General features: G+C 41.8%; 80 protein-coding genes, 7 tRNA genes, 7 rRNA genes and 1 pseudogene (1 of these 95 cut by a window edge). 36 read left to right on the forward strand and 59 right to left on the reverse strand.

The features are described from left to right. Positions 1-2,300, forward strand: partial view of a valine--tRNA ligase gene (locus tag F542_RS08900; RefSeq protein ID WP_025267356.1) — the 3' portion only. It extends 565 nt beyond the left edge of the window; only the last 2,300 of its 2,865 coding nucleotides appear in the window; its start codon lies beyond the left edge, outside the window; its stop codon occupies positions 2,298-2,300. Between the two features lie 75 nt (positions 2,301-2,375). Further along, positions 2,376-3,266, forward strand: coding sequence for a hypothetical protein (locus F542_RS08905; protein ID WP_025267357.1), 891 nt, complete (start codon positions 2,376-2,378; stop codon positions 3,264-3,266). A gap of 53 nt (positions 3,267-3,319) precedes the next feature. On the opposite strand, the gene F542_RS10795 is transcribed toward F542_RS08905, so the two are convergent. From F542_RS10795 to F542_RS08960, 11 genes are all read right to left on the reverse strand, one after another. Further along, positions 3,320-3,886 carry a hypothetical protein gene (locus tag F542_RS10795; RefSeq protein WP_015431815.1) on the reverse strand — a complete coding sequence of 189 codons (567 nt, stop codon included), beginning with the start codon at positions 3,884-3,886 and terminating at the stop codon, positions 3,320-3,322. Positions 3,887-3,944: 58 nt separating this feature from the next. Next, positions 3,945-4,580 (reverse strand): hypothetical protein, encoded by a 636-nt coding sequence (locus tag F542_RS08915; protein ID WP_015431814.1) that lies wholly within the window; start codon positions 4,578-4,580, stop codon positions 3,945-3,947. A gap of 92 nt (positions 4,581-4,672) precedes the next feature. Further along, on the reverse strand, positions 4,673-7,612 hold the full coding sequence (rne, locus tag F542_RS08920; RefSeq protein ID WP_172635292.1) for a ribonuclease E: 2,940 nt from the start codon (positions 7,610-7,612) through the stop codon (positions 4,673-4,675). 351 nt (positions 7,613-7,963) lie between these two features. Beyond that, entirely contained in the window at positions 7,964-8,878 is a 915-nt protein-coding gene (locus F542_RS08925; protein ID WP_025267358.1) for a mechanosensitive ion channel family protein, read from the reverse strand. Then, positions 8,875-10,173, reverse strand: a complete 1,299-nt coding sequence (gene brnQ, locus F542_RS08930; protein WP_015431811.1) for a branched-chain amino acid transport system II carrier protein — start codon at positions 10,171-10,173, stop codon at positions 8,875-8,877. The genes F542_RS08925 and brnQ overlap by 4 nt, the downstream gene beginning before the upstream one ends. Before the next feature lie 136 nt (positions 10,174-10,309). Next, entirely contained in the window at positions 10,310-11,038 is a 729-nt protein-coding gene (gene fabG / locus F542_RS08935; protein WP_025267359.1) for a 3-oxoacyl-ACP reductase FabG, read from the reverse strand. A gap of 106 nt (positions 11,039-11,144) precedes the next feature. Beyond that, positions 11,145-12,080, reverse strand: coding sequence for an ACP S-malonyltransferase (fabD, locus tag F542_RS08940; protein ID WP_025267360.1), 936 nt, complete (start codon positions 12,078-12,080; stop codon positions 11,145-11,147). Positions 12,081-12,220: 140 nt separating this feature from the next. Continuing rightward, positions 12,221-12,967: an epoxyqueuosine reductase QueH gene (locus F542_RS08945; RefSeq protein ID WP_025267361.1), complete on the reverse strand. Its 747-nt coding sequence runs from the start codon at positions 12,965-12,967 to the stop codon at positions 12,221-12,223. A gap of 91 nt (positions 12,968-13,058) precedes the next feature. Beyond that, on the reverse strand, positions 13,059-14,042 hold the full coding sequence (gene ispB, locus F542_RS08950; RefSeq protein WP_015431807.1) for an octaprenyl diphosphate synthase: 984 nt from the start codon (positions 14,040-14,042) through the stop codon (positions 13,059-13,061). Positions 14,043-14,246: 204 nt separating this feature from the next. Next, a complete protein-coding gene (locus F542_RS08955; protein ID WP_015431806.1) occupies positions 14,247-15,527 on the reverse strand; it encodes an HlyC/CorC family transporter in 1,281 nt (426 codons plus the stop codon). Between the two features lie 88 nt (positions 15,528-15,615). Beyond that, the gene (locus F542_RS08960; RefSeq protein ID WP_015431805.1) at positions 15,616-16,413 is read right to left on the reverse strand and encodes a cytochrome C assembly family protein; all 798 of its coding nucleotides are present in this window, start codon (positions 16,411-16,413) and stop codon (positions 15,616-15,618) included. Positions 16,414-16,611: 198 nt separating this feature from the next. Between F542_RS08960 and glmM the strand changes: the two genes are divergently transcribed. From glmM to serA, 3 genes are all read left to right on the forward strand, one after another. Next, a complete protein-coding gene (gene glmM, locus F542_RS08965) occupies positions 16,612-17,946 on the forward strand; it encodes a phosphoglucosamine mutase (protein ID WP_015431804.1) in 1,335 nt (444 codons plus the stop codon). Positions 17,947-18,014: 68 nt separating this feature from the next. Continuing rightward, positions 18,015-18,674, forward strand: a complete 660-nt coding sequence (gene rpiA, locus F542_RS08970; protein WP_025267363.1) for a ribose-5-phosphate isomerase RpiA — start codon at positions 18,015-18,017, stop codon at positions 18,672-18,674. A 26-nt stretch (positions 18,675-18,700) separates the two neighbouring features. Continuing rightward, entirely contained in the window at positions 18,701-19,930 is a 1,230-nt protein-coding gene (gene serA, locus F542_RS08975) for a phosphoglycerate dehydrogenase (RefSeq protein WP_015431802.1), read from the forward strand. 117 nt (positions 19,931-20,047) lie between these two features. Here the strand turns inward: serA and F542_RS08980 are convergent, their stop codons facing one another. From F542_RS08980 to F542_RS09025, 10 genes are all read right to left on the reverse strand, one after another. Beyond that, positions 20,048-27,142, reverse strand: coding sequence for an Ig-like domain-containing protein (locus tag F542_RS08980; protein ID WP_025267364.1), 7,095 nt, complete (start codon positions 27,140-27,142; stop codon positions 20,048-20,050). A gap of 205 nt (positions 27,143-27,347) precedes the next feature. Continuing rightward, positions 27,348-28,580: an HlyD family type I secretion periplasmic adaptor subunit gene (locus F542_RS08985; RefSeq protein ID WP_015431799.1), complete on the reverse strand. Its 1,233-nt coding sequence runs from the start codon at positions 28,578-28,580 to the stop codon at positions 27,348-27,350. Further along, the gene (locus F542_RS08990) at positions 28,580-30,766 is read right to left on the reverse strand and encodes a type I secretion system permease/ATPase (protein WP_015431798.1); all 2,187 of its coding nucleotides are present in this window, start codon (positions 30,764-30,766) and stop codon (positions 28,580-28,582) included. The genes F542_RS08985 and F542_RS08990 overlap by 1 nt, the downstream gene beginning before the upstream one ends. Positions 30,767-30,769: 3 nt before the next feature. Further along, positions 30,770-32,029, reverse strand: coding sequence for a TolC family protein (locus tag F542_RS08995; protein ID WP_025267365.1), 1,260 nt, complete (start codon positions 32,027-32,029; stop codon positions 30,770-30,772). A gap of 175 nt (positions 32,030-32,204) precedes the next feature. Continuing rightward, positions 32,205-32,320 (reverse strand): 5S ribosomal RNA (gene rrf, locus F542_RS09000). A gap of 71 nt (positions 32,321-32,391) precedes the next feature. Continuing rightward, positions 32,392-32,468: transfer RNA gene (locus F542_RS09005), tRNA-Asp, on the reverse strand. 14 nt (positions 32,469-32,482) lie between these two features. Continuing rightward, positions 32,483-32,598, reverse strand: a 5S ribosomal RNA gene (gene rrf / locus F542_RS09010). 163 nt (positions 32,599-32,761) lie between these two features. After that, positions 32,762-35,656 (reverse strand): 23S ribosomal RNA (locus tag F542_RS09015). Between the two features lie 210 nt (positions 35,657-35,866). Further along, positions 35,867-35,942: transfer RNA gene (locus F542_RS09020), tRNA-Glu, on the reverse strand. 166 nt (positions 35,943-36,108) lie between these two features. Beyond that, positions 36,109-37,648, reverse strand: a 16S ribosomal RNA gene (locus F542_RS09025). The 16S, 23S and 5S rRNA genes sit together here with 2 tRNA genes alongside, the layout of an rRNA operon. 464 nt (positions 37,649-38,112) lie before the next feature. Between F542_RS09025 and tal the strand changes: the two genes are divergently transcribed. Next, positions 38,113-39,063: a transaldolase gene (gene tal / locus F542_RS09030; RefSeq protein ID WP_025267366.1), complete on the forward strand. Its 951-nt coding sequence runs from the start codon at positions 38,113-38,115 to the stop codon at positions 39,061-39,063. A gap of 89 nt (positions 39,064-39,152) precedes the next feature. On the opposite strand, the gene F542_RS09035 is transcribed toward tal, so the two are convergent. The 4 genes from F542_RS09035 to rpsU all read right to left on the reverse strand — a co-directional run bounded on the left by F542_RS09035 (position 39,153) and on the right by rpsU (position 44,283). Continuing rightward, complete coding sequence (locus F542_RS09035) at positions 39,153-40,112, reverse strand: RsiV family protein (RefSeq protein ID WP_025267367.1); 960 nt, start codon at positions 40,110-40,112, stop codon at positions 39,153-39,155. An 87-nt stretch (positions 40,113-40,199) separates the two neighbouring features. Next, positions 40,200-42,062 (reverse strand): RNA polymerase sigma factor RpoD, encoded by a 1,863-nt coding sequence (gene rpoD / locus F542_RS09040; protein ID WP_015431793.1) that lies wholly within the window; start codon positions 42,060-42,062, stop codon positions 40,200-40,202. A gap of 93 nt (positions 42,063-42,155) precedes the next feature. Continuing rightward, positions 42,156-43,910 (reverse strand): DNA primase, encoded by a 1,755-nt coding sequence (gene dnaG, locus F542_RS09045; RefSeq protein ID WP_015431792.1) that lies wholly within the window; start codon positions 43,908-43,910, stop codon positions 42,156-42,158. 157 nt (positions 43,911-44,067) lie between these two features. Beyond that, the gene (gene rpsU / locus F542_RS09050; protein WP_005598703.1) at positions 44,068-44,283 is read right to left on the reverse strand and encodes a 30S ribosomal protein S21; all 216 of its coding nucleotides are present in this window, start codon (positions 44,281-44,283) and stop codon (positions 44,068-44,070) included. Between the two features lie 386 nt (positions 44,284-44,669). On the opposite strand from rpsU, the gene rpsL reads away from it, so the two are divergent. From rpsL to rlmB, 6 genes are all read left to right on the forward strand, one after another. Beyond that, on the forward strand, positions 44,670-45,044 hold the full coding sequence (gene rpsL / locus F542_RS09055; protein WP_005543325.1) for a 30S ribosomal protein S12: 375 nt from the start codon (positions 44,670-44,672) through the stop codon (positions 45,042-45,044). Between the two features lie 137 nt (positions 45,045-45,181). Beyond that, the gene (gene rpsG, locus F542_RS09060) at positions 45,182-45,652 is read left to right on the forward strand and encodes a 30S ribosomal protein S7 (RefSeq protein WP_015431791.1); all 471 of its coding nucleotides are present in this window, start codon (positions 45,182-45,184) and stop codon (positions 45,650-45,652) included. A gap of 92 nt (positions 45,653-45,744) precedes the next feature. Beyond that, positions 45,745-47,847, forward strand: coding sequence for an elongation factor G (gene fusA, locus F542_RS09065; protein ID WP_025267368.1), 2,103 nt, complete (start codon positions 45,745-45,747; stop codon positions 47,845-47,847). 67 nt (positions 47,848-47,914) lie between these two features. Beyond that, on the forward strand, positions 47,915-49,102 hold the full coding sequence (gene tuf, locus F542_RS09070; RefSeq protein ID WP_015431789.1) for an elongation factor Tu: 1,188 nt from the start codon (positions 47,915-47,917) through the stop codon (positions 49,100-49,102). 256 nt (positions 49,103-49,358) lie between these two features. Next, complete coding sequence (gene prfC, locus F542_RS09075; protein ID WP_015431788.1) at positions 49,359-50,939, forward strand: peptide chain release factor 3; 1,581 nt, start codon at positions 49,359-49,361, stop codon at positions 50,937-50,939. Between the two features lie 68 nt (positions 50,940-51,007). Continuing rightward, the gene (gene rlmB / locus F542_RS09080; RefSeq protein WP_025267369.1) at positions 51,008-51,745 is read left to right on the forward strand and encodes a 23S rRNA (guanosine(2251)-2'-O)-methyltransferase RlmB; all 738 of its coding nucleotides are present in this window, start codon (positions 51,008-51,010) and stop codon (positions 51,743-51,745) included. A 27-nt stretch (positions 51,746-51,772) separates the two neighbouring features. Here the strand turns inward: rlmB and F542_RS09085 are convergent, their stop codons facing one another. Beyond that, positions 51,773-52,924 carry a cytochrome-c peroxidase gene (locus F542_RS09085; protein WP_025267370.1) on the reverse strand — a complete coding sequence of 384 codons (1,152 nt, stop codon included), beginning with the start codon at positions 52,922-52,924 and terminating at the stop codon, positions 51,773-51,775. 81 nt (positions 52,925-53,005) lie between these two features. Continuing rightward, a complete protein-coding gene (rho, locus tag F542_RS09090; protein ID WP_015431785.1) occupies positions 53,006-54,268 on the reverse strand; it encodes a transcription termination factor Rho in 1,263 nt (420 codons plus the stop codon). Positions 54,269-54,503: 235 nt separating this feature from the next. Between rho and F542_RS09095 the strand changes: the two genes are divergently transcribed. The 4 genes and pseudogenes from F542_RS09095 to hslO all read left to right on the forward strand — a co-directional run bounded on the left by F542_RS09095 (position 54,504) and on the right by hslO (position 58,331). After that, positions 54,504-55,400 (forward strand): factor H binding protein domain-containing protein, encoded by an 897-nt coding sequence (locus F542_RS09095; RefSeq protein ID WP_025267371.1) that lies wholly within the window; start codon positions 54,504-54,506, stop codon positions 55,398-55,400. A gap of 196 nt (positions 55,401-55,596) precedes the next feature. After that, a pseudogene (locus F542_RS09105) lies at positions 55,597-57,005 on the forward strand (surface lipoprotein assembly modifier). Positions 57,006-57,066: 61 nt separating this feature from the next. Beyond that, positions 57,067-57,465: a ribosome-associated heat shock protein Hsp15 gene (hslR, locus tag F542_RS09110; RefSeq protein WP_015431782.1), complete on the forward strand. Its 399-nt coding sequence runs from the start codon at positions 57,067-57,069 to the stop codon at positions 57,463-57,465. Then, entirely contained in the window at positions 57,462-58,331 is an 870-nt protein-coding gene (gene hslO, locus F542_RS09115; RefSeq protein WP_015431781.1) for an Hsp33 family molecular chaperone HslO, read from the forward strand. Before hslR ends, hslO begins: the two co-directional genes overlap by 4 nt. Before the next feature lie 216 nt (positions 58,332-58,547). Here hslO and rrf (F542_RS09120) read toward each other — a convergent pair. The 13 genes from rrf (F542_RS09120) to rffA form a co-directional block, all read right to left on the reverse strand. Next, a 5S ribosomal RNA gene (gene rrf / locus F542_RS09120) occupies positions 58,548-58,663 on the reverse strand. Positions 58,664-58,826: 163 nt separating this feature from the next. Beyond that, a 23S ribosomal RNA gene (locus tag F542_RS09125) occupies positions 58,827-61,721 on the reverse strand. A 280-nt stretch (positions 61,722-62,001) separates the two neighbouring features. Next, positions 62,002-62,077 (reverse strand) — tRNA-Ala (locus tag F542_RS09130). 40 nt (positions 62,078-62,117) lie between these two features. Further along, positions 62,118-62,194, reverse strand: a tRNA-Ile gene (locus F542_RS09135). Positions 62,195-62,268: 74 nt separating this feature from the next. Continuing rightward, positions 62,269-63,808 (reverse strand): 16S ribosomal RNA (locus F542_RS09140). 175 nt (positions 63,809-63,983) lie between these two features. Further along, positions 63,984-64,060: transfer RNA gene (locus F542_RS09145), tRNA-Pro, on the reverse strand. Between the two features lie 6 nt (positions 64,061-64,066). Further along, positions 64,067-64,142 (reverse strand) — tRNA-His (locus F542_RS09150). A 29-nt stretch (positions 64,143-64,171) separates the two neighbouring features. Next, a tRNA-Arg gene (locus F542_RS09155) sits at positions 64,172-64,248 on the reverse strand. A gap of 136 nt (positions 64,249-64,384) precedes the next feature. Next, positions 64,385-65,086 (reverse strand): lipopolysaccharide N-acetylmannosaminouronosyltransferase, encoded by a 702-nt coding sequence (gene wecG / locus F542_RS09160; RefSeq protein WP_025267372.1) that lies wholly within the window; start codon positions 65,084-65,086, stop codon positions 64,385-64,387. Then, positions 65,074-66,330 carry a WzyE family oligosaccharide polymerase gene (locus F542_RS09165; RefSeq protein WP_025267373.1) on the reverse strand — a complete coding sequence of 419 codons (1,257 nt, stop codon included), beginning with the start codon at positions 66,328-66,330 and terminating at the stop codon, positions 65,074-65,076. Before F542_RS09165 ends, wecG begins: the two co-directional genes overlap by 13 nt. Positions 66,331-66,374: 44 nt before the next feature. After that, positions 66,375-66,806, reverse strand: a complete 432-nt coding sequence (locus F542_RS09170) for a hypothetical protein (RefSeq protein WP_025267374.1) — start codon at positions 66,804-66,806, stop codon at positions 66,375-66,377. 36 nt (positions 66,807-66,842) lie between these two features. Continuing rightward, the gene (locus F542_RS09175; RefSeq protein ID WP_025267375.1) at positions 66,843-67,898 is read right to left on the reverse strand and encodes a TDP-N-acetylfucosamine:lipid II N-acetylfucosaminyltransferase; all 1,056 of its coding nucleotides are present in this window, start codon (positions 67,896-67,898) and stop codon (positions 66,843-66,845) included. After that, positions 67,898-69,037, reverse strand: coding sequence for a dTDP-4-amino-4,6-dideoxygalactose transaminase (rffA, locus tag F542_RS09180; RefSeq protein ID WP_025267376.1), 1,140 nt, complete (start codon positions 69,035-69,037; stop codon positions 67,898-67,900). Before rffA ends, F542_RS09175 begins: the two co-directional genes overlap by 1 nt. 148 nt (positions 69,038-69,185) lie before the next feature. Here rffA and F542_RS09185 point away from each other — a divergent pair, with 148 nt between their 5' ends. The 13 genes from F542_RS09185 (at position 69,186) to F542_RS09245 (ending at position 81,961) form a co-directional block, all read left to right on the forward strand. Then, complete coding sequence (locus F542_RS09185; protein ID WP_025267377.1) at positions 69,186-70,031, forward strand: heme/hemin ABC transporter substrate-binding protein; 846 nt, start codon at positions 69,186-69,188, stop codon at positions 70,029-70,031. Continuing rightward, the gene (locus F542_RS09190) at positions 70,031-71,017 is read left to right on the forward strand and encodes a FecCD family ABC transporter permease (protein ID WP_025267378.1); all 987 of its coding nucleotides are present in this window, start codon (positions 70,031-70,033) and stop codon (positions 71,015-71,017) included. Before F542_RS09185 ends, F542_RS09190 begins: the two co-directional genes overlap by 1 nt. After that, entirely contained in the window at positions 71,014-71,817 is an 804-nt protein-coding gene (locus F542_RS09195) for a heme ABC transporter ATP-binding protein (protein WP_015431773.1), read from the forward strand. Before F542_RS09190 ends, F542_RS09195 begins: the two co-directional genes overlap by 4 nt. A 198-nt stretch (positions 71,818-72,015) precedes the next feature. Next, on the forward strand, positions 72,016-72,714 hold the full coding sequence (locus F542_RS09200) for a ChaN family lipoprotein (protein ID WP_231882700.1): 699 nt from the start codon (positions 72,016-72,018) through the stop codon (positions 72,712-72,714). Positions 72,715-72,750: 36 nt separating this feature from the next. Continuing rightward, positions 72,751-74,022, forward strand: coding sequence for a HupA family protein (locus F542_RS09205; protein WP_025267380.1), 1,272 nt, complete (start codon positions 72,751-72,753; stop codon positions 74,020-74,022). Further along, positions 74,022-76,223 (forward strand): TonB-dependent receptor domain-containing protein, encoded by a 2,202-nt coding sequence (locus F542_RS09210; protein WP_025267381.1) that lies wholly within the window; start codon positions 74,022-74,024, stop codon positions 76,221-76,223. The genes F542_RS09205 and F542_RS09210 overlap by 1 nt, the downstream gene beginning before the upstream one ends. Before the next feature lie 311 nt (positions 76,224-76,534). After that, positions 76,535-78,325, forward strand: coding sequence for a fumarate reductase (quinol) flavoprotein subunit (gene frdA / locus F542_RS09215; RefSeq protein ID WP_015431769.1), 1,791 nt, complete (start codon positions 76,535-76,537; stop codon positions 78,323-78,325). Positions 78,326-78,328: 3 nt separating this feature from the next. Beyond that, positions 78,329-79,096 carry a succinate dehydrogenase/fumarate reductase iron-sulfur subunit gene (locus F542_RS09220; RefSeq protein WP_015431768.1) on the forward strand — a complete coding sequence of 256 codons (768 nt, stop codon included), beginning with the start codon at positions 78,329-78,331 and terminating at the stop codon, positions 79,094-79,096. A 10-nt stretch (positions 79,097-79,106) separates the two neighbouring features. Continuing rightward, the gene (frdC, locus tag F542_RS09225) at positions 79,107-79,496 is read left to right on the forward strand and encodes a fumarate reductase subunit FrdC (protein ID WP_015431767.1); all 390 of its coding nucleotides are present in this window, start codon (positions 79,107-79,109) and stop codon (positions 79,494-79,496) included. Positions 79,497-79,506: 10 nt separating this feature from the next. Continuing rightward, on the forward strand, positions 79,507-79,851 hold the full coding sequence (gene frdD / locus F542_RS09230; protein ID WP_015431766.1) for a fumarate reductase subunit FrdD: 345 nt from the start codon (positions 79,507-79,509) through the stop codon (positions 79,849-79,851). 115 nt (positions 79,852-79,966) lie between these two features. After that, a complete protein-coding gene (locus F542_RS09235; RefSeq protein ID WP_025267382.1) occupies positions 79,967-80,572 on the forward strand; it encodes a ComEA family DNA-binding protein in 606 nt (201 codons plus the stop codon). 93 nt (positions 80,573-80,665) lie between these two features. Further along, positions 80,666-81,589 (forward strand): DMT family transporter, encoded by a 924-nt coding sequence (locus tag F542_RS09240; RefSeq protein ID WP_025267383.1) that lies wholly within the window; start codon positions 80,666-80,668, stop codon positions 81,587-81,589. A gap of 9 nt (positions 81,590-81,598) precedes the next feature. Then, entirely contained in the window at positions 81,599-81,961 is a 363-nt protein-coding gene (locus tag F542_RS09245) for an MmcQ/YjbR family DNA-binding protein (RefSeq protein WP_025267384.1), read from the forward strand. 92 nt (positions 81,962-82,053) lie between these two features. Here F542_RS09245 and aphA read toward each other — a convergent pair whose 3' ends face one another. Both aphA and asnC read right to left on the reverse strand, forming a co-directional pair. Then, complete coding sequence (gene aphA / locus F542_RS09250) at positions 82,054-82,770, reverse strand: acid phosphatase AphA (protein ID WP_025267385.1); 717 nt, start codon at positions 82,768-82,770, stop codon at positions 82,054-82,056. Between the two features lie 117 nt (positions 82,771-82,887). After that, positions 82,888-83,349 (reverse strand): transcriptional regulator AsnC, encoded by a 462-nt coding sequence (gene asnC / locus F542_RS09255; protein ID WP_015431761.1) that lies wholly within the window; start codon positions 83,347-83,349, stop codon positions 82,888-82,890. Between the two features lie 179 nt (positions 83,350-83,528). Here asnC and asnA point away from each other — a divergent pair, with 179 nt between their 5' ends. Next, positions 83,529-84,521: an aspartate--ammonia ligase gene (asnA, locus tag F542_RS09260; RefSeq protein ID WP_025267386.1), complete on the forward strand. Its 993-nt coding sequence runs from the start codon at positions 83,529-83,531 to the stop codon at positions 84,519-84,521. Positions 84,522-84,585: 64 nt separating this feature from the next. Here asnA and F542_RS09265 read toward each other — a convergent pair whose 3' ends face one another. The 9 genes from F542_RS09265 to F542_RS09305 form a co-directional block, all read right to left on the reverse strand. Further along, the gene (locus tag F542_RS09265; protein ID WP_015431759.1) at positions 84,586-84,936 is read right to left on the reverse strand and encodes a DUF4870 family protein; all 351 of its coding nucleotides are present in this window, start codon (positions 84,934-84,936) and stop codon (positions 84,586-84,588) included. A gap of 2 nt (positions 84,937-84,938) precedes the next feature. Next, positions 84,939-85,847, reverse strand: a complete 909-nt coding sequence (xerC, locus tag F542_RS09270; RefSeq protein WP_200867166.1) for a tyrosine recombinase XerC — start codon at positions 85,845-85,847, stop codon at positions 84,939-84,941. Continuing rightward, positions 85,847-86,137, reverse strand: a complete 291-nt coding sequence (locus F542_RS09275) for a DUF5377 family protein (RefSeq protein WP_025267388.1) — start codon at positions 86,135-86,137, stop codon at positions 85,847-85,849. Before F542_RS09275 ends, xerC begins: the two co-directional genes overlap by 1 nt. A gap of 21 nt (positions 86,138-86,158) precedes the next feature. Beyond that, a complete protein-coding gene (locus F542_RS09280; RefSeq protein ID WP_015431756.1) occupies positions 86,159-86,686 on the reverse strand; it encodes an isoprenylcysteine carboxyl methyltransferase family protein in 528 nt (175 codons plus the stop codon). Positions 86,687-86,827: 141 nt separating this feature from the next. Continuing rightward, positions 86,828-88,894: a glycine--tRNA ligase subunit beta gene (gene glyS / locus F542_RS09285; protein ID WP_025267389.1), complete on the reverse strand. Its 2,067-nt coding sequence runs from the start codon at positions 88,892-88,894 to the stop codon at positions 86,828-86,830. A 242-nt stretch (positions 88,895-89,136) separates the two neighbouring features. Further along, positions 89,137-89,496 (reverse strand): endonuclease domain-containing protein, encoded by a 360-nt coding sequence (locus tag F542_RS09290; RefSeq protein ID WP_025267390.1) that lies wholly within the window; start codon positions 89,494-89,496, stop codon positions 89,137-89,139. Positions 89,497-89,528: 32 nt separating this feature from the next. Further along, complete coding sequence (locus F542_RS09295; RefSeq protein ID WP_025267391.1) at positions 89,529-89,789, reverse strand: hypothetical protein; 261 nt, start codon at positions 89,787-89,789, stop codon at positions 89,529-89,531. 86 nt (positions 89,790-89,875) lie between these two features. Continuing rightward, positions 89,876-90,784, reverse strand: a complete 909-nt coding sequence (gene glyQ, locus F542_RS09300) for a glycine--tRNA ligase subunit alpha (RefSeq protein ID WP_025267392.1) — start codon at positions 90,782-90,784, stop codon at positions 89,876-89,878. Positions 90,785-90,903: 119 nt separating this feature from the next. Then, positions 90,904-91,470, reverse strand: a complete 567-nt coding sequence (locus F542_RS09305) for a biotin transporter BioY (RefSeq protein WP_025267393.1) — start codon at positions 91,468-91,470, stop codon at positions 90,904-90,906. 83 nt (positions 91,471-91,553) lie between these two features. On the opposite strand from F542_RS09305, the gene F542_RS09310 reads away from it, so the two are divergent. After that, a complete protein-coding gene (locus tag F542_RS09310; RefSeq protein WP_015431750.1) occupies positions 91,554-92,300 on the forward strand; it encodes a BPL-N domain-containing protein in 747 nt (248 codons plus the stop codon). Positions 92,301-92,330: 30 nt separating this feature from the next. Beyond that, on the forward strand, positions 92,331-93,545 hold the full coding sequence (locus tag F542_RS09315; protein WP_025267394.1) for a ribosomal protein uL16 3-hydroxylase: 1,215 nt from the start codon (positions 92,331-92,333) through the stop codon (positions 93,543-93,545). 39 nt (positions 93,546-93,584) lie between these two features. Here the strand turns inward: F542_RS09315 and F542_RS09320 are convergent, their stop codons facing one another. The 3 genes from F542_RS09320 to epmA all read right to left on the reverse strand — a co-directional run bounded on the left by F542_RS09320 (position 93,585) and on the right by epmA (position 96,014). Beyond that, the gene (locus F542_RS09320) at positions 93,585-94,118 is read right to left on the reverse strand and encodes a DUF1523 family protein (RefSeq protein WP_025267395.1); all 534 of its coding nucleotides are present in this window, start codon (positions 94,116-94,118) and stop codon (positions 93,585-93,587) included. Between the two features lie 18 nt (positions 94,119-94,136). Beyond that, entirely contained in the window at positions 94,137-94,934 is a 798-nt protein-coding gene (locus tag F542_RS09325) for a TatD family hydrolase (RefSeq protein ID WP_025267396.1), read from the reverse strand. A 96-nt stretch (positions 94,935-95,030) separates the two neighbouring features. Next, positions 95,031-96,014, reverse strand: coding sequence for an elongation factor P--(R)-beta-lysine ligase (epmA, locus tag F542_RS09330; protein ID WP_015431746.1), 984 nt, complete (start codon positions 96,012-96,014; stop codon positions 95,031-95,033). Positions 96,015-96,122: 108 nt separating this feature from the next. Here epmA and F542_RS09335 point away from each other — a divergent pair, with 108 nt between their 5' ends. After that, positions 96,123-97,610, forward strand: a complete 1,488-nt coding sequence (locus tag F542_RS09335) for a TrkH family potassium uptake protein (RefSeq protein WP_025267397.1) — start codon at positions 96,123-96,125, stop codon at positions 97,608-97,610. 54 nt (positions 97,611-97,664) lie between these two features. Here the strand turns inward: F542_RS09335 and F542_RS09340 are convergent, their stop codons facing one another. Then, positions 97,665-98,081, reverse strand: coding sequence for a hypothetical protein (locus F542_RS09340; protein ID WP_025267398.1), 417 nt, complete (start codon positions 98,079-98,081; stop codon positions 97,665-97,667). A 263-nt stretch (positions 98,082-98,344) separates the two neighbouring features. Here F542_RS09340 and F542_RS09345 point away from each other — a divergent pair, with 263 nt between their 5' ends. Both F542_RS09345 and F542_RS09350 read left to right on the forward strand, forming a co-directional pair. Next, a complete protein-coding gene (locus F542_RS09345; protein WP_025267399.1) occupies positions 98,345-106,744 on the forward strand; it encodes an ESPR-type extended signal peptide-containing protein in 8,400 nt (2,799 codons plus the stop codon). 234 nt (positions 106,745-106,978) lie between these two features. Then, positions 106,979-107,209, forward strand: coding sequence for a hypothetical protein (locus tag F542_RS09350; protein ID WP_015431742.1), 231 nt, complete (start codon positions 106,979-106,981; stop codon positions 107,207-107,209). A 149-nt stretch (positions 107,210-107,358) separates the two neighbouring features. Here F542_RS09350 and F542_RS09355 read toward each other — a convergent pair whose 3' ends face one another. Then, complete coding sequence (locus tag F542_RS09355; RefSeq protein ID WP_015431741.1) at positions 107,359-107,643, reverse strand: hypothetical protein; 285 nt, start codon at positions 107,641-107,643, stop codon at positions 107,359-107,361. 78 nt (positions 107,644-107,721) lie between these two features. Continuing rightward, entirely contained in the window at positions 107,722-108,270 is a 549-nt protein-coding gene (locus F542_RS09360) for an REP-associated tyrosine transposase (protein WP_025267400.1), read from the reverse strand. Between the two features lie 366 nt (positions 108,271-108,636). Here F542_RS09360 and F542_RS09365 point away from each other — a divergent pair, with 366 nt between their 5' ends. Continuing rightward, positions 108,637-108,948, forward strand: coding sequence for a hypothetical protein (locus F542_RS09365; protein WP_025267401.1), 312 nt, complete (start codon positions 108,637-108,639; stop codon positions 108,946-108,948). Between the two features lie 401 nt (positions 108,949-109,349). Here F542_RS09365 and F542_RS09370 read toward each other — a convergent pair whose 3' ends face one another. Together F542_RS09370 and purL are read right to left on the reverse strand one after the other, a co-directional pair. Continuing rightward, positions 109,350-111,224: an NACHT domain-containing protein gene (locus tag F542_RS09370; protein ID WP_015431739.1), complete on the reverse strand. Its 1,875-nt coding sequence runs from the start codon at positions 111,222-111,224 to the stop codon at positions 109,350-109,352. Positions 111,225-111,303: 79 nt separating this feature from the next. Further along, positions 111,304-115,266 (reverse strand): phosphoribosylformylglycinamidine synthase, encoded by a 3,963-nt coding sequence (gene purL, locus F542_RS09375; RefSeq protein WP_025267402.1) that lies wholly within the window; start codon positions 115,264-115,266, stop codon positions 111,304-111,306. Positions 115,267-115,343: the final 77 nt, after the last annotated feature.

Here is a 115,343-nt window from a genome sequence, read left to right on the forward strand (position 1 = left end):
TTTCTGATTTGGAAGTGGAAAACAAAGAGAGCAAAGGCTCGCTGTGGCATTTCCGCTATCCGCTTGCCAACGGTGCGAAAACCGCTGACGGCTTAGATTACTTAGTGGTGGCAACAACCCGTCCTGAAACGATGTTGGGTGATACTGCGGTTGCGGTTCACCCTGAAGATGAGCGTTATCAAGCCTTGATTGGTAAGAGCGTAATCCTACCGCTTGCTAACCGTGAAATCCCGATTATTGCCGATGAGTATGTGGATCGTGAGTTCGGTACGGGCGTGGTAAAAATCACCCCTGCCCACGATTTCAACGACTACGAAGTGGGTAAACGCCACGGCTTGCCGATGGTGAATGTGATGACCTTAAATGCCGATATTCGTGCAGAAGCCGAAATTATCGGCACAGACGGTAAACCGCTTGCCGACTATGCTGCGCCAATTCCTGCCGACTACCGAGGCTTAGAGCGTTTTGCAGCTCGTAAGAAAATTGTGGCGGATTTTGAAGCTCTTGGTCTGTTAGATCAAATCAAACCGCACGACTTAAAAGTGCCGTATGGCGACCGTGGGGGTGTGCCGATTGAACCAATGCTCACCGATCAATGGTATGTGAGCGTAAAACCGCTTGCCGAAGTCGCTACCAAAGCGGTGGAAGACGGCGAAATCCAATTCGTGCCGAAACAGTACGAAAACCTGTATTTCTCTTGGATGCGTGATATTCAAGACTGGTGTATCTCTCGCCAACTTTGGTGGGGACATCGCATTCCGGCGTGGTATGACGAGCAAGGCAATGTGTATGTGGCACGTTCGGAAGCGGAAGTGCGTGCGAAACACAACTTGCCTGCGGACTTACCATTAAAACAAGATGAAGACGTACTGGATACTTGGTTCTCATCAGGTTTATGGACGTTCTCGACACTCGGCTGGCCAGAGCAAACCAAAGAACTCAAAATGTTCCACCCAACCGATGTGCTGATTACCGGTTTCGACATCATCTTCTTCTGGGTCGCTCGTATGATTATGTTTACGATGCACTTCATCAAAGATGAAAACGGCAAACCGCAAGTGCCGTTCAAAACCGTGTATGTAACGGGCTTAATCCGTGATGAACAAGGGCAGAAGATGTCCAAATCAAAAGGGAACGTATTAGACCCGATTGATATGATTGACGGTATTTCCCTTGACGATCTGTTGGAAAAACGCACTGGCAATATGATGCAGCCACAACTTGCCGAGAAAATCGCCAAAGCAACTCGCAAAGAATTTGCCGATGGCATTGCTGCACACGGTACCGATGCCCTACGTTTCACCCTTGCGGCATTAGCAAGCAACGGTCGAGATATCAACTGGGATATGAAACGTCTAGAAGGCTACCGCAACTTCTGCAACAAACTGTGGAATGCCAGCCGTTATGTGCTGACTAACGATAAGTTAGATTTAAGTGAAGGTGAAGTGGAATTTAGCCTTGCCGATCGTTGGATTGAAAGCCAATTCAACCGCACGGTGGAAACTTTCCGCACCGCACTCAGCCAATACCGTTTCGACTTAGTAGCGAATGCGATCTACGAATTTACTTGGGATCAATTCTGCGACTGGTACTTAGAGCTAACCAAACCAATTTTCTTCAAAGGCACAGACGCACAACGCCGTGGTGCAAGCCGCACACTGGTAAATGTATTGGAAAAACTCCTGCGTTTAATCCACCCAGTAATGCCGTTTATTACTGAAGAAATCTGGCAGAAAGTGAAAGGCTTTGTGGGTATTGAAGCGGATACCATTATGCTTCAAGCATTCCCGAAAGTGGATACTACACGCATTGATGAAACCGCAGAAGCACAAATCAACTTCATCAAAGAGGTGATTGTAGCAGTGCGTAACATTCGTGCAGAAAGCAACATTGCCCCAAGCAAAGGCTTAGATTTAATCGCCCGTAACTTCTCAGCAGACGAAATCGCTATTTTGAATGCAAACGAAGTATTGCTCAAATCAATGGCAAAACTCGATAGCGTGAAAGTGCTGGAAAATGGCGAGAACGCCCCGCTATCGGTGGCAAAACTGGTGGCAAATGGTGAGATCTTGATCCCAATGGCAGGCTTTATCAACAAAGAAGCCGAACTCGCACGCTTAACCAAAGAGATGGATAAACTCAAAGGTGAAGTGGCTCGCATTGAAGGCAAACTCTCAAACGAAGCCTTTGTTGCCAAAGCTCCTGAGCAAGTTATCGCCAAAGAGCGTGAAAAAATGCAAGGCTACTTAGACGGACTTGCCAAATTACAGCAGCAATATCAAGAAATTGAAGCCCTGTAATCCATAAACAAGCGGTCGGATTTTTGTAAAAATTTACAATATTTCGACCGCTTTAATATATTAAGGAATATGAAAATGTCTTTAACAGAAATTCCAACGCAAACACAATTTGAAGCCATTCCTCCCACAGAAATTTTTAAATTTAAAGAAATTTACAGTAAAGATGCAGCTATTAACGAAGCAACCAAGCTAAAAGAAGAAGCTTTTGGCAAACTGGATATGCTCAAAAATAGAACAACAAAATTTATTAAAAGTTTTGTCAATAAGAATACCTCGCAAGAAAATGATGATATTGATATTTCTTATGAAGGTTGTTTTTTGAAATCTTACTGGAAAATTATGGCTGAACGCCATACTGAATATGAATATAATAGGGAAGAGAAAATCACTATTTCTAATACAGATGCCAAAAACATCAGTATTATTCGTGATGATTCTATGCAATTAGCCTCTTATTCAGTAGATAATGGTAATATTACCTTAAAATTTACTGAAAGCTGTGTACGAGAAAATATTCTTTCACAAATATTTGATAATGAAAATGGTCTGACTGACGAAAACTTTCATAACCATTTCATTAATAAATTTAAGCCCAAAAAATATGATTTTGCTTTAGATAATGATAAATTAATTAAACCTGCTCTATCAAAAGTAGATATGGTACAAAAAATTAATACACGATTATTGGCTGAAATAAAATCACACAGAATTATTAGTGATACTATTCGTTACCGTAAATTTGAACTTTATTTAGTGCCAATACATATTTTCAAATGTTATAAAAAATCGACTCAAGAAACTGTTTATATGCGTATTAATGCCGTAAATGGGGAGCGACTCGAAAATGAGCAAAATATCGAGCTTTTATCTAATGAGAAATTTAAAGAAGTGATTATTGATATTGCTGCTGAAGCAGCAAGTTCCTTTATACCAGGAAGTGGCGTGTTGATTAAATTAGCAAAATAGGTTGCTTTGATACTTTAAATGAAGCCCGCTTAAAAGCGGGCAATGTATGTGGACTACTCACTTTTTGTTTCAGGTTTTGCTTCTAATGTAGCAGCATCTGCCGCTAACTCTTTTTTCACATCAGAAACCGCTTTTTCAAGCATTTTACCTATCTCTTTATCATCAGATTGTAACTCTGATGCCACATTCTGAATCACTTTGCCGAAACTATTCATCTTATCAGCAACGGCTGATTTTGCCTCATTCATAGAATGACCAAAACTTTCTTTCAAACCATTTAGAGCGTCAGAAAGTTTATCTTTCTTTTCATTTGCTTCTTTCCGTGCTTGTTCTGCTTCTTTTTTAGCAGCTTCTACTTCTTTTTGTAAGCTTGCTAATTTTTCTTCAAGATTTTTCTGTGCAGCCGCTACTTTTTCATCCGCTAACCTTTGGGCTATTGCAATTTCATCTTCAGCTTCTTTGCGGATTTCTGCAATTTTCTCATCGCTTGTTTTTTGTAGCTCACTTAATTGTGCTTTAAGATGTTGTACTTCTGCTTGCAGTTCGGTTTTTCCGTTATCACAAGCAGTAAGCGCAACTGCTGAGCCCAATACACTCAATGCTAACAGTGATTTTCTCATTTTTATCCTCATAAATAAAAGGCGTAGAAACTTATCTACGCCTTATTTCAAGTTAAAATTATTTGCTTTCTACCGCAGATTTTACTTCTTCTGCTTTATCACTTACTGCTTTCATCGCATCAGTTGCAGCACCTTTAACTGCTTCAACTTTCTCTGCTGCAGCATCTTTTGCATCTGCTACTGCACTAGTTGCAGTTTCTTTTGCTGCTTCAACTTTCGCTGCTGCCGCTTCTTTTGCATCTGCCACTGCGTTAGTTGCAGTTTCTTTTGCTGCTTCAACTTTTGCTGTTGCTGCATCTTTTGCATCCACTACCGCATTAGTTGCAGCTTCTTTTGCCGCTTCAACTTTCGCAACTGCCGTTTCTTTTGCATCTGCCACTGCATTAGTTGCTACTTCTTTTACTTCTTCAACTTTAGCAACCGCCGCTTCTTTCACTTCTGTTGCGGCATTTGAAACAGCCTCTTTCACATCTTCCACTTTCGCTGTTGCAGAATCTTTAGCTTCCGCAACAACAGCTTTGGCTTCTCCTGCTTTTTCTACTACGGCATCTTTTGCTTCAGCAACAGTTTCTTTTACTTCTGCTGTTGCGGCTTCTGCAGCTTGTTTAACATCTTTTGCTGTTTCCTTTGCTTGATCACAAGCAGTTAATGTCAATGCTGCACCGAATACTAATGCTAAGAGTGATTTTTTCATAAAAAAGAGTCCTTATTAAAGTATAAAAAATACTAGTCTTAGAGTAATGGTTCGAATAATAGTTCATTCGAACCATATCATTTGCATGAATTTTACTCAGGCTGTCTCGCAACCGAATAAACATGGCTCATTGCGCTAGTGTGCCCACCAAAGCCTTTACCGAAGAAATAGTATTTTGAATGTTGCCACTCATGTAGTTGAACTAAATGGATTTCTTCACTTGGCGCTGCAGCCAAGGTTTTCTCTGCGGTAGTATGTTCTACACGAGACACCGTGCCAAGTTTACCGCTAAATTGGTATTCACTTTGGTAAGTGGACGTTGGCATGTCCATTGGTGCAAGTTCTGTGTCTGCTACAGTCTGAGTCGCCACAGAATTTGCGCTTCCTGCTGGAATACCACGACGCTCATGGTTTTCTTTCACTAAATCACGAGTACTCGGCTGACTAACCACTAAACCAAATGGTTGTGCAGTTGGCATTTCTGGTTTTACCGATTTTGTGACATGCTCATCCGTTTGTTCGCGAGTTTGCTCTTTACGCTCTTTGTTTTCTTTCACTAAGTCACGGTTTGTACCTTGAGTGACGAAATCAACGAAAGGCTGAACAGATTCTTGATGTGTCGCGTTTTCTGTTTCTGCTGTTGTAACAACAACTTGCTCTTGCTGCAGCATCTCATCAACAGATAAGAAACTCGGTTTCTCTTCTACTTTTGTATTCGCTAAGGCAACACTAACTTTACCACTAGCCAGTTCTGGCGACATTACAGCAGCCGTTAATGGCATTGGCGCGACAACTTGGCTTGTTTCACGACGCTCACGACGACGTTGATTACCCACTCGTAAGTGACGTGGCATTCTACGACGTCCATTTTCACGATTGTCATTTTCGCCCTTCATTTCCAATGTATCGGCTTTTGCCTCAGGAATCACGACTTCGGCAAGCGTAACATTTGCTACCGGTGCGACAGATGTCGTCTCTAGCTCATTTTTTTCAACACGAGGTTCAACTACTCCTGCATCCACCGCTGGTGCTGCTTCAATTCGCACTTTTTTACGCAGTTCACGGCGCTGACGGCGTTCTGCTACTTTTGCTTGTTGCTCGGCTTGCGGTGAGCTACCAGCAATCTCTTCCACAATCTCACGACGCTTTTTCGGCTCACTAATATTTGCAGATTTTTCTTCATTTTTAACCGCTTGCACAGCATTACGCTCATTACGTTCTGGGTTACGCTCGCGATTTGGGCGTTCACGACGCTGATTACGGCGATCGCGCTGATTACGTGTTTTATTACGCGGTTTTTTCTCTGGCGCTTTCTCTTCTTCCTCAGTAAAGAAACCTTTAATTGCCGCAAAGAAACGGCTCAGTAGCGATGGCTTAGCTGGTTTAACTGGCGTTGGTGCTGGCTGAATATTTAATTCCGCATTTTGTAGCACGCTTTCAACTGTGATCACCGGTTCATTGCGAGTAACTAACGCTTCATCTGAATGGCTGTGCGGCATTTGCTCTTCTTGGCGATCTTGATAACGCTTCGCTAAATCATAGCTAAGTGCTGGCACAATTTCATTTTCACGTAGGCGATAAACGCTAAAGTGCGGGGTTTCCATACTTTCACTTGGTACAACAATCACTTGTACATCATGACGTTTTTCAATATCGCTGATCGCTTTACGTTTTTCATTAAGTAAATACGTTGCAATCTGTACTGGCACAATACTGTGAATTTGTGCTGAATTTTCTTTAATCGCTTCTTCTTCGACTAAACGTAAAATTGAAAGTGCGATGGATTCATTATCACGTACTTTACCCGTACCCTGACAGCGAGGACAAACATGACTTGATGCTTCACTTAATGATGGGCTTAAGCGCTGACGACTCATTTCAAGCAAGCCGAAACGAGAAATTCGACCAAATTGAATTCTCGCACGGTCTTGACGAGTCGCTTCACGAATACGGTTTTCTACTTCGCGCTGGTGACGCACAGGGGTCATATCAATAAAATCAATTACAATTAGACCGCCTAAGTCACGCAAACGCAATTGGCGAGCAATTTCATCTGCCGCTTCTAAATTCGTATTTAATGCCGTTTCTTCGATATCCCCCCCACGGGTTGCACGCGCAGAGTTGATATCAATTGCAGTTAATGCTTCAGTGACATCAATCACAATTGATCCACCTGATGGCAAACGCACTTCACGCTGGAATGCTGATTCGATTTGCGATTCAATTTGATAATGACTAAATAACGGCACTTCGCCTTCGTATAAACGAACACGGTTAATAAAATCAGGGCGAACTAAGCGGATATGATTTTTGGCTTTCTCAAATACTTTTTTGCTATCAATTAAGATCTCACCAATGTCACGACGAAGATAATCACGGATTGCACGTACAATCACATCGCTTTCTTGGTGGATTAAGAATGGCGCAGGGCGAGATTCAGCCGCTTTCTTGATAGCCTCCCAATGGTGCAACAGCACTTTTAAGTCCCATTGCAACTCTTCAGGTGATTTACCAACACCCGCGGTACGCACAATAAGTCCTACGTCTTCTGGCACATCTAAGCAATCTAATGCTTCTTTTAACTCTAAACGCTCATCGCCTTCAATACGACGAGAAATGCCGCCTGCACGAGGATTGTTTGGCATTAAGACAAGATAACTGCCCGCAAGGGAGATAAAGGTGGTTAATGCTGCACCTTTATTGCCTCGCTCTTCTTTGCTCACTTGAACAATAACTTCCTGCCCTTCTTGAATAATATCTTTGATATTTGGGCGGCCTTGGAATACATAACCTTGTGGGAAGTATTCACGGGAAATTTCTTTTAATGGGAGGAAACCGTGACGTTCAGCACCATAATCAACGAATGCAGCCTCTAAACTTGGCTCGACACGGGTAATTTTTCCTTTGTAGATATTAGCTTTTTTCTGTTCGTGTCCTGGGCTTTCGATATCCAAGTCGAACAATCTTTGCCCATCAACGAGGGCTACACGCAACTCTTCTTTTTGCGTGGCATTAATTAACATTCTTTTCATTGTGTTTTCTCATTTTATTGTTTTGATTTATCAACTTCCCTTTGGTTTCTTGAATATTCGCAAGTCAATCTCTCGACTGTCTAAGGGAATGTATCATGTTTTTATGCCAAGCTTTCTATGTCTTACACTCAATTTTCGACTGCATATCAATGCTTAGCTTGCATATTTATACCCGATACAAGCGGGTGCTTTCTGCCTATTTTTTGCAAAGACGGTTGCCCGTTCTGAAAGACAGAAAAACGCTGTATTATGGCATTTTCAACAAGGAATAGAAAGGTAAAAAGTAGGGTTTTTCATGAAAAACAAAAGCGGAATTTGCAAAAAATTCCGCTTTTTTGACCGCTTGTGAACTTAAGGTCGCGTTTCAATTTTAATCGACTGGTTATCAGGCAAATGTAAATCCAGCTGGTTATATGGAATACTAATCCCTGCTTTATCAAACTCTAATTTTACTTTTTCAAGTAAAGCAAACTGTGTCGGCACATACTGATTTGTTCTCACCCAAGGGCGGGCAAATAATTGTACGCTGCTAGAAGCTAATGCACCAACAGCAACACTCGCTTCAGGATAATCCAAGACATTTTCATCTTCAGCAAAAACACGTTCAATAATTTGTTTCGCTTGAGCAATATCCGAGTCATAGCTAATATCAAAAATAAAATCAATACGGCGAATCTCATTACGCGAATAGTTTGTGATACTATCGGCAAACACTTTGCCATTCGGCACCAAGATAGTTTTATTATCATTAGTGCGTAGCTCTAACATCAATAATCCCATTTGCTCAACTTTGCCCGCGACATCTGCGGCTTCAATAAAATCACCTTTTTTAAAAGGTTTGAAAATAAGGATCATGACACCAGCAGCAAAATTCTGCATAGAGTTTTGTAATGCCAACCCGATCGCTAAACCCGCTGCACCAATCAATGCCACTAATGAACTAGTGTTGATGCCAAGCTGCGAAAGTGCAGCAATGACCGTAATCAGTAAAAATAAGAAATAACTGATAGAAGTGACAAAGCTTTGCAACATTTCATCTTTACTAGAGGCTAAAACTGCCTTACCGAGTAAACGGCTAACAAAACGTGCAATATATCTGCCGATGAAAAAAATAGCGATAGCTAAAAGCAGCTTAGTACCATAAGGAATAATCCATTCTTGCAGAATACTTTCTAAACTACTATTTTCAACCGTTTCGATAATTTTTACGGCCTCTGCCTGTAAATCTAGCTCGGCAGCAGCTTGCTCAACGGGTTCTGACATTATGACTCCTGAGATAAAACGCGGCACTTAGAGAGCAAGTAGCCCACTAAAAAGCCAGCGCCAGCGAAAGGTAACCATTCCATTGAAATATCTTTCAGCGGTAGGCTATTCATCATTTCTACACCTGAAACCGATAAAATCGCAACAATGGTGACCAAAGCGAGCGGTAAACGCTGTGCGATTGGCGATAATTTAATAAAGATGTTGATCAACATTAAGAAAATGACAGTAATTGCAATAGGATATAACACTAAAAGCACAGGCACTGATTTTGAAATCACAAAATCAAGCCCTTGGTTAGCGATGATAAAGCTAATCAGTGAAAATATTAACACATACACGCGGTAGCGAATTTTCGGAAATACCTCATGGAAGTATTCACTTGTAGTCACGATCAACCCAATTGAAGTGGTTAAACACGCGAGTGTTACAATAATCCCTAATAATGAGCGTCCAAAATCGCCAAAGGTATCGCTTGCCACACTATTTAAAATAAATGTACCAATATTTTGTCCTTTTGCATTTAACTCGCCTAAAGTCTCCGCACTAATTGGATAGCGATTACCAATCCAAGCTAAAGCGATATAAATTGCTCCTAACGCTACCGCGGCAATAATCCCTGCAATTGCAGTTTGCTTTAATAATGCACTGCCATGATTACCCCGTGCCTTAATCGCTTTAATCACAATAACAGAGAAAGTGATAGAAGCAAGCGCATCCATAGTCAGGTAGCCTTCAACAATGCCATTAAAAAACGGTGATTCTAATTGACTAGCTTGCTGTAGATTATCACCATCTAACAAAAAGAATGCTTTAACCACTAAAGCAAGAATCGCAATTAATAGTACAGGGGTTAAAATTGAACCAATACGCGCCACCACTTTAGATGGATTTAAACTAAACCATACGGCAATGAGATAATAAACTAAGGTGAATAAAAATAACGATACGGCATTACTCTCGCCGCTAAATGGTAAGATTGCCATTTGATAAGCCGTTGCGCCCGTGCGCGGAATAGCAAAAAAAGGCCCAATTGTGAGATAGATCACCATTAAAAAAATCAGTGAGAAATAAGGGTGCACATTCTGACTCAAGGCTTCTTTATAGCCACCTTGATAATACCCGCTCACAGCAATCCCCAACAACGGCAAACCAACACCAGTTGCTACAAAGCCAATAATGGATGGTAAAAATTCCACGCCACTGTCCAAACCAAGTTTTGGAGGAAAGATTAAGTTACCCGCTCCAAAGAAAATGGCAAATAGCATAAAGCCGACCACAAATGTATTTTTGGTCATACACACTTCTCCATAATGTAAAACACGTTATCCTTTCGGATAAACACTATCCGCAAACTCAAAATAGGTAAAACCTAAAAAAACAAGCGGTCGGATTTTAGTTATATTTTACAAAATCCGACCTCTTCAAAATTATCTAGCTCATGTATAAGCCGCCATTAACATGTAGCGTTTCACCGTTGATATAACGGGCATCTTCAGATGCTAAGAAAGCGACAGCTTTGGCAATATCAGACGGAGAACCTAATTCACCAGATGGAATTTGGCTTAAAATCACATTCCGTTGTTCTTCGTTTAGCTCATCCGTCATATCAGTGGCAATAAAACCCGGAGCTACAACATTTACCGTAATACCACGACTTGCCACCTCTTTGGCAAGTGATTTAGAAAAGCCGATCACACCTGCTTTTGCCGCACAGTAGTTCGCTTGTCCTGGATTGCCCATAGAACCAACCACTGAACCAATAGATATAATACGGCCGAAGCGTTTTTTCATCATTGAACGCATTACCGCTTTTGATAGGCGATAAACGGAAGTTAAGTTAGTTTGCATAATGTCAAACCACTCATCATCTTTCATTCGCATTAACAGATTATCACGCGTAATCCCTGCGTTATTAACTAAAATATCAATGTCGCCAAACTGTTCTTTGATGGCTTTTAATGCTTGCTCAATAGAGGTTTCATCGGTTACGTTAAGTACCAAACCTTTACCTTTTTCGCCTAAATAGGCAGAGATAGATTCTGCGCCTTTTTCGCTGGTTGCGGTGCCGATAACAAAAGCACCTTTCGCGATTAATTCTTCAGCAATCGCTTTCCCAATACCACGTGTTGCGCCTGTTACTAATGCGATTTTATTTTGCATTTTTTCTTTCCTATTTTGATAAAATTGCAGGGTTATACTGCGTACGTCCGTAGGCGCATGCAATACGCCCCTACAATGTTCATTAAACAATGGGCATTAGCCCGTATTAAAATTCTACTGCGTCAAATGAAGCCACATCATTCACCGCTTTCGCATTTAATTCTTTCATAATACGAGAAGTTAAACCGGTTAATACTTTACCCGGCCCGATTTCATATAACGTTGTAATGCCTTCTTCCGCCATTTTTTCTACTGTTTCTGTCCAACGCACAGGGCTGTAAAGTTGGCGAACTAAGGCTAAGCGGATATTTGCAGGATTCGTTTCTTCTTGCACATCCACATTATTAATAACAGGGATTTGTGGTGCATTTAATGTTAAAGAAACTAACGCCTCAGCGAGTTTATCTGCTGCTGGTTTCATTAATGCACAGTGTGAAGGTACGCTTACCGCCAATGGTAATGCACGTTTTGCTCCAGCTTCTTTACATAATGCACCTGCACGTTCTGCTGCCGTTTTCGTGCCAGCAATGACCACTTGCCCCGGTGAGTTGAAGTTTACCGCTGAAACTACTTCACCTGTTTCACTTGCCGCTTGTTCACAGGCTTTGATAATACCCTCATTATCTAAACCGATAATGGCATACATTGCACCACTACCTGCTGGCACAGCTTCTTGCATTGCGTTACCACGCAATTCCACTAATTTAATTGCATCTTGGAAATCCAATACACCAGCACAAACCAGAGCTGAATATTCACCTAAGCTATGCCCTGCCATTACAGACGGTTTTTGTTCAGGGAATTTCTGTTGCCAAATGCGAAATAATGCAACACTTGCCGCAAGGAGCGCGGGTTGAGTACGATGAGTTTGACCTAAATCTTCAGCCGTACCATTTTGCACTAAATCCCATAAATCATAGCCAAGCACTTGGCTTGCTTGTTGGAAGGTTTCTTCTACCACTGGATAAAGAGGAGCAAGATCTGCAAGCATACCAACCGCTTGTGAGCCTTGCCCTGGGAAAACCATCGCGAATTTTGACATTGTTTTTTCCTTTTTAAATTTGAATATGAATGATGTTCATATGTAGGGACGCAATGCTTGCGTCCACGGGCGTACGCAGTACGCCCCTACAATGTATTTTGCAAAAAATAGATTAAAAACCACCGTTTGTGGTTCTCTGTTTAATCTGGTGAATAATAAAGTTTCCCAATTTCAATCCGCTCACGCCCTGTTTCTAACCGCCATTTATTAGTATCACGCAATGAATATACGCAACCACAATACTCTTGTTGATAGAAACGCTCTCGCTTACTGATTTCAATCATACGCTGCGATCCGCCGCCTTTGCGCCAATTGTAGTCCCAATAAACTACATCATCATATTTGGCAGCTGCACGATGTCCACAGTCGTTAATTTGATTCATATCTTTCCAACGAGAAATCCCTAAACAACTGGTAAAGACTGGAAAACCATTGTTATGGGCATATTCCGCTGCTTTTTCAAAACGCATATCAAAGCACATTGTGCAGCGGATACCACGTTCAGGTTCCCATTCCATACCTTTGGCTTTTTTAAACCACTCTTTGCGGTCGTTTTCGTAGTCATCATCTAAATCAATAAACGGAATACCCCACTTTTCAGCAAAGCGAATATTTTCTTCCTTGCGGATTAGATACTCTTTCAGTGGGTGGATATTCGGATTATAGAAATAAATCGTAAATTCAATCCCTGATGCATGAATGGCTTCCATCACTTCACCTGAGCAAGGTGCACAGCAAGAGTGAAGCAGTAATTTGTTATGCCCATTTGGTAATTCTAATTTTGGACGCACAAAAGGGGCATTAGGATCTTTTTTTTGATTTTGTGCACGGCGTCTTGCTCGCACACTTTGAATATGTTCAATGGGTTGTTGATTTTGTTCAGTCATTTTTATTATAGGGGCGAATGTCATTCGCCCAATATCCATTTTTATTTGGGGTGAATATCATTCGCCCCTACAAATAATTCAATTTAGCAGATTAATAAGAACGATCAACCGACAAATATGCCAGCGAGATCAAGGCTTGTTTATAATCACTTTCAGGTAAATCTTTTAAGCAATCCACTGCTTTTTGGGCTTCTTCACGAGCCTTTTGCATGGCGTAATCAAGCGATTTATTTTCTGCCATAATCGCTAACACTTCGCCAATTTTTTCACGTTCACCACCGTTTTCAATGGCGTAGCGAATCAATTCTGCTTGGCTTTCCGTGCCATGTCGCATTGCATGTAGCAATGGCAATGTTGGCTTACCTTCTACCCAATCATCACCCACGTTTTTACCCAATTTCTCCGCATTGGCAGAATAATCTAACACATCATCAACTAGCTGGAATGCGGTACCGAGATAGCGCCCATACATTTTCATTGCTTCAATTTGGTTTTCATTAGCATTTGCTACAATCGCTGCACATTGTGTTGCCGCCTCAAATAGGCGAGCAGTCTTACAGTAGATCACCATCATATAGTTTTCTTCAGTGGTATTCGGATCATTGACATTCATCAATTGCTGTACTTCACCTTCCGAAATCACATTGGTCGCATCTGACATGACTTTCAGCATTGCAAGGGATTGCAAACTTGCCATCATTTGGAAAGCACGAGTGTAGATAAAATCGCCGACGAGTACGCTTGCTGCATTACCAAATACCGCATTTGCGGTATCACGCCCACGACGTTTATCCGATTCATCAACCACATCATCGTGTAGAAGAGTTGCAGTATGTACAAACTCAATAAACGCTGCTGATGTAATATGATCTTGCCCTTGATATCCCAAAGCTCTTGCCGCAAGCACAGCAATTAACGGACGAATACGTTTGCCACCACCCGCAATAATATAATGCCCTAGCTGATTAATCAGCACCACTTCAGAATTCAGTTGGGCAAGAATGGCGTGATCGACTGCTTGCATATCACTTTGAGCAAGCATCGCAATTTGTTCGAGAGAGAGTTGGCTAGTCATTGATTTCTGTGTTTACGATAGAAAATAACCGTAGATTTTACCTGAAAGCAGTCAGAACGGCAAAAAAAGAATGGTAACAAGCGGTCTGATCCGATGAGAATTTTACAAAAGAGAATCCCCCCTTTGTGATAAGGGGAGATAAAATATGATTTGCGCTCAGACACATTGATGTTTCAACTCAAAATGAATTGCGCTTTTTCCTAATCAATGCGAATGCTCAACAACCTCTAACATTGGTTCAACTCGCGCTAATTTCACCATATTATCCGCCACTTCTAAAACAGTGACTTTTAGGTTTAATAGCATGAATTGCGTATCTTCATCGGGGATTTTTTCCAAATGCTCTAAAATTAATCCATTAAAAGTACGGACCTCATCTAATGGCAAATTCCAGTCAAATAATTTATTCAGATCTCGTAAGTTTGCTGAACCTTCGATCAGTACTGAACCATCAGATTGTGGTTTAACTTCTTCTTCAAGCGTTGGTGCTGTAGAGGTGGTAAATTCCCCCACAATCTCTTCTAAAATATCTTCAAGCGTAATGAGTCCTTTAATGTCGCCATATTCATCCACTACCAAGCCAATACGTTCTTTATTCTCTTTAAAATTAATAAGCTGCGTGTTCAATGGTGTGCCTTCAGGGATAAAATAAACTTCATCAACCGCACGAATTAGCTGCTCTTTGGTAAATTCATTACGTTCAAGCATTAGTCGGAAGGCTTCACGCACTCGTAACATTCCAAGAATGTTTTTATCCATATTGCCTTTGTAGATCACAACCCGTGCGTGCGCAGCTCCGGTGAGCTGTCGCATAATTGCTTTCCAATCATCATCAATATCAATGCCGCCAATATCGTTTCGGGGGACCATAATGTCATCAACCGTCACTTTTTCCATATCTAAAATGGAAACCAGCATTTCCTGGTGCGAACTTGGAATATATTTACCCGCTTCTAGCACCGCACTACGTAGCTCTTCAGGGCTTAAACCTGCTTGTTCAGAACGGCGGATATGCAGTAATTTCATGAGCCCACTGATGATTAAATTCATCAGAAATACGACAGGGAGTAACAATTTTTTAAGCGGAGTAAGGATATAGCTGGCAAAAAAGCCAACTTTTTCAGGATAAATTGCGGCAATTGTTTTCGGCAGAATTTCGGCAAATACTAACATCACAAAGGTAAGCAATCCGGTAGCAATCGCTACACCAGCTTCTCCTGAAAGTTGCATACCAATCATGGTTGCAATAGCTGAGGCAGCAATATTAACCAAGTTATTACAAATTAAAATGAGACTAAGCAAAATATCAGTTTTCTCAAGTAGCTTTTCTGCTTGCTTGGCCCCACGATTACCTTGCTTGGCAAGATTGCGCATTTTGTAGCGGTTTAAAGACATCAGCCCTGTTTCTGAGCTAGAAAAAAAGGCAGAAAGAAAAAGAAGAATAGCCAGAGCAATAAATAAACTGCTCAAGGGAATACTGTCCAAAATTAAAAATCCTTTATAAGTTAATCACCGTAAAGCACAATATGAAACGACAAGGGCGAATAACTATTCGCCCCTACAATTTGTTACCTTACACCATTCTGCTCGCAAAATAAGCAAATGTGAGCAATATCATACCTGAAAGTGAATAAATAAGCACCCGATTTCCTCGCCAATGCAGTTTCCATTGTCCTAATAGCAAGATCGCATAGACTAACCAAGCGATAGAGGAGAAAATCGCTTTATGGATATGCTCATTTGCAAAGAAATTATGCAGATAAATCATGCCTGTGATTAATGCCAAAGTCAGCAAAATCTGGGCAACTAATGTTAAATTAAAGAAATGGCGGGAAACGGTCATTAATGCCGGCAAATCTGGTGAAAATTGTTTAGCTTTTAATTTGCGATCCAACCATTTAAGCTGAAATGCATAAAGCAGTGCAATAAAAAACAGTGCATAAGAAAATAGCGCCATCGCTAAATGGAACAACAAACCTTTATCTTCGGTAAGCTGCTTTATTACACTGCCTTCCACAAAGCTTGATACAGCAACGCTCACAATGCCTAAGGCATAAATAATCGATACCGGAAACCAGATCGTTTTCCAGCGCGGCAACGCTATTGTCGCCAGTAAACTCATAATCACGCTAATCAGAGATGCTACATTAGCTAATGTGAAATTTTGCCCATTCTGAGCGATAAAAAGGTGGGACAGATCGACTAAGTGCAACAAAGTCGCTAGGCTACCTGCGATTACCACCATGTTTAAATTAAATCTGCTGCTCACTTTGCTTTTTTCTATATGTTTATGTACAGGCGCAATCCCTGCTAGCACCCCAAAATGCAAAGCAATTAGATAGACCAGAATCGTCAAAATCGCAAACAACATTTTACTCAACCTGCAAAATACGAATAGTTTTCAACATGCTGCTAACTTAGCAGTTTTCCTTGGTTTTGGCTATGGCAGGGGACAAAATTTCGCAAAATTTCCTGAGATTTCGCCCGCTTGCAAGCTTTAAACTGGCAATACTTAGCAAGAAAAGTTAAGATAGCGTTAATTTTTATGTTTATTATAAGGATTTATCGTATGGCTGAACGCAAATACTTCGGCACCGATGGTGTACGCGGCAAAGTCGGCAAATTCCCCATTACTCCAGAATTTGCATTAAAACTCGGTTGGGCAGCAGGAAAAATCCTCGCGACTCAAGGCTCAAAAAAAGTATTGATCGGTAAAGATACTCGTATTTCTGGTTATATGTTGGAGTCTGCATTAGAAGCAGGTCTTGCTGCTGCTGGCTTATCCGCAGCATTTACCGGTCCGATGCCAACACCGGCTGTAGCCTATTTGACTCGGACATTCCGAGCAGAGGCCGGGATTGTAATTTCCGCTTCTCATAACCCCTACTACGATAACGGCATCAAATTTTTCTCTGCAAAGGGTGAAAAGTTACCCGATGAAGTAGAAGAAGCGATTGAAGCCCTGCTTGAGCAACCAATGGATTGTGTTGAATCAGCCGAGCTAGGGAAAGCAAGCCGAATTAACGATGCTGCTGGTCGCTATATTGAATTCTGTAAAAGTACTTTCCCTGCACATTTAAGCTTGGAAGGCATGAAAATCGTAGTGGACTGTGCAAATGGCGCAACCTACCATATCGCTCCAAGTGTTATGCGTGAATTAGGCGCAGAAGTCATTGAGATTGGTACTCGCCCAGATGGCCTAAATATTAATGAAAAATGTGGCGCAACCGATATTCAAGCCTTACAAAAAGTTGTGCTTGAAGCGGGAGCAGATGTTGGTTTAGCTTATGATGGCGATGGTGACCGCTTGATTATGGTCGATCATTTAGGTAATAAAGTCGATGGTGACCAAATCCTGTTTATTATTGCACGCGAAGCCTTGCGTGCAGGTAAATTACAAGGTGGTGTTGTCGGGACATTGATGAGCAATATGAGCCTAGAAATTGCGCTCAAACAACTGGCTATTCCATTTGCGCGCGCCAATGTTGGTGACCGTTATGTATTGGAATTATTAAAAGAAAAAGGCTGGAAATTGGGCGGTGAAAATTCAGGACATATCATCGTGCTAGATAAAAATACCACTGGCGATGGAATTATTGCTTCATTAGAAGTATTAGGCGCAATGGCGGCACATAAGTTAAGTCTAAATGAGCTTGCCAAAGCGGTGCCGCTTTTCCCACAAGTATTATTGAATGTTCGCTTCGAGGGTGGTGAAAATCCTCTAGAAAGCGATGAGGTTAAAGCGGTAGCAAAAGCGGTTGAAGAACGTTTAGCCGGCAAAGGGCGCATTCTACTGCGTAAATCAGGTACTGAGCCATTAATTCGCGTAATGGTAGAATGCGAAGATGGCGAACTAGCCCAACGCAGTGCAGAAGAAATTGTGGATGCGGTAAAACGCAACTGATAACAAGCGGTGCATTTTGCAGAAAATTTTGCAAAATGCACCGCTTGATTTTTTTAGAGGAAATGAAAATGGATCAACTTGAAATGAAAAAAATTGCTGCGCGTGCGGCATTACAGTTTGTACAACCTGATACGATCGTTGGCGTAGGTAGTGGTTCTACCGTAAACTGCTTTATTGAAGCACTGGGCGAAATGTCTGATCAAATCAAAGGGGCCGTTGCTGCATCTAAAAATTCGGAGGAATTACTCCGAGCTCAAGGGATTGAAGTATTTAGCGCGAATGAAGTGAGCTCGCTGGATGTGTATATTGATGGTGCAGACGAAATTACGCCACAAGGCTATATGATTAAAGGAGGCGGTGCAGCACTCACACGTGAAAAAATTGTGAGTTCACTGGCAAAAAAATTCATCTGTATAGTGGATAGCTCAAAACAAGTCGATGTGTTAGGCTCTACATTCCCGCTCCCCGTTGAAGTCATTCCAATGGCTCGTTCTTATGTTGCTCGCCAGATTGTCGCATTAGGTGGTAACCCTGAGTATCGCGAAGGCGTAGTGACCGATAACGGTAATGTTATTTTAGATGTGCATAATTTTAAAATTATAGAGCCGTTAAAAATGGAACATACGCTCAACAATATTGCTGGTGTCGTAACTAATGGGATTTTTGCGCAACGTTATGCAAATGTTACTATCGTTGGCACACCAGATGGGGCAAAAATTATCGAATAACCTCACAGATATAGGAAGCAAACACAATGACTAAACTCTCTCTCGACAAAAGCAAAATTAAGTTTGTACTGCTAGAAGGTGTACACCAAAATGCGGTAGATAGCCTAAAAGCGGCTGGCTATAGCAATATTGATTACCATAAAAAAGCGTTAGATGATGCCGAATTAATTGCGGCGATTAAAGATGCGCATTTTGTTGGTATTCGATCTCGCACCCATTTAACAAAAGAAATTTTAGCACAAGCAGATAAGCTTATTGCTATTGGTTGCTTTTGTATTGGTACGAATCAAGTCGATCTTGAAGCAGCAAAAGCGTTAGGCATTCCTGTCTTTAATGCGCCATTCTCGAACACGCGCTCTGTTGCTGAATTAGTATTGGGTGAAATCATTGTGTTAATGCGCCAAGTGCCAAAGGCTAATGCTGAAGTACACCGAGGTGTGTGGAATAAATCAGCCAGTGGCTCAAATGAGGTACGCGGCAAAAAACTTGGGATTATTGGTTATGGGCATATCGGTACTCAGCTCGGCATCTTAGCTGAATCGGTTGGTATGCAAGTTTATTTCTATGATATTGAAACAAAGCTCCCTTTAGGCAATGCACAGCAAGTCGATAGCCTAGAAGAATTGCTCAGTATCAGTGATGCAGTCTCACTACATGTGCCAGAAAATGCAACCACCAAAAACCTGATCAATGCCGAACGCTTAGCTCAGATGAAAGATGATGCTGTTTTGATTAATGCCGCTCGAGGTACTGTGGTTGATTTAGATGCATTAGTAGAAACGCTTTCTCATGGCAAACTGCGTGGAGCAGCATTAGATGTATTCCCTGAAGAACCGGCTTCTGCTCATGATCCTTTTAACTCTCCACTTTGCCAATTTGATCACGTTATTCTTACACCGCATATTGGTGGCTCAACCGCCGAAGCCCAAGCCAATATCGGCACTGAGGTAGCGAGTAAATTTGTGAAATATTCTGATAATGGCTCAACATTGTCTGCGGTCAATTTCCCAGAAGTTTCTCTGCCGGAACACGCAGGTACAACCCGTTTACTCCATATTCATGAAAACCGCCCAGGTATTCTAAATAAAATCAACCAGATCTTCGTTGAAGCGAATGTGAATATTGCTGCGCAGTACTTGCAGACAGATCCTGCGATTGGCTATGTTGTGATTGATGTTGAAACACCGCATAGTGCAGATATGCTTAATAAGTTAAAAGCGATTGAAGGCACTATTCGCGCAAGATTACTCTATTAACGTTTTATGCGTTAGCATTGATAGCAAGCGCTCGCTTTTAACAAATTTTTTGCAAAATCTCATTCGTATAAAAAATCCCCATCATCTTTAGGATGATGGGGATTTATTCTTAGCTCATTACACTAAAGTGAAATGATTCTGATCCAAAGCATATAGGCTTTGTACCGTAGCAAAATGAACTGCATCTACATTGCTACTTTCTTGGTAACTTAATTCGCCATTTGATTTATCGTATTTAATGTAATTCATGACATTTTCGACACTATCAATTGCACTAAATACGGCTTTAGAAAGTTCGATTTTATCGCCCTCACTAAAATCAACAATAGTATCAACATTGCCATTTAGCGCGGTATTGAATACGAAAGTATCATTGCCATCACCTCCGGTTAAGGTATCAGCGCCTAAACCACCAATTAAACGGTCATTACCTGCGCCACCGTTTAAATTATTGCCAATATTATTAGCAACCAAAGTATTATCTAGCTCATTACCCGTAGCGATTGTTGCAGTTGTGCCCATGAGGGTGAGATTTTCAACATGATCGCCAAGTGTGTAGTCAATAAAGCTGATTACAGTATCAGTCCCTTCATTTACAAGTTCAATGACTTTATCACCTGCACTATCAACCACATAGATATCATTGCCTTCGCCACCATGCATTTCATCGTTACCCGCACCGCCATCTAGGTAGTCATTCCCTTTACCACCTTTCAATACATCGTTGCCCTTACCGCCCAATAAATTATTGTCTGCTTCATTACCGATAAGGATATCGTCATAGTCAGAACCAATGGCATTTTCAATTTGTGTACCGTATCCAATAAAGGCTTGACCTTCCACAAATTCTTTTACCGTGCGCGTATCGCTTTCTAAAACTTTAGCGTTTGGATCAAGTTCATCAGCGAACCATTCTACTGCATTATATTTAGTGGCTGATTTAATCGTGAGCATTTTCTCTTGTGTGCCCCGATAAATCCATGAGCCAGGCTTGAGGTTGATATAAACTTTGTCGTTTTCCATTGATGCATCAAAGGTATCAACGCCATTACCATCCCAAATATAAATGCCGCCAAAATCTTCTGCATCCGCAAAACGTTGGAATGAATAAACATCATCACCAGCACGAGTATTTGGATTCACACCATAGCGATAATGCATTGCAGCAAGATCATAACCAGTAACAGCAAATGCTGTTTTATCCCCATAGTTGTAAGACATATAGCTCAATAGCGTGGTATCTTCAATAGAGCCAGCTCCCATCCCACCAAAGGTTGTATCTCGTTTTTCATCCGTGAAATACAAGGAGGTGTGGTTATAACCAAAGTTATGAGTTAATTCGTGGATAGAAATATAAGCAGACCAACCGGTATTTCCCCAATATACGCCACCGCCACCATGAGCATTAAAGATGAGATCCACACCTTGAGTAGCAAATGCAGAAGCTGCTGTATTCGGGTGTTTACCTTTCGAAATATTAATGCCGGTGCTATCCAAAATGAAATCATTGCTGTACTCAAATTTTACGTTCACATACTCATCGAATTTAGCAAAAATTTGATGCAATAATTCTTTATGCTCATCATCAAGATCCAAATATGTTCCTGCAATCGCACCATCTCTCATTTTGCTTGCATATTGCCCATTACCTTCATCCGCAGAAACAAAGTGGTATTTAATCACCGCATTTTCACCGCCACCAAATGGCACTTTGCTGTAATGGTTGTAACCATAACTCGCACCACGGAACATATCCATAAAATAAGGATAATTAAATTCCTCTGGGTTTTCTTGTTCTAAATGGTTGTATTTACGCTTATCCGTCGGTATATCTGCATGCAGTAGCTGAACATAGTCGCTGCTCACATTTTCTGGTGTAAGGTAAGCCTCAATATCACTCACTTGAATCGTGTTATTTGCCAAATCAGTGGTAATTAAAGTTGCGGTTACTACTTTTTCATTGTTTTCAGCAAGTAGAGCCGCTGGTACATTCACATTGAAGGTATTATTTGCTTGTACCTCCGCTTGATATAGTTTGCCACCCAGCTCAATTTCGACAATATCACCAGCTTTTGGTACTAAGCCTGACACCTTACCGCTAATAGTTGCCATTTGTTCATTTGGCACTTTAATGCTATATGAACCATTGCCATTATCTACAACATAATCCCCCGTTAAAGTTAGGCTATCATAAGTCACTTTGGTATTGTTATGTCGACGGAACCAGTAACCTCTATCATCACTTGCCGGAGTAAAAACATTACTAGTTGTACCAAAATCAAAACTGATCGCGCTACCATCCATTGCCGCGACTTCTGCTACTGGCATTTTTAACTCGAAAGTTTGTGTTTTGTAATCTAATGAGGCTGTATAGCTATTCTCACCAATAAGCACTTTAAAGCTACTTACGGCAGAGGCATTCATTCCTCGTTTGAAAAGACCACTGAGCTCTACTTTACCAGTAATAGTCATCATGCCACCTAATTCTGAGTAGGCTGCAAAATTACTATTGATCTCAGTAATATCAACTTTCGCTAACGCATCTGGACTAACAGTATAGCTTTGAGCTGTGCTTGCATGTGCAGCATTTGAACCTGTCACAGAACCTTTGACTAAGTAGCCTTTATTATTTACCAATTCACTTGTCGTTATTTCAGCACTGAAAGTGAGATCATCTTTAACCGTTGCCACTACATCTTTGCCATTTAGGCTAATAAGTACAACACTACTTGGGCTTGCCGCAGAACCTGATATTTTTCCTTGGATAACCGTTTTTTCTGCTCTTGCTTCCGTCACATTAATGAAATTATCGATCCCTGCAACAGAAACAATCTCAATTTGAATATCACCTTTTACAACGTCATAGCTGATTGTAGCTTGGGCATCTGCACTATTTCCAGCAGGGTCTTGAGTGACAACTGTTGCAAGTATTGCTGGCACTGTATTTTCAGTCAAATCGCTTGTTTTAACGGCAACAGAGAACTGACCTGTACTGTCGGTAATTTCTGTATGATAAGTCTGCCCATTGACAATAAGTGTTACTTTGTCATTTTGGTAAAATTCACCCGAAACTTGACCGCTTACCATCACACTTTCACCTGCTTTGTCCACATCAAGCACACCATTTTCTGCTATTGGATTTAGCGTGATTTGCACTGCTGGCAATGTAAGATCGACCGTGAAGTTCGCATTACTTTCTGCATTTGCTACGTTATGCGCCACATCTTTTGCGCTCGCTTTGACTGCAATATCAAATTGTCCTTCATTGGCAGCGAGTAAGATGGTTGGCTTAGCAGGGAAAGTATATGACCATGTTTGTGTATCTTCATTAACTTCCGCCACATATTCCTTGCCATCAAACTCAAGGATCACTTCCACGCTCCCCGCTTTTACATCTGCTTTGTCGTAAGCTAATGAACCAGAGATAGTTAAATCTTGGCGAGATTCCGCAAGATTAATCATACTATCCGAACTAATAGGCTCAATATGAACGCTAAGCTCAGGGGCTGTAATATCAATCGTATAATTCTCCGTATCCGATTGAATCGCCTTCACATTGCCATAGCCATCTTTCACAATAGCATCAAGGACAATTGCACCTTTCCCCTCAGTTAAAGCCGTTTGCAATGCAACAAATGGTACTTCAAATTCCACTGCAATTTTGGCATTACTATTACTGTGGTAGAGAGGATTACCTGTAATTTTACCCTCATAAACGACACCATTAATGCTCACACTAGCAGACTCGGCACGGTCAGCAAACGCATTATTATGTCCATTGTAACCACTATGGAAATAGCCTGTTAGCTTCACAACACCTGATTGTTCCATTTCTGCATTCAGGATGCCCTCATTGCCAATTGGATCTAACTCTAACTGTAACAACGGTTCAAATACCGCGTTAAAATATTGGCGATATACCACATTATTCGTTCCACCATTACCATCTGGCATTATTGCAGAACCCGTTGCCACAACAGGTACACCATCACCATAATCTGCACTGTATTTTGCACCAATACGATAAAGTGGGAATTTTTGGTTGTTCCAGTTCGTTCCCCATCTATTATCAGCATGAGCTATAATCGCTGATTCTTCCGCGGTATAGCTGACCTTGAAAGTTAAATCATCTTGAATAACAACATCTTTCCAAACAAAAGACCATGGTCTTACTTGAGCAAAGACGTAGCCGACTTGCATAGTTTGCCCAGCAATACCATTCTCAACACGTCCAGAGAAAGTTAATCCAGCTTCAACTTCTGGCTGACTAATAAAATCATCTCCGGTAACGGAATCAAAAATAATTACAGGGGCTTCTTTACTTGAAGTGACTGTATAAACTTGGTTTGCAGAATTCTCTTCACTATTGCCCGCTTGATCTTTAACCGTGACTTTAACACTTACTGATTTATCATCTAATTGAGCAAGCTCCGCGCCCGATTGTATTAATGTCCACGCAGACTTCTCTTCATTGATAGTCGCAGAGTACTGCTTGCCGTTGATCGTCACAACAACATCTAGCTCAGTCACATCACTATCAATCTGACTAAGTTGCCCTGCAATCGTGATATTTCCACTCTCTGTCAGCGTATTAATTTTATTATCACCAGCAATCGTCAGCGTAGTTTGAGGCACGCTTAGTTCCGTATCTACTGTATAGTTACGGCTATTTTCAACACTTGGGTCATTTTTATATACTGCCTTAATGGTTGGTGCTTTATCACCTGTTTGTGAGAGTAACTCACCATTTACGGTTAAACTAAAATCGCCGCTCTCTCTTAAACGGGCTTCTTGAATTAATTTCCAACCTGTTTCACATTCAGGGCAAGAGCAATAAATCTCAATGCTATCGCCTTCCTCTCCATTAGCCACAGAACCGACAATATCAATCTCACCTTGGCTCTCTACTCTATTGATAATGTCATCTTCGGCAATTGAAGTCAGCTCAATACGAATATCTCGCTGCTCAACTCTATAATTATGTGATGCGGCAGTAGTTAATGTATTTCCACTATCATCGGAGGTTGCAAGTGTAATGCTGATCCCTTCTGCTGCGTGATTAATTAAGGCAATCGTACCTACCTCTACTTCGAAAGTAAGCCCGCCATTACCATCCTCTTTTAATACATTGTGATTGACGGTATTACCAACTTTAATCTCTACAATATCACCCGCTTTTGCTGCTGAGTGTTCCACATTTACCACATTTCCTCTAATCGTTGTGGTTGCTTGCTTACTTTCTGCATACTGAATAATGTCATCCCCTGTAATTGGCTCAAGCTGGATCAGCGGATCCACAATAAGTGTATCCACATCATAGATATGCACCAATTCACTCGAGGCTTCTAAACCTGAGGCACTTGTTGCTGTTGCTTTGAGCTTCAGGCTATTTTCGCCTTGCTGTAAAGCTAAAGTAGTAGCCTCAATTTCTAGTTCCCAAGCTTCGCCATTCACATTCGCTAGATAATTTTGACCATTTAGCTCAACTTCAACACGTACCTCATTCCCTGTATCTACGATGACTGTACCGTTTAATAACAATTTACCTTGAGCTTCCACCATATTGATGCGGTTATCCTCTGTAATGGCATTTATGGTCAGCTGTGGTTCTGTTGGTTGTTCTGGCTCAGTTGGCTGTTCTGGTTCAGACGGCTGTTCTGGCTCAGATGGTTGTTCTGGTTCAGACGGCTGTTCTGGTTCAGACGGCTGTTCTGGTTCAGACGGCTGTTCTGGCTCAGACGGCTGTTCTGGTTCAGACGGTTGTTCCGGTTCAGACGGCTGTTCTGGCTCAGACGGTTGTTCTGGCTCAGATGGTTGTTCTGGCTCAGACGGTTGCTCTGGTTCAGACGGTTGCTCTGGTTCAGACGGTTGTTCTGGCTCAGACGGTTGTTCCGGTTCAGACGGTTGCTCTGGCTCAACTGGCTGTTCTGGCTCAGACGGTTGTTCTGGCTCAATTGGCTGCTCTGGTTCAGACGGTTGTTCTGGTTCAGGCGGCTGTTCTGGCTCAGACGGTTGCTCTGGCTCAACTGGCTGTTCTGGCTCAGACGGTTGTTCTGGCTCAATTGGCTGCTCTGGTTCAGACGGTTGTTCTGGTTCAGGCGGCTGTTCTGGCGCAGTTGGTTGCTCTGGTTCAGACGGTTGCTCTGGTTCAGACGGTTGCTCTGGTTCAGACGGCTGTTCTGGCTCAGACGGTTGTTCCGGTTCAGACGGTTGCTCTGGCTCAGACGGTTGCTCTGGCTCAACTGGCTGCTCTGGCTCAGTTGGCTGTTCTGGCTCAGACGGCTGTTCTGGCGCAGTTGGCCGTTCTGGTTCAGACGGTTGTTCTGGCTCAATTGGCTGCTCTGGTTCAGACGGTTGTTCTGGTTCAGGCGGCTGTTCTGGCACAGTTGGTTGCTCTGGCTCAGTTGGCTGTTCTGGCTCAGACGGCTGTTCTGGTTCAGACGGTTGCTCTGGCTCAGTTGGCTGTTCTGGCTCAGATGGTTGCTCTGGCTCAGATGGTTGCTCTGGCTCAACTGGCTGCTCTGGCTCAGTTGGCTGTTCTGGCTCAGACGGCTGTTCTGGCGCAGTTGGTTGCTCTGGCTCAGTTGGTTGCTCTGGCGCAGTTGGTTGCTCTGGCGCAGTTGGTTGTTCTGGCGCAGTTGGCTGTTCTGGTTCAGACGGTTGTTCTGGCTCAATCGGCTGATCATAATCCGTTACAGCCTGATCTTCCGATGTCGCATCATGCTGTGCAGAGGAGGAGTCGCCATGAATAGCTAAAGCGGTCAACCCTCCGGCAACAGGTAATAAGCCCCATAACCAATTTGGATAAGTACTCCAGAATAATGTAGATAATTTCTCACCAGCTAAAATCTGTGGTGCAACCATTTCTTCAGCTAATACAGAGACCGCATCACTTGCCACACCCGATTCAGGAACATAAGCATAAATAGCCCCATTCTCATGTATGCCAATTAATAAATTGGTTTGCGCCTGCTCTTGTTCATAATAATTTTCGATGATGATCGCAGGCACACTATCACTGCCCTCTAACATAATAGTTAAGTCAGAACCACTACGTAATGCGGTAATATTTTGTGGTGCATAGCCACTAAGATGATCAATGAGTTGATAATTGACATGCTGCTGTGCAGGTATAACGATAGTTTCTGTTGCAACAGGCTGATATTCTGCAACAATTTTCGATGAATCCAATATTTTTACAGTGATAGACATTAGTTGAGTTCCTTTCAAGTCTTAAGTTGTGTTTAATTTGTGCAGTATACCAGACTAAAACGGTAAGGTTTATTTTTTTTCTCTATTAAAGAAAAAGGGAGATGAATTCATCTCCCTAAACTGTACTCATAATTTTGCAGAATTTCGGTAATTTTTCACCGCTTGTATAGGCTCTACGCTAATTAATGTTGCATAATTAAGCGTCCTAGCGCTCTTGTAATGCCTGTTTCATACGTGTAATCGGTTTGATCAGGTATTGAAAGATCGTTTTCTCACCTGTTTTAATATCTACCGTTGCCGTCATACCTGGTGAAATATCTAAACGATTGCCAGCTTTGTCTGTAATATAACTGCCAGACGTCTCAACTAATACTCGATAATATGCCTGATCTGGGTTAAGTTTCAACTCACTTGGACGACGATCATCTTGCAGTGTGTCTGGGCTAAGTAAAATTACTTTACCTTCTAAGCCCCCATAAATGGCATAGTCATAAGCACTAACTTTAATCAATGCTTCTTGTCCAACACGAATAAAAGCAACATCTTTCGGGCTAATATAGGCTTGTACAATTAAAGTGTCATCAAGCGGTACAATTTCTAAGATATCTTGCCCTGCTTGCACTACACCACCAACAGTATTGATCCGAATATTTTTAACCACACCACGTAGTGGTGCTTTAATTTGTGATCGCTCTACTGGATCAGCTCGCATAACCATATTTTCACGAGCCTGAGCAAGCTCAGATTCTGCCTGAACCAATTCATTGCTGGCATTTGCCGCATATTGATTTTTTCGTTCAGTAATTTGATTTGCAAGCTCCGCAGATTGGCGCTGCATTCTCAATAGTTCAACTTCCGACATCACCCCACGCTTTACCATCGGAGCAACAATTGCAATTTCACGATCCAGCAGCGCTTTACTTTTAGCGAGACCACTGACTGCATCTTGCATCGCACGACGGCGAGCATGATAAGCAGCAAGTTCACGCTCTCTAACCTCTTGTGCTATCCCGGCAGGAAATTTCAATGCCACCCCATAGGCTTCTGCTTGTAAACGACTAACGATAGCCTCAAGATTGTGTACTTTTGCTTCACTTTCACGCAAAATAGCAGAGCTACGTGTGTCATCAAGAGTCAGTAAAATTTGATCCTTTTCTACAATGTCTCCTTCCTTCACCTTCATTTCACTAATGATACCAGGATCCAAACTTTGAACGATCTGCTCTCGACTGCTTGGAATAACACTCCCCTGCCCACGAGTAACTTCTTCCAATGGGCTAAAGTAAGCCCAAATGACAAAAACAATCAGAAAAATGGCAAATAAAATAATTACCGCAAAAGATTTATGATGTTTTTCTGTTTGCAAAGCAGCATTTAAATCATTAATTAAGGATAAGTCAGCTTGTTTAACTTTTTCCTGTGTTTGATTCTGACGCATTATTTTTCCTCTGTTGTGTTATGCTTTTCTTTAGCAAACATTGGTTCTTTCATTGAAGTTACCTGCTGCTTATGCTGACTTTGTAATCGAGCCAATACTTCATCACGCGGACCATCCATAACCACCTTACCGTTATCCATGACAATTATACGATTAACTAATTTCAATACCTGTGGGCGATGAGTGACTACTACTAAGGTACGCTTTGCCAGCCATTGAGCTAATGCACGTAGCACCATATCTTCTGTTCCCTGATCCAGATCACTGGTTGGCTCATCTAGTAAAACAATCTTTGGTTCCTTTATCGTCATACGTGCTAATGCAACTAGCTGCTTTTGTCCCCCAGATAAGCCTAACCCATTTTCACCTAATGGCATATCCAATCCTTTCGGATGTCGCTGTACTAACGGTAATAACCCAAAACGTTGTAAAGCCTGCACTAAAATACGATCATCTGTGAGATTATCAGTACGAGCCATATCTAAATTTTCACGTAAAGTGCCTAGGAATAATCGTTCTGATTGAGTTAATAAGGCTATTTGACTACGTAGATAATTTGGATCAAGCTGACGAATATCCACGTCATCTAAAGTTACACCGCCTTTAGTTGGCTCATATAGACCAGATGCAAGTTTCAGTAAAGTACTTTTACCACTCCCCACTTTACCGAGAATCCCAACTTTTTCTCCTGCCTGAATATTGAGATTAATTCCATTCAATGTATCAGGAATAGCCTGCTCATATTGAAAAGCAACATTATGGAATGTTAATTTGCCTTGAACCTGCTTTAAGGTAATGTATTGACGAGAAGTGTCTCGCTCAATTGGTCGCTTGACAATATTATCTACACCTTTTAAGGCTAATTTAGCTTGCTGGAATCGAATAGCAAGAGAAGCTATTTGCCCTACGGGCGCTAAAGCTCTTCCTGAAAGAATAACTGAAGCGATTATCGCACCAATTGTAATACGTTCAGCTTCCACTTCTGCATGAACTAAATATGCACCTACCATAACAAGGCAGACTGTATTGAGTTGTTGCATTTTAGTTGAAAAGTTAGTGACAAAATTACTTAAGTCTTTGACTTTAATTTGAGCAGCTGAAACTTTTGCCGTATATGCATCCCAACGTTGTTGAACCCAGTTCACCGCATTATTTGCTTTCAGTGTCTCAATCCCATCTAGCGCTTCAACAATTAAGCCTTGTCGTTGAGAAGATTCTTTCATAGAATCATTCAAACGCGCAGCCAATTTAGGCTGTACTGCAAAACTGACGATAATCACAATTGTAATCACAATGAGCGGAACAATCGCTAACACGCCACCTATCAAATAAATCACAAAAACAAATAACAATAGGAAAGGCAAATCAACCAAAGCCAGTAGGCTCGCGCTAGTCATAAATTCACGCACTGACTCAAATTCACGCAAATTATTTGCATAAGAACCTGAGGAGACCGGTTTATCAATTAAACGTAATGCCATCACTCGGCGGAAGAGTGCTGAACTAATAATTAAATCTGCTTTTTTACCCGCGACATCAGTTAAATGTCCTCGAATCATACGCGCAACAAATTCGAAACCAATAGCAATCACTACCCCAATAGTTAATGCCCAAAGAGTTTCATATGTTTGATTAGGAATAACTCTGTCATACACATTCATTACATATAATGAATTGACTAACGCTAAAAAATTAATAATGAAACTTGCTAGAATTACCTGATAATAGTAGCCACGGAAACGCCAAATTACCTTCCAAAACCATGCCTTTGGCATATCATATTCAGGCAGTTCCGAACGAATGTCTGAGACCATCTTTGGTTTAATAAACCAGCAGTAACCTAGATAACTCTGTTCTAATACTTTGTGCTCAATGACTTGTTCTGCATCACCAGATTGGCGAATATAGTAACGTCGCTCTAACCCCTTACCTTCAATTTTTGTAATTACCACCGCCTCTTCATTTTGCAAAATAGCAACAACCGGCACAGATAAGCTAGGTATTTCTTCCAAAGGGCGCTGAGAAATGGAATTTTCAAAACCATAACTTCTTAATACTTCAATAACTGAGTGAAAATTCACTTTATTCTTAGTATCTCGCACTATTTGAGCAGTTAATGCTTCTTTCGCAATAGGATTACCATAAATCTGCGTGACTAACGCAATATGTTCAATAATAGACTTCATTTATTACTCTTTATCTAAAGAAAGGGGGGCAATACCCGACCAAACGGATACTCTAGCTTGTGAAACAAGGTATAATAGTGCAGCATCTCGAAAATCATTACGAGCAGCAATTTCTGTTGCTTGAACCGTTGTGAGTTCTTGATAAGCATCTAATACATTTAAAAGTGATTTCATTGCAATTTGGAACTGCAATTCCGTATCTGTAACCACATTTTTCTGTAATGCAATCTGTTTATGTGCCACTTTAGCTAATTGTTGATTATGCACCATATCAATTTCTGCTGTATGTGCTTGTTGAGCAACCTCCAGTTCGATCTCTTGCATTCTTGCTTCCGCTGCTTTTTGTGAATAATAGCTATTGCGTTCTTGATACTTGATCGCAGGGTTATATAAATCCCAAGACATATTAATATAAACTTCTCTCTCACGACGACTTGCGGAACCTTCCAAATTAATTGCAGGTAAGCGACGCGCTTTTACTGAATTGGCATCTGCCCTTGCTGCTTCAAACTCTTTCTTTTGTGCCACAAAAGTGGGGTTAGACTGTATATTTGAATTACGATATTTCGCAATAAAATGTTCTGCTGACACATTCAAAAATGGATCAACTAAATCAGCTGGCATTAAATTTTTAGGCGTATAACGGCTTAAGCGGCTCAATGCGTTATACATCGTTCGTTCATATTGCAAAAGAGTAGATTCTACCTGATTACGACGAGAAAGCGCTTCATTCAATTCAGAAATTCTCCCCTCATCGTAGGTAACAATAACTTTAAGCTCTTTAATCATCTTCTCATGACGCTGTAAACTTTCTTTATAAATCGAAATATTTTCTTTTGCCCGTAATGCTGCTAAATATAGACTCCCAATCTGCTGCCCTAACTGTTCACGAATCTCATAGAATTTATAGCGGAAAAAATCTTCTTTATATTTATCTCGTTCAATTTCTGATTCAATTGCTCCCCAAGAATAAAGATTAATCCGTCCCATAACACTAGGTCCTGAGCGACGATTGCTAGAATTTGTATGCTTTTGAGCAAGCACACCTGTATTTACCAGAGAAATCACAGGCTCATGCCCTGCCTCTGAAATTTTAGTCTGGCTTTCCGCCATTAAAATATTTGCTCTTGCTTCATCTAAACTAGGATCTCTTTCTAGAGCAATTAGCAAGATTTCTTTTAAAGATACCTCTGCTAAAGCTGAAGCAGTTAATAGATTAAACAATATAGCAAACCATATTTGTAATACCTTATTGCATTTCATAAATTATCTCCTAGCTATGTATTCGCATTATAAAATTATCTTATCACTATTATTTTATTAAGCTACTATTTCATAAACATATTCATAATAGCTTAAACTACAAATAAATATTTTTATAAATAACACATAAGCAAAAACCCCAAGCCTTACGACTTGGGGTTCCCTTTAAATTAAACCCTGATGTTGCCCTACTCTCACATGGGGAAACCCCACACTACCATCGGCGTTACTGCGTTTCACTTCTGAGTTCGGTATGGGGTCAGGTGGTACCACAGCACTATGGACATCAGGAAAATCCTGTTAAATTTTATCGTATTTCTAAAATAAAATAAGCGAATTTTCTATTCGCTTATCAAATAAAGTGGCGGAACGGACGGGACTCGAACCCGCGACCCCCTGCGTGACAGGCAGGTATTCTAACCAGCTGAACTACCGCTCCGCATTAAAATAATACCCTGATGTTGCCCTACTCTCACATGGGGAAACCCCACACTACCATCGGCGTTACTGCGTTTCACTTCTGAGTTCGGTATGGGGTCAGGTGGTACCACAGCACTATGGACATCAGGAAAATCTTCGATGATTTCTGTCCGTTATATTGTTTGTTCTTTCTTCGTTAAATTTGAAACAAGCTAAATTCTGATTCTTCGTTCTTGTGCTTTCTTTTCGCACACTCTGTTAATTCCTCAACCGTTCCGATGTTTTTGTTTTATCTAAAACGCTTGAGGTTGTATAGTTAAGCCTCTCGGGCAATTAGTACTGGTTAGCTCAATGTCTCGCAACACTTACACACCCAGCCTATCTACGTCGTAGTCTCCAACAACCCTTACTAGCTTATAGCTAGGGAGAACTCATCTCTTGGCAAGTTTCGTGCTTAGATGCTTTCAGCACTTATCTCTTCCGCACTTAGCTACCCGGCAATGCGTCTGGCGACACAACCGGAACACCAGTGGTGCGTCCACTCCGGTCCTCTCGTACTAGGAGCAGCCCCAACCAATTCTCCAACGCCCACGGCAGATAGGGACCGAACTGTCTCACGACGTTCTAAACCCAGCTCGCGTACCACTTTAAATGGCGAACAGCCATACCCTTGGGACCTACTTCAGCCCCAGGATGTGATGAGCCGACATCGAGGTGCCAAACACCGCCGTCGATATGAACTCTTGGGCGGTATCAGCCTGTTATCCCCGGAGTACCTTTTATCCGTTGAGCGATGGCCCTTCCATTCAGAACCACCGGATCACTATGACCTGCTTTCGCACCTGCTCGACTTGTCTGTCTCGCAGTTAAGCTTGCTTATACCATTGCACTAACCTCACGATGTCCGACCGTGATTAGCAAACCTTCGTGCTCCTCCGTTACGCTTTGGGAGGAGACCGCCCCAGTCAAACTACCCACCAGACACTGTCCGAGACCACGTTTCGTAATCTTCGTTAGAACATCAAACGTTAAAGGGTGGTATTTCAAGGACGACTCCAACAATACTGGCGTATCATCTTCATAGTCTCCCACCTATCCTACACATCAAAATTCAATGTTCAGTGTCAAGCTATAGTAAAGGTTCACGGGGTCTTTCCGTCTAGCCGCGGGTACACCGCATCTTCACGGCGATTTCAATTTCACTGAGTCTCGGGTGGAGACAGCCTGGCCATCATTATGCCATTCGTGCAGGTCGGAACTTACCCGACAAGGAATTTCGCTACCTTAGGACCGTTATAGTTACGGCCGCCGTTTACTGGGGCTTCGATCAGGAGCTTCTCTTTCGATAACACCATCAATTAACCTTCCAGCACCGGGCAGGCATCACACCCTATACGTCCACTTTCGTGTTTGCAGAGTGCTGTGTTTTTAATAAACAGTTGCAGCCAGCTGGTATCTTCGACCGGTTCAACCTTCATCCGCTAGGGACTACAATCTACGCCGGCGCACCTTCTCCCGAAGTTACGGTGCTATTTTGCCTAGTTCCTTCACCCGAGTTCTCTCAAGCGCCTGAGTATTCTCTACCTGACCACCTGTGTCGGTTTATAGTACGGTTTATAATAACCTGAAGCTTAGTGGCTTTTCCTGGAAGCGTGGTATCAGTTACTTCATCTCCTTAGAAACTCGTCATCACTTCTCGGTGTTAAGAAGACCCGGATTTGCCTAAGTCTTCCACCTACCAGCTTAAACAGACATCCAACAGTCTGCTAACCTAACCTTCTCCGTCCCCACATCGCAGTTATTACAAGTACGGGAATATTAACCCGTTTCCCATCGACTACGCTTTTCAGCCTCGCCTTAGGGGCCGACTCACCCTGCCCCGATTAACGTTGGACAGGAACCCTTAGTCTTCCGGCGAACGAGTTTTTCACTCGTTTTATCGTTACTTATGTCAGCATTCGCACTCGTGATACGTCCAGCAAACCTCTCGATTCACCTTCTTCCGCTTACACGACGCTCCCCTACCCAACAGACTTTCGTCTGATGCCGCAGCTTCGGTGCTATATTTTAGCCCCGTTACATCTTCCGCGCAGGCCGACTCGACTAGTGAGCTATTACGCTTTCTTTAAATGGTGGCTGCTTCTAAGCCAACATCCTAGCTGTCTAAGCCTTCCCACTTCGTTTCCCACTTAATATAGACTTTGGGACCTTAGCTGGCGGTCTGGGTTGTTTCCCTCTCCACGATGGACGTTAGCACCCACCGTGTGTCTCCTGAGTATCACTCTTCGGTATTCGCAGTTTGCATCGGGTTGGTAATCCGGGATGGACCCCTAGCCGAAACAGTGCTCTACCCCCGAAGGTGTCCGCTCAAGGCTCTACCTAAATAGATTTCGGGGAGAACCAGCTATCTCCCGGTTTGATTGGCCTTTCACCCCCAGCCACAAGTCATCCGCTAATTTTTCAACATTAGTCGGTTCGGTCCTCCAGTTAGTGTTACCCAACCTTCAACCTGCCCATGGCTAGATCACCGGGTTTCGGGTCTATACCTTGCAACTATTCGCCCAGTTAAGACTCGGTTTCCCTACGGCTCCCTTATTCAGTTAACCTTGCTACAAAATATAAGTCGCTGACCCATTATACAAAAGGTACGCAGTCACCCCGAAGGGCTCCCACTGCTTGTACGCACAAGGTTTCAGGTTCTATTTCACTCCCCTCGCCGGGGTTCTTTTCGCCTTTCCTTCACAGTACTGGTTCACTATCGGTCAATCAGGAGTATTTAGCCTTGGAGGATGGTCCCCCCATCTTCAAACAGGATATCACGTGTCCCGCCCTACTTGTCGTTAGCCTAGTACCACCAGAATGTTTTTAGATACGGGGCTATCACCCTGTGCCGCTGAGCTTCCCAACTCATTCTCCTAACATTCAAGCTATCACTAACTGGCTCTTTCGCGTTCGCTCGCCGCTACTAACGAAATCTCGGTTGATTTCTTTTCCTCGGGGTACTTAGATGTTTCAGTTCTCCCGGTTTGCCTCATTATCCTATGTATTCAGATAATGATAGTAGGTTCTTCACCTACTGGGTTTCCCCATTCGGATATCTTGGATTAAACGCTTCTTATCAACTCATCCAAGCTTTTCGCAGATTAGCACGTCCTTCTTCGCCTCTGATTGCCAAGGCATCCACCTTGTGCGCTTAGTCACTTAACTATACAACCTCAAACATTTTAAGAATCTTAAACGGTTTAAGATTAAATAACATTAACAACTACACTTGATTGCTTTTGTTCAATCAAGATTTTGAACTACTCAGACTTTCACTTGAGGGCGTATGCAATACGCCCCTACAGAAAATCTCTCAGTTTTCAGCTTGTTTCCAATTTTTTAAAGAACAGTAAGACAATAAAAATCATCTTTAAATGGCGTCCCCACGGGGATTCGAACCCCGGTTACCGCCGTGAAAGGGCGATGTCCTAGGCCTCTAGACGATGGGGACAACATTTAAAGATGCTTTCCACTTTGCCATATCAAAGGTCGTATATTCTAGCGTTTTTGCAAGATTTTTCAAGCCCTATACCGCTTGTCTCACTCACCCGCTCAACCTTTACTCATTCATATCAAACAATCTGTGTGAACACTTGCAGTCGTTTTAGTTATCTTGGTAAGGAGGTGATCCAACCGCAGGTTCCCCTACGGTTACCTTGTTACGACTTCACCCCAGTCATGAATCATACCGTGGTAAACGCCCCCCTTGCGGTTAAGCTATCTACTTCTGGTACAACCCACTCCCATGGTGTGACGGGCGGTGTGTACAAGGCCCGGGAACGTATTCACCGCAACATTCTGATTTGCGATTACTAGCGATTCCGACTTCATGGAGTCGAGTTGCAGACTCCAATCCGGACTTAGATGCACTTTCTGAGATTGGCTCACCATCGCTGGCTCGCTACCCTCTGTATGCACCATTGTAGCACGTGTGTAGCCCTACTCGTAAGGGCCATGATGACTTGACGTCATCCCCACCTTCCTCCAGTTTATCACTGGCAGTCTCCTTTGAGTTCCCGACCAAATCGCTGGCAACAAAGGATAAGGGTTGCGCTCGTTGCGGGACTTAACCCAACATTTCACAACACGAGCTGACGACAGCCATGCAGCACCTGTCTCATGGTTCCCGAAGGCACTCTCATATCTCTACAAGATTCCATGGATGTCAAGAGTAGGTAAGGTTCTTCGCGTTGCATCGAATTAAACCACATGCTCCACCGCTTGTGCGGGCCCCCGTCAATTCATTTGAGTTTTAACCTTGCGGCCGTACTCCCCAGGCGGTTGATTTATCACGTTAGCTACGGGCACCAAGCTTAAAGCCCAATCCCCAAATCAACATCGTTTACAGCGTGGACTACCAGGGTATCTAATCCTGTTTGCTCCCCACGCTTTCGCACATGAGCGTCAGTATATTCCCAAGGGGCTGCCTTCGCCTTCGGTATTCCTCCACATCTCTACGCATTTCACCGCTACACGTGGAATTCTACCCCTCCCTAAAATACTCTAGATAGCCAGTCTGAAATGCAATTCCCAGGTTAAGCCCGGGGCTTTCACATCTCACTTAACTATCCGCCTGCGTGCCCTTTACGCCCAGTTATTCCGATTAACGCTCGCACCCTCCGTATTACCGCGGCTGCTGGCACGGAGTTAGCCGGTGCTTCTTCTGTGACTAACGTCAATTGCTTTGTCTATTAAACAAAACACCTTCCTCATCACCGAAAGAACTTTACAACCCGAAGGCCTTCTTCATTCACGCGGCATGGCTGCATCAGGGTTCCCCCCATTGTGCAATATTCCCCACTGCTGCCTCCCGTAGGAGTCTGGACCGTGTCTCAGTTCCAGTGTGGCTGGCCATCCTCTCAGACCAGCTAGAGATCGCAGGCTTGGTAGGCCTTTACCCCACCAACTACCTAATCCCACTTGGGCTCATCTTATGGCAGGTGGCCCGAAAGTCCCACCCTTTAATCTCTCGATATTACGCGGTATTAGCTACCGTTTCCAGTAGTTATCCCCCTCCATAAGCCAGATTCCCAAGCATTACTCACCCGTCCGCCACTCGTCAGCAAAGAAGCAAGCTTCTTCCTGCTACCGTTCGACTTGCATGTGTTAAGCCTGCCGCCAGCGTTCAATCTGAGCCATGATCAAACTCTTCAATTCAAAAAGTTTAATCGCTCAATAACTGCTAGCTATAAATCGCTTTATTTCTATTAAATAGAAGTAATGAATTTCTAGTTTAAGCACCTATTAAGACTTCAAAATTAAAAAATATTTTTAACTAATCAATCAACAAGTGCCCACACAGATTGTCTGATATATTGTTAAAGAACAAAAAAGAACGACGCACTGGAAAATTTATCTTTGCAACAGTGCGTCGTTGCGATGGCGTGCATTATAGAGATTTCAAAATCCTTTGCAAGCGCTTTTTTGCAAAAAATCTAAAAAAAATGACCGCTTGGCGAACTTTTCTTCGTCGCGCTGAAATTAACGACTATAAGCGGTTAATTTTTATAAAAATTCTACAAAACGTGATCTATATCACAAAAAACAACATACTGAATTTAAGAACTACTGCTATCATATTACTCTTTTTATTCTTCTATAATCTCAAAAAAGGAAAAACTATGAGCCAATTAGACGCATTACGCGAAATGACTGTTGTGGTTGCAGATACTGGTGATATTGATGCAATCAAAGCCTATCAACCAGAGGATGCTACAACTAATCCATCTTTAATTCTCAGCGCTTCTGCTTTGCCACAATATGCTCCCTTAATTGATGAAGCCATTGCTTATGCTAAAGCACAAAGTGATGATAAAGCACAACAGCTAATTGATGCGGAAGATAAACTTGCGGTTAATATTGGTTTGGAGATCTTGAAAGTAGTAAAAGGACGCATTTCAACTGAAGTGGATGCTCGTTACTCTTATAATACAGAACAAACTATTGCAAAAGCACGTAAGCTGATCAAACTTTATAATGATGCAGGTATTGCAAATGATCGCATTCTGATCAAAATTGCCTCTACTTGGCAAGGAATTAAGGCTGCTGAGCAACTAGAAAAAGAAGGGATCAACTGTAATTTAACCCTGTTATTCTCCCAAGCACAAGCGCGGGCTTGTGCTGAAGCAGGTGTTTATCTCATTTCACCATTTGTTGGTCGCATTTTAGACTGGTATAAAGCTAATTCAGATAAAAAAGAGTATATGCCGGCGGAAGATCCTGGGGTGATTTCTGTTACATCTATTTATAACTATTATAAACAACACGGTTATAATACTGTTGTGATGGGCGCAAGCTTCCGTAATGTTGGCGAAATTACTGAATTAGCCGGCTGTGACCGTCTCACTATTGCTCCTGCATTATTAAAAGAGTTGCAAGAAGCCAATGCTGAATTACCACGTAAACTAGCTTACAATGGAGAAATTAAAGCGCGCCCAACGCCAATGAGCGAAGCAGAGTTCTACTGGGAACATAACCAAGATCCTATGGCGGTAGAAAAACTTGCAGAAGGTATCCGCAAATTTGCTATTGACCAAGAGAAATTAGAAGCAATGCTTAGTGCAAGATTATAATTTTTCAGCAAATTTCTAATAGAAACGAACCGCTTGTTATGTTACAACAGTCACAACAAGCGGTTCGTTTTTATGTAAATATGACAAAATTACATGGCAGTTGAATTCTGATTAAACCCATCTTTTGGTGTACGCTGATAATCGAGATTTAGCATTTCATTTGCCATAAACCAATTAAGTTCTAGCTCTATTTCGCCTTCTGCAAATGAACCTAATTCATAAGGAGGATACACAAACACAATACCATTCGGGATAAAATAGAAATTCTCTGAAACACGAAACTCTTCTGGCGTAGTAAAACCATTATATTGTCCATTTTCATCAACACGCTGTTCACGATAAGTCTGCCATAGTAATGCTTTGAGCTTTTCTCTCTGCTTTGTATTAATAAGCTCATTTAAAGTGAGAACTTTTCTTTTATTAATATCAATATTGACATAGTGTGTCATATACATACCATGCGCTCCCCCCATATACTCATCTACCCGCATAGAAAATGAAACAAGATGGTTACGCTGTCCTAAATATTGGCTTTCAAGGGAACTATGCATGCCAATAACGGGAAATTCTTTTATATTTTCGATTAACGTATCATAAACTTGTTGTAGGTGCTGAACTGCCGTTTCTGGGCTAATTTCATCTTGTTTCGACAAAACTTGCTGAGAATTTAGCAGGCCTTCGTTTCCTGCCTCAATGTGCAAGATAAATTGCAAAAATTGAGTCAATAATAGCTGATCAAGCCACTGCACTTTAGTTTTGGGAATAGATGCAAAAACTCGTACTTCGCTTGATTCAAGCGAATAATCTTCCTTTTGAGCTTGGGTTAATTCAACATGTTCCGATTTGTTAAACAGAGCCTCAATTTCAACATTTAATGCAGGAAACCGTTTTTTTGCCTGTTCTATTTCTGCTTGAGAAGCCCTCAGCTGACTTTCCAACTGCATAATAGTTTTTTCCGCATCCAACAGCTTTTGCGTGTTGATCTTATCTTCACAGCCTGTTATTAGAATAACAGTGCTTATTAATAATGCGAGGCATGATTTTTTCATAACAGATCCTTTGCAAAAAATTCTAAAAATATAACCGCTTGTTGTAGAAAAATCCCCTATACCGTGTTGCAGTACAGGGGATAGTTATTAATCATCTAAGAAACTACGTAATGTTTCTGAACGGCTTGGATGACGCAGCTTACGTAAGGCTTTCGCCTCAATTTGACGGATACGCTCACGGGTCACATCAAACTGTTTACCGACCTCTTCTAATGTATGGTCTGTATTCATATCAATACCAAAACGCATACGCAAGACTTTTGCCTCTCGTGGAGTCAGCCCTTCTAGGACTTCATTCGTCGCAATACGTAAACTTTCTGCTGTTGCAGAATCCAGAGGCAACTCAAGTGTGCTATCTTCAATAAAATCACCTAAATGTGAATCGTCATCATCACCAACAGGCGTTTCCATAGAAATCGGTTCTTTAGCAATTTTCAGCACTTTACGAATTTTATCTTCTGGCATACCCATTTTTTCTGCTAATTCTTCTGGTGTTGCCTCACGTCCCATCTCTTGTAAGCATTGACGTGAAATACGATTAAGTTTATTAATCGTTTCGATCATATGTACAGGAATACGGATCGTACGTGCTTGATCAGCAATCGAACGTGTGATCGCTTGGCGAATCCACCACGTAGCATAAGTGGAGAATTTATAACCACGGCGATATTCGAATTTATCCACCGCTTTCATTAAACCAATGTTACCTTCTTGGATTAAATCTAAGAACTGTAAGCCGCGATTAGTGTATTTTTTCGCAATAGAGATAACTAAACGCAAGTTTGCTTCTACCATTTCGGTTTTTGCTTTACGCGCTTTTAATTCACCACTAGCAATTCGTCCACCAATTTCACGAATTTGTGCGATTGTTAATCCCGTGTTTTCTTCTAACTTCTGTAAATTAACAATATTATTGCGAATGTTATCCGCATAATCTGCAAGTTTTGGTACACCACCTTTTTTCGCATTAATCGCTTTTTCGATCCATGCATCTGAAGTTTCATTGCCTTGGAATGCTTTCAAGAAATCCGCTTTCTTCATATTCGCATATTCCACTGCATAACGCATAATCTGACGTTCCTGTGCCCGCACTTGCTTCATCATATTCTGCATTGTTTCAACTAAGAGATCGAACTGTTTTGGTACTAGACGGAACTCACGGAAAATATCGGATAGTGCTTGAATCTGGTCTCTTGCTTGCTTTTTATGACGGCCATGTTTTTGAATAGCCGCTAATGCTTTTTCGTGTTGTTCTTTTAATGCATTAAATTTCTCTCGGGCAAGCTCAGGATCGATAGAGTTATCATCCGAAGAATCCGCGGAGCTGTCGCCATCTTCGTCTTCATTTTCATCCTCTACATCAGCCGCTTCAGCTTCTTCATCCGCTAAATCTGCTTCAATATCATCAATTGGCGCGGCTTCTTCTGCATTTGGATCAACAAATGCCGTCACAAGATCTGAAAGACGCATTGTACCTTCTTCAACTTGTGCATAGCGTGCAATCAGCTCGGTTAATGCTTCTGGATATTCTGCAACCGCACATTGAACCTCATTGATCCCTTCTTCAATGCGTTTTGCAATATCAATTTCGCCTTCACGGGTAAGGAGTTCAACAGTACCCATTTCACGCATATACATACGAACAGGATCTGTAGTTCTGCCTAGCTCTGATTCCACCGTAGAAAGCACTTTAGTTGCTTCTTCTACAACATCTTCATCTGCGATATTACCGTTAAGCATTAATTCATCTGCATCAGGAGCTGTTTCTAATACTTTGATCCCCATATCGTTGATCATTTGGATAATATCTTCGATTTGATCCGCATCGACCAACTCTTCTGGTAAATGGTCGTGCACTTCTGAGATAGTCAGATAGCCCTGCTCTCGCCCTGTGGCAATTAGCTGTTCTAGCTGAGATTCTTGTTCTTCAAATTGAGATTGTTGTTCCATAATTCTATCCGTTCTGTGCGAGCAAAAATAAGGTGGGATTATACCACCGCTTTTATTGATATTTGTAAAATTTTACAGGAAATTTACCGCTTGTTAGCGGTCTGTTGATAATAACAAAATCAGCTCCTGCTTTTCTTCCACTTCTAAACCTGAACTGCGATCTTTAGCCTGCAAAATATCAATGCGCCGTTTGACTAACTTTTTGTAAAAATAATCCAACGTTTCGGTAAAAGTCTGTTCGATATATTCAGGGCTGACTAAATGATCCCAGTTAGCCAATAATTCAAGGGTACGGTAATCCTGACTGTCGCGCAAATGTTCTAGCAGCCCTCCCATTGTAATTCCTTGGTGCTGACGGCAAATGCTTGCTAGCGACAAGAACAGTGCCATCCCTTTTTCATTTGTCTCCGCAAGAAATGTCATATCTCGCGGAACAAATTCTACTAATTGAGGATTTTGCAACAGCAAAGCAATTAACAAACGCATTGGTGTACGCTCAATCTTTGGTAATGCAACTTGTTTCAATCGCATTTTAGCTGGCTGCTGAGCTGGAAGTATTGTTTCAAGCTGTGACGCGTCGATCACTCCCAATTTCTGCCCCAGCATATCTCGTAAATATAACCGTAACATTTCACCGGGGATGCGTTTAATTAATGGAACAGCAAGACTCGCGAGCTTAGACTTGCCTTCTTTCGAACTTAAATCAACCTGAGTAATCAATGAGTCAAACAAGAAATCGCTAAGTGATTGTGCTGTCTGTAAATAACTTTCAAAGCCATCTTTACCCTGCGAACGCACAAAGGTATCGGGATCTTCCCCGTCTGGTAAAAAGATAAATTTAAGCTGTCTGCCATCGTATAAATAAGGTAAAGCATTTTCCAAAGCGCGCCATGCAGCTTCTCTCCCAGCGCGATCACCATCATAACAGCATATAATCTGTTCTGTGACCCGAAACATTGCTTGAATCTGCTCACCTGTTGTTGCGGTACCGAGTGATGCCACAGCATTATCAATACCAAATTGAGCCAACGCAACAACATCCATATAACCTTCAACAACTAGCAAACTCGTTGGGGTTTCATTGATTTGTAGCACTTGCCACAACCCATATAATTCACTGCCTTTATGGTAAGTTGCAGACTCAGGAGAATTCAGATATTTTGGACGCTCATCACCCAATACTCGACCACCAAAAGCAATCACTCTTCCTCGCCTATCCCGAATGGGGAACATTATCCGATGACGAAAGCGATCATACACTCGCCCATTATCGTTTTTTGATAACATGCCAGTATCAAGTAATTTTTGCACTTCATCTTGATTACGACCAAAATAGCGTAATACGGTATCCATTGAATTCGGCGCAAAGCCTATTTCAAATTTTTCAATGATTTCTGCTGATAAGCCACGTTGAATAAGGTATGACAAGCCGTTTTCATCTTGCGCTAAGACCGCTCGATAAAAAGCAGAGATCTGCTCCATCAATTCATACAAATCGCGCTTAGTTTTAAAACTTACCTGCGCTTTAGCATCCCGAGCATTGAGATTCTCGCGTGGCACTTCAAGATTATGTAATGCGGCAAGTTCCTCTACCGCTTCCGGAAATTCAAGCCGCTCATATTCCATTAAAAATGTAATCGCATTACCATGCGCTCCACAGCCGAAGCAATGGTAAAACTGCTTAGTAGGGCTAACACTAAACGAAGGTGTTTTTTCATGGTGGAAGGGGCAACAGGCTTGATAATTTCGTCCTGCCTTTTTGAGTTTAACTCGGCTGTTAATTAGCTCAACAATATCAGTACGTGCCACAAGATCATCAATAAATGAACGTGGAATAGTGCCTTTCATTGATCCTCCTGTAGCCTAAGAATAAGCGGTTAATTTTGTGAAAAATTTTGCAAATTATTTCCCTAAATAAACCGCTTGAAATCGATATGCTAGAAATGTCAAAACCGTGATCCCCAAAGGTTTCACGGTTTTAACTAAATCGTTATTAACTAATAAATTAGTATAAACGGGTGTTGCGTGCGTTCTCGCGAGCATTACGTTTAGCGTGACGTTTAGCTAAAGATGCTTTCTCACGTTTACGAATTGTAGTCGGTTTTTCGTAGAATTCACGAGCACGAACTTCTGCTAAAAGACCTGCTTTTTCGCAAGAGCGTTTGAAACGACGTAATGCAACGTCAAATGATTCATTTTCACGAACTTTAATTACTGGCATAAGCCATCACCTCAGAAAAAATATTTAAATTAACCGCACAATTAGGTGGCGGCATAGAACTAAAAAAGGTGTCGCATTCTACCGCAGGCTTTTGGGGAAGTAAAGACTTTAATTAAAGGAATTATGTAAATATCTTTTATCCTTTCTGATTGTTAAAAAACTTCTTGCTCCTTTTTTTCCTTATGGTATCTGATTTCCAGTGTATAAATAATTAAGAAGATATGCCTATGCCAACGAAACAAATAGCTATCACAAGGAGCATTATTTATTCCACGACGAAGGCTAGGCTAGTGCTTGACATTGATTATATCTCAAGCTAGAATTCTCCGTCCTTTCTTTACTGAAAGGCTTTTTTATTGTTTTTTTATTTTAACTGGAGCTTTTTAATGGCAACTATCAACCAATTAGTACGCAAACCGCGTGTGAAAAAGGTTGTAAAAAGCAACGTTCCTGCATTAGAGGCTTGCCCGCAGAAACGTGGCGTGTGTACTCGTGTGTACACTACAACTCCTAAAAAACCAAACTCTGCATTACGTAAAGTTTGTCGTATCCGTTTAACTAACGGTTTTGAAGTAACTTCTTATATCGGTGGTGAAGGTCACAACCTTCAGGAGCACAGTGTTGTATTAATCCGTGGTGGTCGTGTTAAAGACTTACCAGGTGTGCGCTACCACACTGTACGCGGTGCATTAGACTGCGCTGGCGTGAAAGATCGTAAACAAGGTCGTTCTAAATACGGCGTTAAACGTCCTAAGGCTTAATGGAACTCCGTTAAGTAAGGCCAAACGTCTAATTTAGTCAAACTAATTTAAACCATAAACTCCAGTCAAAAGCATATACTTATGCAAAGATGAGTTTTGGATAACCCTGAAAATTTTTTTATACGGAGAAATTCCCAATGCCACGTCGTCGTCGTATTGAACCTCGCAAGATTCTTCCAGATCCAAAATTCGGATCAGAATTACTTGCAAAATTCATCAACGTTTTAATGGTTGATGGTAAAAAATCTATCGCAGAATCAATCGTTTACGGTGCATTAGAAACTTTAGCACAACGTTCTGGTAAAGAAGCGTTAGAAGCATTTGAAGTAGCACTTGAAAACGTTCGCCCAACTGTAGAAGTTAAATCTCGTCGTGTTGGTGGTTCTACTTACCAAGTACCAGTAGAAGTTCGCCCAGCTCGTCGTAACGCTTTAGCAATGCGTTGGATCGTTGAAGCAGCTCGTAAGCGTGGTGATAAATCAATGGCTTTACGTCTTGCTAATGAATTATCTGATGCAGCAGACAATAAAGGTTCAGCAGTGAAAAAACGTGAAGATGTTCACCGTATGGCTGAAGCTAATAAAGCGTTTGCTCACTTCCGTTGGTAATCGATTTTTGATTTTTGTAGGCTTCATCTCAAAGGTTGCGATGAAGCCTATTAAGTATATAAATTCTAGAGAATTCATTAAAGGTAATAATAATGGCTCGTACAACTCCTATTGAGCGCTATCGTAATATCGGTATCTCAGCTCACATTGACGCAGGTAAAACAACGACCTCTGAACGTATCCTTTTCTATACAGGTAAAAGCCACAAAATCGGTGAAGTACACGATGGCGCGGCAACCATGGACTGGATGGAACAAGAGCAAGAGCGTGGAATCACAATCACCTCAGCAGCAACAACTGCATTCTGGTCTGGCATGTCTAAACAGTTCCCAGAACACCGTATCAACGTTATTGATACTCCAGGACACGTAGACTTTACTATCGAAGTAGAACGTTCAATGCGTGTTCTTGACGGTGCAGTAATGGTTTACTGTTCTGTTGATGGTGTTCAACCACAATCTGAAACTGTATGGCGTCAAGCTAACAAATACCAAGTACCACGTATTGCGTTCGTAAACAAAATGGACCGTACTGGTGCAAACTTCTTACGTGTTGTTGAGCAAATCAAAACTCGTTTAGGTGGTAACGCAGTTCCTCTACAACTTCCTATCGGTGCAGAAGATAGCTTCACTGGTGTAGTTGACTTAATTAAAATGAAAGCGATCAACTGGAATGAAGCAGACCAAGGTATGACCTTTACTTACGAAGATATTCCAGCAGATATGGTTGAAGCTTGTGAAGAATGGCGTAACAACCTTGTTGAAGCAGCAGCAGAAGCATCTGATGAATTGATGGATAAATTCTTCTCTGGTGAAGAATTAACCGAAGAAGAAATTAAAGGTGCATTACGTCAACGCGTTCTTGCTAATGAAATCATCCCTGTTTGCTGTGGTTCTGCATTCAAAAACAAAGGTGTTCAAGCAATGCTTGATGCTGTAATTGAATACTTACCGGCACCAACTGATATTCCTGCAATTAAAGGTATCAATGAAGATGAAACTGAAGGTGAGCGTCACGCAAGCGATGATGAGCCATTTGCAGCATTAGCATTTAAAATTGCAACTGACCCATTCGTAGGTAACTTAACCTTCTTCCGTGTTTACTCTGGTGTGGTAAACTCTGGTGACACTGTTTATAACTCAGTGAAAATGAAACGTGAACGTTTAGGTCGTATCGTACAGATGCATGCGAATAAACGTGATGAAATCAAAGAAGTTCGTGCAGGTGACATCGCAGCAGCAATCGGCTTAAAAGATGTGGGCACTGGTGATACTTTATGTACCCAAGATGCACCAATTATCCTTGAGCGTATGGAATTCCCTGAGCCAGTAATCTCTGTAGCGGTAGAACCAAAAACTAAAGCTGACCAAGAGAAAATGGGCTTAGCATTAGGTCGTTTAGCACAAGAAGACCCTTCATTCCGTGTTCACACTGATGAAGAATCTGGCGAAACCATCATCTCTGGTATGGGTGAGTTACACTTAGACATCATCGTTGACCGTATGAAACGTGAGTTCAAAGTGGAAGCAAACATCGGTAAACCACAAGTATCTTACCGCGAAACTATCCGTACTCCAGTTAAAGATGTTGAAGGTAAACATGCAAAACAATCTGGTGGTCGTGGTCAATACGGTCACGTTGTGATTGACTTATACCCATTAGATCCTGAAGGTCCAGGTTATGAATTCGTGAACGAAATCAAAGGTGGTGTAATTCCTGGTGAATACATTCCTGCGGTTGATAAAGGTATCCAAGAACAGCTTAAATCTGGCCCATTAGCAGGTTACCCAGTAGTAGATCTTGGTGTTCGTTTACACTTCGGTTCATACCATGATGTGGACTCATCTGAACTTGCGTTCAAACTAGCAGCATCATTGGCATTCAAAGCTGGTTTCGCGAAAGCAAACCCAGTATTACTTGAGCCTATTATGAAAGTGGAAGTAGAAACTCCACCTGAATATGTCGGTGATGTAATCGGTGACTTAAGCCGTCGTCGTGCAATGGTAAACGGTCAAGAAGCAAACGAGTTTGTTGTTAAGATCAATGCAGAAGTTCCGCTTTCAGAAATGTTCGGTTATGCAACAGACTTACGTTCACAAACTCAAGGTCGTGCATCATACTCAATGGAACCATTAAAATACGCTGAAGCTCCTTCAAGCGTTGCTGCAGCGGTTATTGAAGCACGCAAAAAATAATTTTTATCTTTAAACTCCACCGTATATTTTGATACGGTGGGATTTCAACAACAAAGGAAACTTAAAAATGGCAAAAGAACAGTTTAACCGTGGTGATAAAGTCCACGTAAACGTGGGTACAATCGGTCACGTTGACCATGGTAAAACCACTTTAACAGCAGCAATTACTACCGTTTTAGCAAAACACTTCGGTGGTGCAGCTCGTGCATTCGACCAAATCGACAATGCACCAGAAGAAAAAGCGCGTGGTATCACCATCAACACTTCACACGTTGAATACGAAACCGCAACTCGTCACTATGCTCACGTTGACTGCCCAGGACACGCGGACTATGTGAAAAACATGATCACCGGTGCGGCACAAATGGACGGCGCTATCTTAGTAGTAGCAGCAACAGACGGTCCTATGCCACAAACTCGTGAGCACATCTTATTAGGTCGCCAAGTAGGTGTTCCATACATCATCGTATTCTTAAACAAATGCGACATGGTAGATGACGAAGAGTTATTAGAATTAGTTGAAATGGAAGTTCGTGAACTTCTTTCTCAATACGAATTCCCAGGTGATGACACACCAATCGTACGTGGTTCTGCGTTACAAGCATTAAACGGCGTACCAGAGTGGGAAGAAAAAATCCTTGAATTAGCAGGTCACTTAGACTCTTACATTCCAGAGCCAGAGCGTGCGATTGATAAACCATTCTTATTACCAATCGAAGACGTATTCTCAATCTCTGGTCGTGGTACTGTAGTAACAGGTCGTGTTGAGCGTGGTATCATCAAATCAGGTGAAGAAGTAGAAATCGTTGGTATCAAAGAAACTACCAAAACTACTGTAACTGGTGTTGAGATGTTCCGTAAATTACTTGACGAAGGTCGTGCAGGTGAGAACGTAGGTGCATTATTACGTGGTACTAAACGTGAAGAAATCGAACGTGGTCAAGTACTTGCGAAACCAGGTTCAATCACGCCACACACAGACTTCGAATCAGAAGTTTACGTATTATCAAAAGAAGAAGGTGGTCGTCACACTCCATTCTTCAAAGGTTACCGTCCACAGTTCTACTTCCGTACAACTGACGTAACAGGTACAATCGAGTTACCAGAAGGTGTTGAAATGGTAATGCCAGGCGACAACATCAAAATGACTGTAAACTTAATTCACCCAATCGCAATGGACGAAGGTTTACGTTTTGCGATTCGTGAAGGTGGTCGTACAGTAGGTGCGGGCGTTGTAGCGAAAATCATCAAATAATTAGATTAATTATTTGCGCATTGCAAGATGCAGAAAAGGCAGGCTGGAAAGTCTGCCTTTTGTTTTTCTTGCCGTGATTAAGCATTTGCCCGCAAAAGGAATGCAAGCGGTCAAATTCTGATAATCTTTTGCAAGCTATTTTTACAAAATAGTCATTGGTAAAGGTTGAGATACATTCATAAATCAAGGAAAATAACCAATTGTTCTTGCTACGGGCTGTAGTCACGCCCTCTATTTTAGGTACGAAAAAAATAATATGTCATATCCACAAGAAGTTAATAAACGTCGCACTTTTGCGATTATTTCCCACCCCGATGCGGGTAAAACAACCATTACTGAAAAAGTACTTTTATACGGAAATGCGATTCAAAAAGCAGGCTCCGTAAAAGGTAAAGGCTCACAAGCTCACGCTAAATCCGACTGGATGGAAATGGAAAAACAGCGTGGGATTTCCATTACCACTTCTGTGATGCAATTCCCCTATAATGATTGCTTAGTCAATTTGCTGGATACGCCCGGGCACGAAGACTTCTCAGAAGATACATACCGTACACTGACCGCCGTAGATAGCTGTTTGATGGTCATTGACAGTGCAAAAGGGGTTGAGGAACGTACTATTAAATTGATGGAAGTGACCCGTCTGCGTGATACCCCGATTCTTACTTTTATGAACAAGTTGGACCGTGATATTCGTGATCCAATGGAGCTATTAGACGAAGTGGAAAGCGTGCTAAAAATTAAATGTGCGCCGATCACTTGGCCGATTGGCTGTGGCAAATTATTCAAAGGGGTCTATCACATTGCCAAAGATGAAACCTATCTCTACCAAAGCGGACAAGGGCATACTATTCAGGACGTACGAATTGTCAAAGGTTTGAATAGTGCCGAATTAGACGATGCTGTCGGCGGCGATCTTGCCCAACAGCTGCGTGATGAATTAGAACTTGTACTCGGTGCGAGCCACGAATTTGAGCAAGAGGCATTCTTAAAAGGTGAATTAACCCCTGTATTTTTCGGTACTGCACTTGGTAACTTTGGGGTAGATCACTTCCTTGATGGTTTAACCGAATGGGCACCTGCACCACAGCCACGCCAATCTGATGCTCGAGAAGTCTCACCATCTGAGGAAAAATTCAGTGGCTTTGTATTCAAAATTCAAGCAAATATGGATCCAAAACACCGAGATCGTGTTGCTTTTATGCGAGTCGTTTCAGGAAAATATGAAAAAGGCATGAAGCTCAAACACGTCCGCATTGGCAAAGATGTAGTGATTTCCGATGCCTTAACCTTTATGGCGGGCGATCGTTCTCACGCAGAAGAGGCTTACGCAGGTGATATTATCGGTTTACACAATCACGGCACTATTCAAATTGGCGATACTTTCACTCAAGGTGAAACCTTTAAATTCACCGGTATTCCGAACTTCGCTCCAGAGCTATTCCGCCGTATCCGTTTACGCGATCCACTAAAACAGAAGCAGCTGCTCAAGGGCTTGGTACAACTTTCTGAAGAAGGGGCTGTACAGGTTTTTCGCCCATTGCTCAACAACGATTTAATCGTAGGTGCAGTTGGTGTGTTACAGTTTGATGTGGTGGTATCTCGCCTTAAAACGGAATATGGCGTAGAAGCGATTTATGAAACGGTAAATGTCGCAACCGCTCGTTGGGTAGAATGCAGTGATGCGAAAAAATTTGAGGAGTTTAAACGCAAAAATGAAGCGAATTTAGCCTTAGATGGTGGCGATAATCTCACCTACATTGCACCAACAATGGTCAATCTCAATCTCGCTCAAGAGCGTTACCCTGATGTAGTATTCTTTAAAACAAGAGAACATTAATAAAACAAGCGGCTCATTTTTTGCAAAAATTTGCAAAAAATTGACCGCTTACATGCATGAGAAAAATTATGACCGACCAACTCTACGGCATTCACGCCGTAAAATCTTTACTTGATAACGCCCCTGAGCGTTTAATTGAAGTATTTGTACTAAAAGGGCGAGAAGATAAACGCCTACTTCCATTACTAAATGAATTACACCGCTTAGGCGTGTCTATTCAACAAGTAAACCGCCAAACGCTGGATAACAAAGCGCAAGGTGAAGTTCATCAGGGGATTATTGCTCGCATCATACCAGCAAAAGAATTAAATGAAAATGATCTTGATGCCATTCTAGATCGTCAAACTCAACCCTTTCTTTTGATCTTAGATGGCGTAACCGATCCACATAATCTTGGCGCATGTTTGCGAACAGCTGATGCTGCAGGAGTTGATGCTGTAATTGTGCCAAAAGACAAATCTGCACAACTGACATCCACCGCTCGCAAAGTTGCTTGTGGTGCAGCAGAAACCGTACCACTGATTCGAGTGACTAACTTGGCTCGTACCATGCGTGAATTACAAGCACGTAATATTTGGATTGTTGGCACGGCAGGAGAAGCATCTTCCAGCTTATATCAAGCTGATTTAAAAGGTGCAATTGCTTTAGTTATGGGGGCAGAAGGTGATGGAATGCGCAGACTCACACGCGAACATTGCGATCAGCTAGTCAGTATTCCAATGGCAGGTTCCGTCTCTTCCCTAAATGTTTCCGTAGCCACAGGCGTATGCTTATTTGAAATTGTACGTCAAAAATCAAATTGCTAATTAAGCGTGGGAGTTCGACTCCCACTATTATTCACCCAATAATGGCAAATAGCGCTCATCCGTCAGTATTTTTAAAAAAGCAACTAAAGCATCAATTTCTTGATCACTTAATGCTCTCCCCTTCAATTTATCCTCTGCTAATGTTGGAAGGTATTCTGGCATTTCCCAAGGTTTTCCGGTTTCTGGGTTTATCTTCCGAGCGGGATTATTAAAGTGATCAAAAAAGAGAACAACCGTTCGTAACTCGTTAAAAACACCATTGTGCATATAAGGTGAGGTAACCGCCACATTACGTAGTGTAGGAACTTTAAATTTACCTTTTTGTGCAACATCACCATTAACCGCGGGGTTATCTAGCAGCCCATTATCAATAAAATCTTTTGGCAAATTATTGTGGGAAATCAAGCGCTTGTTGCTAGGAACCCCAACATTATAATAGCGGTAATTACTAAAAGTCTCTTCAGCTTGGTCTGGCAATTCATTTCGCCTATGACAATTACTGCAACTACTATTTGCCTTATCAAAAAACAGTGCTTTTCCCTTCTCCTCTAGCTCACTTAGCTTATACTGCCCACGAAGTGATTTATCGTAATAGCTATCAAAGGGGGCGAGTAATTTTTTCTGTTGCTGAAAAACCGCTAAAGCGTTTTCCATAGCACTATACACTTGCTCATAGCTTTGCCATATAGCTGAACCATAATGTTGCGAAAATAAATTGACATACATAGGAACTTGCACCAAGCGTTTTGCCACGCTTAATTTATCAGGCATGCCCATTTCTAATCGATCCAGCGGCGGCATTCCTGCTTGATTTTGCAAATGTTGTGCGCGCCCATCCCAAAATTGACCACCGATATACTCTTGATTTTTTTCATCAAAATAAAAATCTGGCGAAAACTTGGCATATAACATCGTAGGGGAATTGCGTTTGCCAAAAGAAATTAAATCATCCCCTTGCGAAACCATTTTATTCGCACTCGTTTCTCGTGTATCAACAAAGGCATGATCGGGATTATGGCAACTCGCGCAATTCAAATTCCCTTGAAAAGAAAGGCTATTATCAAAAAAGAGAATTTGTCCTAATAACGCTTTATCAATCCCCTGTGTTGGCATAATGCGCGGCTCTTTTTCAAGCGCATAAACAGAAAGAGGAAGTAAACAAAACAGCCATTTCCGCATAGTATTTACTCACCAGATAAAAAATACCCCTTTGATTGAGAAAATAAAAAATCAAAGGGGATATAGTCTTGTTTTAAAAAATTACGAACGCTTCATGATCTCAAAAAATTCTGCGTTAGTTTTTGCTACGCTTAATTTATCAATAAGCCATTCCATCGCCGCCACTTCGTCCATAGGGTTGATCACCTTACGCAGCATCCACGCATTTCGATGTTCTTCCGGCGACATTAATAAATCATCTTTACGTGTACCCGAGCGATTAAATTCAATTGCAGGGAACACACGACGCTCAGCAATTTTGCGAGAAAGGTGAAGCTCCATATTCCCCGTTCCTTTAAACTCCTCGAAAATCACTTCATCCATTTTGGAACCAGTGTCCACAAGAGCTGTCGCGATAATGGTTAAGCTACCACCTTCTTCAACGTTACGTGCGGCACCAAAGAAACGTTTTGGACGATGTAGCGCATTGGCATCCACACCACCTGAAAGAATTTTACCTGAAGCGGGGGTAACAGTATTGTAAGCACGTGCTAAACGTGTAATAGAGTCTAATAAAATTACCACATCTTTTTTATGCTCAACCAAACGTTTTGCTTTTTCAATTACCATTTCTGCCACTTGCACGTGACGAGTTGCTGGTTCATCAAAGGTTGATGCAATCACTTCGCCTTTTACTGAACGCTGCATTTCCGTTACCTCTTCAGGGCGTTCATCAATCAATAACACGATCAATTCACACTCTGGATAGTTGTGCGTAATGCTTTGAGCGATATTTTGTAGTAAAACTGTTTTACCTGCTTTCGGTGGTGCAACAATCAAACCACGCTGCCCTTTACCGATTGGCGCAGCTAAATCCACGATACGAGCAGTTAAATCTTCTGTTGAACCATTACCACGTTCCATTCGCAAACGGGAATTTGCGTGTAGTGGAGTTAAGTTTTCAAACAGGATTTTACTGCGAGAAACTTCAGGTTTATCATTATTCACCTCATCAACTTTAAGCAGAGCAAAATAGCGTTCACCTTCTTTTGGTGGGCGAATTTTACCTTCAATGCTATCCCCTGTTTGCAAGTTAAAACGGCGAATTTGGCTTGGGCTCACATAAATATCATCCGGCCCGGCTAAATAAGAACTATCTGCTGAACGCAAAAAGCCAAAGCCATCTGGCAAAATTTCTAAAACCCCTCCGCCAAAGATATCTTCACCACTTTTAGCATGGTGTTTTAAAATTGCAAAAATAATATCTTGTTTACGCAAACGAGCTAGGTTTTCTAACCCCATTTGCCCCTCTCCGATCGCAACAAGATCAGAAACCGGTGTATTTTTTAATTCTGTAAGATGCATAAATATAGAAATGTTATTTGATTGGAATTCTGACAGGTATTTACCTGAATTGAGATGGCGAAGAATACAGCGATTTTGCGCATTTTGCAAATTATTTCTTGTTTTTGGGCGCTTGTTTGCTGATTTTTATGAAGAGAATAATAAAAGTACTTGCTGACTAACTGTTTTTTTTTTGTACAATCCACTTGTGTTTTATACACATCTATTTTTGTTTATCTTACAAAAGGAACATCTTATGTCTATCAAAAAAGTAACTTTAGCCAGTTTGATTTTATTGAGTTTAACCGCGTGTAGTAGTGGTGGTTCGGGCGGAAGCTCAAACAATGTGGAAAAGCAGAATACTAACCCACAGACGACACAGCAACAAACCGATAAAGCGGCTAAAGAAAAGGCGGAAGCAGAGCGTTTAGCAGCAGAAAAAGCAGCTAAAGAGAAAGCCGAAGCGGAACGTTTAGCGGCAGAGAAAGCGGCTAAAGAGAAAGCGGAAGCAGAACGTTTAGCGGAGGAAAAATCGGCGAAAGAGAGAGCGGAAGCGGAGCGTTTAGAAGCTGAAAAGATATCAAAAGCCAAAGGGATAGATATTGAAGAGAAAGGATTTTCAACAGCCCCTTACTCATCTAGTCAAGAAGGTAATATAAAGGTAGAACATTGGGGAAATTTGTATAACCAAAAATATTCTGTTGTCGTTGTAACAACAACCACTAAAAGAGGGTGGGATAATGATGTTTATGTAAATTCTGATGTATCTACTGTAGATGTTAGAGGTCTTAAAACTGACGTTCTACCTAAGGAAGGTAAAGCTACTTACACAGGGCAAGCGTTTGATTATAGATTCTATCGCTCTGGTGATTTGTCATATGATGTAGATTTTTCTCAAAGAATTGGTTCTGGAAAGATTAGAAATCCACATGGAGATAGTTATACCTTATCGCAGGGGAACATTGACAATGGATCAATTTCGGGGACGGCATCAAAACATCAAGGTAATCCAGACTACAATAGCGGAAACTATACAGGTGGGAATTATAAAGTTCAATTTTTTGGACCAAATGCTGAAGAAATTGGAGGAGAGTTAAATATTGGTGATGAAAAACTTGGTCTTGCCGGCACTCGTGGCGATATCCAACAATAATCTTTTCTAATGTTTAATGCTGTTTAACGAAAAATTAAACGGCATTTGTCTTGATATTACTTGTAGATACCATAAGACACAATAGTTTAGATTTCAATTTAACAGCTTCGAACAACCCTCTACCCTCGTGGGAGAGAGTGATCAATCCCGTAGAGGCGAACATATAGGTCCGTCTCTACCAATGTTCTTTATCTTTATGAAAAAATATCCCCTTTTATTTTCGCTTTTCAGCCCTTTTTTATGGGCAGAAACGGTAATTGAGCACAACACCGACCCAGTTTCGTTTGAACGCCATTCCAAGCGGTCAAATTTGAGCAAAATTTTGCGAAAAAGCCGCAAAAAACGACCGCTTACCAGCCTGCGTATTCATTTAATCAGAATGTTGAACGGCAAATTAACCAAGCCATCCTCAGCCAAGATTGGGCAACGCTTGAACCGCTTTTAAGCCGTTATCCGCAAACCGAAAATTTTGACCCGTTGTTGTGGCACTACGCCCACGCCGCACTTGCCTATGCGAAAAAAGATCATCAAATGGCAGTTTTTCACTATCGCCAACTGTTAGCCAAGAACCCGAGTTTGGTTTATCCTCGTTTTGATTTGGCGTTGATTTTGGCAGAAGATCAGCAATTTCGTGCGGCAGAATGGGAATTTCAGCAACTTCAAGCCCATTTACCGCCAGAACTCGCTAAAATTGCCCGCAATACCCAAGCCCAAATTGCTGAAAATGAGGCGTGGCAGTCCGATTTTTATCTGCAATATACCCAAACCGATAACGTGAATAATGCCTCATCTTCACCGATTGTGAATGTGAATGGGCGGATTTTCCATAAAAATGAAGAGAGTTTGCCACAATCGGCAAAAGGCGTGCGTTATGGTTTAGGGTTGAGTAAATTACACAACGTGAAAGGCAATCATTTTGCCGGTTTAACGCTCAATTATAGCGGGATTTACTATTGGGATAACCGAGATTACCGTGAGCAATCGCTTTCTATTTCGCCAAGTTATAGTTACCGCAAGGCTCTCTATCGCTTTAGTTTTTCGCCGTTTATCGAACAGAATTGGCTGGGGAGTAGTCGTTATAATTACCAGTTTGGAGCAACTGTAAGTGGCTTGCGTTATCTCAATTCACAATGGTTGGTGTCGGGTCGTTTTACCCATTTGCAAAAACGTTATTTTGAGGAACTTACCGCAAGCCGTTATAACAGCTATCAGCACCAACTCGGTGGCGGTGTGCAGTGGCAAGCGGTTAAAAATGGGCGGTTTTTTGCAAATTTAGATGGCGTGCGTGAAATTGCACGGGAAACAGCACAAAGTTCGAATAAATGGTTGGCTCGAGTGGGAGCGGTTTTTCAGGGCGAACGCTGGGCAATGCAGGCAAGTATCGGCTTTGGCAAGCGATATTTTGCGGATAAGCACTATTTGTTTGGCTATAAGCGGTTAGACACGGAATATCAGGCTAATGTGGCAGTCTGGAACCGCACTTGGCATTGGCGAGGCATTGTGCCTAAGCTCAATTTCCGTTATCAGAAAATTGATAGTAACATACCCGATTTCTATACTCGTCAAAATCAAGAATGGTTTATCACATTAGAAAAACTATTTTAGACCTTGAAAAATCGCCACAAGAGCCTTATCTTGTGGCGATTGTTTTTCTATTGGATACAACATGAAAAATCAAATACAAGATAATAGCGTGCGCTTAGATAAATGGCTTTGGGCTGCTCGCTTTTATAAAACCCGCAGTTTAGCAAAGGCAATGATTGAAGGGGGAAAGGTTCACTATAATGGACAACGTGCAAAAACCAGCAAAATCGTAGAGATTGGAGCAATCATTAGATTACGCCAAGGTAACGAAGAAAAAGAGGTGGCTGTGGTAGCACTAAGCGATCAACGCCGTGGCGCGCCAGAAGCACAAAAACTTTATCGTGAAACTGAACAGAGTATTGAAGCCCGTGAGCAACGTAAAGCAGCAACACTTTCTATGCCCTATTCAGATCATCGCCCAAATAAAAAAGAACGGCGAGATTTACTTAAATTCAAACAGATCAATTCGGATATTTTATGACTTATACGCAAGACAATGACAAACTCTATCGCTACCTATTCCAAAACCGTGCAGTACGTGGCGAATGGGTGCGTTTAAACGACACCTTTACCGAAACACTTAACACCCATCACTACCCAAAAGCAGTGCAAAATTTACTTGGGGAAATGTTGGTAGCAACTAGCCTTCTAACCGCAACTTTAAAATTTGAAGGCACGATTACCGTGCAAATTCAAGGTGATGGTGCGTTAAAAATGGCGGTAGTAAATGGCAATGATAGACAACAACTGCGAGCTTTAGCAAAAGTAGAAGGCGAGATTAGTGATGATGCCACTTTACATCAAATGATCGGTAATGGTGTGTTAGTCATTTCGATCATTCCAGAAGAAGGGGAACGTTATCAAGGTGTAATTGGTTTAGATAAACCAACAATTAGCGAATGCTTAGAAGATTATTTCGCACGTTCTGAACAACTCCAAACGCATTTATTTATTCGCGTAGGGGAATTTGATGGTAAAGCAGTCGCAGGTGGAACGCTGTTACAAATTATGCCAGATGGCACTGGGACACCAGAAGATTTTGAGCATCTTTCAACCCTAGCAAGCACAATCAAAGAAGATGAACTTTTTGGTTTAACCGCTGAAGAACTGTTACATCGATTATTTCACGAAGAAACCGTTGAAGTTTATCCCGCCCAGCCAACTGAATTTAAATGTGGCTGCTCTCGTGAACGTTCTGGCACAGCAATTATGTTGCTACCAGATTTAGAGGTAGATGCAATGCTTGCTGAAAAAGATGGCATCATTGATATTCAGTGTGAATGTTGTGGTACGCAGTATTTCTTTGATGAAACTGCTATCGAAGAATTACGTAAAGCTAGAACTTAAATAATATAATTATAACTGCTTTCTACAGCTGTTTTTTATATTTGACATATCATCTACTACCGCTTTGTATTATTCAAATACAAGCGGTTTATTTTCACTAAAAATCTGCAAAAGTGTAGCGGATACGTAGCAGATACAATAAAACATTTCGGATAAACTCAAAACATCCAAAAGCAAAAACCCCAAGCCTTGCGACTTGGGGTTCCTTAAATTAAACCCTGATGTTGCCCTACTCTCACATGGGGAAACCCCACACTACCATCGGCGTTACTGCGTTTCACTTCTGAGTTCGGTATGGGGTCAGGTGGTACCACAGCACTATGGACATCAGGAAAATCTTCGATGATTTCTGTCCGTTATATTGTTTGTTCTTTCTTCGTTAAATTTGAAACAAGCTAAATTCTGATTCTTCGTTCTTGTGCTTTCTTTTCGCACACTCTGTTAATTCCTCAACCGTTCCGATGTTTTTGTTTTATCTAAAACGCTTGAGGTTGTATAGTTAAGCCTCTCGGGCAATTAGTACTGGTTAGCTCAATGTCTCGCAACACTTACACACCCAGCCTATCTACGTCGTAGTCTCCAACAACCCTTACTAGCTTATAGCTAGGGAGAACTCATCTCTTGGCAAGTTTCGTGCTTAGATGCTTTCAGCACTTATCTCTTCCGCACTTAGCTACCCGGCAATGCGTCTGGCGACACAACCGGAACACCAGTGGTGCGTCCACTCCGGTCCTCTCGTACTAGGAGCAGCCCCAACCAATTCTCCAACGCCCACGGCAGATAGGGACCGAACTGTCTCACGACGTTCTAAACCCAGCTCGCGTACCACTTTAAATGGCGAACAGCCATACCCTTGGGACCTACTTCAGCCCCAGGATGTGATGAGCCGACATCGAGGTGCCAAACACCGCCGTCGATATGAACTCTTGGGCGGTATCAGCCTGTTATCCCCGGAGTACCTTTTATCCGTTGAGCGATGGCCCTTCCATTCAGAACCACCGGATCACTATGACCTGCTTTCGCACCTGCTCGACTTGTCTGTCTCGCAGTTAAGCTTGCTTATACCATTGCACTAACCTCACGATGTCCGACCGTGATTAGCAAACCTTCGTGCTCCTCCGTTACGCTTTGGGAGGAGACCGCCCCAGTCAAACTACCCACCAGACACTGTCCGAGACCACGTTTCGTAATCTTCGTTAGAACATCAAACGTTAAAGGGTGGTATTTCAAGGACGACTCCAACAATACTGGCGTATCATCTTCATAGTCTCCCACCTATCCTACACATCAAAATTCAATGTTCAGTGTCAAGCTATAGTAAAGGTTCACGGGGTCTTTCCGTCTAGCCGCGGGTACACCGCATCTTCACGGCGATTTCAATTTCACTGAGTCTCGGGTGGAGACAGCCTGGCCATCATTATGCCATTCGTGCAGGTCGGAACTTACCCGACAAGGAATTTCGCTACCTTAGGACCGTTATAGTTACGGCCGCCGTTTACTGGGGCTTCGATCAGGAGCTTCTCTTTCGATAACACCATCAATTAACCTTCCAGCACCGGGCAGGCATCACACCCTATACGTCCACTTTCGTGTTTGCAGAGTGCTGTGTTTTTAATAAACAGTTGCAGCCAGCTGGTATCTTCGACCGGTTCAACCTTCATCCGCTAGGGACTACAATCTACGCCGGCGCACCTTCTCCCGAAGTTACGGTGCTATTTTGCCTAGTTCCTTCACCCGAGTTCTCTCAAGCGCCTGAGTATTCTCTACCTGACCACCTGTGTCGGTTTATAGTACGGTTTATAATAACCTGAAGCTTAGTGGCTTTTCCTGGAAGCGTGGTATCAGTTACTTCATCTCCTTAGAAACTCGTCATCACTTCTCGGTGTTAAGAAGACCCGGATTTGCCTAAGTCTTCCACCTACCAGCTTAAACAGACATCCAACAGTCTGCTAACCTAACCTTCTCCGTCCCCACATCGCAGTTATTACAAGTACGGGAATATTAACCCGTTTCCCATCGACTACGCTTTTCAGCCTCGCCTTAGGGGCCGACTCACCCTGCCCCGATTAACGTTGGACAGGAACCCTTAGTCTTCCGGCGAACGAGTTTTTCACTCGTTTTATCGTTACTTATGTCAGCATTCGCACTCGTGATACGTCCAGCAAACCTCTCGATTCACCTTCTTCCGCTTACACGACGCTCCCCTACCCAACAGACTTTCGTCTGATGCCGCAGCTTCGGTGCTATATTTTAGCCCCGTTACATCTTCCGCGCAGGCCGACTCGACTAGTGAGCTATTACGCTTTCTTTAAATGGTGGCTGCTTCTAAGCCAACATCCTAGCTGTCTAAGCCTTCCCACTTCGTTTCCCACTTAATATAGACTTTGGGACCTTAGCTGGCGGTCTGGGTTGTTTCCCTCTCCACGATGGACGTTAGCACCCACCGTGTGTCTCCTGAGTATCACTCTTCGGTATTCGCAGTTTGCATCGGGTTGGTAATCCGGGATGGACCCCTAGCCGAAACAGTGCTCTACCCCCGAAGGTGTCCGCTCAAGGCTCTACCTAAATAGATTTCGGGGAGAACCAGCTATCTCCCGGTTTGATTGGCCTTTCACCCCCAGCCACAAGTCATCCGCTAATTTTTCAACATTAGTCGGTTCGGTCCTCCAGTTAGTGTTACCCAACCTTCAACCTGCCCATGGCTAGATCACCGGGTTTCGGGTCTATACCTTGCAACTATTCGCCCAGTTAAGACTCGGTTTCCCTACGGCTCCCTTATTCAGTTAACCTTGCTACAAAATATAAGTCGCTGACCCATTATACAAAAGGTACGCAGTCACCCCGAAGGGCTCCCACTGCTTGTACGCACAAGGTTTCAGGTTCTATTTCACTCCCCTCGCCGGGGTTCTTTTCGCCTTTCCTTCACAGTACTGGTTCACTATCGGTCAATCAGGAGTATTTAGCCTTGGAGGATGGTCCCCCCATCTTCAAACAGGATATCACGTGTCCCGCCCTACTTGTCGTTAGCCTAGTACCACCAGAATGTTTTTAGATACGGGGCTATCACCCTGTGCCGCTGAGCTTCCCAACTCATTCTCCTAACATTCAAGCTATCACTAACTGGCTCTTTCGCGTTCGCTCGCCGCTACTAACGAAATCTCGGTTGATTTCTTTTCCTCGGGGTACTTAGATGTTTCAGTTCTCCCGGTTTGCCTCATTATCCTATGTATTCAGATAATGATAGTAGGTTCTTCACCTACTGGGTTTCCCCATTCGGATATCTTGGATTAAACGCTTCTTATCAACTCATCCAAGCTTTTCGCAGATTAGCACGTCCTTCTTCGCCTCTGATTGCCAAGGCATCCACCTTGTGCGCTTAGTCACTTAACTATACAACCTCAAACATTTTAAGAATCTTAAACGGTTTAAGATTAAATAACATTAACAACTACACTTGATTGCTTTTGTTCAATCAAGATTTTGAACTACTCAGACTTTCAATTTATTCGTCATTTACTCTCGTAAACTTAACGAACTTGAAAAATCTCTCAGTTTTCAGCTTGTTTCCAATTTTTTAAAGAACATCAGACAATGGCTTTCGCCTATCATCATACCTAAAATTGCAAAAATCTTGGCATTTTCTACCGCTTGCAACCTTAGGTATGATGATTGGTGGAGATAAGCGGGATCGAACCGCTGACCTCCTGCGTGCAAGGCAGGCGCTCTCCCAGCTGAGCTATATCCCCAATTTCATCTTTCCGTTGTGTTCACTCATATGGTAATGAGTGGTGGGTCTGAGTGGACTTGAACCACCGACCTCACCCTTATCAGGGGTGCGCTCTAACCACCTGAGCTACAGACCCAACGGATGACCTTCGGTTTGTCTTTCATATCAAACAATCTGTGTGAACACTTGCAGTCGTTTTAGTTATCTTGGTAAGGAGGTGATCCAACCGCAGGTTCCCCTACGGTTACCTTGTTACGACTTCACCCCAGTCATGAATCATACCGTGGTAAACGCCCCCCTTGCGGTTAAGCTATCTACTTCTGGTACAACCCACTCCCATGGTGTGACGGGCGGTGTGTACAAGGCCCGGGAACGTATTCACCGCAACATTCTGATTTGCGATTACTAGCGATTCCGACTTCATGGAGTCGAGTTGCAGACTCCAATCCGGACTTAGATGCACTTTCTGAGATTGGCTCACCATCGCTGGCTCGCTACCCTCTGTATGCACCATTGTAGCACGTGTGTAGCCCTACTCGTAAGGGCCATGATGACTTGACGTCATCCCCACCTTCCTCCAGTTTATCACTGGCAGTCTCCTTTGAGTTCCCGACCAAATCGCTGGCAACAAAGGATAAGGGTTGCGCTCGTTGCGGGACTTAACCCAACATTTCACAACACGAGCTGACGACAGCCATGCAGCACCTGTCTCATGGTTCCCGAAGGCACTCTCATATCTCTACAAGATTCCATGGATGTCAAGAGTAGGTAAGGTTCTTCGCGTTGCATCGAATTAAACCACATGCTCCACCGCTTGTGCGGGCCCCCGTCAATTCATTTGAGTTTTAACCTTGCGGCCGTACTCCCCAGGCGGTTGATTTATCACGTTAGCTACGGGCACCAAGCTTAAAGCCCAATCCCCAAATCAACATCGTTTACAGCGTGGACTACCAGGGTATCTAATCCTGTTTGCTCCCCACGCTTTCGCACATGAGCGTCAGTATATTCCCAAGGGGCTGCCTTCGCCTTCGGTATTCCTCCACATCTCTACGCATTTCACCGCTACACGTGGAATTCTACCCCTCCCTAAAATACTCTAGATAGCCAGTCTGAAATGCAATTCCCAGGTTAAGCCCGGGGCTTTCACATCTCACTTAACTATCCGCCTGCGTGCCCTTTACGCCCAGTTATTCCGATTAACGCTCGCACCCTCCGTATTACCGCGGCTGCTGGCACGGAGTTAGCCGGTGCTTCTTCTGTGACTAACGTCAATTGCTTTGTCTATTAAACAAAACACCTTCCTCATCACCGAAAGAACTTTACAACCCGAAGGCCTTCTTCATTCACGCGGCATGGCTGCATCAGGGTTCCCCCCATTGTGCAATATTCCCCACTGCTGCCTCCCGTAGGAGTCTGGACCGTGTCTCAGTTCCAGTGTGGCTGGCCATCCTCTCAGACCAGCTAGAGATCGCAGGCTTGGTAGGCCTTTACCCCACCAACTACCTAATCCCACTTGGGCTCATCTTATGGCAGGTGGCCCGAAAGTCCCACCCTTTAATCTCTCGATATTACGCGGTATTAGCTACCGTTTCCAGTAGTTATCCCCCTCCATAAGCCAGATTCCCAAGCATTACTCACCCGTCCGCCACTCGTCAGCAAAGAAGCAAGCTTCTTCCTGCTACCGTTCGACTTGCATGTGTTAAGCCTGCCGCCAGCGTTCAATCTGAGCCATGATCAAACTCTTCAATTCAAAAAGTTTAATCGCTCAATAACTGCTAGCTATAAATCGCTTTATTTCTATTAAATAGAAGTAATGAATTTCTAGTTTAAGCACCTATTAAGACTTCAAAATTAAAAAATATTTTTAACTAATCAATCAACAAGTGCCCACACAGATTGTCTGATATATTGTTAAAGAACAAAAATGGTCGGCGAGATAGGATTTGAACCTACGACCCACTGGTCCCAAACCAGTTGCGCTACCAAGCTGCGCTACTCGCCGATTTAATGGGGTGGCTAATGGGACTCGAACCCACGACAACTGGAATCACAATCCAGGGCTCTACCAACTGAGCTATAGCCACCACTCCTATTGGATTATTGCGATTGACCCTGGCGCGTCCGATAGGATTTGAACCTACGACCTTTGGCTCCGGAGGCCAACGCTCTATCCAACTGAGCTACGAACGCGTTGTTTTCAGTAGTGCGTCGCAACGGAGGCGTATATTAGTGATTTCACTTTCACTTGTCTAGCACTTTTTAAAAAAAGTTTTTCGTATGCTCTTAATTTATTCAAAATGTATATTAATTGTCAAAAAGAGTACATTTAGAGCTGTTTTGTGACGTAATAATAAGCATATTTAATTAATCTTAATTGTCTACGCCAACGGGTAGGTTGTTTTAATAAACGATATAGCCATTCGAAACCAAATTCTTGCCAACTTTGTGGGGCCCGCTTTACTTTACCAATAAATACATCGTAACTTCCGCCTACCCCCATATAAAGGCAATTAGGATGTTGCTGTTTAGCACGTTGAATAAAAATCTCCTGCTTTGGGCTTCCCATTGCAACACTCACAAAGCTTGCACCACTCTGTTTAATACGCTCAATAATTACAGCTTCTTCCTCTGCTGAGAAATAACCATCTTGGATACCAACAATATTTATTCCACAAGCGGTTAATTTCTCATACGTTTTTGCAAGAGTATCACGCTCTGCGCCAACTAAGAAAACAGGCTCCCCTTTTCTTGCATGAAGCAGCGCGAGCCATAAATCAACCCCCGCGATTCTTGCCAATCTGTGCTGTGTTTTTTTTTGCTGCATGGCTTTAACAATACTAATACCATCTGCATATTTAAATTCTGCTTGTGTGATTAATCTTTTTAATACAGGATCTTCATCACATAAAATCACCTTTTCTGCATTAATGGCGACTAATGCTCCTGTTCTATATTGTAAATAGGCAATTAATGCATCTTGATTTTCTGCAGCCAGCACTTCAATGCCGCGAATCACTATCTTTTCCATCGTATAACTCCTTTTGCAATCAGCCAACAAAGTGCAAAAACCAGACTAAAAAAGAAAAAACGAGAAAAGAACGCATCAAAACCTTCTCGCACAAGCACAATCAAGTTAAACACTTGCCCTAAACAGAAGGTTTGTAGCACAACCGAATATCGCGAGCCATATTGAAACAAACGGTCAAACGTTGCAATGATTCCACCAACTAAAAACATTCCTATAGGAATGAGCGGATAACCTCCCATAATATAGAACGATCCTAATAAGCTTGGTGATATTGCAAGTCCTGATTGATTGCCTAATACTGTTTTAGTGAAATAGTTCGCGCTGTTCCAAACAATATCAGGGCGCTCTTGCCATAAACTTTTTGGAATATAAACATAAAAATCACGAATAATTGGCATCAACCCTTGGTATTCCATTTCACTACTAAAGATACGTGCAAGATTTTCCCAAGGAGAGAAGGTATCACGAGTAAGGTAGAGGAAAGTAAAGTAAATTTCTTTCCCATGGATATCCAGTCCATAACGTGCAAGCGCTAGCAAAAACATACCAACAATGCCTAGTGCTACCAACAATCCTAGCCATCTTACGGAAAGATACTGTTTCTCAAGCCCTAAAATTAAGAAAAATAGTCCTGCCATAGCTAAATTTGCTCGAGTACCACCAACCGCTAAATAGCTCAATATACCGAAAATAACCGACAAGATTAAAAACCACCACCAACGCTTAACACTTGGTTTGAGCAGAAAAAATAGGAGCAATGCTGGTAAAAAGAAATAGAAGAAGCGCTTCAAAGGCACAGCTTGGATCAAGGGCGAAAAAATCTGGCTGTATTTTTCTAGTTTAAAGAGTAACAAGCCTTCGTTTAAATAGATAAAGATGAATAGGCTCCCAACGCCCACTAACGCCAATAAGCAAGCGGTCGTTTTTGCATGAAAACTTGCGACATCTGCTTTTGGGGTAAGCGTGTTTTTACTTGAAAATATGTGATACCCCATCTGATAAACTAAATAAGCCAAAATAGCCCAGCCAAATACACGCTGTTGGCTAGCATAATCTGGCAGAGTATATTCAAACATATTTGCCATAATTAGCGAAAGCGGAAAACCTGCGAAAAAAGTGATCGCATATAGCACGCTAAATAACAAATAGAAAGAAAAATGCCGTTGCCGATAACTGCGCCAAATCGAATAGCCTAGCCAAACAAGGCTCAAGCAATAAATCAGAAAAACTACAATCTGTGCCATTTTTATCCTAAAGACAAAACGGTGCAAAACGCACCGTTTTCATATTACTTCGCAAATTCTTTTTCTAACTTTTCATAAAGTGTTTCCACTTCAGCCGCTAAGCCCTCTGCTTTTTGGTAAAATGCTTGAGCATTATCCGAAGTATATTTTGGTGAAATCATTGAGCGCATTACTACACGCTGATATCCCAATCCCTCAACCACTTTATCACGCAAATTTTTTACTTCAACATGGCGTAAATCTAGCGCTTTTGCTTGTAATACTGCTTGGTCAAATAAGTTATCCAGTAACTTTACTGCTTCCTCTTCACTTTTAGGTTTAGTTTGCAGCAGTTGCTGTTCAAGCTGCTCAACATTTTCTGACCACTGTTGTAACTTAGCAAAATCGCTTTTTCCCACACTAGGATCGGTGCTTGAAGCAACACAACCAGAAAGAAAAACCACGCAACAGAGAGTTAAAAGTGCTTTAAATGTCATTGCTAAATTCCTTATTAAACAAAATGATGACTATCACTATAGCATTGTTTCTAAGCAAGCCAACCACCCTTTTACATAATTCGGGTAAAAAAATCCGATCTTAGTTTTATCACATTGCAGTAATGCTTCTCGCGTTTGGCACAGGCTCGCCTGAGATAAATTATCTATCATTAAAAATGGCACTTGCTCCGCTTGGAGATCGCAACAAAATGGATTATTAGGATGTAGTACTACAGGGATATTTTGCTGGATCAGCAAGCAAATTGTGCCGATCCCCTGTTGTCGTTCAAAATTAAAATAGCCCAGATCGCAAGCGGTTAAAATATGTAAATATTCTGCAAAATCGATCTTACTCCGCAAAATTTGCACATTTTCGCTCAAAAATAACCGCTTGGCAGCCTGCTCAACTTCACGGATATAACTCTCATTATTCGCTGGATAACCCATTGGGATAACAAGCTTAATCGCATGCCCTAAGTATTGGTTTAACTGTGATAAGGCAGCTAGATGGTTATTAGAGCGATCGCCAGAATTCCCCAATAGAATGGTCAGTTCACCATCTTCGAGACTTTTTCTGTCATAGCCCCACTGCAGATTAGGCATTTTGCTTGGAAAATAGATCAACCGATCTCGTTCACGCTTTGCGCGAATATGCTTCCATACATATTCAAGATCACCTTTTGTTGCCCAGATTGCCGGCAATCTCCGCTGTATCATTCTGCGCAAAGGATAAAACAATTTAAATTTCCAGCGGCTTGAAACCTCGTATAAATCCGCCCCCCAAACATGCCATGCCACGCGACAAGCGGGTAATTTTCCACAAAAAAGTGCAAACCAAATCCAAGTATTATACTGCCCGTGCAAAATAAAGCGTGCCTGTGGTTCTCGCTTTGCTAAAGTGATCAACGCCAAGGCAATTGCTTTTTTACTCTCAAAACGTGTAAGCAACAACTGTGGATAATTTAACTCTTGTTTCGACACAACATAAAAGTGATGTTTCTGTGTACTATTCGGCAGAATATCTTCTTGAAAGAATTGAAGTAGCGTTTGATTATGCTGAGAAATATCAGAGCCAAGAATATGATATAGCATTACTCTTCCTTGTTGAAAAAATCCCAGACTGCTTGAATCACTTTTTGCTGCTCTGCCAAGGTAAGGTTATAAAATAGTGGTAAACGCACTAATTGTTCACTTTCTTTAGTCGTAAAACGATCGTCACCAACAAATCGTCCAAATCGCTGCCCTGCGGGGCTGGAATGCAGGGGAACATAATGGAAAACCGCCAAAATATTGTTTACTTTTAAATGTGTAATCAATGCTGTTCGTGTATTAAGATCAGCAACTTTAAGATAAAAAAGATGTGCATTATGAATGCAGCATTCAGGTATTTGGGCTAAAACAACAACTCCTTTTTGAGCTAAGGGTTGAAAAGCCTGCCAATAATTTTGCCACAGCTGTAAGCGGGTTTGATTAATGAATGACGCTTGTACTAGCTGAGCATAAAGATAAGCTGCCTGTAATTCCGACATCAAATAACTTGAACCAAGATCTTTCCAAGTGTATTTATCTACTTGCCCACGGAAAAATTGGCTACGATTTGTGCCTTTTTCACGAATAATCTCCGCACGTTCAATAAAAGTTGGCTCATTAAGCAAAATTGCGCCTCCTTCTCCACCCGCCGTATAATTTTTAGTTTCGTGAAAACTATAACAGCCAATATGCCCTATTGAGCCTAATGGTCTGCCTTTATAGTATGCCATCACAGCTTGCGCGGCATCCTCTACAACAAAAAGCCCATATTGTTCAGCAATTGCCATAATCGTATCCATTTCACATGCGACTCCCGCATAGTGCACGGCAACAATCGCACGAGTTCGCGGAGTAATTGCCGCTTCAATCAAGCGTTCATCAATATTCATGGTATCTGGACGAATATCCACAAACACAATCTTCGCCCCACGCAAGGCAAATGCATTCGCGCTGGAAACAAAAGTATAACTCGGCATAATCACTTCATCACCCGCCTGAATATCAAGCAAAAGTGCCGCCATTTCGAGTGCTGCGGTACACGAAGGCGTAAGTAACGCTTTGGGCGTATGGCAATACTGCTGGATCCACTGCTCACACAGATGAGTAAAATGCCCATTACCAGAAATCTGCCCACTCATTATAGCTTGTTGTAAATAGCTTTGTTCATTGCCAACAACGCAAGGTTGATTAAAAGGAATCATAAACTGTTTTTCATAAATAAACTGAAGTTATTCTAGGGCTTGTTGATAATTCAAATCAAGCCTTTGCACACAAAGCGCCTTACAAAAATATTGATAATAATTCTCAATAGTATAGAATTAAGCCCTTTTGATTTTTAGGGGTTTAAATATGAATTTTGTCAAACTTCCTTTTTTTCTGAGCGCTTGTTTTGCATTCGTGAATGCAACATATGCACAAGATCGTGTTATTAGCATTGGCGGTGATGTCACAGAAATCTTATATGCACTAAATGCCGAACAAAATTTAGTTGGCAGAGATACAACCAGTACTGTACCAAAAGCAGTACAAGCCTTACCTGATGTAGGCTACATGCGCCAACTCAATGCAGAAGGTATCTTAGCACTAAAACCAACTCACATTATCGCGACACAAGCTGCACAGCCTTCTATAGTACTTGAACAATTGGCTGATGCGGGAGTAAAAATTGAGCAAGTTCCCTTGCAATATAGCGTAGAAAGCGTAGTAGAAAAGATTCATCAACTTGGCAAAATCACGAATAAGCAACCGCAAGCGGTCGCTTTAGCTGAAAAATTTACCAAAGACATTGCAGCAGTAAAAAACTCACCACTCGATGTGAATATTCTGTTTGTAATCAATCGCGCAGGGAGCAATCAAATGGCGGCGGGTAAAGATACCGTTGCAGATACCGCAATTCGTCTGATTGGCGCGAAAAATGCAATGGGAAATGCAATGCGTTTTGCGCCGATTTCACAGGAAGGTATTATTGCCGCAAATCCTGATCTTGTCGTGCTGACCAGCCTAAGTTTACAAAGCTTTAACTCACCAGATGAAATCTGGAATCTCCCAGGGCTTGCACATACCAATGCCGGCAAGCATAAACAGCTTGTGGTCGTAGATGATATTGCCTTTCTGGCTTTTGGTTTAACTATGCCACAAGAATTACACAAAATGCGCCTTGCAGCAGAGCAAGCATTAACGATGAAGGGTAAGTGATGAATCGTTCATTTTACTTATCCATACTGTTTTGCTTACTTATTGCCGCGCTATTAATTAGTTCAAATATCGGTGCATTTTCTTTAACTTGGCACGATCTCGCACAAGCCGATTTTAAAGATAGCACATGGCAAATTTGGTTAAATATCCGCCTGCCGCGTATTTTACTTGCCGTAGTGGTGGGGCTTGCTCTCGCTGTTTCCGGCGCTCTCTTTCAGGGACTATTTCATAACCCAATGGCCGATCCCGCGTTAATTGGTGTAAATAGTGGCGCCAGCCTTGCTGTGGCTCTCTCAATCTTACTTCCAAATTTATTGCCACAAGCATGGTTAATTTATGGCACGATGCTGATCGCATTCCTTGGAAGCTTAACTGTCTCAACGTTAATTTATGCTCTCAGCTACCGTGCCCATGCATCAATGCAAAAACTGCTGCTTGCCGGTATTGCCGTAAATGCGCTTTGTTTTGCGCTTGTTGGCATGCTTACCTACATTAGTAATGATCAACAGCTCCGCCAATTTACATTGTGGACAATGGGTAGCTTAGGGCAAGCGCAATGGCAGCCACTCATCGCCGCCAGTCTGGTAATTTTGCCGTTAGCTGCCTACTCTTTTACACTTGCCAAGCAACTCAACCTATTACAACTCGGCGATGAGGAAGCACACTATCTAGGGCTAGATGTCATTAACTTAAAAAAACGTCTGATTTTCTTAGGCGCTCTATTAGTCGGGGCTGCCGTAGCTGTTAGTGGTGCAATCGGCTTTATCGGCTTACTTATCCCCCACCTAATACGCTTTAAATTTGGCGCAGACCATCGTTGGGTATTGCCCGCCTCTGCAATCGCTGGAGCTATTTTATTACTGGTTGCAGATACCCTTGCACGTACTGCTTTTGCTCCCGCTGAATTACCGGTAGGTATGCTAACCAGTTTCCTTGGTGCACCTTATTTCCTCTGGCTTGTTATCAAATATAAGGAGGAGCGATGATTGGTAAAATTTCAACCCCAAATAACCGCTTGCTAAGCACTGCCAATCTAACCTTTGAACTCAATGGCAGAATATTGTTGCAAGATATTTCTCTCAATCTTCCGCAAGGAAAAATGACTGTGTTAATTGGCCCAAACGGAGCAGGAAAATCCACCTTGATGCGCTTGCTGTCTGGCTATTTACAACCAACACAAGGTGATATTTATTTACAAGAAAAACGCATTTCTACTTTTTCGGCGACAGAATTAGCCAAAAAACGTGCAGTAATGCGCCAACACAGCCAGCTTAATTTTCCATTTACTGTTGAGGACGTGATTCGCATGGGCGGCTACCACCGCCGCCAAAGCGAAGTAGAGCAATTTTTACCCACTGTAATTGCTGCTAGCGAATGTACCGAGTTGAAACATAAAGCATACCGCCAACTTTCCGGCGGGGAACAACAACGAGTTCAGCTAGCACGAGCGCTGTTGCAGCTATGGGATCAAGATATGCGTACTAAGTTACTTTTCTTGGATGAACCCACCTCCGCTTTTGATCTCTATCATCAGCAGCAATGCCTACGGCTACTTAAAAAATTGTGTCAAGAAAAAGGGCTAACGGTCTGCTGTATCTTACATGACCTCAACCTTGCCGCACTCTACGCTGATCAATTGCTATTACTGGCTGAAAATCGCTTACAAGCTCAAGGCTCCCCCGTTCAACTCATTAACAAAAAAAGTATTGAGCAGTGGTATCACGCAGAGGTAGAGATCGTCCCGCACAAAAAGAGTGCGATGCCGCAAATTCAGCTATTAGAGTGATTGACAATACTTATTACAAGCATTAAGATCGATAATAATTATCATTATTGGTTTTTATGTATGCTTTTCTTAAATCATAGGCTAATTACTCTGATTAGCCTATTTTTCATCACTGCTTGCAGCTCATCGGTTACGCAAATCCAATTACATGAATTAGGAGAAGTTGTTGATTTACATACAGGTCAACGCCTTAGCCCTATGCAATTTGCCAAACAAATTGCAACACATGACTACCTCCTAATTGGTGAACAACACGATGAGCTTAAACATCACCAAGCTCAATTTTGGCTACTTAAACAGCTACAACAAACTCGTGCGCAAGGCAGTATTGCCTTAGAAATGTTGAGTATCGATCAACAAGCTGATATTGCAAAAATTTCGCAAAATCCGAGCGCTTACATGCATAACTTACCTTCAATATTACGCTGGAAACAAAGCTGGAATTGGGCGTATTACGCAGACTTAATCCAAAGTGCTTTTGCCAATCAAACCGAAGTGCTTGCGACTAATTTAACGCAAGAAGAAGTGCAAACTTTAATGCGTGGCGCAGAGCCTCTCAACGGCTATCGCTCTACTACCACTAATGTTCAGCAGAAAATTGCAGATCTCATTACTGCGCAACATGGCTTTGAGACCACAAGCGGTAAAAATAGCGAAATAATTCGCAAAATGGTGCAAGTTCAACAATTTAGAGATCGGCGCATGGCAGAAAAACTCGCTCAGGCTAAAACGCCGAGCTTGTTGATTGCCGGAAATCACCATGTTAATCGGCAAATTGGCGTACCACTGCATCTAGCTGATCTTGCACCAAATATCAAGATCACAAGTATCTTGCTTGGCGCAACCTCTGAAAATATAAGCGCTAAAGATGCCGACTACTATTGGATTTTAAAATAATCTCACTTATCACTTCACTCACTCTAGGAGACAATTATGACATTGAAAAAACACTCTCTGGCAATCTGTATTAGCCTCGCACTGCTTGGTAGCTTAACCGCCTGCTCTGGTAGTAGTAATAAATCTAGCCCTGTAACAAACCAAACTGAACAAGGCGTGGATAAAGCTAAACAAGAGCAAGCTGAAAAAGACAAAGCAGCAGAAAAGGCTCGTCTTGAAAAGGAACGCCAAGAGAAGGAAAAAGCAGAAAAGGAACAAAAAGCAAAAGAGCAAGCCGAAAAGCAGTATGCCGAAAAACAAAAACGGGAACAGCTCGAAACTCAGCTTGATCCACAGGGAAAAACTAAGTGGCGACAAATCGCTAACTTTATCCCAAGCAGCGATACCTCCGTCAATAACCCATTGCAAGCTAGCCAAAACGGTAAAATTTCACCACAACTTGGGGCAGCAGCTTATACCAATGGCGACTCTCGTTATGTAGATGGTAACACGGTTAAAGATTTCCGCGATCAAGCAACCCGAGCCTCAACCAGCTACACACCAAGCTTTATGTCTAGTGCAGACATCGATCCAAGCAAGATCCAAATGCTGGAGATTTTAAATAGCTCTGGGCAGCCTATTGCGAATATTCATTTTGTGAACCAGCAATATTCTAGTTACAACACATGGAAATCTGCTAAAACCCCCACTGTTGGCGGAGACCCTATTGATTCAATAATGAGTGGTTATGTAGCACTACCAACTAAACCTGATATTGATCTGAAAAGCAAGGGGCAAGCCACCTACCGAGGTCATACCTTGGCACAAACTGCACCGAATAGTAATGATATTCATCTTGGCAATATTGAGCTAAATGCTGATTTTGATGCCATGAAAATCAGTGGCAAATTAACTAACCGTAATGACCGCTTATTGGATAGCTCGGTTAAACGTTTCTTCCCTGAAGAGTTTAGAGAAATCTACACAACAGATAAAGATGAATGGGAAGATGATAAAGAGAATCTAAAACTGATCTCAAAAGAAGAGTACGCCAAATTAGAGGCGCAGTGGGAAAAGGATTTAGAGGCGAAAATGCAACAATTCCGCAAAATTGATGTTTCGATTAACCAAACAGATATCAAAACAGATAATAGCGTCATCTCATTTACCAATCCACTTGGCGCACTCTCTTATACTGATGATGGCAAAACACGTAATACTGGCGTAGTTGGTGGCATTTTTGCCGGTGACAAAGCACAAGAAGTCGTAGGTGAAATTCAGGGTAGCAGCAACTTTATGAGCTTTGGTGCAACAGAGGTAACAAAATAATGAAAAAAACCGTACTGGCAGTTTGGGTAGCGAGTTGTATTTCTTATGCATTTGCAGATGTTGCAACCTTAGATGAGGTAAAAGTAATCGGCTCGAATGTCTTTAAAACAGGGAGTGTCACCTCTCGGGGTGAAGATAAAAAATTGCAGTCACTTGATAGTATTGTACGTGCTTTACCTGGTACTTTCACGAATATTGATCCTGCACAGGGCACAATTAATGTCAATATTCGCGGTATGTCAGGATTAGGCCGCGTCAATACCACCATTGATGGTGTACCACAAACTTTTTTTGGCACATCCGCCAATGGAGATCGCCGCTTTCATGATGAACATGGAGGCCTCCCTCCAAGCAGCCAGTTCGGTGCGATGATTGAGCCCAATTTTTTAAGTTCTATCAGTGTCCATAAAGGCTTTGCTAAAGGAGAAAAAAGCATTAATGCACTATCTGGCGTAGCAGAATTTAAAACCTTAGGGGTTGATGATATTGTTTTCAGTGAAAATAAAGTGGGCGTACGTTCTAAATTTAGTTATGGTAGCAATGCGCTTGGCTATAACGCCATGCTTGCGCTGGCTGGTAAAACCGAAGCCTTTACTCAAGGCAGTGTTGGTGGTTTATTTGCCTACAACAAGCGAGCGAGTGGTTCAAACTATAAACGTGGTGATGGTACTTACGCCTCAGACAATAATTATGTTAAGCGAATGAATCAACACCCGAATTCATGGTTAGCAAAATTTGAGCTAAAACCAAGCGCTTCACATGAACTAGTCTTAGATGCCCGCAAATATGAGACTAATATTGGTGGACGAACATTAACCAATAATCATCAGGGGCTCACTTATCGCTATATGCCAAATTCTGATCTGATCAATTTAGAACTATTACTGGCAAAAACAGACAATAAGCAAAATTATGATAATGACTCTGCGCTTTGGGAACTCACCGATGCCTCTACCACCAACCAATCGCGCTATATCAATTTAAAAAATAGTAGCTATTTTAAAGTAGCTGAAAGTGATCTTACATTAAATTATGGAGCAGGTTATTTCACCAATCGTTATGCACGTAAAGCGACGGGCAAAAATCAAGATAATTTGGAATACACCCCATTTGCGCCGAGTGGTCGCCAACAGATTTTAAGTAGCTTTTTAAGTTTCGACTGGAAAAAATCTATTTACAATTTAGAAGGTGGTGTGAATTACACTCGCTCAACTTTTACTGGATTTAAGCCAGAATGTGGTTCTGTTGGTGAATATACGATTCCTTGCTTCCCTCAAGGTGCTTACAACATCAAAATGATGCACTATGCGTTAGATCCGTCTGTACAATTATTAGTTGAACTGAGTGATTGGTTTAGTCCATTTGTGAGTGCTACACGCTCAACACGAATGCCAAATATTCAAGAAGTGTTTTTTAACAATGAGAATGGCGGCTCAATGAATCCGTTTTTAAAACCAGAAAAAGCGAAAACTTATCAGGTAGGCTTCAATACGTTCAAAAATGATCTTTTTACTAATGGAGACTATTTAGGCATTAAGCTGCTCTATTATCGCTCTATGATTCGTAACTATATTACTTCTGAATCATTCTATATTTCAACGAAAGGCAACCTGACTACGGATAAAGATGATATTGGCTCCGGCAGTTTCCACGCTCAAATGTCGATTAACAGTTTAGAGCCTGTGCGAACCAGTGGTGCAGAATTAGAATTACACTATAATAGTCCTCGTTATTTTGCTCGGCTAACTTATAGCTACCAAAAAACCTCTCAGCCCCTAGGCGTACAGAGCTCAATGGATGGCTTTGGTTTTGGTGATATTTATGAGCTACCAAAACATTACGGTACATTAGATATTGGTACACGTTGGTTTGATAACCGTCTAACTCTAGGTAGTATCATTAAATATACTGGCAAAGCGAAACGTCTATCACCAAAAGGCATTGATGCCACTGCGGGTAAACGCCATGAAGTAGAAGTATTGCCAACCAACCCAGCGATAGTGGATCTTTATGCGATCTATGAATTTAATAAGCACTTTATGCTAAAAGCAAGCATACAGAACTTACTGAATGCATTATATATTGATCCATTAAACAGCCAAAATACTACTCGCTCACAGCATTCTAATGACGATAGTACGAAGTTCACCAATTATGCACGTGGACGTACTTATGTTGTTGGCGGCGAAATTCGTTTCTAAATAGAGAAGGTTGTTAATATTTTGTTACAAACAAAATACTTAACAACCCTTTTATTTAGCAAAGTTTTCATATTTCTTATCATAAAACAAGCGCTCAATTTTTAGCAAAAATCTGCAAAATAGCCTTATCGGACAACGAAGATAATAGCGATTATCAATAACTCTCTTTTTCCAAATTCATTTTTTGAGATAGATCACAAAACGAAAAACTTTTTGTTAAAAAAATGTAAAACACAATTAAAACAGCGCTTAAAAAATGGCACAATAACAATGTTTTTATGTATTAATATCGATTTCCTTAGGAGGAAAGTGTGAAAACTGTAAACGTTGATATTGCGATTGTGGGTGCTGGTGGCGGTGGCTTACGTGCAGCGATTGCCGCAGCTGAAGCTAATCCAAATTTGAAAATTGCACTGATTTCAAAAGTTTATCCAATGCGTAGCCATACCGTAGCAGCCGAAGGTGGCGCGGCGGCAGTGATTAAAGAAACAGATTCTTACGATAAACATTTCCATGATACTGTTGCCGGTGGTGACTGGCTATGTGAACAAGATGTCGTTGAGCATTTTGTTGAAAATTCTCCGGTTCAAATGACCCAATTAGAGCGTTGGGGTTGCCCGTGGTCTCGTAAAGAAGATGGCGATGTGAACGTGCGCCGTTTCGGTGGAATGAAAATTGAACGGACTTGGTTCGCTGCCGATAAAACAGGTTTCCATATTCTTCATACCCTTTTCCAAACTTCAATCAAATATCCACAAATTATCCGCTTTGATGAGCATTTCGTATTAGATATTTTAACCGATGATGGCCACGCTCGTGGTTGCGTAGCAATGAATATGATGGAAGGCACTTTTGTGCAAATCAATGCGAATGCCGTTGTGATTGCAACTGGTGGTGGCTGCCGTGCTTATCGTTTTAATACCAACGGTGGTATCGTGACCGGTGATGGGCTATCAATGGCGTATCGTCACGGCGTTGCTTTGCGTGATATGGAATTTGTGCAATATCACCCAACAGGCTTACCAAATACTGGTATCTTAATGACAGAAGGTTGCCGTGGTGAAGGTGGTATCTTGGTAAATAAAGATGGCTACCGTTACCTGCAGGATTATGGTCTAGGCCCAGAAACACCAATTGGCAAACCAGAAAATAAATATATGGAATTAGGCCCTCGTGATAAAGTTTCACAAGCATTCTGGCAAGAATGGCGTAAAGGAAACACATTAAAAACCGCAAAAGGTGTTGATGTCGTTCACTTAGACCTACGCCACTTAGGTGAAAAATACTTACACGAACGTTTACCATTTATCTGTGAATTAGCCAAAGCGTATGAAGGGGTTGATCCTGCGAAAGCACCAATTCCAGTGCGTCCGGTCGTTCACTACACTATGGGTGGTATTGAAGTTGATCAACAAGCCGAAACCTCAATCAAAGGTTTATTTGCGGTGGGTGAATGTGCATCTTCTGGCTTACACGGTGCGAACCGTTTAGGCTCCAACTCATTAGCCGAATTAGTGGTATTCGGTAAAGTTGCGGGTGAAATGGCGGCTCAACGTGCAGTTGAAAGCCACAACCGTAACCAAGCAGTAATTGATGCTCAAGCACAAGATGTATTAGAGCGTGTTTATGCGTTAGCTCGTCAGGAAGGTGAAGAATCTTGGTCACAAATTCGTAACGAAATGGGCGATTCAATGGAAGAAGGCTGTGGTATCTATCGTACTCAAGAGAGTATGGAAAAAACCGTAGCGAAAATCGCAGAATTAAAAGAACGCTATAAACGCATTAAAGTAAAAGATACCTCAAGTGTATTTAACACCGACTTACTCTACAAAATTGAGCTTGGCTTTATTTTAGACGTTGCAGAATCTATCTCATCTTCTGCGGTAGAGCGTAAAGAGTCTCGTGGTGCACACCAACGTTTAGACTATGTAGAACGTGATGATGTGAACTACTTAAAACACACTGTAGCGTACTATAACCCAAATGGTGCACCAACCATTAAATACACTGACGTGAAGATTACCAAATCACAACCTGCAAAACGTGTTTATGGTGCAGAAGCAGAAGCACAAGAAAAAGCGGCAAAAGAAGCGAAGGAGTAACCAATGGCAAATCAAATGATGACTATCGAAGTGCTTCGTTACAATCCGGAACAAGATAACGAACCATACTTCACCAAATATGAAGTTCCATACGACAGCCAAACCTGCGTATTGGACGCATTAGGCTATATTAAAGATGAATTAGAACCTGAGCTTTCTTACCGTTGGTCTTGCCGTATGGCGATTTGTGGCTCTTGCGGTATGATGGTCAATGGCAAACCCAAATTAGCCTGTAAAACATTTTTACGCGACTATAGCGGCTATATGAAAATTGAACCGCTTGCAAATTTCCCAATTGAACGGGATTTGGTTGTGGATTTAAGCCATTTTATCGAAAGCTTGGAAGCGATTAAGCCATATATTATTGACAACCAAGCACCAGAATTAGCGGGCACACCAGCACCATCTGCGGAATTAGCGAAAAGTCGTACTAAACAAACTCCTGCACAATTAGAGAAATATCGTACTTTCTCAATGTGTATCAACTGTGGCTTATGTTATGCAGCTTGTCCACAATTCGGTTTAAATCCAGAGTTTGTTGGCCCTGCGGCGCTCACTCTTGCTCACCGCTATAACCTTGATAACCGCGATAATGGTAAAGCTGAACGGATGAAAATTCTCAACGGTAAAAATGGGGTATGGAGTTGTACTTTCGTGGGTTACTGTTCTGAAGTTTGTCCAAAACATGTGGGACCAGCCTCCGCTGTTAACCAAGGCAAAATTGAAAGTGCGAAAGACTATGTGTTCGCAATGCTAAAACCGCAGAAATAAGGAGAGTAAAATGACTACAGCAAGTAAACGCAAAAAATATGTGCGTGAGATCAAACCCACTTGGTGGAAAAAGCTAGATTTTTACAAATTCTATGTGCTGCGTGAAAGTACCTCCGTACCCACCGTTTGGTTCTGTCTTGTACTACTTTACGGCTTAACCAGTTTAGTTCAGGGTACGTTTGATACGAATTTTGTGTCATTTCTACAAAATCCATTAGTGGTAATTTTAAATATTATTACGTTAGCCGCCGTGTTATTAAATAGCTTTACCTTCTTTAATATGGCACCACAAATGATGAATGTCATTGTGAAAAATGAGCGTATTAATGTGAAATTGGTATCCCGCGTATTCTGGGGAATTACCGCATTCGTTAGTTTATTAGCGTTAATTTTAGTATAGGGGAAAGAAAATGGACAAAACAAATCCACCACGTTCAAACGAACCAGCCGTTTGGCTACTCTTCGGTGCTGGCGGCGCAATTAGCGCGGTATTCTTTCCTGTATTAGTACTCATTCTTGGTTTACTACTACCATTTGGGTTAGTAAGCGCGGATAATATCATCGCTTTTTCACAAACCTTTATTGGAAAATTGGCCATTCTTGCTCTACTAATTTTCCCAATGTGGTGCGGCATGCATCGTATCCACTTAGGTCTACACGACTTTAAAGTCCATGTACCTGCCGGTGGCTGGATCTTCTATGGATTATCAGCACTTTACAGTGTACTTGTCTTTTTTGCTGTATTTTCACTGTAATTAATGTTGCTCCAAAAGCTATTTTCTCGTAAGAAAATAGCTTTTTTCTTTTTTCCGGAACTTAGTCTATTTATTCTCATCTAAACAAAAGTTTTTATTTCACAAGGACAAATAAATGAAATCCTTTAAATCTCTATTAACTCTAGGCTTCGCAATTGCCTTCTCTACCCATGTATTAGCCGAGAATAACAATTCCCTAAATACTTTCAAAACTCCTACCAAAGAAACCATAAACAACCAAGTTTCATATGGCAAACAAGCGCTCAATTCTTCACAAAATTCTGCAAAATCTGCTCTGACAGAAAAAGTTTCTAACACGGTAAATAATACTAAAGATAAAGTAACCACCAGTGCTAAAAACAGCGTAAATAGTGCAAAAGACAAATCGGCAAATGCAGTATCTCACGCAAAAAATAGTACAGTACAAACAACCGCGACTGCACGCGAAACATTAAATTCAGCGAAAGCCAATGCGATAGAAAAAGCAACTTCTACTCAAAGTACGCTTAAAAATACGACTAAAAAATCGAAAATTAACATTAATACTGCTGATGTAGAGACATTACAAGCGCTAGAAGGTATCGGTGAAGTGAAAGCAAAAGCTATTGTCGAATACCGTAAAAAGCATGGTCATTTCAAAAAAGCAGCTGATTTAACCAAAGTGTCTGGTATCGGCGATTCTACCCTAACCAAAATCAAATCAGCAATTAGCTTTCAATAAGCTCTTGGGCAGTATCCCTGCCCTTTCTCCGCTTGAAAATGCAAGATATTCGCTCTAAACTGACTTCCTTATATCTATAAATCACGATGCAGTATGTTAGCAATCTTTATCGGCATTTTGGCAGGAATGGGCATCGGCTTACAAACCGCTATTAATTCTCGTTTACGTCATTTCCTTGGTTCTCCCTTTTTGGCTTCACTCGTGTCCTTTAGTGTGGGAGCAATAGCATTGCTTACTGTGCTCATTATCAGTGGTCATCCCCTTTTACTCGAACACAGCACAATCGTAAATATTCCTTGGTGGGCTTGGTTCGGAGGACTACTAGGTATGATCGGCTTAACTAGCAATGTATTACTCTTTCCTAAATTAGGGGGTGTACAAACAGCCGTAATGCCAATTTTAGGACAGGTATTAATGGGTAGTTTAATTGATACTTTCGGCTGGTTTCATTCCCCACAAGCAGATTTCAGTTTTCATCGCTTAATCGGTTTATTATTAGTGTTATTTGGCGTATTTACCACTGTAGTATTGCCCCATATTCATTCTCTACGCAACAAACATGTACAAGGGCTATGGAAGTGGCAATTAGCTGGCATTATTGCAGGAATGGTGATGGCTGCCCAAACTGCCATAAATGGCGAACTTGGGCGACAACTACATTCGGCCACCTATGCGGCAACAATATCTATGCTCGGGGGCATGCTCTCTATTTCACTGATTGTGCTGTTTTATAAAGGTAATTTTTCTCGTCTTACTCTGGCGGTTGGCAAGGGAAAACCCTACTGGATTTGGTTTGGGGGCATACTTGGTGCAATTTATATTTCTGTTGGAGCTTGGTTAGTACAAATTGTCGGAACGGGCGGTACGGTAGTGTTAATGCTCTGCGGATTAATTAGCATGAGTTTATTGATTGATAAATTTGGCTGGTTAGGTGTAACCAAAAAAGTCGTGCAAAAAATACAGCTGCTCGGTTTGTTTATGCTATTGAGTGGTGTCGCTTGCATTCATTTACTTTAGGAGCGCAATATGTCTTATCGCCAACAAATTTTCACTTATGTTGCTCATCAATATGGTGTATCTCCTGAATATTTATGGGAGAAATTTCCCAGCTATGCTGTACTTCGCCACGGAAATAAAAAAGCAAAATGGTTTGCCCTCATTGCCAATGTGCCCAATAGCAAGCTTGGGCTAAATGAGAAAGGCAATAGTGAAATTATCAACTTAAAGGGCAACCCAGACATGATTAACCTCTTGCAACAAGATAAAAATATTTTCCCCGCTTACCATATGAATAAAAAGCATTGGTTTAGCATACGCTTAGATCAAGATTTTCCATTTGAAGATATTCTACCTTTACTTGATTGGAGCTATCGACTAACAGCGCAATAAAAAATAAAGAGAGTATGAATACATACTCTCTCTTGTAGATTATGATCTATTAAGAGCCCAATTCTTACGTTAAGCTGATAAATTAATCCTGATTAATAGCTTGAATTAACAACAACTTCCTCGCCATAACCACCAGCTTGAGGGAATGGAGTATAGTTAGAGTTTGCCGCGCGTAAAATACGAATACCACGAATGCCCGCTTCACGTGCAGCTAAAATATCATCATCGCTATCACCATAATGAATTTGTACTTTGTGTTCTAAGATCGCGGGGGTTTTATCATATTTGGTGCTATGCTCTTTTCCGCCCATAAAATTCACTGGCTGCATATTTTTGATACCAAGATTTTTCTCCATAATTGGAGTAACTTGATCATCTTTACCCGCAGTACGGCCTGTGATCAAATAAACTTGGTCACCTCGTTCTTGGTGCATTTTAATTAAATCAATCGCCACTTGTTTTGGAAGTGAATATTTATCGCAACCAGCATTAATTTCATCCCAGAAATCTTGATTTTTTAAGTAGCTATAATCATTTGGGGAATATTTTTGTTTACCATAATGGAAACAACCACTACTTGCTGCCACAGTATCATCAATATCAAAGCTTACCGCCATTGGAGGTAAATCTTTAATGCTCTCTTTAATCTGTTCAATAGACACCCAGTGAATTGGAGCTTGCTGAGCCTCATTGGTTCTCATATCAATACCCGGTTGAGAATAAGGCACTTTTGGCCCCGCTGCTTGAGCAGAAAAAGCCACGCAAGAAGCAAGTAATGCAGCTACAGTCGTTTTCAACACACATTTCATAGTAAATTCTCCATTAGTTAATCCGCGGGCTATTTTAGCCGAGTCATACATTTAGTGCTAATAGCAAAAGTAATTTTTGTGAGCCGCTTCACAGGTAAACGATTACCTCAGGTACAGTTAGGGCATAATTTCCCGCAAAATCGGATTTTGCATTGAAATCAAGGTTTCCGTTGATTGAATTTCATCGATCGATTGAATTTTGCCTGCTAATACTGAATGCAGCTCTTCAATAGTATGAGTCATCACTTTAATAAAAATCGAATAGTTTCCTGTTGTGTAATAAGCCTCGACAACTTCATCAAATTCACTCAACTTCGCAATGACTTGATCATAGTCTTTGGCTGATTTCAAAATAATGCCGATAAAGCAGCATACATCATAGCCAAGTTTACGTTGATTTACCCGAATTTTGGTACCTTCAATAATCCCGGCTTGTCGCATTTTTTCTACTCGCACATGAATGGTCGCAGCACTTACGCCAAACTGTTTTGCCATTTCTGCATAAGGTGTGCGCGCATCCACAATTAAAGCACGCAAAATTTGTTGATCAAGTCGATCGAGACTCTGTTTAGCGTTCATTTTTTATCCCCATTTCTAGTTTTTGCAGATTTTATTCGGATTTTACCCGCTTATTTTAAATAAAATCTACTCATTTTGTTTTTTTAATTGATGAATATTGCATTTTTCGCACAATTATTTAAATTAACCAAAGTTTTGCTATGTCATGTAGCTGAGTTTTTAATTATTGAGAGTCAATTATGAAAAAATCATTTATCTTACAACAACAAGAAATTAGCTTTGTAAAAAACACCTTTACCCAAAACCTGATTGAACAATTAGAAATTATCGAAGTGCAAGGCCCGATTTTAAGCGAAGTCGGCAACGGTATGCAGGATAACCTTTCTGGTATCGAAAAAGCCGTACAAGTCAATGTAAAATGTATTCCAAATGCTGTTTATGAAGTGGTACATTCACTGGCAAAATGGAAACGCCATACTCTTTCACGTTTCCAATTTAAAGAAGGCGAAGGGCTATTTGTGCATATGAAAGCACTTCGTCCAGATGAAGATTCACTCGATCCAACTCACTCTGTTTATGTTGATCAATGGGACTGGGAAAAAGTGATTCCAGCGGGTCGCCGCAACTATGCCTATTTACAAGAAACAGTGCGCAAAATCTATCGTGCTATCCGTCTAACTGAAGTGGCTGTTGAAGCACGTTTCGATATTCCTAGCAGCTTACCGAAAGAAATTACTTTTGTGCATAGTGAAGATTTAGTTAAACGCTATCCCGATATGACAGGTAAACAGCGTGAAAACGCTATTTGTAAAGAGTATGGGGCGGTATTCTTAGTGGGCATCGGTGGTAAATTATCTGATGGTAAGCCACATGACGGTCGTGCACCAGACTACGATGACTGGACCACAGAATCTGAAAATGGCTATAAAGGCTTAAATGGCGATATCCTTGTCTGGAACGAAGAATTAGGTTCAGCATTCGAGCTTTCATCAATGGGTATCCGTGTTGATGAAACCGCATTACGCTTACAAGTTTCCTTAACCGGCGATGAAGAGCGTTTAGAAATGGATTGGCACAAAGATTTGTTGGCAGGGAAGTTACCACTCTCTATTGGTGGAGGTATCGGACAATCTCGTATGGCAATGTTCCTATTACATAAAAAACATATCGGCGAAGTACAATCAAGCGTTTGGCCAAAAGATATGCTAGAGCAATATGCCAACATTCTATAACAAATAAAAAAACCTTGCCTATTGGCAAGGTTTTTGCATTTTATTCAGTAAATTTAACCGCTTGTTAGATAAACCAACCTGTCGCTGTCACGCCTTTATTATCGTGCAACTTCAAACCACCGTAGATAGTACGGAATAAAAACCAGATACTAGAAGCTAAAATCACTAACGCACCAATTCCAATAAAAGCAAGCACAATACCGACAATATACAAGACGATTGCTCCCCAAAAGGTACGGAAAAGATAAGCGTAGTGATCCTGATAATCGACAAGCTCATGACGTTTTACATAAAGTAAAACCACGCCAACAATCGCTGTTAGCCCACCAAATAGTAAACTTGCCAGAAACAATCCATAGACGATATACAGTGTTTTTTTCTGAGAATCGCTAAATTGAATTGGGGAATTTTGCATAACTACTCCTTATTTTTACGTCTTGCGCGAGGGTGTGCCAAATCATAAATGTTCGCTAAATGTTGAAAGTCCAAATGGGTATAAATTTGCGTGGTAGAAAGGCTACTATGCCCTAAAAACTCCTGCACTGCACGCAAATCTGCACTTGCTTCCAGCATATGAGTTGCAAAAGAGTGTCGGAGTTTGTGTGGATGTAAATGACTGCTCAACCCCTGTTTTTCGCCCCATTTTCGCATCGCAAGTTGAATAGAACGATGAGAGAGCCGCCCACCACGTTTATTGAGAAAAACCGCATTATCCCGCGGACTAAATTGCAAACGAGCAGATAGCCAACGTTTTAAAACAGAAATCGCTTTTGAGCCAATTGGCACAATGCGCTCTTTATTCCCTTTGCCCAACAAACGTACTTCGCTCGTTGTGAGATCCATATCACTCAAATCCAAACCTTGCAATTCCGAAAGGCGTAATCCAGAACTATACATCAGCTCCATCATAGCCAAATCTCGAATATCCATTGGTTCGTCACTATTAATATTGAGCAGTTGAGAAATCTGCTCTGCGTCGATATTTTTCGGTAAATGCTTACCAACTTTAGGGGATTTAATGCCTATGGCAGGATTGGCAACTAGCACACCTTGACGAACTAAAAACGCCAAGAATTGACGCAATGCCACTAGGCGTAAACCGATACTTTTTGCACTCAATCCTTGCTTATGGCTTTGAGAAAGCAACCATCGCACCACAGAACTATCCACATCTTGCCACTGTTCTAGCCCTTTTTCCGCCAACATTTGGCAGATAGCTTTTAACTGGCGTTGATAATTGCTCAATGTATGTGGACTGGCTTGCTTTTCAATTCGCAGAAAATCCCAATACGCTTGGCTTAGTGCAAAAAGTTGTTCAGCAGACATTATGCCAAGCCTAATTTACCGATTTGAATACCAATCTTACCTAATGCCGCAGGCCCTAAGTAATTCGCCACAAATTTAAACATCTCTTCCACATCGCTGAATACGGCATGTTCTTTTACCTCTTTTTCAACTTTACGGGTAAATTCATAACGCACAGCCTCATTCTCAACGTGTGCAACTAAATCGAGATACACAGTTTCAAAATAGTGACTCATTGTCCCTTCTAAACCTGGATCACTAATACGTACATCCCAGTGATTAGTAAATAAAATTTCGGTTTTTACTGACATTGTGTTTTCCTCATTACTAAATTATTTGCCCCTAGCCTGAGCAAATAAAGTTTTCATCACGGTTTCTTCCTGATAAATCCGTACACCTAATATGACTAAATAAGCGGGGAATATAAAAGTGAGCGTATGCCAAGCATGGCACATCATCCCCAGCCCAATCAATTCAGGAATAATATTTAAAAAATAGTTTGGGTGTCTAATCGTTTGGAATAAAAACGCGGTATTAATTTTATGCTCAGGAAGAATATAGAGTTTGACTGTCCAAATTTCGCCCAATGCTTTAATGACCCAAAATAACGCCAAATAAGCTAAAGACAAAATGACAAAGCCAACTATTGCAATCCCGTCAAAAGAATACGCGCTGCTATTTGCCTCATAAATTGCTGAGAAATAAAAAGCAATATGCGCCATTGAGAGCAGAATAGAATTTCTCTTACCATATTGCACCGCTTGCTTTTCAATTAGACGTTTTTCATTTTGAATTGAGATTTTCAAGCTGAATAAACGCACAGCAAAAAATAGTATAAACAAAATGTTTACCACTAACATAATTTCTCCTTTTAAAAATAAAAATATGGGTTCGATGTTTATAATAGCTGCTTATAAGCAGTCTGATTAACATTCTTATAGCAAATTTTGATATAAAATAGACCGCTTACAAGCGGTCTATTTTACTCCAAATTTTGCAAATTACTGCAACAGCGAAATATCCGCCACTTGCAAGAACAAGCCTTGTAGTGTGCTTAAAATCGCGAGGCGGTTTTGGCGCAGTTTTTGATCTTCTGCATTTACCATCACGCTATCAAAGAAGCTATCTACTGGCTGACGTAGATTTGCGAGTTTGTCTAATACGGCGGTGTAATTGCCTTGTGCGATTAACGGTTGAACTTCGGATTTCAAGGTAATAACCGCTTCGGCTAAGGCTTTTTCTGCTGGTTCAACACAAACGGTCAAATCGATTTCGCCGATGGCAATATCTGCTTTCGCTAAAATGTTACTTACGCGTTTATTCGCTGCGGCTAAGGCTTCGGCACTGTCTAATTCACGGAAGTGCGACACCGCACGCACACGGGCATCGAAGTCGGCAGGTTTGGTTGGACGGCGGGCAAGCACAGATTGGATAACATCCACCGCAATGCCTTCGCTCTCATACCACGCACGGAAACGGCCGAGCATAAAGTCCACCACGTCTTCAACCACGTTTTTATTGGTGAGTTTATCGCCAAATAATTGAGCAGATTTCGCCACTAAATCGGTTAAATCAAGCGATAAATTTTTCTCCACCATAATTCTCAAAGAGCCTAATGCTGCACGGCGTAGGGCGAACGGATCGGCACTGCCTTTTGGCGCTTGACCGATACCGAAAATCCCTGTGAGGGTGTCAAATTTGTCCGCCAACGCCACCGAGCAAGCCACTAGGCTGTTCGGCAAGTTGTCGCCCGCAAAACGTGGCATATACTGCTCGTTTAACGCCACCGCCACTTCTTCATCTTCACCATCGTGACGGGCATAGTGCATCCCCATCACGCCTTGGGTGTCGGTAAATTCAAACACCATATTGGTCATCAGGTCACATTTTGAGAGTAAACCGGCACGTTTCGCTTTGGTTTCATCAGCCCCGATTTGTTTTGCAATTTCACCCGCTAAGGCCTCAATGCGAGCGGTTTTATCACGCAATGTGCCAAGCTGTTGTTGGAATAACACAGTTTTAAGGCGTGGCAGTTGGTCTTCCAGTTTCTGTTTTAAGTCGGTTTTGAAGAAGAACTCCGCATCGGTCAAACGTGGGCGAACCACTTTTTCGTTACCCTCGATGATTTTGCTCGGATCTTCCGGATTGATATTCGACACAAAAATAAAGTGCGGTAACAATTTGCCGTCTTTATCGTAAATCGGGAAGTATTTTTGGTCGCCTTTCATTGTGTAAACTAAGGCTTCTGCCGGCACGGCAAGGAAACGCTCTTCAAACTTAGCGGTGAGCACATTCGGGTATTCCACCAGCGAGGTTACTTCGTCCAGCAAATCTTCTTCAATATCGGCAACACCGCCCAAAGCGGTCGCTTTTTCCTGTGATTTTGCAAGAATCAAGGCTTTACGCTCATTGAAATCTGCCACGACCGATCCACGATCTTTCAACAGTTGCGGATATTGATCAGCGTTCTCAATCGTAAATTCACGCTCGCCTAAGAAACGGTGGCCACGAATGGTACGACCGCTTTTCACGCCTAAGATCTCGCCTTCGATCAGCTCTGCCCCGAATAGAAGCGTAACGGTATGCACAGGGCGAACAAACTGCTCGCTCTTATCGCCCCAACGCATTGTTTTTGGAATTGGCAAGCCTGCAAGGGCTTTATCAATAATGCCTACGAGCAAGTTTTTAGTCGGCTGACCTTCAATCACCGCACGATGCACCAGCCATTCACCTTTGTCGGTAGCAATACGCTCAGCTTGCTCCACCGTGATACCACAGCCTCTTGCCCAGCCCTCTGCTGCTTTGGTCGGCTTACCTTCGGTATCAAACGCCGCCGATACCGCAGGGCCTCGTTTCTCAACCGCTTTACTCGGCTGGCTTTCCGCAAGGCTCAGCACCTTCACCGCCAAACGGCGAGGGGCAGCAAACCATTCGACTTTATCAAACGAAAGACCTGCTTGGTTTAATTCGTTTTCTACATTCTCCGCAAATGCGGTCGCTAATTTTTTGAGCGCCTTCGGTGGCAGCTCTTCTGTGCCGATCTCGGCAAGGAAGTTTTGTGTTGTCATTGTTAATTTCTCATTCAAATAATTTGTGTCTTTAAAATCTCTCACTTCGTTTTTACTTCTGCCAAATCTCCCCTAGCCCCTCTTTGCTAAAGAGGGGAACTGGATCGCCGTAAATTTGTCGTTCATCTGTCTTCATTATCTTTCTTCAACAAGCCCGAAAATAGTCAGATGAATTAAAATTACCCACTGAATGATCGCCCCCTCTTTAGTCAAAGAGGGGGAGGGGGGAGATTTGAAAATCTCTATTCCCTCACCGCCTGAATATGCAACCAAATCGCTTCAATCACACTTTCAATCTCGGTCATCACTTGGTAATTATCAAATCGAAGAACAGTTAAACCAAGTGAAACCAATTCCGCATCTCGGATTTTATCATTTGCCCGATGTTCAGGCTCATAATGTTGCCCACCGTCTAACTCAACCACTAATTTCGCTTTCGGACAGTAGAAATCGACAATATAGCTTAACAACGGTTTCTGCCGATAAAAACGAACACCCAGTTGATCGCCCCGAATACGATACCAAAGCCGTCTCTCCGCCTCAGTTTGTGCCGTTCGCAATTTCTGCGAATTCGGTTTTAGCGATTTGACATAAGGTTTCATTTTGCAAAATTTCCGCCAAATTCAGCCGCTTGTTAGCCGAAAATGCCCTCTAATTCAGCCAAATCCAGCACGACTTTTTCGCCTTCTATTAACAAGGCAGGAATGCCAATATAGCCGTTGACTTTGGCGTTATCGAAGGCGGAATGCGTATCTCGCAGTTTCAAAAATGGTTTAAGTGTTGAGCCGCCTTTGGTGATGTCGCACGCTTCATATTCAATGCCTAAGCGGTCTAGTTCTGCCACAAATGGGGCGGTATCAGGACACCAGTGGGCGAAGTATAAAATTGGTTTCATATTGTTACCTTGTAGGGGCGAATCACATTCGCCCATTCAGATTTATTTGGGCGAATATAATTCGCCCCTACATTACATACGCAATTTTATTTTTTACACCCCGGGAACCCTAAGGCTTCACGGCTTGCATAATAGGCTTCGGCAACGCCTTTGGTTAAGGCACGAATACGTAAAATGTAGCGTTGGCGTTCAGTTACTGAGATTGCTTTACGAGCATCTAATAAGTTAAAGCTGTGAGCGGCTTTTAAAATGCGTTCGTAAGCTGGCAATGGAAGCGGTTTTTCTAGTTCTAATAACGCTTTGGCTTCTTTTTCGTATTGTTCAAAGCATTGGAACAAGAAATCTACATCGGCGTATTCAAAGTTGTAAGTAGATTGTTCCACTTCGTTTTGATGGAACACGTCGCCATAGGTGGTTTTGCCCAGTGGGCCGTCTGACCAAACTAAATCATATACGCTGTCCACGCCTTGAATATACATCGCTAAACGCTCTAAGCCGTAGGTGATTTCGCCTGTTACTGGTTTACATTCTAAGCCACCCACTTGTTGGAAATAGGTGAATTGGGTCACTTCCATTCCGTTGAGCCATACTTCCCAGCCTAAGCCCCACGCACCTAATGTTGGATTTTCCCAGTTGTCTTCTACGAAGCGAATATCGTTTTGGGTTGGGTCAAAGCCAAGCATTTTGAGGCTGTCTAAATAGAGTTCTTGAATGTTATCTGGGGACGGTTTGATCACCACTTGGAATTGGTAGTAGTGTTGTAAACGGTTTGGGTTTTCACCATAGCGACCGTCTGTCGGGCGGCGGGACGGTTGCACATAGGCAAACGCCATCGGTTCTGGGCCTAATGCACGTAAGCAAGTCATCGGGTGAGAGGTACCAGCCCCCACTTCCATATCAAATGGTTGAACGACTGTTGCCCCTTGTTGTGCCCAGTAATCTTGAAGGGCTAAGATCATTCCCTGAAAGGTTTTTACATTGAATTTTGCTGACATTGTTCTTTCTCTAAATTTATAGTCAAAAATGGCGTTATTATAGCGTGCAAGCGGTTGTAATGGGGGAATTTTTTGCAAAAAGATGAAAAAGGCTCTGCTAAACAGAGCCTTTAAAAAGATTAGAGTTTTGAGAAAAATTTATAGCTTGGTGACACAAGCAGGCTTGCTAAAGCGGCTTTAATCACACCACCTAAAATAAATGGATAAAGCCCCAATTCTAATACTTTACCTTCCGGTACAAAAAATGAAAGCTGTGCTAAACCAAAAGCGAAAGTAATAACGCTGGCAAGTAACGCAACTGCTACGCTTTTCCAGAATGAGCTTAACACGCCTTTATCGCTAAAATAGCCTAACACATATGCCGTTGGAATATAGCCCCACAAGTAACCCCCACTTGGGCCAAATAGAGCTTGAACTCCCGCACCACCGTTAGCAAAGACAGGTAAGCCGATAACTCCTTCAAATAAATACATTAATACAGCAGCCGTGCCTGCCTTACGTCCTAATGCAAAGCCAACCACAGTGAGAGCTAGGGTTTGCCCTGTAATCGGCACAGGATACATCGGCACAGCAATTTGCGCGAAGATAGCAATTAAATTTGCGCCAATTAAAGTTTTCAGCCAAAAAGCCACAACGCGGTTAGCCTCTAACCAGCGTTTTGTTTGAGTAAGTTGTGTAGTAAACATTGTACTTTCTCCTTTGTGAATAAAAAAGAGCGCGTATTATAATAGTATCTAGTTATAGGTTAAATTAGAAATTTTAGGGCAAAATGACACGTGCACTTATTTATGCCGATGAAGGTTGTAGCTCTGTCGGTATAGAATCTTTAATTATCGGGGTTCAACAGCATCTTGGGCTTTATGCTGAAACCGTTAATGCGGAGCAACTCCTACATAGTGGTCTGACCAATGCAGAGCTTTTTATTATCCCCGGAGGGCGTGATTTGCCCTATTGTGCCAAATTAAACGGCAGAGGTAACCAGCTAATTCGAAACTTTGTTGCCCATGGAGGCTATTATGTCGGTATCTGTGCTGGTGCTTATTATGCTTGCTCCGCTTTAGATTTTCGAGGAGATGGCTACCGCATTCAAGGTATGCGCGAATTGGCATTTTTTGATGGCACGGCTGTCGGTAGTTTGCCACAGCTCACGCAAGGGAAATATTATGATGAAAGCCTAAAAAGCAAGGCGATTACCTCATTATCTCTAGTTGGCGGCAAAAAAATCCCTGCTTATTATCATGGGGGCTGCACTTTTTTACCCAATAACACTGCATCATTTGAGCCCATTGCATACTATGCAGATAATAGCCTTGCCGTGCTTACAGGGACGTTTGGCCAAGGAAATTATCTACTTTCAGGGATACATTTTGAACTTCAAGCGCAAACGTATCAAACGCAAATCGTCAATATTTGCCGAGATGAGCAGCAAAAACAGCAAGAACAGCAAATTTGCCACTATTTTGATCAAAAATATGGTGTTCCGATTTGGCAAGCTATCCAAAAAGGATTAAAGTAACACCATGATGATTAGACAGGGAGAAATCTCATGAACATGCCATTCTGCTTACCTGAACACATTACGCCAGAAATCTTTTTGCGAGATTATTGGCAAAAACGACCGCTTGTTATCAAAGGCGGTTTACCACAAATCGTCGGGTTATTTGAGCCCCAAGATATTATTGAACTTGCACAGGAAGAAGAGGTTTCTGCCCGTTTAATTAAAACACTTCAGACAGATGAAGGCGAGAAATGGACATTAAAACGCAGTCCATTGGAAGCCACAGATTTTGAAAATTTGCCTGAGCACTGGTCGGTACTGGTGCAAAACTTAGAACAGTGGTCATCTGAACTTGGTGCATTATGGCAAGCTTTCAGCTTTATTCCACAATGGCAACGCGATGATATTATGGTCTCTTTTGCCCCAAAAGGTGGTTCGGTTGGCAAGCATTATGATGAGTATGATGTCTTTTTAGTGCAAGGCTACGGGCATCGCCGTTGGCAGCTTGGTAAATGGTGTGATCCAAGCACTGAATTTAAACCTAATCAGCCAATCCGCATTTTTGATGATATGGGCGAATTAGTGCTTGATGAAGTGATGGCGCCCGGAGACGTGCTTTATGTGCCATCACGAATGGCTCATTACGGCATTGCCGAAGATGATTGCTTAACTTTCTCCTTTGGTTTACGCTTCCCAAATGCGGCAGACTTGTTGGAAAATATTTGTAAAACAATTGAACACCAAGGCGAGGCAATTAATAATTCACAATTTAATATTCCGTTTCGCCTCTCGCCACATGTGCAACCAAATGCGTGGCTTGATCCAAAAATGGTAGCGAATTTCAAATTGCAGTTGATTAACTTATTACAAACATCGGAGCAATTTGATGAAATTCTCACCCATAGCGTTGCAACCGCAGTAAGTTCTCGTCGCTACGAGCAATTAACTGAAGAAAACGAATACTATCCAGATGAGGTGCAAGAGGTGCTTGAAGCGGGCGGTTGGATACAACAAGATGCGAATGTAAAAATCCTTTATACAGAAAATCCATTACGCGTATATGTAAATGGTGAATGGATTGATGAATTAAGCGACACAGAAGCAGAATTGTTAATCCGCATTGCTAATGGTGATATGATTTCATGGAACAAAATCGCTTCATTTGCCACCAAAATTGGCGGGCAAGACAGCCTAGAATTGTTACTCGATAGCTTATGTGACTGGTTAGACAGTGGCTGGCTGATCCTAGAAGAAGGTGAATAAAAGACAAAGAGCAGTTCATACACGAACTGCTCTTTAATATTATTTGCTGCTATCAAACCAACCACGAATAAGTTGTACTGATAAGAAGAAGGTTAAAGCTAACAGCGCATATAAAATATAGCTAACCCAAGGCCGTGATGGGCTGGCTGCGTCTTCTACTGGCTGAATAGAAACAATATTTCGGAATTCATTTAACCAGTTGATCCGCCAACCATAATATTTGATTTCAACTAATTTCTGCTCATTTGCATAAGCTTGCGCTTTTGCTTGGATATCTGCAGAGCCAAATTTGAAATATGGCGGTAAGCCCCAGCCTGTATCTTCATTGCGATAAACCATCACTTTTTCTTTACTTTCATCTGGGCGCTTTGTGAATAAGAAATAGACATCTCGTACTTCACCATCGGCTGGGTTGGCTTTACTAATTACACCGTCTTTATCCATACGGCGCACTTCCATCCCTGTCACCATCGTTGTTTCATAACTGGGCATTGCGTAATTCACTGCACCAATCAGCACAATATGTAAAGAAAGGGTCACTAAGATCAAAAAGTATTTAACCATTGCTCTCATCATTTTCTCCTTATAAAGTTATCCCACAAGCGGTCGAATTTTAAATAAATTCTGCACATTTTGTGTAGTAATTCGTGCAAATTCTGCCACAGAAACGCCTTTAAGGGTAGCCACATATTCACAGACTTCACGCACATAAGCGGGCTGATTTGGCTTGCCACGATATGGAATAGGCGCAAGATATGGTGAATCAGTCTCAACTAACAGACGCTCAAGTGGCACTTGTCGCACGACTTCACGCAACTCTTCAGCATTGCGGAATGTAATAATGCCTGAAATGGAAATATAAAAACCAATATCCATCGCGCGTTTCGCCATTGCCCAGTCTTCAGTAAAGCAGTGCAACACCCCGCCACATTTTTCTGCATTGCCATGTTCTAAAATCTTCATCGTATCTTCGCGCGCTGAACGCGTATGAATAATCAATGGCTTATTCACTTTGTTGGCTATTTCCACTTGCTGAGCAAAAAGATCTTGCTGTAGCGCTTTGGTTTCCGGCGTGTAATGATAATCTAACCCCGTTTCCCCCACGGCGACTACGCGTGGATCTTGTGTAAATTGCAGTAATTTATCGTACTCAAAGGGTTCATCTGTCACATTGAGTGGGTGAACGCCACAAGAGAGATAGACTTCCGAACGATGAGCAGTGAGCTGCTTCATCGCTTCAAATCGCCCAATTGTGGTACAAATTGAAATCATCTGTTGCACACCTCGAGCTTTGGCATTTTCTATGACCTCATCCACATTTTTATGACGTGTTTCATAATCTAAAGAATCTAAATGACAATGGCTGTCAATAATATGTAAATTGTCCATATTTTCCTTTGTAAAAAATTTATCTAAATCAACCGCTTGTTAGGGCGTGTCGATGTTTTAAATGGAGTAGTGTTGTCGCTTAAATATCGACACGCCCTAAGCTCGCTCTACCCCAAACGCCATCACTTCTTCAATGCGTTTGGCATTTAACGCAATCATAATTAAACGATCAACCCCTAAAGCGACCCCAGAGCAATTCGGAATACCCGCTTTGAGTGCCTGTAAAAAACGGCGATCCAGCTCTTGCGGCGGCAGCCCCATTTTTTCACGGTTAAGATTATCACTTTCAAACCGATGAAGCTGTTCCTTAGCATCGTCCAGTTCATGGAACCCATTCGCCAGCTCTAAGCCTTGATAGTAAAACTCAAAACGCTCAGCCACTCGATGATCTTCAGGGCTAATCTGCGCCAAAGCAGCCTGAGTAGCAGGAAAATGATATACCGCCGTTGGACGTTCTTTGCCAATATTTGGCTCAACAACTTCACTAAAAAGAAATTGCAACAGCGTATCTCGCTCTTCTTCATCCTCACACTGTAGCCCATTTTCTCTGGCTTTCGCCACAAGCTGTTGGCGAGTTGCTGAAAGAGGATCTAAGCCAACATAGGTTTGAAATACAAATTGGTAGCTATAAGATTCTGCCGGCTCGCATTCTAAAATTTGCTGAAGCAAATCATCCACTTCGTTAATTAAGCGGTACATATCAAAATGCGGGCGATACCATTCCAGCATCGTAAATTCAGGGTTATGACGGCTACCCGCCTCCTCATTACGAAAGACACGACACAGCTGAAAAATTGCGCCACTTCCTGCCGCAAGCAAGCGCTTCATATGGTACTCCGGGCTGGTAATCAAATGCAGTTGCTTCGCTTGATTTGCAAAAGGGGCGAGAAACGCCGTACTAAATGTAGAAAGGTGAATATCGGTTACTGAGAATTCGCTCATTGTTGGCGTTTCTACTTCTAAAACACCACGCTCGGTAAAAAATCGCCGAATATCTGCAATGATCGCTGCACGTTTAATTAAATTTTCAATCGTTGCTGAAGGCTGCCATGCTTGCTCTGCTGTTTGCAAATTTTCCATAAAAACATACCGCTTGTAAAAAATGGCTATTATACCTTAAGTCAAAACAATTTGACTGCGGAAAAAAGCTGAGTACCATTGCCGCATTATTTTTTATAAGGATCAGCTGTGCAATTTCTCTCAATCCTGCGCATTGTCGGTATTTTGGTAATGTGCTTTTCGTTTACTATGCTTGTCCCTGCCTTTGTCGCACTAATTTATGGCGATGGCGGAGGGCGCGCATTTGTCGAATCTTTTGTCCTGACATTCTTTATTGGCTCGGTATTGTGGTGGTTTTGTCGTAAAAATCGGCAAGAACTACGTTCCCGCGAGGGTTTTTTAATTGTCGTTCTATTTTGGGTGGTGCTAGGCTCGCTCGGCGCAGTACCATTTATTATTTTGGAACAGCCAAATCTCAATGTTTCAGAGTCTATTTTTGAATCCTTTTCTGGGCTAACAACCACAGGCGCCACGGTTATTACCCAGCTAGATAGCCTACCAAAAGCTATTTTATTTTATCGCCAATTTCTACAATGGCTGGGCGGCATGGGGATCATTGTACTCGCTGTGGCAATTATTCCCCTGCTCGGTATTGGCGGAATGCAGCTATATCGTGCTGAAATGCCAGGGCCACTCAAAGAGCAAAAAATGCGTCCTCGTATTGCCGAAACAGCAAAAGCACTCTGGCTAATTTATCTCTCTCTAACAATTTTATGTGCAGGAGCATTTTGGCTGGCGGGTATGGATGTGTTTGATGCGATTTCACACAGCTTTGCCACAGTGGCAATTGGCGGATTCTCTACTCACGATGCAAGCATTGGCTACTTTAATAGCAATTTAATTAACTATATTACCGTCTTTTTCCTACTGGTTTCTTCCTGCAACTTTGCTCTGCATTTTGCGATTTTCGACCAAATGCGCGAAAAACAGAGCCGGAATAGTAAAACGAAAATTCTCGGTCTCTATTGGAAAGATTACGAATTTCGCTTTTTTATCACTATCCAACTCGCGTTATTTGCTATCTGCTCTGTAGTGTTATTAGCGCATAACTATTTTGAAGGAGATACCGCAACAACGCTCTCACAGGCGATGTTCCAATCGGTGTCAATCTCAACCACTGCCGGCTTTACTACCAATGATTTCAGCAGTTTTCCCTCATTCCTACCGCTGTTACTGGTATTAGCCTCCTTTATTGGCGGTTGTGCCGGCTCAACTGGTGGTGGCTTAAAAATGTTCCGCGTACTATTACTTTATTTACAAGGTAGACGAGAAATCCACCGCTTTATTCACCCTAATGTGATTCAACCGGTAAAATTAGGCAAACATGTTTTATCCGAGCGCATTGTTGAGGGCGTTTGGGCATTTTTCTCTGCCTATTTCTTTGTTTTCGTGGTGTGTTGGATTGCGAGCATTGCTTGCGGAATGGAAACTTTTGATGCACTCAATGCTGTGATCGCAAGCCTTAATAATCTCGGCCCTGCGCTCGGTACAGTAAGTAGCAACTTTACAAAAGTCCCAGATAGCGCCAAATGGGTACTAACTTTTGCAATGGTATGTGGGCGTTTAGAAGTCTTTACACTCCTTGTAATATTAAGCCCAACTTTTTGGCGAGATTAAAAAACGGGTCAAAATAACGCCAGCATTAGTGCTGGCGTTATCTTTCAAAGAGAATTACTTCCACCTATTTGCAGACTTATTTTGGTTCAGCACTCTATTTTGCTTAAATACCAATAACAAAATAGGGCTAAAATAAATTGCATTTAACACCATAAAAGCCTCTGTTATACCGTATTGAATACTTAAATAAACATCTGGTTCAGTTCTAAATTCTTTAGACACATAATATGTCAAAAAATTAATAAAACTACCTATCGCAATTGCCTGTCTCTCTTTATGCGATGACAATTTCTGCCTACTATAACTCCAAGTTAGAATACTACCGGTAATAAACCAGCCAGCCCCTGTCAATATTAGCTCCAAGCCCCAATTTGGCATAATACCCATTATATTAATAATGATATTTAGCCCCCAAATAACAGCAGGTATAAACGACAAAAAACAAATAAGAATAATTCTATTATGCAACACATATTCTCCTGTGAGTTTAAGTGAATAAACAAGCTTATTTTATCCTAAAAAAACAACCATATGTTTATTTCTTTATATGTTAAAAATTGGCTATTAAATTGATTTTTTGTAAAGAATGTAAGCAATGTAAACAAAAGAAAAGTGCATCAGTAATTTATACCTATTAGATTAAAATATTAGTGTGGGGAAATGGTGTGTATTTCCTATTTATTGGTAACGCTTTTTTTGTTACCGGGTCTTTTACAAACCGTAAGGGTTAAATTATGAATAAAGTTTTTAAAGTCGTTTGGAATACGGCAACTCAAACGTGGGTGGCAGTTTCTGAATTGCAAAAAGCCAAAGGCAAATCCAAAACTAGGTCTGTTAATTTATCGACTGTTGCAGTAAGTGCGGCGGTTGCGGGGGCTGTTTTAGGCTCAGGCAATGCATTAGCAGCTGTCTCAATTGGTAACAACTACAATGATTCCGAGTCAGAAAATGCCGTCATTGGTAGTGGTGCATTATCAGCGATTGCTATTGGTTCTGCATCTAGCTCAAGTGGGCGTTCAACCATCGCTATTGGTCAATATGCGAACGCGACCCATATTGATAATTTAATTGACCCAGAAGCAACACAATATCGCACCAACAGTATTGGTGAAGAAAGCTTAAATGGAACTGGTGCAGATATGGCTCTAGTACCATCTATTGCGATTGGTATGGAAGCTTGTGCAACCTCTGCTAACGCAATTGCACTTGGTACACAAACTAAAGCAACCGGTAACCGTGCAACTGCATTTGGTGCGGGTGCAAAAGCAACCGGTAACCGTTCAACCGTTGTAGGTTGGTCTTCTGCAGCCAACGGCACACGCTCATTTGCGCTAGGTTCAGGTGCAAAAGCCAATGCGGATTACTCTGGTGCAATGGGTGATAAATCTGTTGCAAATGGTACTTCTTCTTTAGTATTCGGTCATAATGCGAGCTCAGGTGCATCTGCCACTGACAGTATCGCAATGGGTCACAATGCGACAGTAAATGGTACTGATGCCAAAAATAGTATTGCATTGGGCCATAATGCGACATCAGGACGTCATGGTCAGGTTGTTATCGGTCATAATGCTTCTGCTGCTTCCAATACAAATACTCAAACTATCGTTATTGGTGAAAATGCTAATGCTTTCGGTTCTGCAACATCTGCAGCTGGAGCAGGGCATATCGGTTATAAAAACCCATACCATCCAATGTATAACAGTAGTTTGCCAAATAATCTAGCAACAAGATATGGTACAAAACTCTCTAATACAGGAGAGACTGTTTTAACTTATAGTGGTACACAAGATAGTGTTCTTGGTACTTCAATTATTATTGGTCCTAATGCATCAGCGGGTTCGGGCAATATTGCAATTGGTAGTTTTGCTTACGCAACTTCAGGCACAGCAGCTGATGGTAAAAGCTATGGTTTAGGTGTTGCTCTTGGTCAAAATGCTTACTCATCTACTGGTGGTGTAAGTATGGGGGCATCAGCAGTGGCACAAGGTGCAAACTCTGTCGCTTTAGCTCGTCAATCTGTAGCAAGTGGTGATTCTGCGATTGCAATTGCATCAGCTTCTGCGGCTGTGGGTAAGCAAGCTATTGCGATTGGTCAATCGGCAACAGCTGTAGGTAATCACTCTATTGCACTAGGTGGTTCACAATCTTTTGGTCCTTATGATGGTGCAACCAATACGCGTACTTTTGCTGATGCAGCAGTTGCAATTGGTAATAGCTCACAAGTTTCAGCAACTGGGGTGAACTCTGTTATCATTGGTTCAAATACACAGGCTGATTCTGCTAATAACGTGGTGTTGGGTTCATATGCAAATGAGACCTCTGTAACCAATACAGGCGCGGTTGGTTCACAAAATGGTAACAAAATTGATAACGCAACGGTAAATGGATATACCTACGCAGGGTTTGCTGGCGAAGATAAATTAGTCGGTGTAGTTTCTGTAGGTAATGGTGAGCAAACTCGCCAAATCATTAACGTTGCACCAGGTGAAGTGTCTAGTACTTCTACAGATGCAATCAACGGCTCACAATTATATCTAATTACAACTAATATGGGCTTTAATGTGCACAACAATGCTGATAGCTCTGTTGCGCGTATTAAGAGCGATCACCATGTTCAATTTAAAGATGGTAACGGTACCACTGTAGATGTCACTTCAAAAAATGACGGTGCAAACGTTAGTATTGCTTATAACGTAAATGTAGATGGCTCAACTATCAAAATTAATAACGATGGTAAATTAGAAGCAGTTATTCCTGAAGCTTCTACAATCGAAACCACAACTATTACTACCGATCCAACTACCGGCGCAGTTACTACCCCAACTACTGATGGTGATAAGCTTGTTAATGCCACCACAGTTGCTAATGCAATTAAAAATGCAGGCTTTACCTTAAAACACTCTGTTGTTGATGGGGGTGAAAATTTAGGTGGTGATTCTGAGTTAATCAATGCAGGTGATACGGTTGAAATGATCGCAGGTAAAAACTTATCTGTGAAACAAGGTGAGAACGGTACAATCACTTACGCAACCAAAGAGAATGTGAGCTTTAGCAACGCACAAGTAAACAGCACATTCAGCATTGGGAACAATACCACTGATAACCCGACAGTAAACTTTAATACGACTGCCGGCAGCCCAACCAATGTGACCAACAATGGAAGCACTCCTACTAACCCTACTGCCTTAAACTTAACAGATAGCGAAGGCAAACCAGTACAAATCAAGGGTGTAGAATCTTCATTAACTGTAAACCAATTACCAACTAATGATGGTAACGGTACTACAGGCTCAACAAACTTACTAAACCTCACCAATGCAGATCCAAATTCTGCTGTAACTGTAGGTGATTTACAAAACTATGGTTGGGTGGTTTCAACGCCTGATAACCAATTCACACAAGCGGTGAAAAACGCGAATGAAGTTAAATTCACTGGCTCTGATGGCATTAAAGTCGCAGGTGCAGTAGATAGCACAGGCGTTTACAACATTACTTTTGAAGTGAATGCAGGTGAACTAAAACCAAATGCTAACGGCACTATTTCGACTTTAACTACAAATGGCACTGTAGCAACCGTGGGCGATGTGGCAAACGCAATTAACAACAGCGGCTGGAACACCACATTAAGCAATGGCGATCAGGCTCAGATCAACCCTGGTGACACCTTAAACTATGTTGATGGTAACGGTACGACTGCAACTGTAAAACAAGATCCAAACAATCCTAATGTGTTTAACGTCAGCTTTGATGTTAATAATGCCAACCCAACTACCGTAAATAATAATGGTAGCCTTGCAACACCTGCTGGCAATGAAGGCGCAAACTTTGTCAATGCAACCACGTTAGTTGATGCAATCAACAAAGCAGGCTTTACGTTGAAACATTCAGCGGTAGATGGTGGTGAAGATTTAGAAGGTGATGCAGAACTGATCAACCCAGGTGATGTGATTGAAATGATCGCAGGTAAAAACTTATCTGTGAAACAAGGTGCGAATGGCACAATCACTTACGCAACCAAAGAGAATGTGAGCTTTGACAATGTGCAAGTAAACAGCACATTAACCGTAGGTAACAATACAGCAGATAACCCAAGTGTTACCTTCAATACTGAAGCAGGTAGCCCTACCAATGTCACTAATAATGGTGGTGATACAACAAATCCTACTGCCTTAAACTTAACGGATAGCGAAGGTAAACCGGTACAAATCAAGGGGGTAGAATCTTCATTAACTTTACAACAAGTGCCAACAGCGGATAAAGATGGTTCGAATGCAAGCAATGTAAACTTAATTGATCTTGCTAATGCAACTGATCCAAATTCTGCAATCACAGTAGGTGATTTACAAAACTATGGTTGGGTAGTTTCAACACCGGATAATGCATTTAAACAAGCCGTTAAAAATGCAAATCAAGTGAACTTTGTTGGTTCTGAAGGTGTAAATGTTGAAGGTTCTGCTTCTGAAGAAGGCGTATATAACGTTACATTTGGCGTTAAAGCCGGTGAGTTTACTTCTAATCCAAACGGCACTGTTTCAGCGCAAACAAATAACGGCACTGTAGCAACTGTGGGTGATGTGGCAAACGCAATTAACAACAGCGGCTGGAACACCACATTAAGCGATGGCTCTTCAGCACAAATCAACCCAGGTGATACCTTAAACTATGTTGATGGTAACGGTACAACTGCGGTAGTAAAACAAGATCCAAGCAATCCAAACGTGTTTAACGTTAGCTTTGATGTTAATAATGCCAACCCAACAACTGTAGATAACTCAGGTAAACTCAACACGCCTGATGCAGAAGAAGGTAAAAACTTTGTCAATGCAACCACGTTAGTTGATGCAATCAACAAAGCCGGCTTTACGTTGAAACACTCTGCAACATCAGAGGGTAAAGATGAAGGCGGTGCGGAAGAGTTAATCAACCCAGGTGATGTGATTGAAATGATCGCAGGTAAAAACTTATCTGTGAAACAAGGTGCGAACGGCACAATCACTTATGCAACCAAAGATGATGTGGTATTTGAGAATACCGTTGTAAACAGCACATTAACCGTGGGCAACAATGCAAATGGTAATCCAAGCGTAAACTTTAATACCGAAGAAGGAACAGCAACGAATGTAACTAGCAACGGTACAGAAAACTTAACACCAGCAGCATTGAATTTAACCGATGTTAATGGTGAACCTGTACAGTTGAAAGGTATTGAGTCTTCATTAACCTTACAACAAATCCCAACAGCAGATAAAGATGGCAGCAACCCAAGCAACGTCAATTTAATCAACCTGACGAATGCTAACCCGAATGCGGCTGTCACTGTTGCAGATTTACAAAACTATGGCTGGGTAGTAGCAACACCGGATAACCAATTCCAACAAGCGGTACGCAATGCAAACCACGTTAATTTCGTGGCAGGCACAGGCGTAAGCGTTGAAGGTGCGGTAAGCAGCGATGGCGTATATAACATCACCATTGCAACTAACGTATCTGATATTACCGGCAGCGTTACACCGAACAACAACGGTACTGTCACCGCGAATAACAGCACAGGCAATGTAGCAACTGTGGGTGATGTGGCAAACGCAATTAACAATAGCGGCTGGAACACCACATTAAGCGATGGCTCTTCAGCGCAAATCAACCCAGGTGATACCTTAAACTATGTTGATGGTAATGGTACGACTGCGGTGGTAAAACAAGATCCAAGCAATCCAAACGTATTTAACGTCAGCTTTGATGTTAATAATGCGAACCTAACTACTGCAGATGATTCAGGCAAACTCAACACGCCAGATGCAGAAGAAGGTAAAAACTTTGTGAATGCAACCACATTAGTGGATGCCGTAAACAAAGCAGCTTGGAATGTTGCCTCTAAAGCGGTAGATGGAACAAATGGTGAAAATGAATACTCTGTGGATGCGAACTCAAGCATTCATGCTGGGGATACTGTAAATATTGATGCAGGTAAAAATATCAAGATTACCGGTCAAGGCGATACTATTGAAATTCATACTACAGATGACGTGGTATTTAACACAGCCCAAGTAAACAGCACTTTAACTGTGGGTAATAATACTGCAAGCAACCCAACGGTGAACTTCAATACCGAAGCTGGCTCAGATACTAACGTGAGCAATGGCGGCGGTGATGTATTTAAACCAACTGCATTGAATTTATCAGATGCAACAGGCAAACCAGTACAAATTAATGGTGTAGAGTCTTCATTGACCTTACAACAAATTCCAACTGCTGATAAAGATGGTACAAACCCAAGCTCAGCGAATCTGATTAACCTTACTGGTGCAAATCCAAATGCAGTAGCAACAGTGGGTGATTTACAAAACTTTGGTTGGGTCGTATCAACCCCTGATAACCAGTTTACCCAAGCCGTACGTAATGCAAATCATGTTAACTTTGTCGCAGGTAACGGCGTAGTGGTTGAAGGTGCAGTTGCAAGTGAAGGTGTTTACAATGTGACCATTGCGGCACAAGTGGCGAATGTCACAGACAGCAATACCACCTCTATTACTAACGACAATGGCACTATCAGTGTAGATGTGAAAACCGGTGATATCGTTGCTAATAACAATGGTTCAGTTGCAGGGCCTCGTACTGCAGCGCAAGAAGCATTAACTGCTGCACAAGAAGCATTAAACAACTTACCGGATACCGCAACGGAAGAAGAAAAAACCGCAGCGCAGGCAGCCGTTGAGGCAGCACAAGCAAATGTGGACAATGCAGGTAATGTGGTTGCAACAGCACAGAATGTGGCTGAAATGATTAATGCATCGGGCTTTACTCTGAAACACTCTGCAACCTCAGAGGGTAAAGATGAAGGCGGCGAGGAAGAGTTAATCAACCCAGGTGATGTAATTGAAATGATTGCAGGTAAAAACTTATCTGTAAAACAAGGTGCGAACGGCACAATCACTTACGCAACCCAAGATGATGTGGTATTTAACTCAACTCAAGTAAATAGCACTTTAACTGTGGGCAATAATACTGCGGCAAATCCAAGTGTGAACTTCAACACTGAAGCAGGCACAGAAACCAATGTGAGCAATGGTGGGGCTGAAACCTTAACACCTACTGCATTGAATTTAACCGATGCTAACGGTAAACCAGTGCAAATTAAAGGGGTAGAATCTACCTTAACATTAACACCGGTTACAACGACAGATGCAAATGGTACAAACCCAGCAACCGCGAATCTTATCGATCTCGCGAATGCAACTGAGCCAAATTCAGCGGTAACAGTTGCCGACTTACAAAACTACGGTTGGTTAGTTTCTACACCTGATAACAACTTCACTCAGGCTGTAAGAAATGCAAACCAAGTGAATTTTGTCGGCACAGAAGGTGCTTCAGTAGAAGGTTCAGTGAGTGCAGATGGCGTATATAACGTGACTGTAGGTGTGAAATATGACAACAGCACCATTAAATTAAATGACAACGGTGAGCTGGTTGCCGTATTACCAGAAACCTTGGTCAATGGTACTCGCGTTGGCGGCGATGTTAACTTTGTTGATAGCCCAACCACCACAATGCAAGTAGATGGCAGCAACATTTCTGTTAATGTTAATACTGGTGATGTGACAGCAAATCAAAATGGCTCTGTATCTGGCCCAGTTGCTGCTGCACAAAGCGCATTAACTGCTGCACAAGAAGCGTTAAATAGCTTACCAGATACTGCAACAGAAGCAGAAAAAGCGGCTGCACAAGCTGCTGTGGATGCGGCTCAAGCAAATGTGGATAACGCAGGTAACTTAATTGCAACAGCACAAAATGTCGCAGATGCAATTAACGCCTCAGGTTGGAAAGTGACCTCTGGCAAAACTGGTTCTGGTAAGGCTAATGGCACAACCGAAGAGCTTATCAACCCTGCTGAAACCGTGAAATTTATCGCAGGTGACAATATGGTATTGACTCAAGATGGTAATAACTTTACCTATTCTGTCAGCCATAACCCTGTCTTTAATGGCACAGTAACTGCGAAAGAAGGTATCACTATTGGTGAAGGTGACAATGCAGTAAATATGACACCAACCACAACAGTTACAACAAACGGCACTACACCTGCAACGCCTGCTATTGATATGAACGGCGCGCAATTAACCAATTTAAGCCATAACTTACCAACTGAAGGCGTCACCGCAGGCGATATCTCGCCAGTTGTGAACCAAAATAACGCAGCGACAGTACAGGATGTACTCAATGCAGGTTGGAATTTACAAGAAAATGGCAATGCGAAAGACTTTGTTCGCCCTTACGACACAGTAAACTTCGCAAATGGTTCAGGCACTACCGTGAAAATTGATTCAGACGGTAAAGTAAGCACCGTGAAAGTGAATGTGAACACTGAAAACAGTGATACTATCAACTTAGCTGTTAATCCTGCCACTGGCAATATTGCTGCAACCGCGGTTACAGCACCACTAGATATGAACAGTAACGGCACTGTTGTTGTTCCAGCAAACCAAAACGCACTAGTGAGTGCAGCGGATGTTGCGAAAGCTATCAATGGCTCAGGCTTTGACCTAGATATCGATGCAGCACCAAACACTAACGGTAAAGTTGTAGCGAACGATGAAAAAGCGGCTCGCGTAAACCCTGGTGCGAAAGTTGCAATCAATGCAGGTCGTAACATTGAAATCAGCCGTTCAGGCAATGAGATCACCGTTGCAACCACTGAAAATCCAGTGTTTGATAGCGTAACAGCGAACAGCGTGAAATTAGGAGATACAGGTCCACAAATTAGTGCTGCAGGCGACACAGTTAAAGTAGCTAAAGCAGATGGTTCCGCGGCACGTATCACTAACGTAGCACCTGGCGTTGATCCAACCGATGCTGTAAATGTATCGCAATTGAATCAAGTAAAAGGTGATTTACGTAAACAAGATAAACGCCGTAAAGCAGGGCATGCTTCATCTGCTGCATCTGCAAGCTTGATGCAAGCATATCGTGAAGGACAATCTGTAGTTACTGCTGGTGTTGGTCAATACCAAGGTCAGAGCGGTCTTGCAGTAGGCTATTCTCGTATTTCTGATAACGGCAAAGTTGGTGTGAAATTACACCTCGGAGCAAATACTCAGAAAGAACTGAGCGCTGGTGCTTCTGTGGGTTACTTCTGGTAATACCTCCCTTTAAGTAGAAATCCTGAATTCTCTACTTAAGATAAATAAAAGGTTGCTAAGTATCTTTATACCTAGCAACCTTTTTTCATTTACAGCGTATAAAAAATATCAGGTTCAAATAGATTTATCTTGGTAAACTCTCATTAAGTAAAGATCAGATAAGTAAAAAGGCCTGATTGCAGAATAGCCATTAACCGAGTAAACTTCTCTCAACAAGGCATAATAAGGAATTTTATGAAAAACAACGTTTCCCCAATGCAAATCGCTGGTGTTTTTTGTGGCATCACTCTTGCCATAATTGCTTACTTCATCTTCTCCACACCAAGTAACGAATTTGTAGAACAATTGGCATATATCGGTGCATTTTTTGGTGGTGGTGCAACGTACGGCATCTTAATCCTTGCAGCACTCCCTCCACTCGTTGGCTTCTCCTGTGCACTAGTTTGGAAGTGGTTCACAAAATAGGTATTTTTCAATAACATAAGCGGCCTATACTCAGGTAGCACAAGTACACGCTTATATCAAATATGGAAAACACGCCTAAGAAAACTAACGCCTGCGATGGGCATGTTGATGAGCTTTATAATAACACCTTAAATGAAAAGCCTTACAAGCTAATCATAAGTTTTGCAAACAATATCTTTTTCTTCACAAAACATTGAATGGTGATTTTCTTGGCATTTTTTCTGTACACTGAGTTTCGCAATCCCTCTATTTGTATGCTCACTACGATATTCCCTAGTGAATGGTTTTAGGGTACAAACATGAACAGAACCAACATGGCTCTGCGCTGAGGTATCCACAAAAATAGGAATAGGTACACCAACTTGCCCTGTAGTACCAACAGGCACAATACAACCCGTTAATAATAAACAAAAACCAAATAATAAAGCACGCATATTGTCTCCTTTATAAAAATGAAATCACTACAAGGAGGACAATTTTTAGGGATAGAAGTTTAATTAGAGGCAATAAAACTACATAGCCATATCAATCTCTAAAATTGAAAATAGCCTGTTATAATTTCTTGCACTGCTATATTTCCACTCCCAAGGCTCACAAACAAAACCACTGGCTACGGGATTTTGGTGAATATAATTTAACTTTTCATCAAAGAATTTCTGAGAATAGATTTCGATAGGTTGATTGTGATGTTGCCAAAATTGATAAGTTTCTATATTTGCTCGCTTTTGCCCAGCCCGTTTAAACATCCAAAGTAGCCATTCTCTCCGGCTTTCTTGTTGATTTTCACGAATTAATTTTAACAACAAATTCGCAGTAAACTTCTTAAAGTCCCGCAATAATTCGGTTGGATTATTCTCCTTTGCTTGGAATAATAAGTGAATATGGCTAGGCATAATACAGTAACCATAAATCAACATACCTTTATTTTTTCGACAAAAGTCTAAAGATTCAATAACCGCTTGAAAATAAATTTCTCGAATAAAAACATCAACCCAATAAACCGTTGCAAAACTCACAAAATAGGCACCATTTGGATTATTCATTTTGTATTTTCTGCTCATTGCTCTCTCCCAACAAAAAACCATCAGCAAAATGTAAATTAAATTACCAAATAAACAAGCCAGAGATTCGCACTTTTCGATGAAGATCACAAAAATACTTTCACAAACAATACAGATAGCGCTCGTCTCTGACGAGTGCTGTGATTTAAAGTAGAAAATAGATTTGGAAGAATAGAGAAGAATAGGCACTCGTCAGAGACGAGCGCCATCGGGGGAGTTATACGAGCATCATATGAACAGCAAGGAAAATCACCTAAGAAATTTGGTTTTACTCAAGCCCAAGGACTATATGATATAGGTTTCCCATATGTGGCGATTTGTCATTTTATTGTGTCAGATATGAGTCCTTCACATACTTGGAAAAAAATGCTACTTGGCACTGTAGGAGACAATGATACTCTTCATTCACTTAGAGAATGTTTTATTGATCGATTACCGCTCTCATTGATAGAAAGAGCACAAGGTAGATTACTCAATAATAGAAAGAACCCTCATATCGGTATATGTAGTTGCTATATGGATTCCGATTATAATTCCAATAATGCACTTTTTATCCCAGAGGGTTCTGTTTGTACGAAAAACACGAGTAATTTAGAATTTGTAGCTTATATCGAAGAATATTATAGAAAGAATTGGAGAAGGTTTTTAAATATACTTAAAAATAAATCTGAAGAATAAAAATATCGCTCCAATATACCATGTAAAACTCAAAAAATAGGCACTGCTTTTTTCGTGGAATTTATATTTTCGGCTCATTATCCCTCCCAATTAAATGGGGTAAGAATAAACAGATCATATAATATCACCATCACACAATACCATTTTTACGACCGAGATCGTAAAAATAATCCTGTCTTTGCAAATTTTCACAAAAATCTGACCGCTTGTTATTTGTGGAAACAATGATTTACAACAAATGATAGGCAAGGATAACGAGGACACAAGCGTCTCGCTTGAGCCAAAAGATAAAACCAAAATATCCTGAATTAAGTTGGATATTTTGGCTTTTAGATATGTTAGATAAGCATTAAATTAGGAACTAAAAGACACAAGCGTAAACGCTTGCGCCATCGGGAGTATTATATACTTAATAATTCATCTATATTTTCTTGACGAGTTCTATTTCTATTATCTATATAATCCTTTATTCTATGCAACATGTCTTTTTTATCAGTTACCACTTTATTATATAGTGTATTAATTAGCTTATAATACTCTATGTAATCCAATTTTGATTTTATTTCTTGAAAACTCAATCTTTTAATTTTATATTTTTCAGAAAAACCACTTTCTATAAACTCATCAATGCTTGCAAGATTATCAATTTTAATATCATTTTCATTAAAGAATATATTATTGATATCATTAATGCTAAATTGAATATGTGTATAAAACATTCGCCATAAGTCATTATTGAATGATATATAATTATAGGAGTCTATGGTATTTTCTGGCATTAAAATTATAGAGGTTTCTGTTTTATCTTGCTTAACGATAAGTAGAGCATTCAAAATGCTTATAATTTTTATCTCTTTTTCTTTATCTGTACAATTTTTATTTATTTCTGATAGTAAAAGTTCTATTTTAGGCTTTAACCAAAACTCTTCGATAAAATCAGGATTCATTTCATATAATATATGACAAATACTACTCTTATTTATCAAAACAATTTTGTCAATTAAACCATATATTTTATTTGAATAAGGAGATTCCTTTATATATAAAGCAGAAAAATATTCCTGAAATGATAGGTGAGAGAATGTTATATTTATCCCATCTCTATGCAGTAAACATAAGTTGCTCATAAGATCATTTAGAACATCATGAGGTTTTATCTCTTCTTTACCAAAACGCTTTAGTGATGATCTTAAGATTTCAATGGCTTTTTCCTCACTAAAAACAATCTCCTTTTCTAGGTGTGTATGAATACAGAAATAAGAGAAAACTCTCTTGAATTCATGTATATCCATCCCTGTTCTAGATTTCCTAATATATAAATCCTTTAGTGAATCATGTTTCAGAAATAATGTTTGGAAAGCTTGCTCATAGAATAAATAGATTTTATTAGGAAACTCTGCAAACTCTTGAAAAGTCATTAACATCATAGTTAATAATAAAGGATTACCTACAAAACTTTTATGGCTTTCATAAAGTTCATTATCTATCTTATTAATGAATTGTCTTTTTGTTTTTTCATCATATCTTAGTTTTTTTATTAACTCTATTGATTGCTTTTTGCCCAACTCATTTATATTTATTTCACAGAAATTTGTCCATGATTTTAGACTTTCATCTGGCCTACTTGAAATTAACACATTAAGCTTTGGATATTTTTTAGTTAACTCAAGTATTTGAATAGCATATTCATTCTTTATATCAAAATCAACTTCATCAAGACCATCCAATATTAATAAAATATTTCCACTTCTTATTAATGTTTCCAAAGTATTTGTATTTATTTTATTTTTAATATCGGAAAGTTCCCAACAAATATACTCCAGTAGTGAAAAAGAGGAGTGATTTCTTAAATCCCTCATTTCTATAAATATGGGGTAAATACTTTCTGCTTTATTTACCATTTCAAGAAAGATACTTTTACATAGTAGTGATTTACCAAGCCCAGCATTTCCAGAGAGAATAACTCTTCTCTTATGTAGAATAAAGCTGGACAGATCTTTATCCTCAATAGTATGAGTAATACCGTTATTATCAATAAAGCTAACAGAATTTCTTACATAACACTCAGACAGTCTGACAGGTTCATTTCGATATAACAAGGTTTTGATTAACGATAGTTGAATATAACGATTATCTAGATATGTAGAAAATACATCTTTTAATTTTGATGCTCTTTTAAAAAATGATATTGATTCAATTGTTTTTATTATTACTTTAGCTCTTATATCATCAGGAATTAGTTTATTGATATTATCGATTAATGTTATTTCATCCATCTTAGTTTACCTAAATTACTAAAAGTATATTCAATGTTAGACATATAAAACGTCCGCCAAAGGCGAGCGCTCACATTAATTACTTCAATCCAACCCTCGCATTCCTAAACAATCTCATCCAAGCCCCGTCTTCCGTCCAATCTTCCGGACACCAAGAGTTGCTGACTGCACGGAATACCCTCTCAGGGTGTGGCATCATTATCGCTACTCGCCCATCAACGTTGGTTAAGGCGGTGATGCCTAATGCCGAGCCGTTCGGGTTGGCTGGGTATTGTTCGGTTGGATTCAGATTATAGTCCACATATTGAGCGGCAATCAAATGCTGTTTTTGCAAATTTTCGAGCTGTTCTGACCGCTTGAATTCCACTCTTCCCTCACCGTGCGAAACCGCAATCGGCATATGGCTGCCTGCCATACCTGCGAACCATACGGAATTTGTTTCATTGATTTTCACCATCGCCACCCGTGCCTCAAAGCGTTCGGATTTATTCCGCACAAAGCGAGGCCAGTTTTCGGTGCCCGGAATGATTTCAGCTAAATTTGAGACCATTTGGCAGCCGTTGCACACGCCAAGGGTTAGCGTGTTCGGGTTGGCGAAGAATTGGCTGAATTGGTCACGCAACATTGGGTTGAACAGGATCGATTTCGCCCAGCCACCACCTGCACCTAACACATCGCCGTAAGAGAAGCCCCCGCACGCCACCATTGCGTTGAAGTCGTTGAGGTTGCGTCTGCCTGAAATCAAGTCTGACATATGCATGTCAATGGCGTTGAAGCCAGCACGGTCAAAGGCTGCCGCCATTTCGTAATGGCTGTTTACCCCTTGCTCACGCAAAATCGCCACACTCGGTTTTACGCCTTTGTTGATGTATGGGGCGGCGATGTCTTCATTCACATCGTAAGTTAAAAATGCGGATAAGCCTTTATTATTCGGATCTTTTTTCGCTGCAAATTCTTGGTCTGCACATTCAGGGTTGTCTCGCAAACGCTGCATTTGATGAGTGAGTTCCGCCCAAATGCCACGCAGTTCTGAGCGTTTTTCATCAAGCAGGGTTGCAATTTCACAACGAATAACAAACTGATCACTATTTGTTACTTTACCAATATTGTGAGTAAGATTTGCAAGATTTTCCGCTTTTAGCACCGCTTGTACAGCGTCTAAATCTTCTTCTTTTACTTGGATTACTGCACCTAACTCTTCATTAAACAAGATATTGAAATGGTTACGATCTCTTTCAAGCATAAAGGCTGGATCGCCTAAAACATATTCCATTTCGGCGTGCTGTGAATCAGTTAATAATGGACAAATATCGGCTTCCACACCGCAATTCCCTGCAAACGCCATTTCCGCCAGTGTGGTGATTAAACCACCGTCCGAGCGGTCGTGGTAGGCAAGCAGTTTCCCTTGTGCGACAAGGGTTTGCATTGCGTTGAAGAAGCCTTTTAAGCGAGCCACATTCACCACATCGGCAGGCTTGTCGCCAAGTTGTTTATATACCTGAGCCAACGCTGTTGCCCCTAAGCGGTTGTTGCCTTCACCCAAGTCGATGAGCAACAAGCGAGTGTCGCCTTTGTCGGTGCGAAGTTGTGGAGTAACGGTTTTACGCACATCTTCCACACGGGCAAATGCTGAAATCACCAGCGAAAGCGGCGCAGTCACAGATTTTTGTTCTCCATTCTCTTCCCAAGTAGTACGCATCGACATTGAATCTTTACCCACCGGAATGGTAATGCCAAGTTCAGGGCAAAGCTCCTCGCCCACCGCTTTTACCGCCTCGTAAAGCCCTGCGTCTTCGCCCTCGTGGCCGGCTGCCGACATCCAGTTGGCGGAAAGTTTAATGCGTTTAATGTTGCCAATGTTAGTCGCTGCAATGTTGGTAATGCTTTCCGCAACTGCCAAGCGAGCCGAGGCGGCGAAATCCAGCAACGCTACCGGCGCACGTTCGCCCATTGCCATTGCTTCGCCGTGATAGCTATCTAAACTTGCAGTCGTTACCGCACAATCCGCCACCGGAATTTGCCACGGGCCGACCATCTGATCTTGTGCCACCATTCCTGTGACCGAGCGGTCGCCAATGGTGATTAAGAAGGTTTTTTCCGCTACCACCGGCAAGCGTAGCACACGGTGGAACGCCTCTTTAAGCTCGATATTGTCGGTTGCAAGCGGTGGATTTTTCACATTTTTTGACGAAACATCACGCTGCATTTTCGGGGTTTTGCCGAGCAATACATTCATCGGCAAATCAATCGGTTTGTTGCCAAAATGCGGATCGGCAAGCTCTAAATGTTTCTCCTCGGTTGCCTCGCCAATCACTGCAAACGGTGCACGTTCACGCTCGCAAAGTGCGGTGAAAATATTGAGCTTTTCAGGGGCGACCGCCAGCACATAACGCTCTTGCGATTCGTTACACCAAATTTCAAGCGGCGACATTCCCTTTTCATCGCACAGGATTTTACGCAGGTCAAACTTACCGCCCCGTTCGCCATCGTGCACCAATTCAGGCATAGCGTTAGACAAACCGCCAGCCCCCACATCGTGAATAAATAAAATCGGGTTCTCCTCACCCATTTGCCAGCAACGGTCGATCACCTCTTGGCAACGGCGTTCCATTTCCGGGTTTTCACGCTGAACCGAGGCAAAATCCAAATCTTCTTTGGATTTGCCCGATGCCATTGACGATGCCGCCCCACCGCCTAAGCCAATGTTCATTGCCGGGCCGCCAAGCACGATGAGTTTCGCTCCCACCGGAATTTCGCCTTTCTGAACGTGTTCGGCACGAATGTTGCCGATACCGCCGGCAAGCATAATCGGCTTGTGGTAGCCACGAATTTCTTCGCCTGCGAAGCTGTTCACTTTTTCTTCGTAAGTGCGGAAGTATCCCAATAACGCAGGGCGACCAAATTCGTTGTTAAATGCTGCTCCGCCTAGTGGGCCATCAATCATAATATCTAGTGCGGAAGCAATACGATTCGGCTTGGAAAGTGGGTTTTCCCACGGCTGTTCAAAGTTCGGGATCACTAAGTTAGAGACCGAAAAGCCCGTCAAGCCCGCTTTCGGTTTCGCCCCACGTCCTGTCGCCCCTTCGTCTCGAATTTCACCGCCCGAACCGGTCGCCGCCCCCGGGAATGGCGAGATCGCCGTCGGGTGGTTGTGTGTTTCCACTTTCATTAAAATATGAGCATCTTCCTGATGATAGCGATATTGCCCGTCTTGGTCGGGGAAGAAACGCCCGACCGTTGAGCCTTCCATCACTGCCGCATTGTCTTTGTAGGCGGAAAGCACATAGTCCGGGGTTTTCTCAAAGGTGTTTTTAATCATCTTAAACAGGGATTTTTCCTGTTTTACGCCATCAATCGTCCAATCCGCATTAAAAATTTTGTGGCGACAATGCTCCGAGTTGGCTTGAGCGAACATATAGAGCTCAATATCGTTCGGGTTACGCCCAAGTTGAGTGAAATTTTCCACCAAATAATCAATTTCATCGTCCGCCAACGCCAAACCTAAATTCACGTTCGCATCTTCTAACGCCTGACGACCACCGCCTAAAATATCCACGCTGGTGAACGGTTTTGGTTCTTGTTGGGCGAAGAGTTGCTCGGCTTGATCGGCACTCTCCAACACTGTTTCCATCATACGGTCGTGCAACAAGCCTTTCAACGTCGCAAGTTGGCTTTCGTTAGGCGTTTCAGAAAATTCCAAATAATACGCCGTGCCACGCTCAATCCGTTCTATCGCTACTAAACCGCAGTTATGAGCGATGTCGGTTGCCTTAGAAGACCACGAGGAAATCGTGCCGATGCGGGGGGTAACAATCAGGCAAAACCCTGTCGGCTCACGCTGTTCTAAGCTTTCACCATAATGTAATAACTCCGCCAATTTCTGTGTTTCATCGGCTGCAAGCGGTTGATTTAGGGCGATAAAATGCAAAAACTCCGCATACACAGAGCGTACAGGGAGTTGATGTTGTTGGCATTTTTGCAAAAGTTGTTGAATGCGAAAGGTGGATAAGGCAGGTGAGCCACGAAAGGTTTGCATAGTCATTGACAAGAAGTTTCCTGTTTAAGATGAAAAACTGACAAGATTATAAATGATTGCGCAAACGTTTGCATAATAAATTT

The sequence above is a fragment of the Bibersteinia trehalosi USDA-ARS-USMARC-188 genome, from assembly GCF_000521725.1.
Classification (GTDB): domain Bacteria; phylum Pseudomonadota; class Gammaproteobacteria; order Enterobacterales; family Pasteurellaceae; genus Bibersteinia; species Bibersteinia trehalosi.

Bases quoted from the DNA above. Each gene is read 5' to 3' on its own strand.
- dnaG (WP_015431792.1), bottom strand. From the start codon at position 43,910: ATGAAAGGCACTATTCCACGTTCATTTATTGATGATCTTGTGGCACGT.
- epmA (WP_015431746.1), bottom strand. From the start codon at position 96,014: ATGGAAAATTTGCAAACAGCAGAGCAAGCATGGCAGCCTTCAGCAACG.
- F542_RS09315 (WP_025267394.1), top strand. From the start codon at position 92,331: ATGAACATGCCATTCTGCTTACCTGAACACATTACGCCAGAAATCTTT.
- tal (WP_025267366.1), top strand. From the start codon at position 38,113: ATGAGCCAATTAGACGCATTACGCGAAATGACTGTTGTGGTTGCAGAT.
- F542_RS10795 (WP_015431815.1), bottom strand. From the start codon at position 3,886: ATGAGAAAATCACTGTTAGCATTGAGTGTATTGGGCTCAGCAGTTGCG.
- F542_RS09235 (WP_025267382.1), top strand. From the start codon at position 79,967: ATGAAATCCTTTAAATCTCTATTAACTCTAGGCTTCGCAATTGCCTTC.
- brnQ (WP_015431811.1), bottom strand. From the start codon at position 10,173: ATGACCAAAAATACATTTGTGGTCGGCTTTATGCTATTTGCCATTTTC.
- F542_RS09095 (WP_025267371.1), top strand. From the start codon at position 54,504: ATGTCTATCAAAAAAGTAACTTTAGCCAGTTTGATTTTATTGAGTTTA.
- F542_RS09295 (WP_025267391.1), bottom strand. From the start codon at position 89,789: ATGAAACCAATTTTATACTTCGCCCACTGGTGTCCTGATACCGCCCCA.
- F542_RS09325 (WP_025267396.1), bottom strand. From the start codon at position 94,934: ATGGACAATTTACATATTATTGACAGCCATTGTCATTTAGATTCTTTA.
- purL (WP_025267402.1), bottom strand. From the start codon at position 115,266: ATGACTATGCAAACCTTTCGTGGCTCACCTGCCTTATCCACCTTTCGC.
- ispB (WP_015431807.1), bottom strand. From the start codon at position 14,042: ATGACTAGCCAACTCTCTCTCGAACAAATTGCGATGCTTGCTCAAAGT.
- glyQ (WP_025267392.1), bottom strand. From the start codon at position 90,784: ATGTCAGCAAAATTCAATGTAAAAACCTTTCAGGGAATGATCTTAGCC.
- F542_RS09355 (WP_015431741.1), bottom strand. From the start codon at position 107,643: ATGCGTGCTTTATTATTTGGTTTTTGTTTATTATTAACGGGTTGTATT.
- serA (WP_015431802.1), top strand. From the start codon at position 18,701: ATGACTAAACTCTCTCTCGACAAAAGCAAAATTAAGTTTGTACTGCTA.
- F542_RS09190 (WP_025267378.1), top strand. From the start codon at position 70,031: ATGAATCGTTCATTTTACTTATCCATACTGTTTTGCTTACTTATTGCC.
- F542_RS09185 (WP_025267377.1), top strand. From the start codon at position 69,186: ATGAATTTTGTCAAACTTCCTTTTTTTCTGAGCGCTTGTTTTGCATTC.
- hslR (WP_015431782.1), top strand. From the start codon at position 57,067: ATGAAAAATCAAATACAAGATAATAGCGTGCGCTTAGATAAATGGCTT.
- fabD (WP_025267360.1), bottom strand. From the start codon at position 12,080: ATGTCAAAATTCGCGATGGTTTTCCCAGGGCAAGGCTCACAAGCGGTT.
- wecG (WP_025267372.1), bottom strand. From the start codon at position 65,086: ATGGAAAAGATAGTGATTCGCGGCATTGAAGTGCTGGCTGCAGAAAAT.
- F542_RS09195 (WP_015431773.1), top strand. From the start codon at position 71,014: ATGATTGGTAAAATTTCAACCCCAAATAACCGCTTGCTAAGCACTGCC.
- frdD (WP_015431766.1), top strand. From the start codon at position 79,507: ATGGACAAAACAAATCCACCACGTTCAAACGAACCAGCCGTTTGGCTA.
- F542_RS09360 (WP_025267400.1), bottom strand. From the start codon at position 108,270: ATGAGCAGAAAATACAAAATGAATAATCCAAATGGTGCCTATTTTGTG.
- F542_RS08985 (WP_015431799.1), bottom strand. From the start codon at position 28,580: ATGCGTCAGAATCAAACACAGGAAAAAGTTAAACAAGCTGACTTATCC.
- F542_RS09220 (WP_015431768.1), top strand. From the start codon at position 78,329: ATGGCAAATCAAATGATGACTATCGAAGTGCTTCGTTACAATCCGGAA.
- rho (WP_015431785.1), bottom strand. From the start codon at position 54,268: ATGCATCTTACAGAATTAAAAAATACACCGGTTTCTGATCTTGTTGCG.
- F542_RS08995 (WP_025267365.1), bottom strand. From the start codon at position 32,029: ATGAAATGCAATAAGGTATTACAAATATGGTTTGCTATATTGTTTAAT.
- F542_RS09345 (WP_025267399.1), top strand. From the start codon at position 98,345: ATGAATAAAGTTTTTAAAGTCGTTTGGAATACGGCAACTCAAACGTGG.
- rlmB (WP_025267369.1), top strand. From the start codon at position 51,008: ATGACCGACCAACTCTACGGCATTCACGCCGTAAAATCTTTACTTGAT.
- rpsL (WP_005543325.1), top strand. From the start codon at position 44,670: ATGGCAACTATCAACCAATTAGTACGCAAACCGCGTGTGAAAAAGGTT.
- F542_RS09085 (WP_025267370.1), bottom strand. From the start codon at position 52,924: ATGCGGAAATGGCTGTTTTGTTTACTTCCTCTTTCTGTTTATGCGCTT.
- F542_RS09205 (WP_025267380.1), top strand. From the start codon at position 72,751: ATGACATTGAAAAAACACTCTCTGGCAATCTGTATTAGCCTCGCACTG.
- F542_RS09245 (WP_025267384.1), top strand. From the start codon at position 81,599: ATGTCTTATCGCCAACAAATTTTCACTTATGTTGCTCATCAATATGGT.
- xerC (WP_200867166.1), bottom strand. From the start codon at position 85,847: ATGTCTGCTGAACAACTTTTTGCACTAAGCCAAGCGTATTGGGATTTT.
- frdC (WP_015431767.1), top strand. From the start codon at position 79,107: ATGACTACAGCAAGTAAACGCAAAAAATATGTGCGTGAGATCAAACCC.
- F542_RS09210 (WP_025267381.1), top strand. From the start codon at position 74,022: ATGAAAAAAACCGTACTGGCAGTTTGGGTAGCGAGTTGTATTTCTTAT.
- asnC (WP_015431761.1), bottom strand. From the start codon at position 83,349: ATGAACGCTAAACAGAGTCTCGATCGACTTGATCAACAAATTTTGCGT.
- F542_RS08980 (WP_025267364.1), bottom strand. From the start codon at position 27,142: ATGTCTATCACTGTAAAAATATTGGATTCATCGAAAATTGTTGCAGAA.
- rpiA (WP_025267363.1), top strand. From the start codon at position 18,015: ATGGATCAACTTGAAATGAAAAAAATTGCTGCGCGTGCGGCATTACAG.
- F542_RS09370 (WP_015431739.1), bottom strand. From the start codon at position 111,224: ATGGATGAAATAACATTAATCGATAATATCAATAAACTAATTCCTGAT.
- prfC (WP_015431788.1), top strand. From the start codon at position 49,359: ATGTCATATCCACAAGAAGTTAATAAACGTCGCACTTTTGCGATTATT.
- F542_RS09240 (WP_025267383.1), top strand. From the start codon at position 80,666: ATGTTAGCAATCTTTATCGGCATTTTGGCAGGAATGGGCATCGGCTTA.
- F542_RS09200 (WP_231882700.1), top strand. From the start codon at position 72,016: ATGCAATTTGCCAAACAAATTGCAACACATGACTACCTCCTAATTGGT.
- hslO (WP_015431781.1), top strand. From the start codon at position 57,462: ATGACTTATACGCAAGACAATGACAAACTCTATCGCTACCTATTCCAA.
- F542_RS09165 (WP_025267373.1), bottom strand. From the start codon at position 66,330: ATGGCACAGATTGTAGTTTTTCTGATTTATTGCTTGAGCCTTGTTTGG.
- F542_RS08990 (WP_015431798.1), bottom strand. From the start codon at position 30,766: ATGAAGTCTATTATTGAACATATTGCGTTAGTCACGCAGATTTATGGT.
- F542_RS09365 (WP_025267401.1), top strand. From the start codon at position 108,637: ATGCTACTTGGCACTGTAGGAGACAATGATACTCTTCATTCACTTAGA.
- F542_RS09310 (WP_015431750.1), top strand. From the start codon at position 91,554: ATGACACGTGCACTTATTTATGCCGATGAAGGTTGTAGCTCTGTCGGT.
- F542_RS09305 (WP_025267393.1), bottom strand. From the start codon at position 91,470: ATGTTTACTACACAACTTACTCAAACAAAACGCTGGTTAGAGGCTAAC.
- F542_RS09175 (WP_025267375.1), bottom strand. From the start codon at position 67,898: ATGCTATATCATATTCTTGGCTCTGATATTTCTCAGCATAATCAAACG.
- F542_RS08905 (WP_025267357.1), top strand. From the start codon at position 2,376: ATGTCTTTAACAGAAATTCCAACGCAAACACAATTTGAAGCCATTCCT.
- fusA (WP_025267368.1), top strand. From the start codon at position 45,745: ATGGCTCGTACAACTCCTATTGAGCGCTATCGTAATATCGGTATCTCA.
- aphA (WP_025267385.1), bottom strand. From the start codon at position 82,770: ATGAAATGTGTGTTGAAAACGACTGTAGCTGCATTACTTGCTTCTTGC.
- F542_RS09280 (WP_015431756.1), bottom strand. From the start codon at position 86,686: ATGTTAGTGGTAAACATTTTGTTTATACTATTTTTTGCTGTGCGTTTA.
- glyS (WP_025267389.1), bottom strand. From the start codon at position 88,894: ATGACAACACAAAACTTCCTTGCCGAGATCGGCACAGAAGAGCTGCCA.
- F542_RS08915 (WP_015431814.1), bottom strand. From the start codon at position 4,580: ATGAAAAAATCACTCTTAGCATTAGTATTCGGTGCAGCATTGACATTA.
- glmM (WP_015431804.1), top strand. From the start codon at position 16,612: ATGGCTGAACGCAAATACTTCGGCACCGATGGTGTACGCGGCAAAGTC.
- F542_RS09265 (WP_015431759.1), bottom strand. From the start codon at position 84,936: ATGCAAAATTCCCCAATTCAATTTAGCGATTCTCAGAAAAAAACACTG.
- F542_RS09290 (WP_025267390.1), bottom strand. From the start codon at position 89,496: ATGAAACCTTATGTCAAATCGCTAAAACCGAATTCGCAGAAATTGCGA.
- F542_RS09275 (WP_025267388.1), bottom strand. From the start codon at position 86,137: ATGTCAGTAAAAACCGAAATTTTATTTACTAATCACTGGGATGTACGT.
- rne (WP_172635292.1), bottom strand. From the start codon at position 7,612: ATGAAAAGAATGTTAATTAATGCCACGCAAAAAGAAGAGTTGCGTGTA.
- F542_RS08945 (WP_025267361.1), bottom strand. From the start codon at position 12,967: ATGACTGAACAAAATCAACAACCCATTGAACATATTCAAAGTGTGCGA.
- rffA (WP_025267376.1), bottom strand. From the start codon at position 69,037: ATGATTCCTTTTAATCAACCTTGCGTTGTTGGCAATGAACAAAGCTAT.
- rpsU (WP_005598703.1), bottom strand. From the start codon at position 44,283: ATGCCAGTAATTAAAGTTCGTGAAAATGAATCATTTGACGTTGCATTA.
- F542_RS09320 (WP_025267395.1), bottom strand. From the start codon at position 94,118: ATGAGAGCAATGGTTAAATACTTTTTGATCTTAGTGACCCTTTCTTTA.
- fabG (WP_025267359.1), bottom strand. From the start codon at position 11,038: ATGCAAAATAAAATCGCATTAGTAACAGGCGCAACACGTGGTATTGGG.
- F542_RS09170 (WP_025267374.1), bottom strand. From the start codon at position 66,806: ATGACATTTAAAGCACTTTTAACTCTCTGTTGCGTGGTTTTTCTTTCT.
- rpoD (WP_015431793.1), bottom strand. From the start codon at position 42,062: ATGGAACAACAATCTCAATTTGAAGAACAAGAATCTCAGCTAGAACAG.
- F542_RS09350 (WP_015431742.1), top strand. From the start codon at position 106,979: ATGAAAAACAACGTTTCCCCAATGCAAATCGCTGGTGTTTTTTGTGGC.
- F542_RS08960 (WP_015431805.1), bottom strand. From the start codon at position 16,413: ATGTTGTTTGCGATTTTGACGATTCTGGTCTATCTAATTGCTTTGCAT.
- rpsG (WP_015431791.1), top strand. From the start codon at position 45,182: ATGCCACGTCGTCGTCGTATTGAACCTCGCAAGATTCTTCCAGATCCA.
- asnA (WP_025267386.1), top strand. From the start codon at position 83,529: ATGAAAAAATCATTTATCTTACAACAACAAGAAATTAGCTTTGTAAAA.
- F542_RS09035 (WP_025267367.1), bottom strand. From the start codon at position 40,112: ATGAAAAAATCATGCCTCGCATTATTAATAAGCACTGTTATTCTAATA.
- tuf (WP_015431789.1), top strand. From the start codon at position 47,915: ATGGCAAAAGAACAGTTTAACCGTGGTGATAAAGTCCACGTAAACGTG.